The organism is Enterobacter sp. 18A13 (assembly GCF_007035975.1).
Classification (GTDB): Bacteria; Pseudomonadota; Gammaproteobacteria; order Enterobacterales; family Enterobacteriaceae; genus Enterobacter; species Enterobacter vonholyi.
Genome location: NZ_AP019634.1, coordinates 1,832,086 through 1,944,223, shown reverse-complemented (window position 1 = coordinate 1,944,223; position 112,138 = coordinate 1,832,086). Strand labels below are relative to the sequence as shown.

At 55.8% G+C, this 112,138-nt stretch carries 115 protein-coding genes, 1 other RNA gene and 1 other annotated feature (2 of these 117 running past the window's edge); of the genes, 42 read left to right on the top strand and 74 right to left on the bottom strand.

The genetic code is table 11. The features are described from left to right. The 5 genes from sufC to FOY93_RS09555 all read right to left on the bottom strand — a co-directional run. A protein-coding gene (gene sufC, locus FOY93_RS09580; protein ID WP_014831592.1) for a Fe-S cluster assembly ATPase SufC crosses the window boundary here: on the bottom strand, positions 1–373 show its 5' end (the start). Its footprint begins 374 nt before the window's first position; the window shows 373 of its 747 coding nt (coding positions 1–373); it begins with the start codon at positions 371–373; its stop codon lies beyond the left edge, outside the window. A 9-nt stretch (positions 374–382) separates the two neighbouring features. Then, the gene (gene sufB, locus FOY93_RS09575; protein ID WP_023311328.1) at positions 383–1,873 is read right to left on the bottom strand and encodes a Fe-S cluster assembly protein SufB; all 1,491 of its coding nucleotides are present in this window, start codon (positions 1,871–1,873) and stop codon (positions 383–385) included. 8 nt (positions 1,874–1,881) lie between these two features. Next, positions 1,882–2,250, bottom strand: a complete 369-nt coding sequence (sufA, locus tag FOY93_RS09570; protein ID WP_008500631.1) for a Fe-S cluster assembly scaffold SufA — start codon at positions 2,248–2,250, stop codon at positions 1,882–1,884. A gap of 312 nt (positions 2,251–2,562) precedes the next feature. After that, positions 2,563–3,291: a MerR family transcriptional regulator gene (locus FOY93_RS09560; RefSeq protein WP_133294227.1), complete on the bottom strand. Its 729-nt coding sequence runs from the start codon at positions 3,289–3,291 to the stop codon at positions 2,563–2,565. 188 nt (positions 3,292–3,479) lie between these two features. Beyond that, positions 3,480–4,700, bottom strand: coding sequence for a diguanylate phosphodiesterase (locus FOY93_RS09555; RefSeq protein ID WP_133294226.1), 1,221 nt, complete (start codon positions 4,698–4,700; stop codon positions 3,480–3,482). Positions 4,701–5,036: 336 nt separating this feature from the next. On the opposite strand from FOY93_RS09555, the gene ycgZ reads away from it, so the two are divergent. The 5 genes from ycgZ to FOY93_RS09530 all read left to right on the top strand — a co-directional run bounded on the left by ycgZ (position 5,037) and on the right by FOY93_RS09530 (position 9,107). Next, entirely contained in the window at positions 5,037–5,276 is a 240-nt protein-coding gene (gene ycgZ, locus FOY93_RS09550; protein ID WP_023311324.1) for a regulatory protein YcgZ, read from the top strand. 4 nt (positions 5,277–5,280) lie between these two features. After that, a complete protein-coding gene (locus FOY93_RS09545) occupies positions 5,281–5,601 on the top strand; it encodes a hypothetical protein (RefSeq protein ID WP_143345006.1) in 321 nt (106 codons plus the stop codon). Between the two features lie 28 nt (positions 5,602–5,629). Next, complete coding sequence (locus FOY93_RS09540) at positions 5,630–5,908, top strand: biofilm/acid-resistance regulator YmgB/AriR (RefSeq protein ID WP_023311323.1); 279 nt, start codon at positions 5,630–5,632, stop codon at positions 5,906–5,908. Positions 5,909–6,099: 191 nt separating this feature from the next. Next, complete coding sequence (fdhF, locus tag FOY93_RS09535) at positions 6,100–8,250, top strand: formate dehydrogenase subunit alpha (RefSeq protein WP_143345005.1); 2,151 nt, start codon at positions 6,100–6,102, stop codon at positions 8,248–8,250. Between the two features lie 218 nt (positions 8,251–8,468). Next, positions 8,469–9,107, top strand: coding sequence for a winged helix-turn-helix transcriptional regulator (locus tag FOY93_RS09530; protein ID WP_143345004.1), 639 nt, complete (start codon positions 8,469–8,471; stop codon positions 9,105–9,107). 135 nt (positions 9,108–9,242) lie between these two features. Here the strand turns inward: FOY93_RS09530 and FOY93_RS09525 are convergent, their stop codons facing one another. From FOY93_RS09525 to ydiJ, 3 genes are all read right to left on the bottom strand, one after another. Continuing rightward, positions 9,243–9,437, bottom strand: coding sequence for a YdiH family protein (locus FOY93_RS09525; protein ID WP_003857766.1), 195 nt, complete (start codon positions 9,435–9,437; stop codon positions 9,243–9,245). 85 nt (positions 9,438–9,522) lie between these two features. After that, positions 9,523–9,933 (bottom strand): 1,4-dihydroxy-2-naphthoyl-CoA hydrolase, encoded by a 411-nt coding sequence (gene menI, locus FOY93_RS09520; protein ID WP_023311321.1) that lies wholly within the window; start codon positions 9,931–9,933, stop codon positions 9,523–9,525. Beyond that, complete coding sequence (gene ydiJ / locus FOY93_RS09515) at positions 9,930–12,986, bottom strand: D-2-hydroxyglutarate dehydrogenase YdiJ (RefSeq protein ID WP_143345003.1); 3,057 nt, start codon at positions 12,984–12,986, stop codon at positions 9,930–9,932. Before ydiJ ends, menI begins: the two co-directional genes overlap by 4 nt. A 199-nt stretch (positions 12,987–13,185) precedes the next feature. Between ydiJ and ydiK the strand changes: the two genes are divergently transcribed. Both ydiK and rprA read left to right on the top strand, forming a co-directional pair. After that, a complete protein-coding gene (gene ydiK / locus FOY93_RS09510) occupies positions 13,186–14,301 on the top strand; it encodes an AI-2E family transporter YdiK (RefSeq protein WP_045910283.1) in 1,116 nt (371 codons plus the stop codon). A gap of 208 nt (positions 14,302–14,509) precedes the next feature. After that, an RNA gene (gene rprA / locus FOY93_RS09505) (antisense sRNA RprA) lies at positions 14,510–14,617 on the top strand. A gap of 5 nt (positions 14,618–14,622) precedes the next feature. Here the strand turns inward: rprA and FOY93_RS09500 are convergent. The 3 genes from FOY93_RS09500 to ppsA all read right to left on the bottom strand — a co-directional run bounded on the left by FOY93_RS09500 (position 14,623) and on the right by ppsA (position 21,014). Further along, complete coding sequence (locus tag FOY93_RS09500) at positions 14,623–16,998, bottom strand: glycoside hydrolase family 3 N-terminal domain-containing protein (protein ID WP_143345002.1); 2,376 nt, start codon at positions 16,996–16,998, stop codon at positions 14,623–14,625. A gap of 3 nt (positions 16,999–17,001) precedes the next feature. Further along, positions 17,002–18,402 carry an MFS transporter gene (locus tag FOY93_RS09495; protein WP_143345001.1) on the bottom strand — a complete coding sequence of 467 codons (1,401 nt, stop codon included), beginning with the start codon at positions 18,400–18,402 and terminating at the stop codon, positions 17,002–17,004. Positions 18,403–18,635: 233 nt separating this feature from the next. Continuing rightward, the gene (ppsA, locus tag FOY93_RS09490) at positions 18,636–21,014 is read right to left on the bottom strand and encodes a phosphoenolpyruvate synthase (protein WP_023311316.1); all 2,379 of its coding nucleotides are present in this window, start codon (positions 21,012–21,014) and stop codon (positions 18,636–18,638) included. A gap of 335 nt (positions 21,015–21,349) precedes the next feature. On the opposite strand from ppsA, the gene ppsR reads away from it, so the two are divergent. Together ppsR and aroH are read left to right on the top strand one after the other, a co-directional pair. Then, positions 21,350–22,183 carry a posphoenolpyruvate synthetase regulatory kinase/phosphorylase PpsR gene (gene ppsR / locus FOY93_RS09485; protein ID WP_023311315.1) on the top strand — a complete coding sequence of 278 codons (834 nt, stop codon included), beginning with the start codon at positions 21,350–21,352 and terminating at the stop codon, positions 22,181–22,183. A 152-nt stretch (positions 22,184–22,335) separates the two neighbouring features. Then, positions 22,336–23,382 carry a 3-deoxy-7-phosphoheptulonate synthase AroH gene (aroH, locus tag FOY93_RS09480; RefSeq protein WP_008500645.1) on the top strand — a complete coding sequence of 349 codons (1,047 nt, stop codon included), beginning with the start codon at positions 22,336–22,338 and terminating at the stop codon, positions 23,380–23,382. A 19-nt stretch (positions 23,383–23,401) separates the two neighbouring features. Here the strand turns inward: aroH and FOY93_RS09475 are convergent, their stop codons facing one another. Beyond that, complete coding sequence (locus FOY93_RS09475) at positions 23,402–24,304, bottom strand: LysR family transcriptional regulator (RefSeq protein WP_168708000.1); 903 nt, start codon at positions 24,302–24,304, stop codon at positions 23,402–23,404. 140 nt (positions 24,305–24,444) lie between these two features. On the opposite strand from FOY93_RS09475, the gene FOY93_RS09470 reads away from it, so the two are divergent. From FOY93_RS09470 to FOY93_RS09450, 5 genes are read left to right on the top strand one after another with little or no spacing between them, the layout of a single operon-like run. Further along, positions 24,445–25,152, top strand: coding sequence for a CoA transferase subunit A (locus FOY93_RS09470; protein WP_133294219.1), 708 nt, complete (start codon positions 24,445–24,447; stop codon positions 25,150–25,152). A 2-nt stretch (positions 25,153–25,154) separates the two neighbouring features. Further along, positions 25,155–25,811, top strand: coding sequence for a CoA transferase subunit B (locus FOY93_RS09465; protein WP_115874834.1), 657 nt, complete (start codon positions 25,155–25,157; stop codon positions 25,809–25,811). Positions 25,812–25,820: 9 nt separating this feature from the next. Next, positions 25,821–27,002, top strand: a complete 1,182-nt coding sequence (locus FOY93_RS09460) for an acetyl-CoA C-acetyltransferase (RefSeq protein ID WP_136194719.1) — start codon at positions 25,821–25,823, stop codon at positions 27,000–27,002. 44 nt (positions 27,003–27,046) lie between these two features. Then, a complete protein-coding gene (locus FOY93_RS09455; RefSeq protein ID WP_136194718.1) occupies positions 27,047–28,438 on the top strand; it encodes a GntP family permease in 1,392 nt (463 codons plus the stop codon). Positions 28,439–28,448: 10 nt separating this feature from the next. Further along, entirely contained in the window at positions 28,449–29,219 is a 771-nt protein-coding gene (locus tag FOY93_RS09450) for a 3-hydroxybutyrate dehydrogenase (RefSeq protein WP_136194717.1), read from the top strand. A 44-nt stretch (positions 29,220–29,263) separates the two neighbouring features. Here FOY93_RS09450 and selO read toward each other — a convergent pair whose 3' ends face one another. The 14 genes from selO to thrS all read right to left on the bottom strand — a co-directional run bounded on the left by selO (position 29,264) and on the right by thrS (position 41,902). Then, a complete protein-coding gene (gene selO, locus FOY93_RS09445; RefSeq protein WP_143345000.1) occupies positions 29,264–30,706 on the bottom strand; it encodes a protein adenylyltransferase SelO in 1,443 nt (480 codons plus the stop codon). 61 nt (positions 30,707–30,767) lie between these two features. Continuing rightward, the gene (locus FOY93_RS09440) at positions 30,768–31,484 is read right to left on the bottom strand and encodes an EAL domain-containing protein (RefSeq protein WP_136194716.1); all 717 of its coding nucleotides are present in this window, start codon (positions 31,482–31,484) and stop codon (positions 30,768–30,770) included. A 294-nt stretch (positions 31,485–31,778) separates the two neighbouring features. Next, a complete protein-coding gene (locus FOY93_RS09435; RefSeq protein WP_111965616.1) occupies positions 31,779–32,243 on the bottom strand; it encodes a C40 family peptidase in 465 nt (154 codons plus the stop codon). A 74-nt stretch (positions 32,244–32,317) separates the two neighbouring features. Then, positions 32,318–33,073 (bottom strand): vitamin B12 ABC transporter ATP-binding protein BtuD, encoded by a 756-nt coding sequence (gene btuD, locus FOY93_RS09430; protein WP_127730480.1) that lies wholly within the window; start codon positions 33,071–33,073, stop codon positions 32,318–32,320. Beyond that, complete coding sequence (locus tag FOY93_RS09425) at positions 33,073–33,624, bottom strand: glutathione peroxidase (protein WP_111965614.1); 552 nt, start codon at positions 33,622–33,624, stop codon at positions 33,073–33,075. The genes btuD and FOY93_RS09425 overlap by 1 nt, the downstream gene beginning before the upstream one ends. Before the next feature lie 22 nt (positions 33,625–33,646). Then, a complete protein-coding gene (gene btuC / locus FOY93_RS09420; protein WP_143344999.1) occupies positions 33,647–34,627 on the bottom strand; it encodes a vitamin B12 ABC transporter permease BtuC in 981 nt (326 codons plus the stop codon). A 103-nt stretch (positions 34,628–34,730) separates the two neighbouring features. After that, on the bottom strand, positions 34,731–35,030 hold the full coding sequence (ihfA, locus tag FOY93_RS09415) for an integration host factor subunit alpha (RefSeq protein WP_003857805.1): 300 nt from the start codon (positions 35,028–35,030) through the stop codon (positions 34,731–34,733). Between the two features lie 4 nt (positions 35,031–35,034). Continuing rightward, the gene (pheT, locus tag FOY93_RS09410; protein WP_143344998.1) at positions 35,035–37,422 is read right to left on the bottom strand and encodes a phenylalanine--tRNA ligase subunit beta; all 2,388 of its coding nucleotides are present in this window, start codon (positions 37,420–37,422) and stop codon (positions 35,035–35,037) included. Positions 37,423–37,437: 15 nt separating this feature from the next. After that, the gene (pheS, locus tag FOY93_RS09405) at positions 37,438–38,421 is read right to left on the bottom strand and encodes a phenylalanine--tRNA ligase subunit alpha (RefSeq protein ID WP_143344997.1); all 984 of its coding nucleotides are present in this window, start codon (positions 38,419–38,421) and stop codon (positions 37,438–37,440) included. Between the two features lie 62 nt (positions 38,422–38,483). After that, positions 38,484–38,608 (bottom strand) — a sequence feature (Phe leader region). Then, positions 38,559–38,603, bottom strand: a complete 45-nt coding sequence (gene pheM / locus FOY93_RS23520; RefSeq protein ID WP_001386830.1) for a pheST operon leader peptide PheM — start codon at positions 38,601–38,603, stop codon at positions 38,559–38,561. (Overlaps the previous feature by 45 nt.) Positions 38,609–38,725: 117 nt before the next feature. After that, positions 38,726–39,082, bottom strand: coding sequence for a 50S ribosomal protein L20 (gene rplT / locus FOY93_RS09395; RefSeq protein WP_000124850.1), 357 nt, complete (start codon positions 39,080–39,082; stop codon positions 38,726–38,728). 50 nt (positions 39,083–39,132) lie between these two features. Next, a complete protein-coding gene (rpmI, locus tag FOY93_RS09390; RefSeq protein WP_003030583.1) occupies positions 39,133–39,330 on the bottom strand; it encodes a 50S ribosomal protein L35 in 198 nt (65 codons plus the stop codon). Between the two features lie 97 nt (positions 39,331–39,427). Further along, positions 39,428–39,970, bottom strand: a complete 543-nt coding sequence (gene infC / locus FOY93_RS09385; protein ID WP_014069901.1) for a translation initiation factor IF-3 — start codon at positions 39,968–39,970, stop codon at positions 39,428–39,430. A 3-nt stretch (positions 39,971–39,973) separates the two neighbouring features. Beyond that, positions 39,974–41,902, bottom strand: a complete 1,929-nt coding sequence (thrS, locus tag FOY93_RS09380) for a threonine--tRNA ligase (RefSeq protein WP_008500657.1) — start codon at positions 41,900–41,902, stop codon at positions 39,974–39,976. A gap of 214 nt (positions 41,903–42,116) precedes the next feature. Between thrS and yncL the strand changes: the two genes are divergently transcribed. Both yncL and yniD read left to right on the top strand, forming a co-directional pair. Then, positions 42,117–42,317, top strand: a complete 201-nt coding sequence (yncL, locus tag FOY93_RS23950) for a stress response membrane protein YncL (protein ID WP_332107296.1) — start codon at positions 42,117–42,119, stop codon at positions 42,315–42,317. A gap of 98 nt (positions 42,318–42,415) precedes the next feature. Beyond that, the gene (yniD, locus tag FOY93_RS09370) at positions 42,416–42,523 is read left to right on the top strand and encodes a small membrane protein YniD (protein WP_143344996.1); all 108 of its coding nucleotides are present in this window, start codon (positions 42,416–42,418) and stop codon (positions 42,521–42,523) included. 80 nt (positions 42,524–42,603) lie between these two features. Here the strand turns inward: yniD and FOY93_RS09365 are convergent, their stop codons facing one another. Further along, positions 42,604–43,362 (bottom strand): DUF481 domain-containing protein, encoded by a 759-nt coding sequence (locus FOY93_RS09365; protein ID WP_111965612.1) that lies wholly within the window; start codon positions 43,360–43,362, stop codon positions 42,604–42,606. Positions 43,363–43,657: 295 nt separating this feature from the next. Between FOY93_RS09365 and pfkB the strand changes: the two genes are divergently transcribed. The 3 genes from pfkB (at position 43,658) to FOY93_RS09350 (ending at position 45,953) form a co-directional block, all read left to right on the top strand. Continuing rightward, positions 43,658–44,590, top strand: coding sequence for a 6-phosphofructokinase II (gene pfkB, locus FOY93_RS09360; protein ID WP_136195009.1), 933 nt, complete (start codon positions 43,658–43,660; stop codon positions 44,588–44,590). A 106-nt stretch (positions 44,591–44,696) separates the two neighbouring features. Next, positions 44,697–44,987: a type V toxin-antitoxin system endoribonuclease antitoxin GhoS gene (gene ghoS, locus FOY93_RS09355; RefSeq protein ID WP_136194712.1), complete on the top strand. Its 291-nt coding sequence runs from the start codon at positions 44,697–44,699 to the stop codon at positions 44,985–44,987. A gap of 105 nt (positions 44,988–45,092) precedes the next feature. Next, complete coding sequence (locus FOY93_RS09350) at positions 45,093–45,953, top strand: fructosamine kinase family protein (protein WP_024909435.1); 861 nt, start codon at positions 45,093–45,095, stop codon at positions 45,951–45,953. 36 nt (positions 45,954–45,989) lie between these two features. Here the strand turns inward: FOY93_RS09350 and FOY93_RS09345 are convergent, their stop codons facing one another. Then, positions 45,990–46,526 (bottom strand): YniB family protein, encoded by a 537-nt coding sequence (locus tag FOY93_RS09345; RefSeq protein WP_023311291.1) that lies wholly within the window; start codon positions 46,524–46,526, stop codon positions 45,990–45,992. 148 nt (positions 46,527–46,674) lie between these two features. On the opposite strand from FOY93_RS09345, the gene hxpB reads away from it, so the two are divergent. The 3 genes from hxpB (at position 46,675) to FOY93_RS09330 (ending at position 49,557) form a co-directional block, all read left to right on the top strand. Further along, positions 46,675–47,346: a hexitol phosphatase HxpB gene (hxpB, locus tag FOY93_RS09340; RefSeq protein WP_127730474.1), complete on the top strand. Its 672-nt coding sequence runs from the start codon at positions 46,675–46,677 to the stop codon at positions 47,344–47,346. Between the two features lie 101 nt (positions 47,347–47,447). After that, positions 47,448–48,038: a metal-dependent hydrolase gene (locus tag FOY93_RS09335; protein ID WP_014883483.1), complete on the top strand. Its 591-nt coding sequence runs from the start codon at positions 47,448–47,450 to the stop codon at positions 48,036–48,038. A gap of 127 nt (positions 48,039–48,165) precedes the next feature. After that, the gene (locus FOY93_RS09330) at positions 48,166–49,557 is read left to right on the top strand and encodes an L-cystine transporter (RefSeq protein WP_111965608.1); all 1,392 of its coding nucleotides are present in this window, start codon (positions 48,166–48,168) and stop codon (positions 49,555–49,557) included. A gap of 49 nt (positions 49,558–49,606) precedes the next feature. On the opposite strand, the gene cedA is transcribed toward FOY93_RS09330, so the two are convergent. Then, entirely contained in the window at positions 49,607–49,861 is a 255-nt protein-coding gene (cedA, locus tag FOY93_RS09325) for a cell division activator CedA (RefSeq protein ID WP_072032690.1), read from the bottom strand. Positions 49,862–50,049: 188 nt separating this feature from the next. Here cedA and katE point away from each other — a divergent pair, with 188 nt between their 5' ends. Continuing rightward, a complete protein-coding gene (katE, locus tag FOY93_RS09320) occupies positions 50,050–52,299 on the top strand; it encodes a catalase HPII (RefSeq protein WP_136194711.1) in 2,250 nt (749 codons plus the stop codon). Positions 52,300–52,387: 88 nt separating this feature from the next. Here the strand turns inward: katE and chbG are convergent, their stop codons facing one another. The 7 genes from chbG to osmE form a co-directional block, all read right to left on the bottom strand. Beyond that, complete coding sequence (gene chbG / locus FOY93_RS09315; RefSeq protein ID WP_133294209.1) at positions 52,388–53,137, bottom strand: chitin disaccharide deacetylase; 750 nt, start codon at positions 53,135–53,137, stop codon at positions 52,388–52,390. Between the two features lie 11 nt (positions 53,138–53,148). Then, a complete protein-coding gene (locus FOY93_RS09310; RefSeq protein WP_136194710.1) occupies positions 53,149–54,504 on the bottom strand; it encodes a 6-phospho-beta-glucosidase in 1,356 nt (451 codons plus the stop codon). A gap of 109 nt (positions 54,505–54,613) precedes the next feature. Then, positions 54,614–55,432: a transcriptional regulator ChbR gene (chbR, locus tag FOY93_RS09305; RefSeq protein ID WP_029740446.1), complete on the bottom strand. Its 819-nt coding sequence runs from the start codon at positions 55,430–55,432 to the stop codon at positions 54,614–54,616. A gap of 29 nt (positions 55,433–55,461) precedes the next feature. Continuing rightward, positions 55,462–55,809, bottom strand: coding sequence for a PTS N,N'-diacetylchitobiose transporter subunit IIA (chbA, locus tag FOY93_RS09300; protein WP_111965604.1), 348 nt, complete (start codon positions 55,807–55,809; stop codon positions 55,462–55,464). A 47-nt stretch (positions 55,810–55,856) separates the two neighbouring features. Further along, on the bottom strand, positions 55,857–57,215 hold the full coding sequence (chbC, locus tag FOY93_RS09295; RefSeq protein ID WP_032657878.1) for a PTS N,N'-diacetylchitobiose transporter subunit IIC: 1,359 nt from the start codon (positions 57,213–57,215) through the stop codon (positions 55,857–55,859). Positions 57,216–57,294: 79 nt separating this feature from the next. Beyond that, positions 57,295–57,612: a PTS N,N'-diacetylchitobiose transporter subunit IIB gene (gene chbB, locus FOY93_RS09290; protein ID WP_111965603.1), complete on the bottom strand. Its 318-nt coding sequence runs from the start codon at positions 57,610–57,612 to the stop codon at positions 57,295–57,297. 281 nt (positions 57,613–57,893) lie between these two features. After that, a complete protein-coding gene (gene osmE, locus FOY93_RS09285; protein WP_010430142.1) occupies positions 57,894–58,238 on the bottom strand; it encodes an osmotically-inducible lipoprotein OsmE in 345 nt (114 codons plus the stop codon). 232 nt (positions 58,239–58,470) lie between these two features. Between osmE and nadE the strand changes: the two genes are divergently transcribed. Both nadE and cho read left to right on the top strand, forming a co-directional pair. Then, positions 58,471–59,298 carry an NAD(+) synthase gene (nadE, locus tag FOY93_RS09280; RefSeq protein WP_111965602.1) on the top strand — a complete coding sequence of 276 codons (828 nt, stop codon included), beginning with the start codon at positions 58,471–58,473 and terminating at the stop codon, positions 59,296–59,298. Positions 59,299–59,412: 114 nt separating this feature from the next. Next, the gene (gene cho / locus FOY93_RS09275; RefSeq protein WP_133294207.1) at positions 59,413–60,291 is read left to right on the top strand and encodes an excinuclease Cho; all 879 of its coding nucleotides are present in this window, start codon (positions 59,413–59,415) and stop codon (positions 60,289–60,291) included. Here the strand turns inward: cho and ves are convergent. From ves to astC, 7 genes are all read right to left on the bottom strand, one after another. Then, positions 60,269–60,826 carry an environmental stress-induced protein Ves gene (gene ves / locus FOY93_RS09270; protein WP_133294206.1) on the bottom strand — a complete coding sequence of 186 codons (558 nt, stop codon included), beginning with the start codon at positions 60,824–60,826 and terminating at the stop codon, positions 60,269–60,271. The genes cho and ves overlap by 23 nt on opposite strands. 297 nt (positions 60,827–61,123) lie before the next feature. Next, entirely contained in the window at positions 61,124–61,618 is a 495-nt protein-coding gene (spy, locus tag FOY93_RS09265) for an ATP-independent periplasmic protein-refolding chaperone Spy (protein ID WP_143344995.1), read from the bottom strand. A gap of 338 nt (positions 61,619–61,956) precedes the next feature. After that, positions 61,957–62,922 carry a succinylglutamate desuccinylase gene (astE, locus tag FOY93_RS09260; RefSeq protein ID WP_143344994.1) on the bottom strand — a complete coding sequence of 322 codons (966 nt, stop codon included), beginning with the start codon at positions 62,920–62,922 and terminating at the stop codon, positions 61,957–61,959. A 10-nt stretch (positions 62,923–62,932) separates the two neighbouring features. Continuing rightward, positions 62,933–64,258 (bottom strand): N-succinylarginine dihydrolase, encoded by a 1,326-nt coding sequence (gene astB, locus FOY93_RS09255; RefSeq protein ID WP_143344993.1) that lies wholly within the window; start codon positions 64,256–64,258, stop codon positions 62,933–62,935. Beyond that, positions 64,245–65,732, bottom strand: coding sequence for a succinylglutamate-semialdehyde dehydrogenase (gene astD, locus FOY93_RS09250; protein WP_133294203.1), 1,488 nt, complete (start codon positions 65,730–65,732; stop codon positions 64,245–64,247). The genes astB and astD overlap by 14 nt, the downstream gene beginning before the upstream one ends. Next, the gene (gene astA, locus FOY93_RS09245) at positions 65,729–66,763 is read right to left on the bottom strand and encodes an arginine N-succinyltransferase (RefSeq protein ID WP_115874811.1); all 1,035 of its coding nucleotides are present in this window, start codon (positions 66,761–66,763) and stop codon (positions 65,729–65,731) included. Before astA ends, astD begins: the two co-directional genes overlap by 4 nt. Beyond that, positions 66,760–67,980 (bottom strand): succinylornithine/acetylornithine transaminase, encoded by a 1,221-nt coding sequence (astC, locus tag FOY93_RS09240; RefSeq protein ID WP_111965596.1) that lies wholly within the window; start codon positions 67,978–67,980, stop codon positions 66,760–66,762. The genes astA and astC overlap by 4 nt, the downstream gene beginning before the upstream one ends. Before the next feature lie 433 nt (positions 67,981–68,413). Between astC and xthA the strand changes: the two genes are divergently transcribed. From xthA to FOY93_RS09210, 6 genes are all read left to right on the top strand, one after another. Then, positions 68,414–69,220 carry an exodeoxyribonuclease III gene (xthA, locus tag FOY93_RS09235; RefSeq protein WP_111965595.1) on the top strand — a complete coding sequence of 269 codons (807 nt, stop codon included), beginning with the start codon at positions 68,414–68,416 and terminating at the stop codon, positions 69,218–69,220. Between the two features lie 6 nt (positions 69,221–69,226). Next, positions 69,227–69,910: a TVP38/TMEM64 family protein gene (locus FOY93_RS09230; RefSeq protein WP_133294201.1), complete on the top strand. Its 684-nt coding sequence runs from the start codon at positions 69,227–69,229 to the stop codon at positions 69,908–69,910. A 15-nt stretch (positions 69,911–69,925) separates the two neighbouring features. Further along, positions 69,926–71,086 (top strand): ABC transporter substrate-binding protein, encoded by a 1,161-nt coding sequence (locus FOY93_RS09225; RefSeq protein ID WP_133295419.1) that lies wholly within the window; start codon positions 69,926–69,928, stop codon positions 71,084–71,086. Then, positions 71,059–72,588, top strand: a complete 1,530-nt coding sequence (locus FOY93_RS09220) for an ABC transporter permease family protein (protein WP_136194706.1) — start codon at positions 71,059–71,061, stop codon at positions 72,586–72,588. The genes FOY93_RS09225 and FOY93_RS09220 overlap by 28 nt, the downstream gene beginning before the upstream one ends. Beyond that, entirely contained in the window at positions 72,588–73,208 is a 621-nt protein-coding gene (locus FOY93_RS09215; protein WP_133294199.1) for an ATP-binding cassette domain-containing protein, read from the top strand. The genes FOY93_RS09220 and FOY93_RS09215 overlap by 1 nt, the downstream gene beginning before the upstream one ends. 73 nt (positions 73,209–73,281) lie before the next feature. Further along, entirely contained in the window at positions 73,282–74,589 is a 1,308-nt protein-coding gene (locus FOY93_RS09210; protein WP_136194705.1) for a sulfurtransferase, read from the top strand. Here the strand turns inward: FOY93_RS09210 and FOY93_RS09205 are convergent. Further along, a complete protein-coding gene (locus tag FOY93_RS09205; RefSeq protein ID WP_136194704.1) occupies positions 74,586–75,203 on the bottom strand; it encodes a CDP-alcohol phosphatidyltransferase family protein in 618 nt (205 codons plus the stop codon). The genes FOY93_RS09210 and FOY93_RS09205 overlap by 4 nt on opposite strands. Continuing rightward, entirely contained in the window at positions 75,196–75,765 is a 570-nt protein-coding gene (locus tag FOY93_RS09200; RefSeq protein WP_143344992.1) for a carboxymuconolactone decarboxylase family protein, read from the bottom strand. The genes FOY93_RS09205 and FOY93_RS09200 overlap by 8 nt, the downstream gene beginning before the upstream one ends. A 75-nt stretch (positions 75,766–75,840) precedes the next feature. Between FOY93_RS09200 and FOY93_RS09195 the strand changes: the two genes are divergently transcribed. Further along, positions 75,841–76,257 carry a pyrimidine (deoxy)nucleoside triphosphate diphosphatase gene (locus FOY93_RS09195; RefSeq protein ID WP_136194702.1) on the top strand — a complete coding sequence of 139 codons (417 nt, stop codon included), beginning with the start codon at positions 75,841–75,843 and terminating at the stop codon, positions 76,255–76,257. Here FOY93_RS09195 and FOY93_RS09190 read toward each other — a convergent pair. Further along, complete coding sequence (locus tag FOY93_RS09190) at positions 76,217–76,495, bottom strand: DUF1496 domain-containing protein (protein WP_115874800.1); 279 nt, start codon at positions 76,493–76,495, stop codon at positions 76,217–76,219. The two genes, FOY93_RS09195 and FOY93_RS09190, sit on opposite strands and share 41 nt — an antisense overlap. 229 nt (positions 76,496–76,724) lie before the next feature. Here FOY93_RS09190 and gdhA point away from each other — a divergent pair, with 229 nt between their 5' ends. Further along, the gene (gdhA, locus tag FOY93_RS09185) at positions 76,725–78,068 is read left to right on the top strand and encodes an NADP-specific glutamate dehydrogenase (protein WP_133294195.1); all 1,344 of its coding nucleotides are present in this window, start codon (positions 76,725–76,727) and stop codon (positions 78,066–78,068) included. A gap of 25 nt (positions 78,069–78,093) precedes the next feature. On the opposite strand, the gene FOY93_RS09180 is transcribed toward gdhA, so the two are convergent. From FOY93_RS09180 to FOY93_RS09170, 3 genes are all read right to left on the bottom strand, one after another. Beyond that, positions 78,094–80,001 (bottom strand): DNA topoisomerase III, encoded by a 1,908-nt coding sequence (locus tag FOY93_RS09180; RefSeq protein WP_111965584.1) that lies wholly within the window; start codon positions 79,999–80,001, stop codon positions 78,094–78,096. 4 nt (positions 80,002–80,005) lie between these two features. After that, complete coding sequence (selD, locus tag FOY93_RS09175) at positions 80,006–81,049, bottom strand: selenide, water dikinase SelD (RefSeq protein ID WP_008500702.1); 1,044 nt, start codon at positions 81,047–81,049, stop codon at positions 80,006–80,008. 116 nt (positions 81,050–81,165) lie between these two features. After that, positions 81,166–81,717: an NAD(P)H nitroreductase gene (locus tag FOY93_RS09170; protein ID WP_143344991.1), complete on the bottom strand. Its 552-nt coding sequence runs from the start codon at positions 81,715–81,717 to the stop codon at positions 81,166–81,168. 167 nt (positions 81,718–81,884) lie between these two features. On the opposite strand from FOY93_RS09170, the gene sppA reads away from it, so the two are divergent. From sppA to pncA, 3 genes are all read left to right on the top strand, one after another. Next, positions 81,885–83,741 carry a signal peptide peptidase SppA gene (gene sppA, locus FOY93_RS09165; RefSeq protein ID WP_143344990.1) on the top strand — a complete coding sequence of 619 codons (1,857 nt, stop codon included), beginning with the start codon at positions 81,885–81,887 and terminating at the stop codon, positions 83,739–83,741. Positions 83,742–83,803: 62 nt separating this feature from the next. Beyond that, positions 83,804–84,820 carry an asparaginase gene (ansA, locus tag FOY93_RS09160; RefSeq protein WP_008500705.1) on the top strand — a complete coding sequence of 339 codons (1,017 nt, stop codon included), beginning with the start codon at positions 83,804–83,806 and terminating at the stop codon, positions 84,818–84,820. 9 nt (positions 84,821–84,829) lie between these two features. Beyond that, on the top strand, positions 84,830–85,471 hold the full coding sequence (gene pncA / locus FOY93_RS09155; RefSeq protein WP_136194698.1) for a bifunctional nicotinamidase/pyrazinamidase: 642 nt from the start codon (positions 84,830–84,832) through the stop codon (positions 85,469–85,471). Between the two features lie 45 nt (positions 85,472–85,516). Here pncA and FOY93_RS09150 read toward each other — a convergent pair whose 3' ends face one another. Both FOY93_RS09150 and msrB read right to left on the bottom strand, forming a co-directional pair. After that, positions 85,517–85,780 (bottom strand): YeaC family protein, encoded by a 264-nt coding sequence (locus FOY93_RS09150; protein ID WP_411800869.1) that lies wholly within the window; start codon positions 85,778–85,780, stop codon positions 85,517–85,519. Between the two features lie 56 nt (positions 85,781–85,836). Next, positions 85,837–86,250 (bottom strand): peptide-methionine (R)-S-oxide reductase MsrB, encoded by a 414-nt coding sequence (gene msrB, locus FOY93_RS09145; protein ID WP_008500710.1) that lies wholly within the window; start codon positions 86,248–86,250, stop codon positions 85,837–85,839. A 340-nt stretch (positions 86,251–86,590) separates the two neighbouring features. On the opposite strand from msrB, the gene gapA reads away from it, so the two are divergent. Together gapA and FOY93_RS09135 are read left to right on the top strand one after the other, a co-directional pair. Then, entirely contained in the window at positions 86,591–87,586 is a 996-nt protein-coding gene (gene gapA / locus FOY93_RS09140; RefSeq protein ID WP_014831506.1) for a glyceraldehyde-3-phosphate dehydrogenase, read from the top strand. A 73-nt stretch (positions 87,587–87,659) separates the two neighbouring features. Further along, a complete protein-coding gene (locus FOY93_RS09135; RefSeq protein WP_133294191.1) occupies positions 87,660–88,544 on the top strand; it encodes a D-hexose-6-phosphate mutarotase in 885 nt (294 codons plus the stop codon). Positions 88,545–88,622: 78 nt separating this feature from the next. Here FOY93_RS09135 and FOY93_RS09130 read toward each other — a convergent pair whose 3' ends face one another. Then, positions 88,623–89,369: a MipA/OmpV family protein gene (locus FOY93_RS09130; protein WP_133294190.1), complete on the bottom strand. Its 747-nt coding sequence runs from the start codon at positions 89,367–89,369 to the stop codon at positions 88,623–88,625. Positions 89,370–89,799: 430 nt separating this feature from the next. Here FOY93_RS09130 and yeaG point away from each other — a divergent pair, with 430 nt between their 5' ends. After that, the gene (gene yeaG / locus FOY93_RS09125) at positions 89,800–91,734 is read left to right on the top strand and encodes a protein kinase YeaG (RefSeq protein ID WP_008500713.1); all 1,935 of its coding nucleotides are present in this window, start codon (positions 89,800–89,802) and stop codon (positions 91,732–91,734) included. Between the two features lie 74 nt (positions 91,735–91,808). Further along, the gene (locus FOY93_RS09120; RefSeq protein ID WP_143344989.1) at positions 91,809–93,092 is read left to right on the top strand and encodes a YeaH/YhbH family protein; all 1,284 of its coding nucleotides are present in this window, start codon (positions 91,809–91,811) and stop codon (positions 93,090–93,092) included. A gap of 127 nt (positions 93,093–93,219) precedes the next feature. Here the strand turns inward: FOY93_RS09120 and FOY93_RS09115 are convergent, their stop codons facing one another. Together FOY93_RS09115 and FOY93_RS23700 are read right to left on the bottom strand one after the other, a co-directional pair. Continuing rightward, positions 93,220–93,540 carry a hypothetical protein gene (locus FOY93_RS09115; RefSeq protein WP_143344988.1) on the bottom strand — a complete coding sequence of 107 codons (321 nt, stop codon included), beginning with the start codon at positions 93,538–93,540 and terminating at the stop codon, positions 93,220–93,222. Further along, positions 93,540–93,779 carry a hypothetical protein gene (locus FOY93_RS23700; RefSeq protein ID WP_049111667.1) on the bottom strand — a complete coding sequence of 80 codons (240 nt, stop codon included), beginning with the start codon at positions 93,777–93,779 and terminating at the stop codon, positions 93,540–93,542. Before FOY93_RS23700 ends, FOY93_RS09115 begins: the two co-directional genes overlap by 1 nt. A gap of 85 nt (positions 93,780–93,864) precedes the next feature. Between FOY93_RS23700 and FOY93_RS09105 the strand changes: the two genes are divergently transcribed. Further along, complete coding sequence (locus FOY93_RS09105) at positions 93,865–94,131, top strand: DinI family protein (RefSeq protein WP_023292714.1); 267 nt, start codon at positions 93,865–93,867, stop codon at positions 94,129–94,131. A 94-nt stretch (positions 94,132–94,225) separates the two neighbouring features. Here FOY93_RS09105 and FOY93_RS09100 read toward each other — a convergent pair whose 3' ends face one another. Continuing rightward, complete coding sequence (locus tag FOY93_RS09100) at positions 94,226–95,458, bottom strand: tail fiber domain-containing protein (protein WP_143344987.1); 1,233 nt, start codon at positions 95,456–95,458, stop codon at positions 94,226–94,228. A 131-nt stretch (positions 95,459–95,589) separates the two neighbouring features. On the opposite strand from FOY93_RS09100, the gene FOY93_RS09095 reads away from it, so the two are divergent. Beyond that, positions 95,590–95,958 (top strand): hypothetical protein, encoded by a 369-nt coding sequence (locus FOY93_RS09095; protein ID WP_143344986.1) that lies wholly within the window; start codon positions 95,590–95,592, stop codon positions 95,956–95,958. Here the strand turns inward: FOY93_RS09095 and FOY93_RS09090 are convergent. The 19 genes from FOY93_RS09090 to FOY93_RS09000 all read right to left on the bottom strand — a co-directional run. Continuing rightward, positions 95,923–96,564 (bottom strand): hypothetical protein, encoded by a 642-nt coding sequence (locus FOY93_RS09090; protein ID WP_143344985.1) that lies wholly within the window; start codon positions 96,562–96,564, stop codon positions 95,923–95,925. The two genes, FOY93_RS09095 and FOY93_RS09090, sit on opposite strands and share 36 nt — an antisense overlap. Next, complete coding sequence (locus FOY93_RS09085) at positions 96,561–96,767, bottom strand: hypothetical protein (RefSeq protein ID WP_232057381.1); 207 nt, start codon at positions 96,765–96,767, stop codon at positions 96,561–96,563. Before FOY93_RS09085 ends, FOY93_RS09090 begins: the two co-directional genes overlap by 4 nt. Positions 96,768–96,856: 89 nt before the next feature. Next, positions 96,857–100,030 carry a TipJ family phage tail tip protein gene (locus FOY93_RS09080; protein ID WP_143344984.1) on the bottom strand — a complete coding sequence of 1,058 codons (3,174 nt, stop codon included), beginning with the start codon at positions 100,028–100,030 and terminating at the stop codon, positions 96,857–96,859. A gap of 52 nt (positions 100,031–100,082) precedes the next feature. After that, positions 100,083–100,673 (bottom strand): tail assembly protein, encoded by a 591-nt coding sequence (locus tag FOY93_RS09075; RefSeq protein ID WP_143344983.1) that lies wholly within the window; start codon positions 100,671–100,673, stop codon positions 100,083–100,085. A 57-nt stretch (positions 100,674–100,730) separates the two neighbouring features. Further along, positions 100,731–101,141, bottom strand: a complete 411-nt coding sequence (locus tag FOY93_RS09070; RefSeq protein WP_197737690.1) for a hypothetical protein — start codon at positions 101,139–101,141, stop codon at positions 100,731–100,733. 29 nt (positions 101,142–101,170) lie between these two features. Next, a complete protein-coding gene (locus tag FOY93_RS09065; protein WP_143344981.1) occupies positions 101,171–101,881 on the bottom strand; it encodes a C40 family peptidase in 711 nt (236 codons plus the stop codon). A 1-nt stretch (position 101,882) separates the two neighbouring features. Continuing rightward, positions 101,883–102,641, bottom strand: a complete 759-nt coding sequence (locus FOY93_RS09060; protein WP_143344980.1) for a phage minor tail protein L — start codon at positions 102,639–102,641, stop codon at positions 101,883–101,885. Beyond that, a complete protein-coding gene (locus FOY93_RS09055; protein WP_000963855.1) occupies positions 102,638–102,976 on the bottom strand; it encodes a phage tail protein in 339 nt (112 codons plus the stop codon). Before FOY93_RS09055 ends, FOY93_RS09060 begins: the two co-directional genes overlap by 4 nt. A 2-nt stretch (positions 102,977–102,978) precedes the next feature. Beyond that, positions 102,979–106,260, bottom strand: coding sequence for a phage tail tape measure protein (locus FOY93_RS09050; RefSeq protein ID WP_143344979.1), 3,282 nt, complete (start codon positions 106,258–106,260; stop codon positions 102,979–102,981). A 34-nt stretch (positions 106,261–106,294) separates the two neighbouring features. Continuing rightward, the gene (locus FOY93_RS09045) at positions 106,295–106,558 is read right to left on the bottom strand and encodes a phage tail assembly protein T (protein WP_000050396.1); all 264 of its coding nucleotides are present in this window, start codon (positions 106,556–106,558) and stop codon (positions 106,295–106,297) included. A gap of 23 nt (positions 106,559–106,581) precedes the next feature. Then, the gene (locus FOY93_RS09040) at positions 106,582–106,983 is read right to left on the bottom strand and encodes a phage tail assembly chaperone (RefSeq protein ID WP_143344978.1); all 402 of its coding nucleotides are present in this window, start codon (positions 106,981–106,983) and stop codon (positions 106,582–106,584) included. 56 nt (positions 106,984–107,039) lie between these two features. After that, positions 107,040–107,510, bottom strand: a complete 471-nt coding sequence (locus FOY93_RS09035) for a phage tail tube protein (protein WP_000202242.1) — start codon at positions 107,508–107,510, stop codon at positions 107,040–107,042. Positions 107,511–107,564: 54 nt separating this feature from the next. Next, a complete protein-coding gene (gp17, locus tag FOY93_RS09030; protein ID WP_143344977.1) occupies positions 107,565–107,912 on the bottom strand; it encodes a tail completion protein gp17 in 348 nt (115 codons plus the stop codon). Then, positions 107,909–108,358, bottom strand: a complete 450-nt coding sequence (locus tag FOY93_RS09025) for an HK97-gp10 family putative phage morphogenesis protein (protein WP_143344976.1) — start codon at positions 108,356–108,358, stop codon at positions 107,909–107,911. The genes gp17 and FOY93_RS09025 overlap by 4 nt, the downstream gene beginning before the upstream one ends. Next, on the bottom strand, positions 108,355–108,693 hold the full coding sequence (locus tag FOY93_RS09020; RefSeq protein ID WP_129694348.1) for a phage head closure protein: 339 nt from the start codon (positions 108,691–108,693) through the stop codon (positions 108,355–108,357). The genes FOY93_RS09025 and FOY93_RS09020 overlap by 4 nt, the downstream gene beginning before the upstream one ends. Beyond that, complete coding sequence (locus FOY93_RS09015; protein WP_143344975.1) at positions 108,693–109,019, bottom strand: head-tail connector protein; 327 nt, start codon at positions 109,017–109,019, stop codon at positions 108,693–108,695. Before FOY93_RS09015 ends, FOY93_RS09020 begins: the two co-directional genes overlap by 1 nt. A gap of 32 nt (positions 109,020–109,051) precedes the next feature. Continuing rightward, the gene (locus tag FOY93_RS09010) at positions 109,052–110,209 is read right to left on the bottom strand and encodes a phage major capsid protein (RefSeq protein ID WP_143344974.1); all 1,158 of its coding nucleotides are present in this window, start codon (positions 110,207–110,209) and stop codon (positions 109,052–109,054) included. A 2-nt stretch (positions 110,210–110,211) separates the two neighbouring features. Further along, entirely contained in the window at positions 110,212–110,889 is a 678-nt protein-coding gene (locus FOY93_RS09005; protein WP_016063561.1) for an HK97 family phage prohead protease, read from the bottom strand. 17 nt (positions 110,890–110,906) lie between these two features. After that, positions 110,907–112,138 carry the 3' portion of a phage portal protein gene (locus tag FOY93_RS09000; protein ID WP_137464218.1) on the bottom strand. 43 nt of this gene lie beyond the right edge of the window, so the window shows 1,232 of its 1,275 coding nt (coding positions 44–1,275); the start codon falls outside the window, past its right edge; the stop codon is at positions 110,907–110,909.

Here is a 112,138-nt window from a genome sequence, read left to right as displayed (position 1 = left end):
CCATTAAATCCTGGAAGTCGAAGCGATCGAGCGCCTCCAGGCCGCGATACTTGCGCACCGCATTCAGCGCCGTCTGCAGGAAGAACTGGTTGCTGACGCCCGGAATTTCGACCGGGTACTGGAAGGCCATGAAGATGCCCTCTCCCGCGCGATCTTCCGGTGACATTTCCAGCAGATCTTTGCCGTTGAACTCGACCGAGCCGTGGGTTACCTCATAATCTTCGCGGCCCGCCAGCGTCGCGGAAAGCGTACTTTTCCCGGAACCATTCGGCCCCATGATGGCGTGAACTTCACCCGGCTTGACGTCAAAATTGAGGCCACGCAGGATGGCTTTGTCTTCTACGCTGACCTGTAAATCTTTAATGCTTAACATGTGCTTTCCTTAACCGACGCTGTGTTCAAGACTAATGGCGAGGAGTTTCTGGGCTTCAACGGCAAATTCCAGCGGCAGTTCAGAGAACACATCCTTACAGAAGCCGTTAACGATCATCGAGATGGCGTCTTCTTCGCTGATCCCGCGCTGCAGGCAGTAGAAGAGCTGATCTTCCCCAATGCGTGACGTCGTCGCCTCGTGCTCAAGCTGGGCCGTATTGTTACGGCACTCAACGTACGGGAAGGTGTGCGCCCCGCAGTCTGCGCCGATCAGCATCGAATCACACTGGGTAAAGTTTCGCGCATTGGTGGCCGTCGGCATGATTTTCACCAGCCCGCGATAGCTGTTCTGGCTGTGCCCGGCAGAGATCCCTTTCGAGATGATGGTCGACCTGGTGTTTTTACCAATGTGGATCATCTTGGTGCCGGTATCGGCCTGCTGGTGGCCGCTGGTCAGCGCCACGGAGTAAAACTCACCGATGGAGTTATCCCCGCGCAGAATGCAGCTCGGGTATTTCCAGGTGATGGCCGAGCCGGTTTCAGACTGGGTCCACGACATCTTGCTGTTTTCGCCTTCGCACAGCGCGCGCTTGGTGACGAAGTTCAGGATACCGCCGGTATTGCCGTCGCCCGGGAACCAGTTTTGCACCGTGGAGTATTTCACCTCGGCATCTTTATGGATGATGACCTCCACCACCGCCGCGTGCAGCTGGTAGCTGTCGCGAACCGGGGCGGAGCACCCTTCGATATAGCTGACGTAGCTGCCTTCATCCGCGACCAGAATCGTGCGTTCGAACTGGCCGGTTTTTTCGGCATTGATGCGGAAATAGGTGGAAAGCTCCATCGGACAGCGCACGCCTTTCGGTACATAGATAAAGGTGCCGTCCGAGGCCACCGCCGCGTTAAGAGCCGCAAAGAAGTTATCGTTTGAAGGCACCACGGTCCCAATGTACTTTTTCACCAGTTCTGGATGATCGTGAATCGCTTCGCCGAAGGAGCAGAAAATGATCCCCTGCTCTGCCAGCTTCTCGCGGTAGGTGGTGGCCACCGAGACGGAGTCGAAAATGGCGTCCACCGCCACCTCTTTCCCCTCACGCACGGGCACGCCAAGCTGGTTAAAGGCCTCTTCCACCTCTTTGCTGAGGAAGCTGTTTTCAGCGCCAGTTTGCTGCACCGCGCCGGGCTGCGAGGCGCAGGTATCGTCACAGCTGCCGCAGGAGGGCGCAGAATAGTAGCTGTAATCCTGATAGTTCAGCTTGTCGTAGTGCGCTTTCAGCCAGTGCGGCTCTTCCATCTCCAGCCAGGCGCGGAAGGCGCTCAGGCGGAACTCCAGCATCCACTCGGGCTCGTTACGTTTCGCCGAGATCGCCCGCACGACATCTTCGTTAATGCCTTTCGCCAGCTCATCTGTCTGGAGCTGGGTGAAGAACCCCTCTTTATAGTTGAGGTGCCCACCGCTCCAGGTATTTACATCACTCGTTGCTTCAGTATTACGAGACATAGTACCGCCTATACCCCAAAGCTTTCGCCACAGCCGCATTCGTTCTGGGCTTTCGGGTTATGAAATTTGAATAACTGGTTTAAGCCTTCGCGGACGTAGTCCACTTCGGTGCCGTCAATAAACGGCATGGCCTGCAGCGCGACGTACAGCTTCGCGCCGTCAGTCTCGAACACCAGGTCATCTTTCTCGGGTTCGGTGACGGTGTCGAGCACGTAGCCGAAACCTGCGCAGCCGGTCTGTTTGACGCCTAAACGCACGCCGAGGATCTCGGGCTTTTTCGCCACCAGCTCGTGAATATGTGCCGCCGCCGCTGGCGTGAGCGTTAAGCCGCGCCAGGCGAAATCGGCAGGATTAAAGGTTTCTGAATGCAGTTCCATAGGTCCACCTCATCTGATAAGCCATCAGGGCATAACACCATGTTAGTGATAACGATTATCACTTCAACCCTCTGTCAGCAGGGGCATTCGGCTAAAGCGCCCTTTTTGCCTGGTTTTATTAAGCATAGACCCTGTGAGAGGATGCAGTCAGGATGGATGTATTTGTTCAATGCATTGATTAATAATGCATTTCGTCGCGGCATTCATAACGAAGAGAAGAAAAGTAAAATATGCATCGGAAATGCCTATTTTTGAGATAGATTTTGCGCAGAAAGTGATAAAAACAAAAAAGGCCCTCAAGGCCTCTTACACTCAGTGATGAAATGAGACAGCAAACCCCTGTTCACGCCAGTGGTCGAGCTGTTCCTGCTGGCGAGGCGTTGGGGATTTCCCCGTCCAGACGAAGATTTTTTGCCCCGGGAAGAGTTCAGGGCGCGGCGAATCAATAGGTTCCGCCAGGACGTCTATGTGCCAGCCCTTCTGCGCCAGGCGCGCGGCTTCCAGCCACAGGTGGGTGCGGTCATCGCATTCCCAGCCAATCAACAGTGCGTCTTTACCGGCTTTCTTGCGGGACTCCGCCAGGCTTGCAATCGCGAATTCAATCAGAACTCCGTCTAACAGGCTTGCCATGTGACGCACGGTATTTTGGTCCTGGTTCATGCGCTGACGGACGGGAGAAATAATATTGTCAATCAGCGCGTCTATCGCGTGATCGCGGCGGAACTCGCCAATTTTGGCACGCAGCTTTGCCGGGCTGGCGTAACGCAGAACGGTCATCATCTCTTCCTGGAATGAAACCCAGTTGCCCTGCGTCAAAACTTCTTTGTTTTCCAGCAAGGCTTTGACTTTTCCGACCGAGACGCCGCTTTTCATCAGGCGTTTGATCTCTTCGATACGCAGGATATCTTCATCGTCAAACTGACGATGGCCCCCTTCGCTGCGCTGCGGCTTCAACAATCCATAACGGCGCTGCCAGGCACGCAGCGTAACGGGGTTGATACCGCATCGTTCGGCCACTTCGCCGATACTGTAATAGGCCATTAACTCCCTCACGCTCAGAACTTCCATACCTAACTGCACCAACCTTATCAGATTGTACACACTATTTGTATAACTAAGACCGCATTTTGAACCGGTGAACGGGGTTCTTTTCCATCCACCTGTTAATACATTGTTGTATAAAATTTGCCGTTCGTACAGTTAACTCTGCCGGATTGTGTACAGCTTTATCAGAATTCGAACTTTTTCTCCGGCCACGCAATCGCGGGAATACCGCCGTGTCGCGGGCTGGCAAAAAGATGCCCCTGGAACTGGGATATTCCCGCTGACTCCAGCCACATCCACTCTTCAGCCTTCTCTACCCCCACCGCGCAGAACTGGATCTCAAGCGAGGCACAGCATTTGATAATCGCCTGGATAATGGCCTGTCGGGGACCACTTTTGTGCACGTTTGCGACCAGATCGCGATTAATCTTAATTCTGTCCGGCTGAAACTGAGCCAGCAGCTGCAACCCGGCAAATCCGGCACCAAAGTGATCGATCGTCACGCTGATGCCCGCGCTTTTTAACTGCCTGACCGAATCCGTGAATTCATCGAATCGGGAAATGGCTTCGCTCTCGGTGAACTCCACCACAATTTGCTCGGGTACAAACCCATTGGCTTCAATCGCGGTGAGCAGAAAGTCCACGGCGTTGGGAATGTTAACCAGCGTCATAGGCAGCAGGTTCAGGGATAACGTCTGGTCCTGTAACCCCAGCGCGCTGGCCATGGAGAGCGCCACCTGCTTGCTTTGCAAATCAGACGCGTACACTTCCTCATTCGGAAGGCTGGCGAAATAAGCCCCTGGCGAGTCGCCGGACGGGGTGCGCAAAAGCGCCTCCCAGGAGACAACCTGCTGCATAAACGGATCGACTATCGGCTGGAACGCGAAGCTGCAATCCGCCCCTTTCGCGACCACCTCGGGCTGCGCGGACAAGCGCGTCTCTTCGCGCACGAATTCCCAGGAATCCGCAGGAGGCAGTTCAAAATAGTTCGCTTTTTCCGTAGCCTCGACAAAGGTGCGGAAAAACTGCAGCGGGCGGTCGTTGTACGTCAGCTGATAGCGCGTCGTCCCCCTGTTGAGCACCTCTTGCAGCACCTCGTCCCTGTCGAAGTGGCGTAAATCAAAAAGCTCCATGCCCACGTTGCCAAAACGACGGACAGGTCCGTGATCGCGCATCAGCTCCACTACGTTGTGGTGGCGAGGGTCGTTGCAAATCTGCTCATAGATGGCAGAAACGTGTTCCACTGGCCCTTCAAGCAGCTGAAAAAAATGTGTGCCATTAAACAGCAGGATCCCCGTGATATTGGATTGCTGGTTTTTACTATTTGCAGCAGCAACCATGACTTCCAGCGCTTTCACTGGAACGTCCTCGCAGATATGACTGCGGTAAATGATGGTGGTGAGCATGCGATTCCTGGGGTTAGGGGTTGGCCACAAAAGAGGTGGATAAGGTTCATTTATAGCACATTAATTGCCTGACAAATAATTTACATCTCAACCGTTTACGGCAATTTAAGAAACGTTTTTCCTGGCTGTACAACTTAACAGCCCTCGACCATTTTGTACAATATATCCTGTAATATTACCTCTCCACCACCCAAGCGTAACTAACTGAATATAAATAACTTTATAAAATATATCGAAGAAATATTAAAAATCTGTACATTTTTAATGTACAGATTTGGAAATTATGTATACCTTAATTGTAACGCTAGTGATGACAAAATTTTACAGGAGCGAAACATGCAGCAGAAAGGTTACGTCGCAGATTCCGCAGCAGCAATCGCACAGTACTTCGAAAAAGCCGTGCTTCCTACCCAGCAGGAGACGCTGGGCCAGGTGGTTGTTGAAATTCTCAGCGACGGGCGAAATCTGAATCGCAAATCGCTTTGTACAAAATTGCTCAGCCGCCTCGAAAAGGCCGATGGCCCGGAAGAGGAAGAGCATTACCACAAGCTGCTTGGTCTGCTCTTCGAACGGTAAGGGTATGAAGAGCAGTAGCGCAGACAAACTGATCGACACGCTTATCGGTGAAGCCGTTCTCTCTCTTTTGAAAGAGCGGGGACCGGTAACAACCGAAGGATTGCTTCAGCGTCTGCGGATCATGAAAGAACATGAAAAGGATCCCCGGCGGCGGGAGACACTTGCGGTGGTGATTGCCGAAATTGGCTCAAACAGCACCGCCTTTACACGTCGCAGAACCGCGCAAGGACGAACGAAAAGAGAGGGACCTCTCAACGATAACCGGGACAATATTGTGCCGTTGTTTGGAAGTGGAAAACCGTCCGATCCAAAGAAAATACATTGACTGCAATTAACAGCTACGGTGAGAACAAATGAGACAAAATATTCAGCTTCAACCCGAATATCATTCTGCGTTTTTAGACAGTGCGCTGTCGGAATACTTCCGTCACGCAGGCGATCGTTTTGCTGAAGAGTCCGCTGTTTTTTCTACTGCAGTACGCTGTGTTCTGGCCTCCGAAGGTCATCTGTCCAATAAAGCGATTATCCTCTGGCTCATTCAGACGCTGGAAGCCACTCACGACGTGGTTCAGGCGGATGTGATTCGCAAGACGCTGGAAATTGTCGTGGGCTACACCATGGACGACCTGTAATTTCACGGCCACTCATCCTGCTTTCGTGTCATCGTCAAAACTGACGAATGTTCTGACGATGACACGCGCCTTCCCCGCTTGACACCCTGTTAAACCAGCAAAGCCAACCTGGCACGGTTCCTGCTTACCTCTGCTTACGGGACTGGGTTTTCCAGTCAACTTTGCTTCATTTCTTAACAGGTCTGTTATTGATGAAAAAGATCGCCAGCGTCTGCCCCTACTGCGGTGCAGGCTGTAAATTAAACCTTGTCGTTGAAAATAACCGTATCATCCGTGCCGAAGCCGCAGAAGGCATCACAAACCAGGGTACCCTGTGTCTGAAAGGCTTTTACGGCTGGGACTTCCTCAACGATACCCGTCTGCTCACCCCGCGCCTGACCCAGCCGATGATCCGCTACCATAAAGGCGAGGCATTCACTCCCGTTACCTGGCAAGAGGCTATCCGCTACACCGCGCACAAACTCAGCAGCATTAAAGCGCAGCACGGGCCGCGGTCGATCATGACCACCGGATCCTCTCGCGGAACCGGCAATGAAACAAACTATGTGATGCAAAAATTTGCCCGCGCGGTGCTGAACACCAACAACGTGGACTGCTGTGCGCGCGTCTGTCACGGCCCTTCCGTGGCCGGTTTACAGGAGACGCTCGGCAACGGCGCGATGAGCAACTCAATCAACGATATTGAAAACTCAAAATGCCTGCTGGTGTTTGGCTATAACTGCGCGGACTCCCACCCCATCGTCGCCCGGCGCGTGCTGAAAGCGCGTGAAAACGGCGCAAAAATTATCGTCTGCGATCCGCGGCGCATTGAAACGGCGCGCATTGCCGACCAGCATCTGCAGCTGAAAAACGGCAGCAACATGGCGCTGGTAAACGCCTTTGGCTACGTGCTGCTGGAAGAGGAGCTCTACGACAAAAGCTACGTGGCGCGCTTTACCGAGGGGCTTGAGGCCTATCGCCAGACGGTGAAAGACTATGCGCCAGAGACGGTTGAGCATCTTACCGGCATTCCCGCCCGCGACGTTCGTCAGGCAATGCGCACCTTCGCGGCGGCCCCTTCCGCCACCGTGATGTGGGGGATGGGCGTGACCCAGTTTGGTCAGGCCGCGGATGTGGTCAAAGGGCTTTCCAGCCTGGCGCTGCTGACCGGCAACCTGGGTCGACCCGCCGTCGGCGTCGGGCCGGTGCGCGGACAAAACAACGTTCAGGGCGCCTGCGATATGGGCGTTCTGCCGAATATGTTCCCGGGCTATCAGGATGTGACCGATCCGGCGGTCAGGCAGAAGTTTGCCGATGCCTGGGGAATTGACGTCAATAAAATGGACGATCGGGTCGGAACGCGCATTACCGAGGTGCCCCATCTGGCGCTGGAAGGCAAGGTCAAGGCCTACTACATCATGGGGGAAGATCCGCTTCAGACCGAAGTCGATCTCGGCCTGGTGCGCAGCGGTTTTGAGGCGCTCGACTTTGTCGTGGTTCAGGACATCTTTATGACCAAAACGGCAGAGGTGGCGGACGTTCTGCTCCCGGCCACATCCTGGGGTGAGCACGGCGGCGTCTTTACCTGTGCCGATCGCGGCTTCCAGCGTTTTGGCAAAGCCATCGAGGCCAGCGGCAACGTGAAGCGCGACTGGGAAATCATCAGCCTGCTCGCCACCGAGATGGGCTACCCGATGCATTATGACTCCAACCAGCAGATCTGGGATGAGATGCGCGAGCTGTGCCCGCTCTTCTACGGCGTGACGTATGAAAAAATGGGCGAGATGGGCCACGTGCAGTGGCCGTGCCCGACGCTGGATCATCCGGGAACGCCGTACCTGTATAAAGACAATCAGTTCGACACCCCAACCGGTAAAGGGCAGCTCTTTGCCGCCCCGTGGCGCGCGCCGGCAGAAACTCCGGACGCGGATTTCCCGCTGGTGCTGTGTACGGTACGCGAGGTGGGACATTATTCCTGTCGCTCCATGACCGGGAACTGCGCCGCGCTGCAAAGCCTGGCCGACGAGCCGGGCCGGGTGCAAATGAACCCTGCCGATGCGGAAAAGCTGGGCATTACTGACGGGCAGCTGGTCTGGGTACGTTCACGCCGCGGCAAAGTGATTACCCGCGCCAGCATCAGCGAGCGTATCAACGCCGGGGCAGTTTACATGACCTATCAGTGGTGGATTGGCGCCTGCAACGAGCTGACACAGGATAACCTCGATCCCATCTCCAAAACGCCGGAAACGAAGTACTGCGCGGTGCAGCTGGAGGCGATAGAGGATCAGCGTTGGGCGGAGGACTATGCAGCGTCTGCATATCAGTCCATGAAGTCTCGGCTGATGAGTGCGGCGAACGTCTGAGGAAAATGCCGGGTGCGCTATGCGTACCCGGTAATAGTTACCGCATCTCTCACTATCTCCAGCATTTCGAAATACTTTGTTTTTTCATGCTGTGACATCCTGCATATCCGCCGTGCCGCTGAAATACTTAGCAGCAGGGCTGCTTGAAACAGACTCAGCAGGATCCACGCTATACTGAACCGCATCACTATTGACAGGTTTAATGGATAGGCGTGCACATGGCTGATGAGATGTCCCAGACGTTAATATTCGATTGTTCTTCATCCACAAAACTGCTGATCGATTATCTAAAACAGGGTGCAAATCTGAAGAAAGTGCTCCCCCGACGTCGATTAAATTTTGTAGCTGGCGATGAACGCCTCTGTTATATCCTCCTCAACGGGCGCGTCATGATTCACCGCAGCAACGACGATTTAGCCATGGCAACGGTTAAGGCGCCCGCTTTGCTCGGTCTCAGTAATCTGCATTACGCTCAGATGTTCGGTTACATCAAAACCTTTAATCACTGTGAGATCGTAACCCTTAAAATGGATACTGTTTATGACATTATCAAGCATCATGAACTATGGGAGCCGCTGGCTTATCACCTGATGGGCCTTGCAGTTAAGCTATTTCATAGCTACGAAGATATAACCGGACCTTCCGCATACAATATTGTCCGCGCCCAGCTTTATGCACTCTCAAACGAAGAAGAATCATTCAGGCAGAACATTACTGCAGAAAGGTATATCCGGGATAAAACCCACCTGTCCCGTAGCGGCGTCATGCGTATTCTTTCAGCTTTAAAAGAAGGGGGTTATATCGAAGTTGAAAGAGGTGTGCTAATCAATATGGGGAAATTGCCTGAAAGATTTTAATCTCACCGGCTGGTGATGGCCGTGCAGAAAATGATCTGACCCGGACACTGTAGCCGTCCTTTAACAACGAGTTGCCCGATACTGAATTTCAGACACAAAAAAGGCCGCACTCGCGGCCCTTTTATTCTCATGTGCTCAATGGACGTGAACGCCCAACCGCCAGGCAAAGTAGATCTCTTCTTTCAGTTCATTCGAAGAGAGCGCCAGCAAATCTGTAAATTCCAGCTCAAGCTGTTTCAGCTTTTTCAGGTACTGCGCCGGAGACAGGTTGCTCTTATCGCGACGTAAATATTCAATTGCCAGCTGTGTTGGGGTTATTTCAGTATCCATGATGTCCTCGCTTATGTACAAAACCTGACCAGTATATCACAACGGGCTGGCTAGTTTTTGACCAAAGGCAAAACATCTGAAAACTTTACACAACCGCCGTGGTCAGCCGCGATGAGCAGCACAGGCGATCCTGCTCATCGAGAATATCGATCTGCCACACCTGATGGCGGCTTCCGGCGTGCAGCGCGCGGCATACACCGCGCACGCGCCCGCTGCGCACCGAGCGAATGTGGTTAGCATTCACCTCGAGTCCGACAACCTTCTGCTCCCCTTCGGTACAGAGATACCCCGCCACCGAGCCCAGCGTTTCGGCCAGCACGACGGAGGCCCCGCCGTGCAATAAACCAAACGGTTGGTGGGTGCGACTATCGACCGGCATGGTGGCCTCAATCTCATCGTCGCCAATGCGGATGAACTGGATATCCAGCAGCCCCACCATATTCCCCTCGCCCATGGCGTTCAGCGCCTGCAGCGTGACGGCACGTTTCCAGATCATCCAATTATCTCCAGTAAAGCCTGCAATGGGTGACGCACACCGTTACCTTCTACCCGTTTTACCTGGCTGCGGCAGGAGTAGCCCGTCGCCAGACAGCGGTTTCGCGGCAAACGCTGCATCGCCTGATGCCAGGACAGCTCATAGATGCCGAGCGAGTTGGCGTGGTTTTTCACTTCGTGTCCGTAGGTGCCGGCCATCCCGCAGCAGCCTACGTTGACGCTCTCCAGCTTCGCACCGAAGCGGGCAAAAACGGACGCCCACTGCGCGGGGGCACCCGGCAGCGCGGTGACTTCCGTGCAGTGTCCGAACAGATACCATGGTTCCCCGCTGACATCCTGTACCGCCTTATCTTCCAGCGCCACCGGCAGCCACTCGTGCACCAGCATCACGTTGAAATCACCGCGCTTGTCGCCGAGCGTCTGCCTGTATTCATCGCGATAGCAAAGCACCAGCGCCGGATCGACGCCGACCATCGGTATCCCGAGTTGCGCCACGCGGTTTAAGAAGTCAGCCGTTTTCTGCGCGGTCTTTGCAAAGCGCGTCAGAAAGCCCTTGATGTGCTGCGCCTTGCCGTTGGGTGAGAACGGCAGAACCACCGGCTGATACCCCAGCTTTTCCGACAGGCGGATGAAATCCGCGACCACCTGCGCATCGTAGTAGCTGGTAAACGGATCCTGCACCACCAGCACCACCTTCGCTCTTTGCTCAGGCGTGAGTGCCTCCAGCTGCTCCAGGGTCATGTTCGCCGAACGGTGCCCGACGAGCTGGCGCTGCAGAGACGGCACCGACAGCAGCGGCAGATCGATCATACCGATATGTTTTTCGGAGAGCTTGCGCACCAGCGGCTGGTTGATAAAGAAGTTAAAGGTCTTCGGCGCGCGCGCCATCAGCGGCGCGTAGCTTTCTACCGTTGCCACCAGATGGTCGCGCACCGGGCGGAGGTAGCGGGTGTGATACAGCTGCAGGAAGCGCGAGCGGAATTCCGGCACGTCGATTTTAATCGGGCACTGGGTGGAGCAGGCTTTACAGGCCAGACAGCCGGACATCGCCTCTTTCACCTCATGGGAGAAATCATACTCGCCCTTATTCGCATGCCAGCTGTTGCGGGTGCGCTCAATCAGCGAGCGCAGGCTGGCCCGTTTTTCCGGGAGCTGCTGCTCCAGCCTGAGCGGATCCACCCCGCGATCGGCCAGCAGACGCAGCCATTCCCGCACCAGCGTCGCCCGCCCTTTCGGCGAGTGGATGCGGTTGCTGGTGATTTTCATCGACGGACACATCGGGCTTTTCACATCAAAGTTAAAGCACAGTCCGTTGCCGTTACACTCCATCGCGCCGCGCCAGGAGGAGCGCACCGCAATCGGGATCTGTCTGTCATACGTGCCGCGCTTGACGGCATCCACCTGCAGCATTGGCGCGTCCACGCCTTCAGGAGGGCAGATTTTGCCCGGGTTGAGGCGGTTGTGCGGGTCGAAGGCCGCCTTCACCTTGCGCAGCTCCGCGTAGAGCTGTTCGCCGAAGAATGCCGGGCTGTATTCCGCGCGGAACCCTTTCCCGTGCTCCCCCCAGAGCAGGCCGCCGTATTTGGCGGTTAAGGCCACCACATCGTCGGAGATCTGCTTCATCAGGATCTCCTGCTGCGGGTCGCACATATCCAGCGCCGGACGCACGTGCAGTACCCCGGCGTCGACGTGGCCAAACATGCCGTAGCTCAGGCCGTGGCTGTCCAGCAGGGCGCGGAACTCGACGATATAATCCGCCAGATGCTCAGGCGGCACACAGGTATCTTCGGCAAAAGGAATCGGCTTCGCCGCCCCTTTCGCATTGCCGAGCAGGCCCACGGCTTTTTTACGCATCGCATAGATACGCTCAATCCCCGCCAGATCGTTACAGAGTTGCCAGCCGATCACGCCGCCTTCGCCCTGCGCAATCAGCTCATCCAGCCGCTGGCAGAGCGTGGTGACCTGGCTCTCAATCAGCGCCGCATCGTCGCCGGCGAACTCCACGATATTGAGGCCGAGCATCTCTTTATCCGGCACGTCGGTAATGAGATCGCTGACGGAGTGCCAGACAATATCTTCCCGGGCCAGGTTGAGCACTTTGGAGTCGACCGTCTCCACCGAGAGCGCTTTAGCTTGCACCATAAACGGCGCATTGCGCAGCGCAGAGTCGAAGGAGTCATATTTGACGTTCACCAGACGACGCACCTTCGGCAAGCGGGTGATATCCAGCCGCGCCTCGGTGATAAACGCCAGCGTCCCTTCGGAACCGGTTAGCACGCGGGTTAAATCAAACTGGGTCAGGTCGTCGTTAAAGACGTGACGCAGGTCGTACCCGGTCAGGAAGCGGTTCAGTTTGGGGAACTTATCGAGAATAAGCTGGCGGTTGTCGCGGCAGCGCTCCAGTACGGTACGATAGATGCGTCCGCTGGCGGTGTTATCTTTGCCAAGGGTTTCCGCGAGTTCGACCGGCATCGGCTGCGTATCGAGAATATCGCCGCCCAGAAGAACGGCACGCACGCCCAGCACGTGATCGGAGGTTTTGCCGTAGACCAGCGAGCCCTGACCGGAGGCATCCGTGTTGATCATCCCGCCGAGGGTCGCGCGGTTACTGGTGGAAAGCTCCGGGGCAAAAAAGTAACCGTAAGGCTTGAGGTACTGGTTAAGCTGATCTTTGATAACGCCCGCTTCGACCCGCACCCACCCCTCTTCCGGGTTGATCTCAATGATGCGGTTCATATAGCGCGACATATCAACAATGATGCCCTGATTCAGCGCCTGACCGTTGGTCCCGGTGCCGCCGCCGCGCGGCGTAAAGACCAGAGAGGCAAAGCGCTCCTGCGTTGCCAGCCGGGCAATCAGCGCGACGTCGGCCGTGGAACGAGGGAAAACCACCGCATCGGGAAGAAGTTGGTAAATACTGTTATCGGTCGCCATCGTCAGCCTGTCGGCATAGTTCGTGGCGGTATCACCTGTAAAACCCTGTTGCTCCAGTGCTTGCAAAAAATTAAGCACCAGCTGAACGACGCCAGGTGCCTGAGAAATCTGTGGGATCATGACTGTCGACCCTAATTAGAGTTGTATGAAATCGTTTGCGTGTATCTTAAAAGTTTTATCACATTTTTTTCTTATAATCTCTGCTGAATTACAGGCAAAATCCGCCTGTCAAAAACCGCTGAGATCATTAATGATTAAAGAGACGCGGTTTTCCGTTCCCGCCAGTTGTACTGGCGTTCTTTTAAGGAAAGTTTCATTTATGGTCAATCTTCGCCAGCCCAGGGATGTTGCGCAAATTTTGCTGTCGGTGCTGTTTCTGGCCCTCATGATTATTGCGTGTCTGTGGATTGTTCAACCCTTTATTCTCGGCTTCGCGTGGGCTGCGACCGTTGTCGTTGCCACGTGGCCTTTGCTGCTGCGCTTGCAGAAGCTGCTGTTCGGCCGCCGCGGGTTAGCCGTGCTGGTCATGACGCTCCTGCTGTTCCTGCTGTTTATTATTCCGATTGCTCTGCTGGTCAATAGCCTGGTGGATTCCAGCGGCCCCGTTATTCGCGCCATTAGCAGCGGTGACCTGACGCTGCCGGATCTCGCCTGGCTGAACAGCATTCCGGTGGTGGGCGCCAAGCTCTACAGCGGCTGGCATAGCCTGCTGGAGATGGGCGGCAGCGCGCTAATGGCAAAAGTCCGCCCGTATATTGGCACCACTACCACCTGGTTTGTGGGTCAGGCGGCGCATATCGGCCGCTTTATGATGCACTGTACCCTGATGCTGCTCTTCAGCGCCCTGCTCTACTGGCGCGGCGAGCAGGTGGCATTAGGCGTTCGTCACTTCGCCACCCGCCTGGCGGGCAAACGCGGTGACGCTGCGGTACTGCTGGCTGCGCAGGCCGTGCGCGCGGTTGCGCTGGGCGTGGTGGTGACCGCGCTGGTGCAGGCGGTGCTGGGCGGTATCGGTCTGGCGATTTCCGGCGTACCGTACGCCACCGTGTTCACCGTTGTCATGCTGATGACCTGTCTTGCGCAACTGGGACCGCTGCTGGTGCTGGTCCCTAGTATTATCTGGCTCTACTGGACGGGTGACACCACGTGGGGAACGGTGCTGCTGGTCTGGAGCTGCGTGGTCGGCACCATGGATAACGTCATTCGTCCGATCCTCATCCGCATGGGTGCAGACCTGCCGCTGATCCTGATCCTCTCCGGAGTCATTGGCGGACTGATTGCCTTTGGCATGATCGGCCTGTTTATTGGCCCGGTGCTGCTCGCCGTCACATGGCGTCTGTTCTCCGCCTGGGTGCATGAAATTCCGCCGCCGGGAACCGACCCGGACGTGATCCTGAGCGAACTGGAAGAGCTGGAAGAGAAAAACACGCATTAAGTTTTATGCCGGGTGGCGCTAACGCGCACCCGGCCTACATTCCCCCTCACAATACTTTAACGCTGCTAAAGTATTTGTTCGTTGCTCACTGGTCAGACCCGCTATTCATGCACTCATTCTGCTCTTAACCTCAAGAAATCTTTACGTCTCTTTAACTATTGAGACGAATCCGATCGACGCTCAAAGATGACATGCCTACTATTAGCACACGGTTATAAATCAACACCTTGATTTATAAGCATGGAAATCCCCTGAGTGAAACAACGAATTGCTGTGTGTAGTCTTTGCCCATCTCCCACGATGGGCTTTTTTTTATCCTGACTACGTGCGCTTAATCTCACAGGCACTGAGCATCCGCCACTCCGCTGGCAGCACCCGCGTTTCCCCGGACACATTGACCGTCACCGCCTCGCGGATATCCGCCGACGATGCGCCAACCTGCAGTTCAAACTCGCCCGGCTCAACGATGCGCTTCCCGTCCCGGCGGGTAAAGTTGAACATCTCTACCGGTAGCGTAAAGCTGAGCGTGGCGGATTCGCCCGGCGAGAGCGTGACGCGCTGGAAGGCTTTCAGCTCCTGAAGAGGTCGTACCTGGGTGGCGACCTTATCCCTGACGTAAACCTGCACCACCTCGCTGCCGCTGCGTTCCCCGGTATTGGCAATATCTACGCTCAGCGTCACCTCGCCGTCAACCGGCACGCTGCTTTCGGCGAGGCGGGCTGCGCCCCATCTAAAGGTCGTCCAGCCGAGGCCGAAGCCAAACGGATAACGTGAACCGAAATGGAACGCAAACGGCGTGCCGCCGCTTTTGAGCTTGTGATTGTAGTAATACGGCATGGCACCGGCGCTTTTCGGCACGCTTACTACCAGACGGCCCTGCGGCTCTGCGCGTCCCGTTAGCACGTCCGCAATCGCCCAGCCCCCTTCCTGCCCCGGCGCCCACGCCACCAGCAGCGCCGCGACCTTATCCTCCAGCCCCTGAAGGTTGTACGGGCGCCCGCCGGTCATCACGACGATCACCGGTTTGCCCGTCGCCACCAGCGCTTCCAGCAGCTGTTGCTGCACGCCCGGCAGGTTCAGGGAATCGGTATCGGAACCTTCCCCCACGGTGCCGCTCTGGAACAGCCCGGCAAGATCGCCCACGCAGGCCACCACCACGTCACTCTCCTGCGCCGCGTCCACGGCCTCGGGGATCAGGGCGGTACTCTGCGACACCGGCGACTGCTGCATCGGCTTGCCGCCGCTGTCGCCCGGGAAGACCGGCGCACCCGCCATCCGTTTCTCGATAATGTGACACCCTTTGGCGTAACGGACCTGCGACGCGCCGAGGTAGTGTTTCAGGGCCGCGCGCGGGGTCGTCACCTGCGAGGTCTCTTCAACCATATCGCTGATGATCAGATGCACCGGGAAGCTGTAGCCGCTGAGTAACGCCAGCGGATCGTCTGCCGTCGGCCCCACCACCGCCACGCGGGGCTTACCGCCGAGGGGTAAAATACCGTTATTTTCCAGCAGCGTGAGCGATTTCGTCGCCACCTCCCGCGCGACCTGGCGGGTCATGTCGTTTTGCAGATCGATACCGTTCTCATCCGCGTACGGGTTTTCAAACAGCCCCAGACGGAATTTTTCCGTCAGCACGCGCGCCACGATCTCATCCACTTTCGCCATAGAGATCAGCCCGCGCTCAACGGCGTCTGCCAGATGCCGCGCGCAGTCGTCTTTCGGCAGCTCAACGTCCAGCCCCGCGTTGAACGCCAGCGCGGCGGATTCCGCCGCATCGTGGGAAATCCCGTGATGCTGGTGCAGCAGGCTGATGCCGCCGTAGTCCGCGACAATAATCCCGTCGAATCCCCACTGTTCGCGCAGGACGGTAGTCAGCAGGAAGCTGTCGCTGTGCCCCGGCTGATTGTCGATATCGTGATAGGCGGGCATCACCGACCCGGCATTGGCCAGCTTCACCGCCATTTCAAACGGCAGCAGGAAGGTGTCATTCAGCTCGCTGAACCCCAGGTGTACCGGCGCGTGGTTGCGCGCCCCTTCGCTGAACGAGTGGCCCACGTAGTGCTTGAGCGTCGCCAGCAGGTCGCGATTATCGCCCTGTAAGCCTTTCACGTAGGCGGTCGCCATCACGCCCACCAGCCACGGATCTTCCCCGAAGGTCTCTTCGGTTCGCCCCCAGCGCACGTCGCGGGAAACGTCCAGCACCGGCGCCAGCCCCTGCTGACAGCCGACGGATCGCGCCTCTTTACCGATCTGCTCTGCCGCGCGCTGTACCAGTTCAGGATCCCAGGTCGAACCGTAGTTCAGCGACGACGGGAACAGCGTAGCGTCTTTGCACAGCAGCCCCACCAGACACTCTTCATGGAACAAGGCCGGAATGCCGAGGCGCGTCTCTTCCATCATCATGCGCTGCAGGCGGTTAGCGGCGCGCACCCCGGTTTTCGCATCAACGATATGGGTACCGAGCGGACGGGTGATCTGCCCGACGCCCAGCTTTAACCGTTCGCCTAGCGCTGCCTGCTCGCTCACGCCGGCGAATTCATCGCTGAGATCGCTGCGCTCGCGGTGGTTACCGTTTTCATCGAGGATCAGCCAGTACGCATGCATCTGGGCGAACTTCTCTTCCGGGGTCATACGCGCCAGTAAATCGGCGACGCGCTCGTGCACGGGACGTCCCGCGTCCTTATAGATAGCTGTCATGTTTTACTCCTGTAGTGCGGAAGGGGTTGCCGGGCTGAGCTGCCCCGCTTCGGGTCTGACCTCACGTTTGCTGGCCAGCTCACGGGCGATGGAATCAACCAGCCGGCTGTTGAGCTTGTAGATGGCAAGCAGCGCGACCATGCAGAGGAACAGCGCGCAAGGGATAAGGGTGAACAGCGCGTTGATGGTCGAGAGAACGCCTGGCGCCTGGGTTGCCTGTCCCGGCGCGTAATCCACCATGCCAAGCACCCAGCCGACCACCGCGCCGCCCAGCGCCAGGCCGAATTTGATGGCAAACAGCGCGGTGGAGAAGACCAGCCCGTCCAGGCGGCGGCCGCTGCGATGCTCCTCGTAGTCGACCACATCGGAGAACATGGTCCACTGCAGCGGCGTGGTAAGGTTTTGAATAAAGCTAAAGACGATGTTAAGGCCAAAGATTAGCCACACCTGTGAAGGAGGCAGGAAGAAAATCAGCGCGCCGAAGATAACGAAGGAGATAATCGTCCACTGGTAGGCGCGCACGCGGTCAAATTTCCCCAGCAGTCGTTCAGATAATAATGCGCCGCTTAAGGAGGCCACCATGCCGGAAACAATAAAGGCAAAAACCAGATCCGGGCGCAACAGCACATAGTTCACGTAATACATCGTGGCGGAACCGCGCGTCACCACCGCCGTTAACAGCAAAATATTAAACAGGAACACAATGCGCCACTGGCTGTTTCCGGCCAGCAGTTTTAAATCGGTGAGCATCGAGCCGGAGGTATCATTGCGCGGCGAATAGCGCTCGCGGGTCATTAGGAAACAGCAGAAAAAGAGCACAATGCCCAGCAGCCCCATCAGGCTCATGGCATAGAAATAGCCTTTCTGCACGTTGCCCTGGCCTAACAATGAGACCAGCGGCAGGGCAATAACCGTCACAATCAACCCGCCGATAAACGACAGGCCAAAACGCCACGACTGCAGAGAATGACGCTCGCGCGGGTCCAGCGTCAGCGCGCCGGGCATGGCGCAGTAAGGCACGTTAATCGCGGAGTAAATCAGGCTTAAAATTGCGTAGGTCGCGCAGGCATAGACGATTTTTGCCGTCGGCCCCACGTCCGGTACATAGAAGGTGATGAGGCAGCTTACGCCAAACGGGATGGCGAACCACAGCAGCCAGGGACGGAAACGTCCGTGACGCGTCTGTGTGCGGTCAACCAGCGCGCCAATGCACGGGTCGACAAACGCATCGACCACGCGCACCACTAAAAACATGGTGCCCATAATCGCGGCGGGAAGCCCAAAAACGTCCGTATAAAAATAAGCGAGAAATAACGTTGCCGTTTGCCAGACCAGCGCGCTGGCCATATCACCTAAGCCATAGCCTATTTTATCTTTGGTACGCAATACAGAGGAAAGTGTCATTGTTATTTGCCTTTTTATCAGGTTAAAACGTATTTCAACCAGTTGCGCATCATCTGAAGGGAAATGCGCAGTAAGGCTCAAGTATTAGCAACGCGTTGCGCGCTAACAATTGTCTAAATTAACAGGCAAATTATGATATTTAGTTTTTTACTTTATTTGTGATGGGGAGCAAATAACAAATGAAATAAAAAAGGCGAGGAATAATATCCTCGCCTTTTCGGGTCAGCGTGGCGTTACTTGTTCAGTTCCGCCAGGCTCAGCCAGGTTTGCACCACGGTATCCGGGTTCAGGGACAGGCTATCGATCCCCTCTTCCATCAGCCAGGCGGCAAAGTCTTCATGGTCGGATGGACCCTGACCGCAAATCCCGACGTATTTGCCCTGCTTCTTCGCCGCGCGAATGGACATAGAAAGCAGCGCCTTCACCGCCTCGTTACGCTCATCGAACAGCTCGGAGACCACGCCGGAGTCACGGTCCAGACCCAGCGTCAGCTGCGTCATGTCGTTCGAGCCGATAGAGAAGCCGTCGAAATGTTCCAGGAACTGCTCGGCCAACAGGGCGTTGGACGGGATTTCGCACATCATGATGATCTTCAGCCCGTTCTCGCCGCGCTTCAGACCCTGACGCGCCAGCTCGTCAACAACGGCTTTCGCCTGATCGACGGTACGCACAAACGGGATCATGATTTCGACGTTGGTCAGCCCCATGTCGTTGCGCACGCGCTTCACCGCCTCGCACTCCAGCGCGAAACAGTCGCGGAAGCTGTCGGACACGTAGCGTCCGGCCCCGCGGAAGCCCAGCATCGGGTTCTCTTCTTCCGGCTCGTAACGCTCGCCGCCTACCAGGTTGGCGTATTCGTTAGACTTAAAGTCAGACAGACGCACAATCACGCGTTTCGGATAGAAAGCGGCGCCGAGCGTCGCGATCCCTTCGGTCAGACGGCCGACGTAGAACTCTTTCGGCGAGTCGTAGCCTTTCATCATCTCGCGGATTTCGTTCTGCAGCTTCGGATCCTGGTCGTCAAACTCCAGCAGCGCACGCGGGTGGACGCCGATCATACGGTTGATGATAAATTCCAGGCGCGCCAGACCTACACCTTCGTTCGGCAGGCAGGCGAAGTCGAACGCGCGGTCCGGGTTGCCGACGTTCATCATGATCTTCAGCGGCAGGTCCGGCATAGTGTCCACGCTGGAGCTCTTCACGCTGAAGTCGAGGATATCGGCATACACATAGCCGGTATCGCCTTCGGCACAGGAAACGGTCACGTTCTGGCCGTCCTTCATGCGCTCGGTGGCATCACCGCAGCCGACAACCGCAGGAATACCCAGCTCGCGGGCAATGATCGCCGCGTGACAGGTACGACCGCCGCGGTTGGTAACGATAGCCGCCGCTTTCTTCATGATCGGTTCCCAGTCCGGATCGGTCATGTCGGTCACCAGCACGTCGCCTGGCTCAATACGGTTCATCTCGCTGATGTCGTGGATCACTTTAACCGGACCGGCACCGATGCGGTGACCGATAGCACGGCCTTCCGCCACGATTTTGCCCTGGGCGTGCAGCGTATAACGCTCCATCACCTGACCGCGAGAGCGAACGGTTTCCGGACGCGCCTGCACGATAAACAGCTTGCCGGTGTTACCGTCTTTCGCCCATTCGATGTCCATCGGACGGCCGTAGTGTTTTTCAATCTGCACCGCCTGCTTCGCCAGCTCCTGAACTTCAGCGTCGGTCAGGGAGAAGCGGTCGCGCTGCTCCTGCGGAACGTCTTCAATTTTAACCTGCTTGCCATGCTCCTGCGTCGGGGCATAGATCATGCGGATTTTCTTTGAACCCATGGTGCGGCGCACTACCGCCGGACGGCCAGCGGCCAGCGTAGGCTTATGAACATAGAATTCGTCAGGGTTTACCGCACCCTGCACGACCATCTCACCCAGGCCCCACGCGGAGGTGATAAACACCACCTGGTCGAAGCCGGATTCGGTATCAATGGAGAACATCACGCCGGATGAGCCCACGTCCGAGCGCACCATGCGCTGTACGCCAGCGGAGAGCGCCACGCCGCGATGGTCGTAGCCCTGATGCACGCGATAGGAGATGGCACGGTCGTTGAACAGGGAAGCAAACACGTGCTTCACCGCCACCAGCACCGCATCGTAACCCTGGACGTTCAGGAAGGTTTCCTGCTGCCCGGCAAATGAGGCGTCCGGCATATCTTCTGCGGTCGCAGAGGAACGTACGGCAAAGGAGGCCTGCGCATCGTCAGCGGAGAGCTGGTTGTACGCGTCGTGAATGGCTTTTTCCAGTTCCGGCTGGAAAGGTGTGTCGATGATCCACTGGCGGATCTGCGCCCCGGCTTTGGCAAGCTCGGTGACGTCATCAATATCCGTTTTATCCAGCAGGTCGTAAATGCGCTGGTTAACACCGCTCTGGTCTAAAAACAGGTTAAAGGCATCGGCGGTGGTGGCAAACCCGTTCGGTACGGAGACACCCATACCCGAGAGGTTTGTAATCATTTCACCCAGGGAGGCATTTTTGCCCCCAACTCTGTCTACATCATTCATGCCGAGTTGGTTATACCAAAGCACCAGCGGTGACGAGCCATTGTTGGACATCGAAACAATCCTTTTGTGATATTTGATCGGAGTAAGTAACACCTGACTACGTTTTTATACTGGCATATTTATTTCCGCTAAAAAAACGGTGAATCGTGTAAGCAATTTAAAATTTCAACTTTTCGGATACTTTCCCATCAACGATTAACCCGATGATTCCTCTATATTCAGCCAGAAACCCCAAAAATAAAGTCGCTATTTGAAAAATGAAATCCACTTTTCAGGAAAATCAAAAACAGTGTTTCATTCATAATTAGGATAACTTCTTTGCTGTGTAAATTACTTTTTTAATTTATGCTTTCAGACAATTACGTCTGATATTCAGGGTGGGTAAAATGGATAGTGCTGTCGATCGTCACGTTTTTTATATTTCTGATGGTACGGCGATCACCGCCGAGGTGCTGGGACACGCGGTGATGTCGCAGTTTCCCGTATCGATCAACAGCATTACGCTGCCGTTTGTCGAAAATGAGAGTCGCGCCAAAGCGGTAAAGGACCAGATCGACGCCATTTACCAGCAGACCGGCGTCCGCCCGCTGGTGTTCTACTCCATCGTGATCCCCGAGATTCGCTCCATCATTCTGCAGAGTGAAGGCTTCTGCCAGGATATCGTGCAGGCGCTGGTGGCTCCGCTGCAAAGCGAGCTGAAGCTCGACCCGACGCCTATCGCCCACCGTACCCACGGGCTGAACCCCGGCAACCTGACCAAGTACGACGCGCGTATTGCCGCCATCGATTACACCCTCGCGCACGACGACGGTATCTCGCTGCGCAATCTCGACCAGGCGCAGGTGATCCTGCTTGGCGTGTCGCGCTGCGGCAAAACCCCGACGAGTCTCTACCTGGCGATGCAGTTCGGCATTCGCGCCGCCAACTACCCGTTTATCGCTGACGATATGGATAACCTGGTGCTGCCCGCTGCCCTCAAGCCGCTGCAGCACAAGCTGTTCGGGCTGACCATTAATCCGGAGCGCCTTGCCGCTATCCGCGAAGAGCGCCGCGAGAACAGCCGCTACGCCTCCATGCGCCAGTGCCGGATGGAGGTCTCCGAAGTGGAAGCCCTGTACCGCAAAAATCAGATCCCATGGCTGAACAGCACCAACTATTCGGTGGAAGAAATTGCCACCAAAATTCTCGACATCATGGGGCTAAACCGCCGCATGTACTAATATGCTAGTACATTAACTCAGATTCAGGTATCATCATCGGCAACCACGGGGCGGTGTCGCCCCGAACTTGAAATCAGCAGGGATTGGTTTAAGGTGATGCCCATCACTTCCCGGTAGTCTGCCGATGAAGCAAAAATTTTCTGAGACATTCCATGAATAAAACCGATGAACTCCGCACTGCGCGCATTGACAGCCTGGTCACGCCGGCTGAACTGGCCCAGCGGCATCCTGTTTCCGCTGCCGTTGCGGAACACGTGACGGCCTCCCGCCGCCGCATTGAAAAAATCCTCAATGGTGAAGACAAGCGTCTTCTGGTGGTGATTGGTCCCTGCTCCATCCACGACCTGGATGCCGCGATGGATTATGCAAAACGGCTTCAGGGCCTGCGGGATAAGTATCAGCACCGCCTTGAGATTGTTATGCGCACTTACTTTGAAAAACCGCGGACCGTGGTGGGCTGGAAAGGGCTGATCTCCGATCCTGACCTCAACGGCAGCTATCGCGTGAACCACGGCATCGAGCTGGCGCGTAAGCTGCTTTTGCAGGTCAACGAGCTGGGCGTGCCGACGGCGACCGAGTTTCTCGATATGGTGACCGGGCAGTTTATCGCCGATCTGATCAGCTGGGGCGCAATTGGCGCACGCACCACCGAAAGCCAAATCCACCGCGAGATGGCCTCCGCCCTCTCCTGCCCGGTCGGCTTTAAAAACGGGACCGATGGCAACACCCGTATTGCGGTTGATGCCATCCGCGCTGCCCGTGCCAGCCACATGTTCCTGTCGCCGGACAAGAGCGGTCATATGACCATCTACCAGACCAGCGGTAACCCTTACGGGCACATCATTATGCGCGGCGGGAAGAAACCCAATTACCATGCACAAGATATTGCGGCGGCCTGTGAAACGCTGGCCGAATTCGACCTGCCGGAACATCTGGTAGTGGATTTCAGCCACGGCAACTGCCAGAAGCAGCATCGCCGCCAGCTGGACGTCTGCGATGAGATCTGCCAGCAGATCCGCAGCGGCTCGACCGCCGTTGCCGGGATTATGGCCGAGAGCTTCATCAAGGAAGGCACGCAGAAAATCGTTGCCGGACAGCAGATGGTTTACGGCCAGTCGATCACCGACCCGTGCCTGAGCTGGGAAGACAGCGAGCTGCTGCTGGAAAAGCTGGCTGCAGCAGTAGATACCCGCTTCTGAAACATGCGGGTCAGCCGGGTCACACCGCCTGACCCGGCTGATAAAAATCCTTCAGCGTTTCCAGCAGGGCATGCGCCGCTTTAGAGAGCTGCGTGTGCCCGGGATGGATCGCCCCGATGCACTTTTCAATCGACGGGTTATCCAGCGGAATACAGACCGCGCCCAGCGCCGTCATCTGGGCCTCGCAGAGCGCCGGGACGGCGCTGCCGCCCAGCCCGCTCGCGACCATTCGCCCGACCGTAACCAGCTGATGGCTCTCCAGCGCGACGTCCAGCTTTCTGCCGCTTCGCGCCAGCTCCTCCTCCATCATCAGACGTACCGCTGAGGGGCGCTGCAGGGTGATGAAATCCAGCGTCAGCAGCGCTTCCCATGTCAGGCGCTTTTTGCCTGCCAGCGGGGAATCTTTCGGCACAATGGCAACAAAGCGGTCGAGACCCAGCGGGGTAAACAGCAGGTTGTGCGTGGGCGCGGGCTCAAAGGCGATGCCCATCTCCACGCGCCCTTCCCGCACCATCTCTATCACCTGCTCGTTGATAACGTCATGCACGGTGACGTTAATCCCGGCATGACGATCGCGAAACGCTTTTAGCACCTCGGGCAGGACATTCGCGGCAAACGACGGCATGGCCGCAACCGAAATTTTACCGCGCTGAAGGGTAAAGCACTGGTGCATCGCCTCTTCGACGTTATCCCAGTCGGCAAGCAGCTGGCGCGCCATCGGCAAAAACGTCTCGCCCTCCTGCGTCAGCGCGACCTTGCGCGTGCTCCGCTGCAGCAGCGGTCCGCCGAGCGCGTCCTCCAGCGCTTTAATCGTCAGGCTCAGGGCCGGCTGGGAAAGATTCAGCCGTTCGCTGGCGTGCGCGAAATTGAGAGTGTGAGCTACCGCTAAAAACGCGCGTAACTGTTTGACACTCATTCTCATTTTTCACCTTGTTAACTAATTGAAAAAATTTAGTTAACAGGAAATTAATAAAAAAACCAAATGAGTGGGTCACAAATTCAAAATTAACAAATGAGTCGCCGCCCCTAATGATACCGCCACGGTTAAGAGGAGGAATGACGATGGCGGGACTGGATAAGCGCGTCGACAGCTATGCGCAGGCGCTGGATGGGCTGACGGACGGAATGACTTTGCTGGCGGGCGGCTTCGGCCTGTGCGGTATTCCGGAGAACCTGATAGCAGAGGTCAGACGCCGTCAGGTGAAAGATCTGACGGTGGTATCAAACAACTGCGGCGTGGACGGCTTCGGTCTTGGGCTTCTGCTTGAGACGCGGCAGGTGCGTAAGGTGGTGGCTTCTTACGTCGGCGAAAACGCGCTGTTCGAGCAGCAGGTGCTGAGCGGCAAACTGGAGATTGAACTCACGCCTCAGGGCACGCTGGCGGAAAAGGTGCGCGCGGGCGGTGCGGGTATCCCGGCATTTTACACGGCCACCGGCTACGGCACGCCCGTGGCTACCGGCAAAGACGTGCGCCAGTTTGCCGGTAAGCACTACATCCTCGAAGAGGCCATTACCGGTGATTTCGCGCTGATCAAGGGCTGGAAAGCGGACTGGTACGGCAACGTCGTCTACCGGCATACTGCGCAAAATTTTAATCCGCTGATGGCAACGGCGGGCCGGATAACGGTCGTCGAGGTGGAAGAGATTGTTCCCCCGGGCGAGCTGCCCCCGTCGGCCATTCATACCCCGGGCATTTACGTCGACAGGCTGATTGTCGGCCAGTTTGAAAAACGTATTGAACAGCGCACCCTGCGCGCGGAAGGAGTGTGACGATGTTAACCCGTGAACAGATGGCCATGCGCGTCGCCCGCGAGCTGCGGGACGGATATTACGTCAACCTGGGGATCGGTATTCCTACCCTGGTGGCGAACTACATTCCGGAAGGAATGGACGTGATGCTTCAGTCGGAAAACGGACTGCTGGGGATGGGCGCGTTTCCTGACGAACAGAGCCTTGATGCGGACATGATCAACGCCGGTAAACAGACCGTGACCGCACGGACAGGCGCGGCCATTTTCGACTCGGCCCAGTCGTTTGCCATGATCCGTGGCGGCCATGTTGACCTGACGGTGCTGGGCGCGTTTGAGGTGGATGTCGAAGGCAATATCGCCTCGTGGATGATCCCCGGAAAGATGGTGAAGGGTATGGGCGGCGCGATGGATCTCGTCGCCGGAGCGCAGAACATCATTGTGGTGATGACCCACGCGTCGAAAAGCGGCGAGTCAAAGCTGCTGTCGCGCTGCACGCTGCCGCTCACGGGGGCGGGCTGTATCCGCCGGGTCTTAACCGACCTCGCGTTGCTGGAGATAGAGGACGGCGCGTTCATCCTGCGGGAATACGCCCCCGGCGTCAGTATCGACGAAATAGCGGCTAAGACGGCCGGAAAAATGATTGTGGCGGACGACGTTCGCGAGATGCGCTTTAGCTGAGGACTCACCATGAAAGAGGTCATGATTGTCGGGGCCACGCGAACCCCCATTGGCAGTTTTCGCGGATCGCTCGCGCCCCTCTCTGCGGCCGAGCTGGGAGCCGTCGCGGTTCATCGTCTGCTTGAAAGCAGCGGTCTTCCAGCAGAGACGATAGACGAGGTGATTTTCGGCCAGGTGCTGACGGCGGGATGCGGGCAAAACCCTGCGCGTCAGACGGCCATCGCCGCCGGGTTACCCGTCAGCACGCCGGCGACTACGGTCAACCTGGTGTGCGGCGCGGGCTTGAAAGCGGTGCAGCTCGCCGCGCAGGCGATCCGATGCGGCGACGCGGACGCGATTATCGCAGGCGGTCAGGAGAGCATGAGCAACGCCCCCTATCTACTGGACGGCGCGCGTTCAGGGCTGCGTTTTGGCCATACGGGCCTGCAGGACAGCATGATTACGGACGGCCTGTGGGATGCGTTCAACGATTACCACATGGGGATCACCGCTGAAAACGTCGCCCGGCAGTTTGGCGTTTCCCGCGAAGAGCAGGACGCCTTCGCTGCCCGGTCGCAGCAGAAAGCGGCTTCCGCCGCCGAAGCGGGTCGTTTTGACCCGGAGATTGCGCCGGTGACGGTGAAACAGGGTAAAAAGCCTCCGCTTATTGTCAGCCGTGACGAGCAGCCCCGGCCAGGCACCACCGCCGAGCAGCTTGCGCAGCTGCGCCCCGCCTTTTTGCAGGAGGAAGGCACGGTCACGGCCGGAAATGCCTCCACGCTCAACGACGGTGCCGCTGCGGTGCTGCTGATGAGCGGCGAAAACGCACGGGCGAGCGGACTGCCGATCCTGGGCCGCATCGTGAGTTACGCCGTGACGGGCGTTGATCCGTCGGTGATGGGCATCGGTCCGGTTTGCGCCTGCCAGATCGCGCTGGCACGAGCGGGCTGGACGCTCGATGACGTGGACCTCATTGAAGCCAATGAAGCCTTTGCCGCGCAGGCGCTGGCGGTGGGCAAGCAGCTCGGCTGGGATGAGCGAAAGGTGAACGTTAACGGTGGCGCTATCGCCCTGGGTCATCCGATTGGCGCCTCCGGCTGCCGCATCCTCGTGACGCTGCTGCACGAAATGCAGCGCCGTGATGTTAAAAAAGGACTCGTCACCCTGTGCGTAGGCGGCGGGCAAGGCATCGCCCTCACCGTTGAACGTTAAGCATCTCGTTGGTACCCGAATAATAATTAAAGTGAGGAGTCGTAATGAGCGTGTTAATTGCCCTGGCGGCGCTGGGGCTGCTGATGCTGGCGGCCTATCGCGGATATAGCGTGATTTTGTTTGCGCCGATTGCGGCGCTCGGTGCCGTACTGCTGACCGACCCGGGCGCCGTCGGCCCGACCTTTACCGGCCTGTTCATGGAAAAGATGGTGGGCTTCGTCAAGCTCTACTTCCCGGTGTTCCTGCTGGGGGCGGTGTTTGGCAAACTGATTGAGCTTTCCGGCTTCTCGCGCTCCATCGTCGCCGCCGCGATTCAGATCCTGGGCCGTCGCCACGCCATCCCGGTGATTGTTCTGGTGTGCGCGCTGTTAACCTACGGCGGCGTGTCGCTGTTCGTGGTGGCATTTGCGGTTTATCCGTTTGCCGCCGAACTGTTCCGCCAGAGCGGCATCCCTAAACGGCTGATCCCGGCCACCGTGGCGCTCGGGGCCTTCTCGTTTACCATGGATGCCCTGCCCGGTACGCCGCAGATCCAGAACATCATCCCCACAAGCTTCTTTGGTACCAACGCCTGGGCCGCACCGTGGCTGGGGCTTATCGGCTCTCTGTTTATTATCGTCTTTGGCCTGCTCTGGCTGGAGCGCCAGCGTCGTAAGGCGTTCAATAACAATGAAGGTTACGGCACGGATCTGAAAAATGAACCGGAAACGCCGGACAACATTAACCTTCCGCATCCGCTGATTGCCATCGCCCCGCTGCTGGTGGTGGGCATACTGAACCTGCTGTTTACCCGCTGGATCCCCGTCTGGTACGGCACGACCCACGAGCTGACCCTGCCCGGTCTGGCGAAACCGATTGTGACCGAGGTGGGCAAGATCACCGCCATCTGGGCCGTGGAAGTGGCGCTGATCGCCGGTATTTTGCTGGTGCTGATTTTTGGCTTTCGCAATATCCAGGGGCGCCTGGCGGAAGGCAGCCGGACGGCGGTGAGCGGCGCCATTCTTGCGGCGATGAATACCGCCTCGGAGTACGGTTTCGGCGCGGTTATCGCCGCCCTGCCCGGTTTTCTGGTGTTATCCCACGCGCTGGCGGCTATTCCGAATCCGCTGCTGAATGAAGCCATCAGCGTGACCGTTCTCGCTGGGATCACCGGCTCGGCGTCCGGCGGGATGAGTATTGCACTCGCCGCTATGTCCGACACGTTTATTGCCGCCGCCCATGCCGCCAATATCCCGCTAGAGGTGTTGCACCGCGTGGCGTCAATGGCGAGCGGGGGGATGGATACCCTTCCCCATAACGGCGCGGTGATTACCCTGCTGGCGATTACAGGCCTGAGCCATCGCCAGGCCTACGGCGGCATTTTCGCTATCACTATCATTAAAAGTCTGGCAGTGCTTTTTGTCATTGCCGTGTTTTATCTGACCGGCATTGTGTAAGGAGAGAAAGATGAATCTGAACGGTAAAACCGCCCTGGTCACCGGCTCGACCAGCGGCATTGGCCTTGGGATCGCCCGCGTACTGGCGAAGGCCGGGGCGCAGCTTATCCTCAACGGTTTCGGCGATAGCGACTCAGCAAGAGAAGCTATTGCGCACCTGGGCAAAAAGCCGGGCTATCACGATGCGGACCTGCGTGACGTGCTGCAAATTGAAGCCATGATGCGCTATGCCGAATCGCAGTTTGGCGGCGTGGACATTCTTGTCAACAACGCGGGCATACAGCACGTGGCGCCGGTTGACGCGTTTCCGGTAGAGAAATGGAACGACATTATCGCCATTAACCTCTCGTCGGTGTTTCACACCAGCCGGCTGGCGCTGCCTGCCATGCGCGAGAAAAACTGGGGGCGCATCATTAATATCGCCTCCGTTCACGGGCTGGTCGCGTCAAAAGAGAAGTCGGCCTACGTGGCTGCCAAGCATGGCGTAGTGGGCTTTACGAAATCGCTGGCGCTGGAAACCGCGCGCACCGGCATTACCGCCAATACGATCTGTCCCGGCTGGGTACTGACGCCGCTGGTGCAACAGCAAATCGACAAGCGTATCGCCGACGGCATTCCGCCGGAGCAGGCTCGGGAACAGCTTCTGGCGGAGAAACAGCCTTCGGGCGAGTTTGTTACCCCGGAGCAGCTGGGCGAACTGGCGCTGTTTTTGTGCAGCGACAGCGCCGTTAACGTTCGCGGCGCCGCGTGGAATATGGATGGCGGCTGGGTCGCGCAGTGACGTTCAGGCCGGATAAGGCGAAGCCGCCTCCCGGCAAAAAATCTCTAGCTTGAGCAACTGACCTCCAGCCGCTTGCCCCAGTCAGGCGGGCGGCTGACGTAATCATCATCCCGGTCGGCAAACGGCGTGCGCAGCGCCACGTGCAGACGGTGTAACTCGTCGTACTCGCCCTGCTCCGCCTGCTCAATCGCCCGCTGCGCCAGCCAGTTGCGCAACACCATTGCGGGGTTCGTGGCGTTCATCTGCGTCTGGCGAGTCGCATCATCTACCTCTTCCTGCTGCAGCCGCGCGCGGTACGATGCAAACCAGTCGTCAAACGCCTGTCTGTCAATAAACTCATCGCGCAGCGGCGAGGCGGCGCTGTGCTGCTCCGTCTGCCCCAGCATCCGGAAGGTGCGCGTATAATCGCTGCCCTCGCGCGCCATCAGGGCAAACAGGCCATTGAGGATGTCGTTATCGCCCCTCTCCTGCGTCACCAGCCCCAGCTTGTTGCGCATCAGCGTGCCATATTCCCGCAGTAATATGTCCTGATAGCTGTCGAGCGCATCATTCAGGGCATCAACGTCGATAAACGGCGACAGGGTTTGCGCATGCCGCTGCAGGTTCCACAGGCCCACCGCGGGCTGATTGTCAAAACTGTAGCGCCCCTGATAGTCGGAGTGGTTGCAGATATACCCCGGCTGATAATCGTCCAGGAAACCAAACGGGCCGTAGTCGAAGGTCAACCCGAGAAGCGACATGTTGTCCGTATTCATCACGCCATGGGCAAAGCCTACCGTTTGCCAGCGGGCAATCAGGGTTGCGGTACGGGCCACCACATCCCTGAACCAGAGCACGTATTTATCCGCCTCGTCCATCAGATGCGCCCAGTGGTGGCGAATGGCAAAGTCTGCCAGCTGGCGCACCTTTTCCGGCTCGCGACGATAGTAAAAGTGCTCAAAATGACCGAAGCGCAGATGGCTTTGCGCGATACGCATCAGCATTGCGCCCTTTTCCACGGTTTCGCGCACAACCGGCGTATCGCTGGTAACGATCGACAGCGCGCGGGTGGTGGGGATCCCCAGGGCATGCATCGCTTCGGAGCCCAGGCATTCGCGGATCGTTGAACGCAGAACCGCACGCCCGTCGCCCATTCGCGAATAGGGCGTCAGGCCCGCGCCTTTCAGGTGCCAGTCAACCGTCTCCCCGTTGGGAAGCCGTTGTTCACCGAGCAGGATCCCCCTGCCGTCGCCCAGTTGACCCGCCCAGACGCCAAACTGATGTCCGCTATAAACCTGGGCCAGTGGTTGCATTCCGGCGAGTAACGTTTCGCCTCCCCAGACGCCAGCGCCCTCTGAACGCTGAAACAGCTCAGGCGGAATGGCCAGTTCTTCTGCCAGCAAATCGTTATGCCAGATAAGGCGTGAATTTTGTAACGGTGTTGGTTTGAGTGCGGTGTAAAAGCCGGGCAACTCGTCATGCCATTGAGCAGTAAAAGACAGGGTCATAGGTCCTCCTGCTTTTAGTGTAGAGGGTTTACCCGGAGTTAAACACGGGCGAAAGCAAGGGTTATCGCTGCTGAACCAGCGTTGTAACGTGCTCGGCAGAGACGGCTGGCCAAAGTGCGCCCTGCATGGCGCCAAAATTGAAGGACAACACGCGTTGCAACAGGCTGTGATCGTCAATGCCCGAGACGATCACTGACTGGCAATGCGGTGTGATTTGCCAGAGGATGGCGCGCATAAAAGGCTCAAAAGAGAGCTCCGGTGCGCGCTGCTGAATGAATCCTTTATCGAGGATAACCCGTTTAAATAATCCATCATAGACAGCTTTGAGCGAGGCGGCGCCTGCGCCAAAGTTTGCCAGCACCAACGGGAAATGGATTGCCATTCTCGCCAGCTGCAGATCGTCCTTGCCGTTATTTAAACCTGGATAATTCTCATTAACAGTAAACTCAAGAAACGGATAACGCTCAAAAATTGAAACAGCGTTTCCATTACTTAATAAAAATTCAACTATTGCAGGTGTAATATTGATCCATGCAATTAACTGATGCTGAATAAAAAACAGTTTACAAGTATCAAGCAATTGCAGTTTTTCGTTAAAAAGCACTAACTCTTCAGCTGCTGAAAGCCGAGGGATAACGAGTTCAGTGGGGATCCTCACATCGCTGCCGACGCCAGTAAAGTTAACCAGAACCTCTAAACCTTTAAGCTCCCCTGCGCTATTACGGGCGGGCAGAAGCAGCAGTTCAGACTGGTAAGCATTATCTAGCGTAATAATCATTGCACTCGCTCCGCATTACAGATGAGAGAGGACATCCTGGAGCAATTGCCGACACAATTCCACTGTCTTGATTTTAATAAGATTAATTTCATTAGTTCCGTATTTATTTTCAGATTTATCCCTGAATCTAAAATAATTTTATCCTGGTTGCAAAATAATAGCCAGTTTTAGATAAAACAGACATATGCAGGATTCGATAATTTTAGATAAATTTAACTTTAAGCATCTTATTTGAGAAAAAACGGCATGATTTATTAGTTACCATGCCGTCATAAGAGAAGTTTCTGACAAAGACTATATACGTCGTGCCTGCCAGAAATTTTTACGCCAGTAAACATTATCAAGAGAAGAACGCATCACGCCGCGGCTGGTCGAGGCGTGAATGAACTGATTGTCTGTATCATAAATGCCCACGTGCAGACCACTTTCACCCGAGCCGGTTTTGAAGAAAACCAGGTCCCCGGGCAGTAGATCGTCTTTATCAATTTCAGTACCAATTTCGGCCTGCTTGCGCGTTTCGCGAGGAAGCTGTAAATCAAACTTGTCGCGAAACGTCATCAGAACGAAGCCGGAGCAATCTACGCCGCCGCGGCTCATGCCACCGTAGCGATAAGGCGTACCGCGCCAGTTGCTCAGCTGGTCGTTGAGGCTGGCAATGACGGTGATCGAATCTGAAAGCCGTGGGTTAGGCGGCGGCGCACGATGGCTACTGCATCCCGCAAGAAAGAGTGCGGCCATCAGGATAAACCAGAATCGCATTTTCAGACGAATCCTCTGCTTTTTTTGTTCTTTTCGTAATTTAGCGTGCAATTGTGCTAAGAGGCAAGAAACGGTTACGTTTGCCCGGTAGAAATCAGCATCTTATGTCCCTCTATATCCAGCCTTCGGAACGACATGTTGTATGCGCGGGCAAGATGGGGCGGCGTAAGCACCTGATCCCGCGTACCGCTGGCGACCATCTTTCCCTGCGACAGTAGCCACACCCGGTGGGCATGACGCAGCGTGTGGTTGAGGTCATGACTGCTCATCACCACGGCAATGCCTTGTCGGCTCAGGGCGCTTAAAAGCGTATCCAGTGCTGCCTGCTGCGCCACATCCAGACCGCTCATGGGTTCATCGAGAAGCAGCATCCGCCCGTGAGGATTGCCTGCCGGGTGGATCTGAAGGATGACAGCCGCCAGTCGCACCCGCTGCCACTCTCCGCCGGAAAGCTGGCTGGCGTGCCGGGATAGTTTATCTTCCAGCCCGAGGGCCGCGGCCACGTCAGTCAGCAGTGCCGTATGTTGTTTGTCGTGCAAATGCAGCATCAGATAATGCCAGACCGGCATCGCAAAGGGCGGCACCTGCTGCTGCACGAGGTAACTGCGCCGATGCGCCAGCGAGACCGGTGACCAGTCGGCGAGCGTATGCTCAAGCAGCGTTATCTGCCCTTCTCCGTCAGTCATGCCTGCCATCCGTGCCAGCAGCGTGCTCTTTCCTGCGCCGTTCGGCCCGACAAGATGCAGGATTTCTCCCGCATTGACGGCGCCGGTCATCGGCTCAAGACGTCCCCTCTCGGCAACGTCCATGAGCTGCATCAGCAAAGACATTATTTCGCCAGCGCCAGCTTGATCGATTCCATGACGATCGGATCTTCTGGTGTCATATCGGGCGAAAAACGCTGAACGACCTGGCCATCGCGACCAATCAGGAATTTTTCAAAATTCCACAGGATATCGTCCGGGTAAAGCGGCGCGCGGCCTTTGCTGGCCATGCGTTCATAAAAACCGCTCCCTTCTGGCGCAACGGCCTTCGGCGCGGCAGCGATCAGCTTCGCATACAGCGGATGGCGGTCTTCGCCATTGACATCGATTTTGCTGAACATCGGGAACGTCACGCCATAGGTGGTGCTGCAGAAGGTTTTAATCTCTTCTTCGCTGCCCGGCTCCTGGCCCAGGAACTGGTTGCACGGGAAGCCCAGCACGGTAAAACCGTCTTTCTCCCAGGCCTTCTGAATATTTTCCAGCTGCTCGTACTGCGGCGTCAGGCCACATTTGGACGCCACGTTGACGATAAGCAGCACGTTGCCTTTGTAGCGTTCCAGCGTGGTTTTATCGCCATCAATGGTGGTCACTTCAGTATTCAGGATATCTGACTGCATAGCATTTCCTCAGGTTGTCGATTTAACGTCCAGCTTTTAATAGTAGCCAGATAAATACCGGCGCGCCCAGCGTGGCGGTCACCACGCCAATGGGCAGCTCTGCGGCCGTCAGGGCAAGCCGGGCGATGACGTCGGCCACCAGCAGCGTGACGGCCCCGGCAACCGCCGAGGCCGGAAGCAGGGTTCTGTGGTCCGTGAGGCCACACAGACGCAGAATGTGCGGGATCACCAGCCCGATAAAACCGATCGCGCCCGCCAGAGCCACGCTGACGCCGACCAGCCAGCCAATGGCTATTACCAGCACATTGCGCCAGAATCCAATCGGCATACCGAGCTGGCGGGCAGAGGTTTCACCCAGCGCGAGCATATTCAGCGGCTGCGCCTGCAGGGCAGCCCACACGATGACCGGTACCAGCAGCGCCATCAGCCAGCCCTGGTGCCAGTCAACGCCGCCAAAACCGCCCATCATCCAGTACATGAGCTGTCGCAGGTCAAAGGATGTTGAGAAGTAGACCGCCCAGGTCATCAACGCGCTACAGATGATCCCCAGCGCCACGCCGGCAAGCAGCAGACGGCTGGTCGATAAGTGCCGTCTGGCGAAACGAAGAAGGATCGCTGTGATCAGCAGTGCACCGAGAATAGCGCTCAGGCTAATACGCCATCCCGAGAGTTCTCCTCCTCCCAGCATTACCGCCGCTATCAGGCCTACGCCCGCTCCATTCGACACGCCGAGCAGCCCCGGCTCCGCCAGAGGGTTATCAAACAACGCCTGCATTATGGTACCGCATAGCGCCAGCGCGGCGCCGACCAGAACCACCGCGACGGTCCGCGGCAGGCGAATTTGCCAGACGAAGAGCTGCCCGTCAGGCCCCCACCAGCTTTCAGGCCCAATCCATCTGTCGCCCGCGCAGAGGCTCACGCCCACGGAGGCAATGAGCAACAGCACCAGCAAAAGCAGGTGACGCCGATCGGAACGGTGCTGGTGATGGGCATAATCAAGCATGTGTACGGTTTTAGTAGCGTGAGATGTAATTGATTTTACGGCGGGTTTGCCGAAGAGCGCAAAGAAAAAAGGCCGCATGGGCGGCCTTTTTAGTTAGTTCATATTACTCTGCTTTAGGCGTTGCGTTTTCGACACGGCTTTTTAACTTCTGGCCGGGTCTGAAGGTCACCACGCGGCGGGCTGTAATGGGAATATCTTCCCCCGTCTTCGGGTTGCGGCCCGGACGTTGGTTTTTGTCTCGCAAATCAAAATTGCCAAAACCGGAGAGTTTTACCTGCTCACCATTTTCCAGAGCACGACGGATCTCTTCGAAAAACAGCTCTACCAGCTCTTTGGCATCCCGTTTGCTAAGCCCAAGCTTATCAAACAGATATTCTGACATTTCAGCTTTTGTAAGCGCCATAGGTTCAATCCCTCAATGATGCCTGGAATCGCTCTTTTAATGCCTCTACACATTTGGCGACGGTAGCGGCAATCTCCTCTTCTTCGAGTGTACGGCTGGTATCCTGAAGGATAAGGCTAATAGCGAGGCTCTTGAAACCTTCTGCTACGCCCTTGCCGCGGTACACGTCAAATAAGTTTACGCCAACTACCTGATTTACGCCAACTTTCTTACATTCGGCCAAAATATCTGCTGCGGGCACATTTTCCGCGACCACAACCGCGATATCACGGCGGTTTGCCGGGAAGCGGGAGACGTCCTGAGCCTGAGGAATCACGCGGTCAGCCACCGGGTTCCATTCCAGCTCGAACACGATGGTACGGCCGTTCAGGTCCAGTTTACGCTCCAGCTCAGGGTGAACAACCCCAATAAAACCAACGCGTTTGCCGTCTAAATAGATGGCAGCGCTCTGGCCCGGATGCAGGGCCGGGATGGCTTCTGCGCGGAATTCAATTTCAGATAATTTACCGGTCAGATCCAGAATCGCTTCCAGATCGCCCTTCATATCGTAGAAATCAACCGTCCCTTTTGCCAGGTCCCAGTGCTCTTCATAGCGGTTACCGCTGATGGCGCCAGCCAGCATGAGATCCTGACGGATGCCTAAATTTGCCTGATTATCCGGTACAAAGCGCAAACCGCTTTCGAAAATGCGCACGCGGTTTTGCTGACGATTCTGGTTATAAACGATAGTACCCAGCAGACCCGTCCACAGGGACAGACGCATCGCGGACATTTCGCTGGAGATTGGGCTTGGCAGGATCAGCGCTTCCTGGCCCGGATGGATCAGCTGCTGCAGTTTTGGATCAACAAAGCTGTAGGTGATCACTTCCTGGTAGCCTTTGTCGTTCAGCATGGTTTTCACACGCTTCAGGGACAGGTCGGCTTCACGGTGGGTGCCCATCACCAGACCTGCCTGCACAGGCTCGTCAGGGATGTTGTTGTAGCCATAAACACGGGCCACTTCTTCCACCAGATCTTCTTCAATTTCCATGTCGAAACGCCATGACGGCGCAACGGCTTTCCATTCGTCCTGGCCTTCGGTTACTTCACAGCCCAGACGCTTCAGGATATCGGTCACCTGCGCATCGGCAACGTGGTGACCAATAAGACGATCCAGCTTGCTGCGGCGCAGGGTGATGGTCGCACGCTTCGGCAGCGTCGCTTCGTTGGTGACGTCGATAACCGGGCCCGCTTCACCGCCGCAGATGTCGATCAGCAGGCGGGTCGCACGTTCCATCGCTTTATACTGCAGCGCCGGGTCAACGCCGCGCTCGTAGCGGTGAGAGGCATCGGTATGCAGGCCGTGACGGCGTGCGCGACCGGTGATGGAGAGCGGGCTGAAGAACGCGCATTCCAGCAGCACGTTTTGCGTCTCGTCGTTGACGCCCGAATGCTCGCCTCCGAAAATACCGCCCATTGCCAGCGCTTTGCTGTGGTCAGCAATCACCAAAGTGTCGGCGTTCAGTTTCGCTTCGCTGCCGTCCAGCAGAACCAGGGTTTCGCCCTCTTTCGCCATGCGCACAACGATGCCGCCGTCGATACGATCTTTATCAAACGCGTGCATTGGCTGGCCCAGCTCCAGCAGGACGTAGTTGGTCACGTCGACCACGGCGTCGATAGAGCGAATACCGCAGCGGCGCAGCTTCTCTTTCATCCACAGCGGAGTTGGCGCTTTCACGTTGATGCCTTTCACCACGCGACCGAGGTAGCGCGGGCAGGCATCCGCAGCGTCAACCTGAATAGGCAGCACGTCACTAATGGTCGCTTCAACCGGCGCGATCTCCGGCGCGTTCAGTTCGGTCTGGTTCAGCACGGCCACGTCGCGCGCCACGCCGATAATACCTAAGCAGTCGGCACGGTTTGGCGTGACGCTGATTTCAATAGTGTTGTCGTCAAGCTTCAGGTATTCACGGATATCGGTGCCGACTGGCGCATCCAGCGGCAGCTCGATGATGCCGTTGTGATCGTCGGAAATACCCAGCTCGGAGAAGGAACACAGCATGCCTTCAGACGGCTCGCCGCGCAGCTTAGCCGCTTTAATTTTGAAATCGCCCGGCAGTACCGCCCCGACGGTCGCCACGGCCACCTTCAGGCCCTGACGGCAGTTTGGCGCACCGCAGACGATATCCAGCAGACGGTCACCGCCCACGTTCACTTTTGTCACGCGCAGTTTGTCAGCGTTAGGGTGCTGGCCGCACTCTACCACTTCACCGACGACCACGCCGTTGAATGCGCCGGAAACCGGCTCAACGCCGTCCACTTCCAGGCCCGCCATGGTGATCTGGTTAGAAAGCGCGTCGCTGTCCAGCGTGGTGTTCACCCACTCGCGTAACCACAGTTCACTGAATTTCATTGTTCTGTCCTGCCCTTATTTAAACTGTTTGAGGAAACGCAGATCGTTTTCGAAGAATGCACGTAAGTCGGTCACGCCGTAGCGCAGCATGGTCAGACGCTCCATGCCCATACCGAAGGCAAAGCCGGAGTAGACTTCCGGATCAATACCTACGTTGCGCAGCACGTTTGGATGCACCATGCCGCAGCCCAGCACTTCCAGCCACTTGCCGTTTTTGCCCATCACGTCAACTTCCGCAGACGGTTCGGTGAACGGGAAGTAGGACGGACGGAAACGAACCTGCAGATCTTCCTCAAAAAAGTTGTTCAGGAAATCGTGCAGCGTGCCCTTCAGGTTGGTGAAGCTGATGTTTTTATCAACAATCAGGCCTTCCATCTGGTGGAACATTGGGGTGTGGGTCTGATCGTAGTCGTTACGATAGACGCGGCCCGGCGCGATAATACGGATCGGCGGTTCCTGCTCCTTCATGGTACGGATCTGAACGCCGGAGGTCTGAGTACGCAGCAGACGCGTTGCGTCGAACCAGAAAGTGTCGTGGTCAGCGCGTGCCGGATGATGGCCAGGAATGTTCAGGGCGTCGAAGTTGTGGTAATCATCTTCGATTTCCGGGCCAGTCGCCACGGTAAAGCCGAGCTCACCGAAGAAACTTTCAATGCGATCGATGGTGCGGGTAACCGGGTGCAGACCGCCGTTCTCGATGCGGCGACCCGGCAGAGAGACGTCGATCGTCTCGGCAGCCAGACGCGCATTCAGCACAGCGCTTTCCAGCTCGGCTTTACGCGCGTTAAGCGCCTGCTGTACCTGCTCCTTGGCTTCGTTAATCACCGCTCCCGCTGCCGGACGTTCTTCTGGCGGCAGCTCACGCAGGGTTGTCATCTGAAGGGTCAGGTGCCCTTTCTTCCCAAGATATTCGACGCGGACATTGTCTAACGCGGCAACATCTGGGGCCTGATTAATGGCGGCTGTTGCACTGGCAACCAGCTCTGCGAGATGTGACATGATTTTCCTCATTATGTCGGTGCAGACACCGATTTGGTGGAGTTATTCTCTCAAATTCAGGCACAAAAAAAGCCTCCATCGGGAGGCTTATCTGGCGCTGTTTTTCGTTTCATCTTTCACGCGCTAGCCTCCTGAAATCAGGTGCTAAAGTAAAAGAAGAAGCGGAAAATAGCAGCATTCATGCTTGCGTTACCTTGTCTGGTAAAAACCGTTAAGACCTTATTGAAAAGCCTGCACGGGTAAATGTCAATCTTCTTACAGGGTTATATGAAAAGAGGGAGCCAGGCCCCCTCTCTCAACTGGCTTATGCCAGTGCTGCTTTCGCTTTTTCGACTAGAGCGGTGAACGCTACTTTGTCGAATACTGCGATGTCAGCCAGGATCTTACGGTCGATTTCAACAGAGGCTTTTTTCAGGCCGTTGATGAATTTGCTGTAAGAAATACCGTTCTGACGTGCTGCTGCGTTGATACGCGCAATCCACAGTTGACGGAACTGACGCTTACGCTGACGACGGTCACGGTAAGCGTACTGACCTGCTTTGATAACAGCCTGGAAGGCAACGCGGTAAACGCGTGAACGCGCACCGTAGTAGCCTTTAGCTTGTTTCAAAATTTTCTTGTGACGTGCACGTGCAATTACACCACGTTTTACGCGAGCCATATGTGCTCTCCTGTATCTATATTCTTAGTAAAAAATTAAACGTTAACGGCTTATGCGTACGGCAGGCACGCGATAACCAGACCCAGATCGCCTTTAGAAACGAGGCCTTTTGGACGCAGGTGACGTTTACGCTTAGTAGATTTTTTGGTCAGAATATGACGCAGGTTTGCGTGCTTACGCTTAAATCCACCACCACCGGTTTTTTTGAAGCGCTTAGCAGCACCGCGTACGGTCTTAATTTTTGGCATCTTAATAACTTCCACTTCGCATTGTTAAATAAACGAAACATAGGCGAACAAAACCTATGAAACCCGAAGGCTCCACAGATTTTGCTGCTTGAAGGCCTTACTGTTTCTTCTTAGGAGCGAGCACCATGATCATCTGGCGGCCTTCGATCTTCGTAGGGAAGGATTCGACTACTGCCAGTTCACTCAGATCGTCACGGACGCGGTTAAGCACTTCCATACCAATCTGTTGGTGGGCCATCTCACGACCGCGGAAACGCAGTGTGATCTTGGCCTTATCGCCATCTTCCAGAAAGCGAATCAGGCTGCGGAGTTTTACCTGATAATCGCCATCGTCGGTACCAGGACGGAATTTGATTTCCTTAACCTGGATAACTTTTTGCTTTTTCTTCTGTTCCTTAGAAGACTTACTCTTTTCATAAAGGAACTTGCCGTAGTCCATGATACGACAAACTGGCGGTTCGGCGTTAGGGCTGATTTCAACTAAATCTACTCCAGCTTCTTCAGCTTTTTCGATCGCTTCTCTCAGACTCACAATCCCCAGTGGTTCACCTTCAAGATCTGTTAAGCGAACTTCCTGGGCGCGAATCTCGCCATTGATACGATTCGGACGTGCCGTTTGAACTCGTTTTCCGCCTTTAATACCTTATTCCTCCAGTTGTTGAAGACTGCGGCTGCGAATCTCTTGTTGCAGCTTCTCAATCACTTCACTTACGTCCAGGCTGCCCAGGTCTTTACCACGGCGGGTGCGAACGGCAACTTTGCCTGCTTCCACCTCTTTATCACCACAGACCAACATATACGGGACACGACGTAAAGTGTGCTCGCGGATTTTAAAGCCAATCTTCTCATTTCTCAAGTCTGCTTTTACGCGAATGCCCGCATTTTGTAGTTTCTGCGTCAATTCTTTAACGTAATCCGCCTGAGAATCGGTAATGTTCATCACCACGACCTGCACTGGCGCAAGCCAGGTTGGGAAGAAGCCAGCGAACTCTTCGGTCAGGATGCCGATGAAGCGCTCCAGAGAACCGAGAATAGCACGGTGAATCATTACCGGTACCTGACGTTCGTTGTCTTCGCCAACATAAGAGGCGCTTAAACGCTGCGGCAGGGAGAAGTCCAGCTGTACAGTACCGCACTGCCATGCGCGATCGAGGCAGTCATACAGGGTAAATTCAATTTTCGGACCGTAGAATGCGCCCTCACCCAGCTGGTATTCGAACGGAATGCCGTTCTCTTCCAGCGCCACGGCGAGATCCGCTTCTGCGCGATCCCAGGTCTCATCGCTGCCGATACGTTTTTCCGGACGCGTTGAGAGTTTGACCACGATCTTCTCGAAGCCAAAGGTGCTGTACATATCGTAGACCATACGAATACAGGCGTTAACTTCGTCACGAACCTGATCTTCAGTACAGAAGATATGCGCATCATCCTGAGTAAAGCCACGAACACGCATCAGACCGTGCAGCGCACCTGATGGTTCGTTACGGTGGCAGCTACCGAACTCCGCCATACGCAGCGGCAGGTCGCGGTAGGATTTCAGACCCTGGTTAAAGATCTGAACGTGACCCGGGCAGTTCATTGGCTTGATGCAGTATTCACGGTTCTCAGACGAGGTGGTGAACATCGCATCTTTGTAGTTGTCCCAGTGGCCGGTTTTTTCCCACAGCACACGGTCCATCATGAACGGGCCTTTTACTTCCTGATACTGGTACTCTTTCAGCTTGGAGCGTACGAACGTTTCGAGCTCACGGAAGATGGTCCAGCCGTCGTTATGCCAGAACACCATACCCGGCGCTTCTTCCTGCATGTGGTACAGGTCAAGCTGCTTGCCGATTTTACGATGGTCACGCTTCGCCGCCTCTTCCAGGCGCAGCAGGTACGCGTTCAGGGCTTTTTTATCGGCCCACGCGGTACCATAGATACGCTGCAACATCTTGTTGTTGCTGTCACCGCGCCAGTAGGCGCCGGCGATCTTCATCAGCTTAAAGTGATGACAGAAGCGCATGTTCGGCACGTGCGGTCCACGGCACATGTCGACGTATTCTTCGTGATGGTACAAGCCAGGCTTGTCATCATGGGAAATATTTTCGTCAAGAATAGAGACTTTATAGCTCTCGCCGCGCTTCACGAAGGTTTCACGCGCCTCGTGCCAGCTGACTTTCTTCTTGATGACGTCATAGTTCGTTTCGGCGAGCTCGTGCATACGTTTTTCGAGCGCGTCGATATCTTCCTGAGTCAGAGTATGGTCAAGGTCAACGTCGTAGTAGAAACCATTGTCGATAACCGGACCGATCGCCATTTTGGTGTTTGGCCACAGCTGTTTGATGGCATGACCTAACAGGTGCGCGCAGGAGTGACGAATGATCTCCAGACCTTCTTCGTCTTTCGCGGTGATGATGGCAAGCGTCGCATCGTTTTCAATCAGATCGGAGGCATCCACCAGCTCACCGTTAACACGGCCAGCAATAGTCGCTTTCGCGAGACCAGGACCAATGTCCAGGGCAACATCCATTGGGCTAACAGCACGGTCGAAATGGCGTTGGCTGCCATCAGGAAGAGTAATTACAGGCATTTTATATCCTTATTTGCAGTGATGCCCCACACATAAGAGCATATACAAAGAAAATAATCGTGATTTGACAATAGATTACGACACCATCTGACCAACAATCGTCAAATTGGTTCGTCATCATTCACCTGCCGAATTCAGATTAATTCGGATTTACGGCAAGCGACGTAATGTTAACACTAACGGAAAGGAGATTGCACCCTCTGCGGCCAGATTGATGGGCTGGCACTTTCGCACGAATTTGCAGGTTGCTTCTCCCCTGTGCTCGCATTTCGAAGATGCTGGGCTACTCTTGAACAGGTCCTTAAACCCAAAGGTGCATACCATGAACGTATCCAGTAGAACGGTTGTGATATTGAACATCCTTTCCGCCACAGGTTTATTGTTGATTCTCGCCGAACGATTCCACTGGTTCTGAGCCAAACCCTACGCTGGCATAACCCAATCGATCCTGAAAAGGGGCATATTTCGGCCCTGTTTGGTAGACTGTGGATATTAACGAACAAGGATTAGGTTATGCCAACAAAACGATTTGCCGTAAAACACTGGAAAATGGTGCTGGTGCTGATTGCCATCTGCGGCGTAATGCTGCTACTCCGTTGGGCGGCAATGATTTGGGGCTAGGGGCGAATGCAGGTCATCAGAAGGGACATCAAAAAGTCACAGACAATAAGCGGGCCGACATCATCATCGGCCCGCTTTTATTACATTCTATAACCCAGTGAAACCGTGGTTCTGCGGTCGGTATGATCCGGCGCAGATTCTGGTGGTGAAGAGTTCCAGGTCACGTTGTAGGCGAGTTTCAGACCAAAGTGTTCGTTGATAGCCACGTTAAGCGCCGTCTCAGAGTTCAACGTCGTATCGTCGGCACCAAATACAGAAACACCCTGGGTAAATTTGGTGTTGTCAGTCATCTGCCAGGCATAGGTACCGGAAGCGTAACCGAGCGGTTGAGTTTTGGTATCGCCATTGGTGTATTCGTCATACCGCACACCCGGACCGAATTCAAAACGGAAGCTGTGTACCGGTCCGTTCAGGAACTGACGACCATAACCGGCGGTGAAGACATCGCGCTGGCGATAACCGTTGTAACGGTCAGTTAACCAGCTCCCCTGACCAAACAGATAGTCATAGTCGGTCATGTTGTAACGGCTACGTCCGCCTACCGCATATTTCTCGGAAGAGCGTTCGTCGTTAGCGGAAGTGTTGCTGGCATTACCCCACAGAGACCAGGCGGTAGTATTACCGTACCATGTGAGCGTACTGTCCGCCGTCAGAGAAGAGCTTTTCGTGTTACCGGATTGTGCCAGGTACCCAGCATTCAGGTTACCTTCAAACGGTTTTTTCGCGGTGGATGGATCGTCCATGACAGTAAAAACGGAATCATCGGCGGTCGCGTTCATAGCCGCAAACACGCCACCCGCCAGCATCAGTGCAGCGGGCACTGTCTTTAAAAGCTTCATTTTATTAAGGAGTCCGTACAACAAAAAAAGAGACCACACGGTCCCGGAATCTTTCTTGAGGATCAATGACAAGGCGTCCAGAGAAAGGTAACAAATTATAAAAAGCCGCAAATAACATAGCAATGTTTTCTTATTTCATTTTTTGAATAAGAACGATCTCAAAAAGCGTTTTATTTTATATATCTCCGGCCTGACTTTTATTCAGTATTCATATTTAAAATCATACTGTTATTTACATTGCCTTCCTGACAAATGGTGCCAGACTAAAAGGAACCCATGCTAAAAGGAGGTAATGATGGTTTCTATCTACACCCTGACGCTCTCCCCTTCCCTTGATTCCGCCACCCTGACGCCGCAGATTTACCCGGAAGGTAAATTGCGCTGTAGCGCCCCGGTCTTTGAGCCTGGCGGCGGCGGGATCAACGTGGCACGCGCCATTACCCATCTCGGCGGCAAAGCCACGGCCATTTTTCCCGCAGGTGGTGCTACCGGTGAACACCTGGTCTCTCTGCTGGCCGATGAACAGGTGGCCGTAGACACCGTCGAGGCGAAAGACTGGACGCGGCAAAACCTGCATGTCCACGTGGGATCCAGCGGCGAACAGTACCGGTTTGTCATGCCGGGCGCGAAACTTACCGATGACGAGTTCCGTCAGCTTGAAGAAAAAGTGCTGACGATAGAAAGCGGCGCGCTGCTGGTGGTAAGCGGCAGCCTGCCGCCTGGCGTCAGCACGGAAAAATTGACGGCGCTGATTCAGTCTGCACAGCAACGCGGTATCCGCTGCATCGTTGACAGCAGCGGCGAGGCCCTGCAGGCGGCACTGGTGCCGGGCAATCTGGAGTTGGTCAAACCCAACCAGAAAGAGTTAAGCGCGCTGGTCAACCGCGAACTGACGCAGCCTGACGATGTTCGCACCGCCGCGCAGGAGCTGGTGCGCAGCGGCAAAGCGCGGCGCGTAGTCGTCTCCCTTGGCCCTCAGGGGGCGCTTGCAGTTGATGAATCGTCATCCGTTCAGGTTGTTCCGCCGCCGATGAAGAGTCAGAGCACGGTTGGCGCGGGTGACAGCATGGTGGGCGCGATGACGCTCAAACTGGCGCAGGGCGCGTCTCTGCTCGAAATGACACGCTACGGCGTGGCGGCGGGTAGCGCCGCCACCATCAACCAGGGCACGCGTCTCTGTTCACTTGCCGATACGCAAAAAATCGTCGATTACCTGTCCCGAAATTAACGCCTGTTCCCCTTCGTCTTTACGGAGGGGAATGTCATCACCGAGTCGCCAAACGCAAACTATCGACTATGCTAAGAAAACTTCCATGATAACAATGAGGTGAATTATGAGCAGTGGTGACATCACACGCTACGTCGTGACCATCAACCTTCATGAGGCATCGCTGACCGAGCTGAATGAGCTCAACAATGCGTTTACCCGGGCTAATTTTCTCCTCACGCTGACGGATGACGAAGGCAATATTCATGATTTAGGCACCCTGACATTTGGTCTGATCGGCGCCCTGAGCCAGGAAGAGGTTCAAGCGCTGGCCGCCAGTCTGGTGGAGAGCGTGACCGACAAGCCTGGCGAAATTAACGTGGAAACCTGGGAAAGCTGGCGAAAAAAAGAACAATAAGTGCGCTGCATGAATTTAAACCGCTCAGGTGTGCGTTAGTTCGTATTTTTTTACCGCAATTATGCGCTAACTTTATGATCTGGCAGACAACATGGGAGAGTGAACATGTGGCAGGCTATCAGTCATCTTTTACGTGAGCAGCTGGGTGAAGGTGAAATTGAACTGCGTAACGAACTGCCAGGCGGTGAGATCCACGCCGCGTGGCATTTACGCTACGCAGGGCGCGATCTTTTCGTTAAATGCGATGAACGAGAGCTGCTTCCGATATTTACCGCCGAAGCCGATCAGCTGGAGCTGTTGTCGCGCAGTAAAACGGTGACGGTCCCACAGGTTCTGGCCGTAGGTAGCGACCGCGATTACAGTTTCCTGGTGATGGAGTACCTCCCCGCCCGTCCGCTGGACGCGCATAATGCATTCATTCTTGGCCAGCAGCTAGCGCGCCTCCATCAGTGGAGCGACCAGCCGCAGTTTGGGCTCGATTTTGACAACGACCTCTCCACCACGCCACAACCCAATGCCTGGCAGCGTCGCTGGTCGACTTTTTTTGCCGAGCAGCGCATTGGCTGGCAGCTTGAACTTGCCGCCGAAAAAGGGCTGGAATTTGGCAATATTGATGCCATCGTCGAGCATGTTCAGCAGCGTCTGGCCTCCCACCAGCCTCAGGCGTCTCTGCTTCACGGCGACTTATGGTCCGATAACTGCGCGCTGGGTCCAAACGGCCCCTACATCTTCGACCCGGCCTGCTACTGGGGTGACAGAGAGTGCGATCTTGCCATGCTGCCGCTTCATCCGGAGCAGCCGCCGCAAATATATGACGGATACCAGTCGGTTTCTCCCCTGCCGCCCGGTTTCCTCGACCGCCAGCCGGTGTATCAGCTTTATACGCTGATGAACCGGGCCATACTTTTTGGTGGAGAACACCTGGTTAACGCCCAGCGGGCACTTGAGCGTATGCTTGCCGCCTGAGACGCGAACGGGTGGCTATGCAGCCACCCGTGTCGCTTACAGAAAACCGAGCAGTGAGAAGAAGAAATATCCCGCCACAATGATAATCACGGGAAGAATATAGAGCGGGAAAATTTGCAGGAAAATGGTGTGACGCGGCACAACAATGCGGGATTCAATCTGCTCCCGACTCATGCCTTCCGGGCCTTTGGCCTGCTCCAGAATCAACTGATCCTCAACGCCTTCGCGTAAAAAGCGCGTCTGACGGCTCATTCGCGCCCCAGAGGCCTGCAGTGCCAGCGCGACAAAGATCAGGGCGTATATCACCCAAAAGCCGATATTCAGCTGTTGATGAAAATCCGGGGTGGGTGAGTTAAACCAGAAGACATTCAAAAATGGCGTATTGAAACGCATCATCTCAATCATAACATGCGCAAAATCAAGCATTACCGCATTGATACCCGGCTGTTTTTCGCTGTGGTCGTACATAAATTTGAGTACAGAAATCAGCGTAGAAATGACGGCAGGAATAAAAATCACCCAGCCTGCAATACGTTTTAAGACCGCAATGCGTCCAGCTTGTTGATACGTCATCAGTTCCTCTTCATAAAGACGCGTTATTTGTGCCTAAGTCTACCTGCTGGTCATCAATTTCGCCCGCTCTTTAAAAGCAATATGCTAAATTGCAGATTGTGCTTAGCACTTATCGTCTGTCGTACACCCTGGATAAGGAGACGTTGTGATGTCGACACCGCGCCAAATACTTGCCGCAATTTTTGACATGGATGGATTACTGATCGATTCCGAACCGCTGTGGGATCGCGCCGAACTGGACGTTATGGCCAGCCTGGGCGTGGATATCAGCCGCCGTAATGAACTACCCGATACGCTGGGCCTGCGCATCGACATGGTGGTTGACCTGTGGTTTGCCCAACAGCCGTGGACTGGACCGGGGCGAGACGAGGTGACCGCACGCATTATCAGCCGTGCCATTTCGCTGGTGGAAGAGAACAAGCCGCTGCTGCCCGGCGTACGTGAGGCCGTCGCGCTGTGTAAAGCCCAAGGGCTGAAGGTCGGACTGGCCTCGGCTTCACCGCTGCATATGCTGGAAAAAGTGCTCGTCATGTTTGAACTGCGCGACAGTTTCGACGCGCTGGCGTCCGCTGAAAAATTGCCTTACAGCAAGCCGCACCCGCAGGTCTATCTGGACTGCGCCGCTAAGCTCGGCCTGGATCCCCTCAACTGCGTTGCGCTGGAAGACTCCGTTAACGGCATGGTCGCCTCTAAAGCCGCGCGGATGCGCTCCATTGTGGTGCCTGCGGAAGAAGGACGCCACGATCCCCGGTTTGCCCTCGCCGATGTGAAGCTAAATTCACTGGCAGAACTCACGGCGCATCATCTGCAGGGCGGTTAACGCCCTCCTCCGGTTTGTGACAAACAGTTACACCGTCACCTCTTCCGCCTACTGTATAAAAACCCTATACTGTATGAATTGACAGTTTTGTGGGTTTTATCATGACGGCGGAAGGCCACCTGCTTTTTTCAATCGCGTGCGCAGTATTTGCCAAAAACGCTGAACTTACCCCCGTGCTGGCACAGGGGGACTGGTGGCATATTGTTCCTTCCGCCGTATTGACCTGTCTGCTGCCCGACATCGACCACCCCAAGTCCTTCCTGGGACAGCGCCTGAAGTGGGTGTCTAAACCCATCGCCCGCGCGTTCGGCCACCGGGGGTTTACGCACAGCCTGCTGGCCGTGTTTGGCCTGCTGACGCTGTTCTATTTAAAAGTGCCCGAAAGCTGGATCGTCCCCGCTGACGCTATCCAGGGGATGGTGCTGGGCTATTTAAGCCATATCCTTGCCGATATGCTGACGCCTGCGGGCGTGCCGCTACTTTGGCCCTGCCGCTGGCGTTTCCGTTTTCCCATCCTTGCGCCGCAAAAAGGTAACCAGCTTGAGCGGGTATTGTGCATGGCGCTGTTTGCTTACGCCGTCTGGATGCCGCAAACGTTGCCCGAAAACAGTGCAGTCCGCTGGTCTTCCCAGATGATTAATTCGCTGCAATTTCAGTTTAATCGCTTTATTCATCACCAGATTGAACAGTAAACCAACAAATTTATCCCATTTGTCATAACCCATTCCATTTGGATATAAGCGCTACATCACACTTCTGCTAACCTTCCGCCAACAGGATCGGTAAAAACCGACCCGATAATAAATCAGGAGAACGGGGATGAATTTTCCACTCATCGCGAACGTCGTTGTGTTCGCTGTATTGCTATTGCTTCTCGCGCAGGCGCGCCACAAACAGTGGAGCCTGGCGAAAAAGGTGCTGGTTGGTCTGGCCATGGGTGTCGTATTTGGTCTGGCATTACAGGCAATTTATGGCTCCGATAATCCAGTTCTTAAAGATTCCATTCAGTGGTTCAACATCGTCGGTAACGGCTATGTCCAGCTGCTGCAGATGATCGTTATGCCGCTGGTGTTCGCCTCTATTCTGAGCGCCGTTGCCCGCCTGCATAACGCGACTCAGCTGGGAAAAATCAGCTTCCTGACCATAGGTACGCTGCTGTTCACCACGCTGATTGCCGCGCTGGTGGGTGTGCTGGTCACCAACCTGTTTGGCCTGACCGCAGAAGGCCTGGTTCAGGGTACCGCTGAAACGGCGCGTCTGACCGCGATTCAAACCAACTACGTTGGTAAAGTGGCTGATCTGACCGTGCCGCAGATGGTGCTCTCCTTCATTCCGAAGAACCCGTTTGCTGACCTGACCGGTGCGAGCCCAACCTCGATCATCAGCGTGGTTATTTTCGCCGCGTTCCTGGGCGTAGCGGCGTTGAAGCTGCTGAAAGACGACGCGCCTAAAGGCGAACGCGTGCTGACCGCGATTGATACCCTGCAAAGCTGGGTGATGAAGCTGGTACGTCTGGTGATGCAGCTGACCCCGTACGGCGTGCTGGCGCTGATGACCAAAGTGGTTGCCGGCTCTAACCTGCAGGACATCATCAAGCTGGGCAGCTTCGTTGTCGCCTCTTATCTGGGCCTGGGCATTATGTTCGTGGTGCACGGCATCTTGCTGGGCGTGAACGGCGTCAGCCCGCTGAAGTACTTCCGTAAAGTCTGGCCGGTACTGACCTTTGCCTTCACCAGCCGCTCCAGCGCCGCGTCTATCCCGCTGAACGTGGAAGCGCAGACCCGTCGTCTGGGCGTGCCTGAATCCATCGCCAGCTTCTCTGCCTCCTTTGGTGCTACCATTGGTCAGAACGGCTGTGCGGGTCTGTACCCGGCGATGCTGGCGGTGATGGTTGCTCCTACAGTCGGCATCAACCCACTTGATCCGGTCTGGATCGCCACGCTGGTCGGGATTGTTACCGTAAGCTCCGCAGGCGTTGCGGGTGTTGGCGGTGGCGCAACCTTCGCCGCGCTGATTGTGCTGCCTGCGCTGGGTCTGCCCGTGACGCTGGTCGCCCTGCTGATCTCCGTTGAACCGCTGATCGACATGGGTCGTACCGCGCTGAACGTGAGCGGCTCCATGACCGCCGGCACGCTGACCAGCCAGTGGCTGAAGCAGACCGACAAAACGATTCTGGAAAGTGAAGACGACGCCGAGCTGGCGCACCGTTAATCACCGTCTGAAATAAAAAAACCGCCTGATGGCGGTTTTTTTATGGCTGTTATTCCTCAACCTCTTCATCCTGGCGGATCTGCATCGCCCATCGCTGCGCTGACTCCGGCACCGTAAAGGTGGGTGAGCGACGGAAATGTTCGCCGATCAGCACAAAGGCCACGTATTTCCCCCGCAGCAGCCAGACATCGCGAAAACCCTCCACTTTCAGGGCATGGTCAGGCGGCGCGGGCTCAACGCGGGGCACATAGCTAATTACCTGGCGGTTTTGTTGACGAAGAGGTTTCATAAGCGACTGGTTCACTAAAGCAAATTCTTGAAGCAGGAAAACTCTATGATAGCCGATCCTGCTGCCTTCCGTCGCGCCCCGAGTGGGTGAGAGGGCTCCTTTCGTTAATCACGTCATATGAAAACTCTTAGTTCGCGAGCCATCTCGCGACATTGTTCTATCCTTAATAGGGTTTTTAGCAATGGATAAAGGAGAAGCGTGCAATGTCGAACAAAGATAAAACACATCAATCACCGATTCATGGCACTGAAGAATCTCAACCGGGTATGGACTCTCTCGCCCCTGCTGACGGCTCTCACCGCCCCTCGCCTGGCCCTTCCGCGCCGGGAGAACAGCCTACCGCACCGGGAAGCATGAAATCGCCGGATACGGGAAACGAGAAGCTGAAATCTCTTGAGCCACACCGTAAAGGCGGCGAAGGTTTTGCGCTCACCACCAATCAGGGCGTACGCATTGCTGACGATCAGAACTCCCTTCGCGCAGGCGCGCGCGGGCCTACCCTGCTGGAAGACTTTATCCTGCGGGAAAAAATTACCCACTTCGACCACGAGCGGATACCGGAACGTATCGTCCACGCGCGCGGTTCCGCTGCGCACGGCTACTTCCAGCCCTATAAGAGTCTGAAAGCGATCACTAAAGCGGATTTCCTCTCCGACCCGGATAAAATCACCCCGGTGTTTGTGCGTTTCTCCACCGTGCAGGGCGGTGCGGGGTCGGCAGATACCGTCCGGGATATCCGCGGCTTTGCCACCAAATTTTATACCGAAGAGGGGATTTTCGATCTGGTCGGCAACAACACCCCGGTGTTCTTCATTCAGGATGCGCATAAATTTCCTGACTTTGTCCATGCGGTAAAACCGGAGCCCCACTGGGCCATACCGCAGGGACAAAGTGCGCACGACACCTTCTGGGACTACGTCTCCCTGCAGCCTGAAACCTTGCACAACGTGATGTGGGCGATGTCAGACCGCGGCATTCCACGCAGCTACCGCACCATGGAAGGGTTTGGCATCCACACCTTCCGGATGATCAACGCCGAGGGGAAAGCCACGTTTGTGCGCTTCCACTGGAAGCCGGTAGCGGGTAAAGCCTCGCTGGTGTGGGACGAGGCGCAGAAGCTGACCGGGCGCGATCCGGACTTCCATCGCCGCGAGCTGTGGGAGTCCATTGAAGCGGGCGACTTCCCGGAGTACGAGCTGGGTCTGCAGCTCATCCCGGAAGAGGACGAATTTAAGTTCGATTTCGATCTTCTGGACCCGACGAAGCTGATCCCGGAAGAGCTGGTACCGGTGCAGCTGGTAGGTAAAATGGTGCTCAACCGCAACCCGGATAATTTCTTTGCCGAAAACGAGCAGGCCGCGTTCCACCCGGGGCATATCGTGCCGGGGCTGGACTTCACCAACGATCCGCTCCTTCAGGGACGCCTGTTCTCCTATACCGATACGCAGATCAGCCGACTCGGCGGGCCGAACTTCCACGAAATTCCGATTAACCGCCCAACCTGCCCGTACCATAACTTCCAGCGCGACGGGATGCACCGTCAGGATATTGATACCAACCCGGCTAACTATGAGCCGAACTCCATCAACGATAACTGGCCGCGTGAAACCCCTCCCGGGCCGAAACGCGGTGGCTTCGAATCGTACCAGGAGCGTATCGATGGCAACAAAATTCGCGAGCGTAGCCCCTCGTTCGGCGAATATTACGCCCACCCTCGCCTGTTCTGGAACAGCCAGACGCCGATTGAGCAACAGCACATCATCGGCGGCTTCAGCTTTGAGCTGAGCAAAGTGGTGCGCACCTACATCCGCGAGCGGGTAGTCGATCAGCTGGCGCATATTGATATTCAGCTAGCCCAGAGCGTTGCGGATAACCTGGGCATTACGCTGACCGACGAGCAGCGCAATCTTGCCCCGCCGAAAGAGGTTAACGGGGTGAAAAAAGATCCGTCTCTGAGCCTGTATGCGGTGCCGGGCGGCTCGATTAAAGGCCGCGTGGTCGCCGTTCTGCTGAACGACAAAACCCGCGCCAGCGACGTGCTGGGAATTATGCAGGCGCTTAAAACCCAGGGCGTGCATGCCAAACTGCTCTATTCCCGCATGGGTGAAGTGACGGCCGACGATGGTTCTGTGCTGCCGGTCGCGGCGACCTTTGCCGGTGCGCCATCGCTGACCGTCGATGCGGTAATTGTGCCGGGCGGGGATATTGCCAGCCTGCTGACCAACGGCGACGCCGTCTATTATCTGCTGGAAGCCTATAAGCACCTGAAGCCGATCGCGCTGTCCGGCGACGCGCGACAGTTTAAGGCGCAGCTGAAGGTTGCCGATCAGGGTGAGGACGGCATTGTCGAGGGAGATAACGTTGACGATGCCTTTATGACGAAGCTGTTTGTTTTGCTCGCCGCGCACCGCGTCTGGTCGCGAAGCAGCAAGATTGACCAGATACCGGCGTAAAAAAAGCCGGGTGGCGCTTGCGCTTACCCGGCCTACATTCGATTGGTTTTGTAGGCCCGGTAAGGTAAAGCCGCCACCGGGCTTTATTTCAAAGATCCCCGAACGTCCCCAAACGATACCCTCGCTCGGCAATCGCGTATTTCAACGACGGCGACGTCAGGACATCCAGCTCCGCCAGGCGCGGCCAGCAGTAGGCGCTTTTATGCACGGTGTTATCGACAAAGGCAGGATGCGCCATGACCTCCAGCGACCGTTCCCCTCGCGCGGCGGAATCATCCAGCACCTTCAGGAACAGCGCGTCGTCAATCTCGTCGCCGTAAAATGCGCTGCTGAACCCCTCTGTGGTGGTGACAGCGCAGTCCGGCAATCCGCGCACCTCCCGATCTACGCGCATCGCGACGCCGTTGCGCTTTGCGAAATCAGCGACAATCGGGAAAATCGTCGGGATCATATGCACGTGGTGATGGCTATCGATGTGCGTCGGCGCCCTACCAAACACATCAACAAAGCGGTTGAACTGACTCTCCAGCTCGCGGGCAATCTCTTCGAGCGGCAGAGCACCCTGCTCTGCCAGTTCCCAAATCCATTTGCCCAGCTGGCCGTCGCGCGTCAGGCCCGGCATTGGAGAAAGCGGCATCCCGAGCGTCAGTACAAAATGCATGCCGACGCCCAGCTCCGGCACCTCGCGGCTCAGCTGCGCCGAGTGTTCAACCGCCTCACCATTAACCAGCGCCGTGGTAGAGGTCACCACACCCCGGCGACAGGCTTCAATAATGCCGTAGTTCTGGCCTTTCGAGAGGCCAAAATCATCAGCATTAACGATCAGCAGGTTTTCCATTGTGCGTCCTCTTATTGCTGTTTGAACTTCAGCTTCTCGATCGTAGCGGCAAAGTTTGGCAACCATTTCTCATGCGCCAGGATCATCTCGCTGGCCAGCTGCTCCGCGTCGCGGTCGGAATGCACCAGCGGGCTAAGGTTCAACGCCAGCAGCACGTCATTGAGTTCGCCGCTTAGCGCCGCATTGCTTGCCGCCACTTCAAAGCCTTTGATGGTATGAATCAGGCCCATGACCTTGTCATCGAAGCGGGTGATACGGGGATGCGGTTTAGCACCCTCGCGCCCCAGGATGCAGGTCATCTCAACCGCCCAGTCAGCCGGAATATTGTCGATATGTCCATGATGCGGCACATTCACATAGTGCTCCGCCTGCTTGTCGTTGTAGATGGCGTTGATCACTTCGCACGCCGCATCGGAGTAGTAGGCCCCGCCGCGCTGCTCCAGCTCTTTCGGTTTGACGTTCAGGTTCGGATCTTTATACAAATCGAACAGCTGCTTCTCGACCTTCTGAACGATCTGCGCACGCGCGCCGCCCTTATAGTACTCGCCCATTTCGATGGCCAGCATCTCTTTCTGCTTGAAGTAGTAAAGCAAATACGAGCAAGGCAGCAGATTCAGCGAGCGGATCAACCCTTCGCTAAACGGCAGGTCAAAGATGTTTTTCACCGATGCCGCCGTCAGGCGACCGGAAGCCACGCCGTCCAGCAGTTCGGCAAACCGTGATTTACCGTTCACGATAACGTCTTTAATGAACACCATGTGGTTCAGGCCGAACAAATCGATGGAGAGGTCGTCGCTGTCGGTCAGCTCCAGCACGTCGCGGATGAACATCTTCATGCCGATCGGAATATTACAGACGCCGATAAAACGTTTGAAGTTCGTATGCCGATAGACCGCCTCGGTCACCATCCCGGCCGGGTTGGTGAAGTTAATCACCCACGCGTTCGGGCAGATCTCCTGCACGTCTTTGACGATGTCGAAAATGACCGGGATGGTACGCAGGCCTTTAAAAAGGCCGCCCGCGCCGTTGGTCTCCTGCCCCAGATAGCCATGGCTCAGGGGAATACGTTCGTCCAGCTCACGCGCTTTCAGCTGGCCGACGCGCAGCTGGGTGGTCACGAAATCCGCATCTTTCAGCGCCAGACGACGATCGAGGGTTTTATGCACGGTCAGAGGCACGCCCGCTTTTTCCACCATGCGCTTGCACAGGTCGAAAATAATATTCAGCTTTTCCTGACCTTCCTCAACGTCTACCAGCCATAATTCGCTGACCGGTAATTCATGATAACGTTTCAGGAAACCTTCGAGTAATTCCGGGGTATAGCTGCTGCCGCCACCAATGGTTACGACTTTTAATTTCTTCTGCATAATATCTCCCTTAGCGTATCAGGTTAATCGCCTGCAAGGTATAGCGTGCTCTTCCCGCTATTTGGGCAAGCCATTAAAGCAATATTCGTGGCGGGTAATCCGCCGACAGTTAATTAATTACCGTCAAATTTTTCCGGTAACTGTTCGGTGTGAATGACGTCAATTTCTTAAAGGTTTTAATAAACAGGCTGGGGCTGCTGTATCCTGACTCGTATGCAATATCGGTGACAGAATAGTTGGTAATTTCCAGTTGTTTTTTAGCAAAATTAATGCGGATTTCATTAATAATTTGCACGGGCGTTTTACGATAATAGCGCTGCGTCGCGCGGGTCAGATATTCCTGGGATTTCCCCGACAGGGAGACCATATTTTCCAGCGCATTTTCGCTGAACTGGCCTTTATCGTGCATCAGCTCAACGGTGCTGCGCAGCCACTGTGGAATATCATCCGTTACCTGCTGCTCTTCCCGATGGTGGCGCAGCCGGTTCATCACGTAGAAGGTCACCGTTTCAATAAACTCATCAAATTCATTGTCGCGGAAGTTAAGCGAGGCGATAACCGTTTCAATCCAGGTCATGAACTCGTTTTTGACCCGATAGACCTGAGAGGCCACAAAGCAGAACGGCACCAGCGGCAGATAGTGCTTCTCGAAGAAACGTCTGCTGACGCCCACGTTCAGAATGCGGGTGGCACCAAATTCGTAAAAGCTCTGGTGGTAAGACCCCATCGGCAGGAAGACGAAATCCCCTCGTTCAAGCAGGACGCGCTTACCGTTGATCTCCTGATAGTAGCGACCGGTCAGAACAATCGTGAACTCGTAGTAGTCATGCTGGTGCAGACCGCTGGCGCTCTCCGTTTTGTTGTAGATAACCACGTGAAAATTTTTGCCGTTAAACAGCTGCTGTTCAAGCGCGGTTTTGATTTCCATCGTGCTGACCTCCTGCTACTCAGTCTGACTTACTGCATCTTCTCGTGAAGCTCAATGAGCTCCGCCACCAGCTCGCGCGCCAGCATCGAGGTCATCAGGTGATCCTGCGCGTGGACCAGCACCAGGCTGACCTTCATCTTTCCTTCGCCCTGATCGCTTTCAATCAGCTTTGTTTGCACCAGATGCGCTTCGTTAAGCGCCGTGCGGGACTGTTCCATCATGGTTTTTGCCGCGGCGAAATCCCCCTGCTTGGCCTGCTTCAGTGCGCCATAGGCCAGGCTGCGGGCCTGCCCGGAGTTGATGATAAGCCCCATCACCACTTCTTCGAGATCGTTCTCAACGGCTTCGTCTGCGACAATACTATCCAAATCTAACATGTTTAAGCTCCTTGTGGCTGGCGCGGGTTTCCCCGCGCCGGTCAATCTTAGAATTTCAGTGAGAGGGCAATATCCTCTTCGCTCTCTTCTTCATCAATGATGGTGGCGGCTTTGTTGGCAATCGCCACGAACGGCATGTACAGCAGGGTGGCAACTCCGAGGTTGAATATCGCCAGCAGGAAGGCCGCGACGCTGCCGTTGGTGTTGAAGAAGGCGCCCAGACCCGCCGGCATGGTCCACGGCGCAATGTTGGTGACCGGTGGGATGATGCCCATGTAATACGCCGTCAGGGTGATAGCGGCCAGCAGCGGCTGAATCAGGATGAACGGAATGAACATTACCGGGTTCATGATGATTGGCAGACCGAACAGAATCGGTTCGTTAATCTGGAAGATGCCTGATGGCAGCGCCAGCTTAGCGACCTGACGGTAGTCAGCACGGCGAGAGACAATAAAGACCGCGATGATCAGACCCAAGGTCGCCCCGGTACCGCCCAGGAAGATATAGGAGTCAAGCATCGGCTTCGCCCACACATGGAAGGTTTTACCCGCTGCCAGCGCCGCGTCAACGGAGCCGTACTGTTGGTAAAGCGCAACGTTTTCCAGTGCCCATGGGGTCATAATTCCGCTGTCCAGCGCGGCCAGTGCCAGTGAACCATGCACGCCAAAGAACCACAGCAGAGAGGTAAAAATCACATACGCCCAACCGACCACGCCACCCATCGACGCCAGCGGCGTAGAGATAGAGTCCATGATGATCTGGTGGAAGTTTGTGCCCCAGTGGGAGAGCGCCCAGGCGATAATCCCCATGATGGAGAGAATAATGAAGCCCGGAATCAACGCGGAAAATGAACGAGAAACAGAAGCCGGTACGCTATCCGGCAGGCGGATAACCCAGTTGCGGCGGATAATAAAGGTGAACATCTCTGCCACCACCAGACCGATAACAATACCGGAGATGATGTTGGCCCCGCCCAGCCAGTTGGCACCGACGGCATAGGCTTCACCCACGCTGTATGGCGTTACGGTCATAAAGGCGGCGACGGATAATAACCCGGCGGCCAGCGGATCCACCTTACGCTCTTCTGCCAGTGCCATCCCAATAAAGAAAGGCGCCATCAGCGACATAATCCCCAACGTACCGTTATAGACGTTGCCGCCGATGGCTTTAAAACCATTAAGGGTTTCAATAGTAGAAGCGTCTAACCGAATTCCTAATGAATAAAAGAAGGAACCTTCACCAAAGCTCAGAAAAACGTTGTTAATTAAAACGAACATGGCCCCGGCCAGCGTCAACGGCATTAATTTAATAAAGCCGTTTTTGATGGCATTAACGTGAGGCTGCTTTCCTATTTTAACAGCAAAAGGAAGGAGTACCTTTTCAAGTGAAGCGATGACTTTACTCATAGGAAAATACCCTTAAATGCCGTAACGCATGTTACGGCGTATTGTGTGTGAAATAACTCTTTGACGGGAAAAATAAAAATTAATTAGCAGCTTTTTTAATGGCTGCCACAGCAGCTTTAAGAACACCTAAACCATCAATTTTGCCGTACAGCCCCGAGTCGATCACTTCGACCGGTTTATTCGGTAACAGTCGTTGAATTTCGGGCAACATATAGGCGATTTGCGGTCCCAGTAAAACGACATCGGCTCTCTGACCTTTTTCGCCCGCCAGCGTCTCGGGGAACGCTTCAATCACCACAGGGACTTCATACTTTTCAGCCTGCGCACGCATCTTTGAAACCAGAAGCGAGGTTGACATGCCCGCTGAGCAGAACAGGTAGATATGTTTCTTTTCCATCGTGATTTCCCTCTTGTATGACTACCTGCCATCGCGCTATCACTCGACTCGCTGTCCCAGCAGACAGGTAGCTTGCGTACTGTTGTTTATCGTTGGAGTGAGTATACGCAATGGTACAGACAGGGGATAATTCTGGATAGACTCAAATTGTCTCTCATTGACCTGGCTTGTTGACTCCCTTCACATTTCGGGCAAATAATTCGCGCAAAGAAATAAGATTTTCTGATGCATAAAAAAACCGGCCCTGGGGGCCGGTTTTTTACATCCTCAGGCAAGCAGGGTTACTGCGCCTTAGGTGCCTGCGGATCGGTATCGTATTCAGCACAGGTCTGATAGCCGGAGTTAATCACATGGCCGGTATCATCCAGGGCGACAAAGTAGGTTTCTGCCTTACCATCACGTTGACCCAGGATATAGGTCTGGCAGGTCCCTTTCGCATGAATCATGGTCACTTCAGAAGAAGGTTTACCGGCAATCGCAGCCACCTGCGAACGGGTCATCCCTTTTTTAACGTCTTTTACTACGGGCTGCGTAAACTGATCCTTAGTGCGATCGTAAGCCGTACACCCTGCCAGCATAGTCAGTACCGCCGCTGCGCTAAGAATTCCTGCTACGTTCTTGTTCATATTCCGTCCTCTTGTTTATCAGCGTGTTATCTAAGCATGGGATAAAAAGTACTATTGTTCAACTTTGTGAGTTACGCCAGACGAATTTCGGAAAATTCTAATAAAACAACGATAAGCTGCTAAATCGGCGCAAATTAGCGCACTCGAAACTGTGATCCTTGTCGTTTCTCGCCCAAAGGGTTAGTTTTAACAGCTAACACATTCTGTTTATGTACTGCATATGGAGGGCGTGATGGCTCTGCAACAAGAGATTATTCAGGCACTGGGCGCGAAGCCTACGGTAGATGCACATGAAGAGATCCGCCGCAGCGTGGATTTTTTAAAATCGTACTTAAAAAAGAACGCTTTCCTGAAATCCCTGGTGCTGGGCATCAGCGGCGGCCAGGATTCTACCCTGACCGGTAAACTCTGCCAGATGGCGATTTCAGAGCTTCGCGAAGAGACGGGCGATGAGACGCTGCAGTTTATCGCTGTGCGCCTTCCTTACGGCGTACAGGCGGACGAGCAGGATTGCCAGGATGCCATTGCCTTCATTCAGCCTGACCGCGTGCTGACCGTGAATATTAAGGGCTCGGTGCTGGCAAGCGAGCAGGCGCTTCGCGAAGCGGGCATTGAGCTGAGCGATTTTGTTCGCGGCAACGAGAAAGCCCGCGAACGTATGAAAGCACAGTACAGCATCGCAGGGATGACCAAAGGCGTCGTGGTCGGCACCGACCATGCGGCAGAAGCGATCACCGGTTTCTTCACCAAATACGGCGACGGCGGCACCGACATTAACCCTATCTTCCGTCTCAACAAGCGTCAGGGCAAGCAGCTGCTTGCCGCGCTGGGCTGTCCTGAGCATCTGTATAAGAAAGCGCCGACAGCCGATCTGGAGGACGATCGCCCTTCCCTGCCGGATGAAGCAGCGCTTGGCGTCACCTATGACAACATTGATGATTATCTGGAAGGCAAAAAGCTGGATGAACGTACCGCGAAAATCATCGAAGGCTGGTATCTGAAAACCGAGCACAAGCGCCACACGCCCATTACGGTGTTTGACGACTTCTGGAAAAAATAAAGCAAAACGGTAACCCCGTTTTGTAGGCCGGGTAAGGCGTCGCCGCCACCCGGCTCTTTTTTAACCACCACACTCCTGCTACACTGTATACCTGAACAGTATATGGAGCAGTATGTGAGCAGGCGTCAATCCGCCCCGCGTCTTGAGTTTGAAGCGGCGGCTATCTACGAATATCCCGAGCACCTTCGCCCCTGGCTTGAAGCATTGCCTAAACAGCCGGGCGTGTACATCTTTCACGGCGAAAGCGACACCCTGCCGCTCTACATTGGCAAGAGCGTTAACATTCGCAGTCGGGTGTTATCCCATCTGCGTACCCCGGACGAGGCCGCCATGCTGCGCCAGTCGCGACGCATTACCTGGTTCCAGACGGCCGGAGAAATGGGCGCGCTATTGCTGGAAGCGCGTTTGATTAAAGAGCAGCAGCCGCTGTTCAATAAGCGCCTGCGCCGCAACCGTCAGCTCTGCTCCCTGCAGATCAACGATGGCAAGCCGCAGGTCGTCTACGCGCGCGAGGTCGATTTTTCACATGCCCCCAATCTCTATGGGCTGTTCGCCAATAAACGCGCCGCGCTCCAGGCGCTGCAGACGCTGGCGGACGAGCTGCAGCTTTGCTACAGCCTTTTAGGTCTGGAGGCAACCACCCGCGGACGCGCCTGTTTCCGATCCGCGCTGAAGCGCTGCGCCGGTGCCTGCTGTGGGAAAGAGAGCATTGAGGCGCACCACGCCCGGCTCCTCTCCGGTCTGGGGGCCATCAGCGTGAAGTGCTGGCCCTGGGAAAGCGCCGTTGCGCTAAAAGAAGTGGGTGACGCGATGACCCAGTATCACATCGTCAATAACTGGCTCTGGCTGGGCGCTGTCGACGACATCAACGACGCGGCAACCCTGCTGCGCACGCCCGCCGGATTTGACCACGATGGCTATAAAATTCTCTGTAAGCCGGTATTAGCCGGTAAATTTGAGATCATTGTGCTCAATGACCTGGCAGCCACGTGATTTCGCTGAACAATAAGGTGCCCTGAGCCTCCAGCAGACGCAGCGTATGGGTACCCTCCTCCCAGCTGGCGCCCTGATCGGCCGTCAGCAATTTATCACCCAGCTGCCACGCCCCGGTTAACACAAATACCACGCCCCCGCGTGAGCCAAAGGTGGTAAAGGTACGGTCAGCCACGCGCACCTTCGCCCGGCAGCAGTCGCGCCGGGTCATGATGTTGAAGTCCATCGCCATCCGCCCATCGGACAGCAGCGCTTTCACCGGCAGATCGCCGGCAAAGCTGTAGGGCTGATGGTGCTTGAGGGTATGGAAGAATGCCTGACCGGCATCCAGCGTCACCTCCCCTCCTTCCAGTAACGTGATCACCCGGTCAACGCCTGGAAACGAGGAAAATTCGCCGTTGCTTGCAATAGTCGCGATACTGGCACGCCATTGAAAATCCCGCGTCGCGGGAGGGAAACAACAAATCTCACGCGTTTCACCCGCACCATTGCGCCAGAGGCTGACCGGCATCTTACGGATATCAAAGAACTCCATCACCACTCCTGAATGGCACAACCCGTGCCAGGGCAAGGATATTGCTATCGTTGCTGTCTTGTTTGTTATCGTTGGGTATTCACAGAAACAGTATCGGCAGCAGAGCGGGCAGGCCTTAGCGGAACGTTAATAAAAATTCTAACGCCATGACTCTACAAACATTCTCTGATGCGACTACAGGAGCATACCGCGCTGGCGGCGGCAGACAAGAGGGCAGGAAAGAAAAACCGCCGGTCCTGTCCACAGCGATTGCGCTTTTGTGGACAGGATCCCGGCGGTCTTAAGAGAGTGAACCGATTATTCGGTTGGTGCTGGCATTTTACCTTCCATCGCCGGACGTTCTGTCAGACGCTTCTCAAAATTCGCATTAAATTGTTTTTTCTGTTCAGGGGTCAGAATGTTGTAGATCTTGTTCTGGGTTTCCATGTGAGCCAGCATGCGGGCTTTGTGCTCCTCGGCCATTTTGTCGATCTGCGCTTCGGCTTTCGCCTTATCGAAGCTGTCGCTGGCGATGATGTCATGCATCGCGCGACGCTCTTCAAGCGGTGGACGTTTCATCTGGTCGCGTTCGCCTTTTCTGATGTCGCGGATCTGCTGCTTCTGCGCATCCGTCAGGTTGAGATCCTTAAACATCATCATCTCGTTGTGCATACCCGGACCTTTATGATGCATCATCATTTTGCCTTCAGCAGGCGCGGCAGGTGCAGTGGTCGCAGTATCTGCGGCGAACGCCATGCTGGTAGCGCCCAGAGCCAGGGTAGAAGCAACAAACAGTGCAGTAAACTTACGCATAATTTATTTCCTTTCTTTCAGTTATTCTTCGGCGCTATGCCGTGTTGACGAGATTAACTTTACGGGGTTTATCGTCAATTAGTCAGAGCAACGGTAAAACAATGAAAGTGTAAAAAACAAATTTTCGCCAAATGTGGAGGAAATAAGGATAAAGCGTGGAGAGTTGCAACCAAAAATATTCAATACGATGATTTTAAAGCGATTTTGCAGAAGTATAACGGAGTGAAGGTGAATAATAAAGCAATTCACCAGGAATATTCTGCAAAACACGTTCACGCGCTTTAATTGCTAAGAAAAGGTATTTAACTTCCCCTCCCGGATGATGAGAGGGGAAAGGTTCAGGATATTTTTTCCAGCATCAGCCCGGCCCGCAGGCCAAACGCGACGGTTGGGTTAGGGAATAAAACATACTCGGTGGTTTTCTGCACCTCGTAACGTTCCTCGCCATCCTCGGCCAGCAGCGCCCCTTTGCGGAACGGGGTGAAGTTGAGTGTGTGTGCGGCCATGTGGAGCAGGAAGGCGTCGCTGCGGCGCGTGATCTGCTGTACGACCCGGTAACGCTCAACGGTCTGATGCGTAGGCTCGGGAGCCAACCCGCCCAGCAGCGCCCGCAGGGCGAGATGCGTTGGCGCAAAGCGGGTAAGATCGTTTTGCCCAAACGGCAGCGCTTTCCCCAGCTCCAGCGTACAGGACAACGCCCCAAAGTGCTCACAGGTGAAGTGCGTAAAGGTTCCGCCCGGCGACTGGTGAAACACCAGCGCCTCCAGCCCGGCGTCTCCCAGCCAGCCCAGGAAATCTTCCTCCCACGGCTGATTGCGCTGCGGCAGAACGCCGAAGCGAACGTGGTAGGACGCGCGAATTGCCGTGTGCAGATCCAGATGCCAGCGCACGGGTCCCGCAGCGGCAAAAAACGGGGTCACGATGTTCTCCAGCCACTGTGCCCGCGCCGTTTCGTCACTCTGCGGAAACTGCGACCAGCGCCCGCCGAACATGCGGTTGATATCGCTGACCAGATACCGCTTGTTTTGCGCCAGCGCAGGCGGATTGCCGAGCACCACCAGCACGCGGCACTTCAGGGTAATCTCATCGCGATACAGCGCGCGCAGCAGCAGATCGACAATCTCAACGGGCGCCGTTTCATTCCCGTGGATACCCGTTGAAAGCAGCAGCGAGAGATCGCTTTTTGCTGTCGGCGTCAGCTCAAGCACCCCGCGGCCCAGCCACCGCCAGCGAAATGAGGGGCCCTCCCCCTCTTTCTGTTCCGGTGTCTCATCGGCCAGGGTCAGCGCCAGTAAATTTTCCATATCCACTCCTTCAGCGCTGGAACGGGTAAACCGATCCCAGCTGCAGGATTGCCGATAACGCGTCCAGCGCCTCGCGACCTTCACGCAGAAGCTGCGGGTCAACCAGATCCGCCTGCGTTAACCGATCGCGATAGTAGCGATCGACCCAGTCATTCAGCCGCGTAAAGAGCGTATCGTTCATCATGACCGCCGGATTCACCGCCTGCATTTCGTCCTGGGTCAAGACCACGCGCAGACGTAAACAGGCGGGACCACCGCCGTTGGCCATGCTTTCGCGCAGGTCAAACACGCGCAGTTCGGAAATGGGGTTATCGGCCTTCACCAGCTCGGTCAGATAGCGCCACACGCCCTGATGATCCCGGGACTCCTGCGGCAGAACCAGCATCATGCTGCCGTCATCGCGGCTCAGCAGCTGGCTATTGAACAGATACGTTTCTACCGCGTCCTGCACGCTCACCGCCTCCGTGGGCACCTGAATTGGCGTAAAGCCGCGCACGCGCTCATGCAGCGTGGCGAGCAGTTTCTCCTGATGGGCAAACGCCTGCTCGTGGCAGAACAGCACCTGGCGGTTAGAAACGGCGATCACGTCGTTGTGGAATACGCCCTGGTCAATCACATGCGGGTTTTGCTGGGCAAAAAACACCTGGGAAGGATTAACCTGATTCAGGCGGGCAACCGCCTGGCTGGCCGCCAGCGTCTGACGAGCAGGATAACGGGTTGGCGCGGCGTGGCTGCCCTCTTCTCGCCCGTAGATAAACAGCTGCAGGCCCGGATCGCCATAATCGCCCCCCAGGCGGTTATGGTTGGCCGCGCCTTCGTCGCCGAACATCGCCACCTGCGGCAGGGCCTGATGCACCGCAAAATGGGCGTCCTGGTTGAAAATGGCGCGCAGCACGCGCTCGGTGGTTTCCGCTTCGGTGGCGCGGTGAAACTTGTTATTCAGGTTCGCCACCGTCAGGTGGACTTTGCCATCCAGCGTATCGGCTGACGGCGCGACGGTTGCCGCGTTGGCGACCCACATCGAAGAGGCGGAGCTTGCCGCCGAGAGCAGGTGCGGCGTCTGCGTACCCGCTTTTTCAACTACCTGCTCATCGGTGCCGCTAAAGCCGAGCTGGCGCAGCACCGCCACGTTCGGACGCTCCTGCGGCGGGATCACCGCCTGCGGGAAACCGGCATCCGCCAGCGCTTTCATCTTCAGCAGCCCCTGTTTTGCCGCCAGCTTCGGGTTGGAAACCTGAAAGCGGTGCTTCGTCGAGGCTTCATTACCAAAAGAGAGACCGGCGTAGTGGTGCGTCAGCCCCACCAGCCCGTCAAAGTTGACTTCACGCGCTTTCATGACGGTCCCCTCCGGTAAAGTCCAGCCCCGGATTAAGCGTCTCCGGCAGCGTCAGCGCCGGGGTTTCCAGGCTCGCCATCGGCCAGGCACAGTAATCGGCGGCATACCACGCGCTGGCGCGATGGTTGCCCGATGCGCCCACGCCGCCGAACGGCGCGGTGCTCGCGGCCCCGGTCAGCGGTTTATTCCAGTTCACAATCCCGGCGCGCGCTTCCAGCAGCAGCCGATCAAACTTCTCGCGATGAGGCGAAATCAGCCCGCTCGACAGGCCGTAGCGGGTGTTATTGGCCATCGCAATCGCCGCATCAAAATCGTCGTAACGCCAGACGCACAGCAGCGGACCAAAGACCTCTTCATCCGGGACGTTGCTCGCGCCACTCATCTCTACGATGCCCGGCGTCAGCAGCGAGGTTCCCGGCTGAACCAGCTTCGGCTCCAGCAGGGTTTTCGCGCCGCGCGCGACGTGGTCCTGCCAGGCCTTCAGCACGTTCAGCGCGGCCTGTTCGGAAATCAGTCCGCCGATAAACGGCTGCGGATCGGCATCCCACGCGGCTGGCACCAGGCGCGCGCTTACCTCTACAAGACGTTTCAGGAAAGCATCCCCCTGCGCACCTCTTTTCACCAGCAGACGGCGGGCACAGGTGCAGCGCTGTCCGGCGGTTATAAAGGCGGACTGAATCGTCAGGTGCACCGCGGCGTCAATATCATCCGGGTCTTCCACAATCAGCGGGTTGTTGCCCCCCATCTCCAGCGCCAGAATTTTTTCCGGCTGCCCCGCCAGCTGGCGGTGCAGCTGATAGCCCGTCCCGGCGCTGCCGGTAAACAGCAGGCCGTCGATATCGCTCAGCGCGCTCAGCGCCTGACCGGTTTCCCGTCCGCCCTGCACCAGGTTTAGCACGCCCGGCGGCAGGCCTGCCTGTTCCCACAGCTTAACCACCGCTTCGCCGGTTAATGGCGTGAGCTCGCTCGGTTTGAAGATGACGGTATTGCCCGCCAGCAGCGCGGGCACAATGTGCCCATTCGGCAGATGCCCCGGGAAGTTGTACGGACCAAACACCGCCAGCACGCCGTGCGGACGGTGGCGCAGCGTGGCCGCGCCGTCCGGCATGTCGGTGTGCTGTTCGCCGGTACGGGTGTGGTACGCCTTCACCGAAATGGCGATTTTGTTGATCATCGCCGTCACTTCGGTTGTCGCTTCCCAGCGCGGTTTACTGGTTTCAGACGCGATGATGCGCGTCAGTTCGGCCTTGTTTGCCTCCAGCAGCCCGGCAAACTTTTCAACAATTTCCTGGCGCACGGCGAAAGGCTGTTTTGCCCACGCCGGAAACGCGCGGCGGGCGGCATGGCAGGCTTGTTCCACCTGCGCGGCGCTGGCGTCATTCCCCTTCCAGAGCGCCTCTTTTCCTACCGGATTGGTCTTTACGCGCTGTTCGCCTTCGCCCGTGACCCAGTCACCGTTAATCCATAATGTCATGCTGTTTTCTCCTCAGGGCAGAGACGCACCAGGCGAACCGTATCGCCGGCGTTACATTTCAGGGCATCCAGTTCTGCAGCCGTCAGCACCAGACGTTCACATTTGGGGTTGGTACGCACCAGCATGGCGCGGAAGTTGGCATAATTTTCGTTCGCCACCAGGCACGCCGGCCAGTCGCCCGGCGCGGGCTGGCCTTCAGAGACCTCAACCAGCCGGCTCTTACGGATCGCGCGCACGCGGTCGATATCGCACTCAAGCGTAGGCCCGCCGTCAAAGATGTCGACATAGTTGCGGTAGCGGAAGCCTTCTTTCTCCAGCACCGCGCGGGCGGGTGCGGTTTGCGGATGCACTTCGCCGATCACCGCCTGTGCTTCCGGGCTGAGGAAATGGGTATAAATAGGATGCTTCGGCATCAGTTCGGCAATAAAGGCTTTCTGGCCGGTGCCGCAGAGATAGTCCGCCCGGCTGAACTCCATCGAGAAGAAGCGCTCGCCCAGGCTCTCCCAGAACGGTGAGTAGCCGGTGTCGTCGATCACGCCGCGCATCTCCGCAACCACTTTTTCGTTAAAGCGATCGCGGAAGGCGGCCATAAACATAAAGCGCGATTTGGAGAGCAGATAGCCGTTGCCCTCTTTTCGCCACGCCGGGTCGAGAAACAGCGTGCAAAGCTCGCTGGCGCCCGTGTGGTCATTGCAGAGAAACAGCGTGGGCAGCGCGTTATAGACGTTAAGCTCTTTCGAGGCGTGAACCATGGTGCCGACGCGGTAGTTGTACCACGGATCGTTAAGCCCGACGGCCACTTCAATGGCGCAGATCCCGGCCACGGTTCCCGTGTCGGTGTCTTCCAGCACGAACACATACCCCTGTTCGCTTTTTGGCAACGTCCCCTGCCAGGTTTGCAGGGCGCGCTCAATGCGCGCCGACAGCGTATTTTCATCGGCAGGAAGCGAGGTCAGCCCGCCTCCCGTCTTACCGGCAAGCTGCATGAGCCCGGCGAGGTCGCCGCGCTCAACGGGACGGATGACCATCATGATGACACCCCGGATTTCACTTTTTCACACGCCAGCGCAAAGCGGTCCAGACCGGTTTGCACCTCTTCCTCGCTGACGATCAGCGCGGGAGCAAAACGCACTACGTTGGCACCGGCAATCAGCACCATCACGCCCACTTTTGCCGCTTCCTGTGAAATAAGTTTAGCTTTCCCGGCAAACTCAGCTGTGAGCTCGCAGCCGATTAACAGCCCCAGGCCGCGGATCTCTTTAAACAGCCCCGTTTTGCCGTTGATGGCGTTCAGACGCTCAACAAACCAGTCGTGGCGCTGCTTAACGCCCTTCAGCACCTCAGGGGTGTTAATGATGTCGAGCACCTGTCCGGCGACGGCGGTGGCCAGCGGGTTGCCGCCGTAGGTGGTGCCGTGGGTGCCGACGGTCATCACGCTGGCGAATTTATCGGTGGTCAGCGTCGCGCCAATCGGAAAGCCGCCGCCCAGCGCTTTGGCGGTCGAAAGCACGTCCGGCGTGACGCCGTAGTGCATATAGGCATACAGCTCGCCGGTGCGGCCCACGCCGGTCTGCACTTCGTCGAAAATCAGCACCGCGTTATGACGATCGCACAGCTCGCGCAGCCCCTGCAGGAATTCCTTTTTCGCCGGAAGCACGCCGCCCTCGCCCTGCATCGGCTCGACGATCACCGCGCAGGTGGTGTCGTTAATCAGCTCGCTGGCGGACTGCAGATCGTTATAAATACCGTGACGGATATCCGGCGGCAGCGGGGCGAAATCCTGCGAGTATGAAGGCTGGCCGCCCGCGCTGACGGTAAAGAGCGTGCGCCCGTGGAAGGCATTTTTAAACGCCACGATGCCGCTCTTGTGGGTACCAAATTTATCGTGCGCATATTTGCGCGCCAGCTTCAGCGCCGCTTCGTTGGCTTCCGCCCCCGAGTTACAGAAAAAGACCTTCTCCGCAAACGTCGCGTCGATCAGTTTTTTGGCCAGGCGCAGCGCGGGCTCGTTGGTAAAGCCGTTGCCGGTATGCCAGAACTTCGCCGCCTGGTCATTGAGCGCCTGACGCAGCGCCGGGTGCGCATGACCCAGCGCGTTGACCGCAATCCCACCTGCAAAGTCGATATACTCTTTACCCTGCTGATCCCACAGGCGCGAGCCTTCCCCACGAACCGGAATAAAAGCCGCCGGAGCGTAAACCGGCATCATCCATTCATCGAAATTTTCACGCGTAATTGACAGAGACATAGCGACCTCATCCGGTAAATAAAAGGTTATTTGAATGTTAAATAATTGAGTGTTTGCACTGTGAATGTAGATTGCAGCCTTCGTGCCAGCCAGCGATAAAATTGCATAAACGGGTTGAGGTAACAGAATATCAATAAGTTACAATATGGAGTTATTCACCTTTAGTGCATAAAAAGTGAATATTTTTACGACAAGCGGCGCTTTGCCGCATTAAAATCAGAAAGAGTATGCACAGGCCAAATATAATTCTGGAATTGTGATCGCTCGCGAAATTTATCGGTCATTTACGCCCTGTTTGAGGGCGAGGCGCGTCAGAATGGTGCAAATATTGCACCACCGGCATTATCTGTTGCAGTTATTGGCCGAAGCCGGTAACAGTTGACGCAAATTCTGCTACCATCCCTGCACTATTCACCTTGCACTGGCAGCGACTATGAAATTTGTCTCTTTTAATATCAACGGCCTGCGTGCCCGCCCTCATCAGCTTGAAGCTATCGTTGAGCAACATCAGCCAGATGTGATCGGCCTGCAGGAGACAAAGGTTCACGACGACATGTTCCCCCTCGAAGAGGTGGCGAAACTCGGCTACAACGTCTTTTATCACGGCCAGAAAGGTCACTATGGCGTCGCGCTGCTCACCAAAGCGCCGCCGGTTTCCGTGCGTCGCGGCTTCCCCGGCGACGGTGAAGAAGCGCAGCGCCGCATCATCATGGCGGAAGTCCCTTCCGCGCTCGGAAATATCACGGTCATTAACGGCTATTTCCCGCAGGGTGAGAGCCGTGACCATGAAACAAAATTCCCGGCTAAAGCCAAGTTTTATCAGGATCTGCAGGACTACCTGACCACCGAACTCAAAAAAGAGAATCCGGTGCTGATCATGGGCGACATGAATATCAGCCCGACGGATCTCGATATCGGTATTGGCGAAGAGAACCGCAAACGCTGGCTGCGCACCGGCAAATGCTCCTTCCTGCCGGAAGAGCGTGAGTGGATGGAGCGCCTGCTGGGCTGGGGCCTGGTGGACACGTTCCGCAACGCCAACCCGGAAACGCAGGATCGCTTCTCCTGGTTTGACTACCGCTCAAAAGGCTTTGACGACAACCGCGGCCTGCGTATCGACCTGCTGCTGGCCAGTTCGCCGCTGGCCGAGCGCTGCATCGAAACCGGGATCGACTACGACATCCGCAGCATGGAAAAACCATCTGACCACGCGCCGGTGTGGGCTAAATTCAAGCTGTAATGACGCGTGAACATTCCAAAAACACTCTTCCTGTGCGCCCTTCTGGGCGCATTTATGTTGACGTTTGTCATGCTTTCCCCGGGAACCCTCTCCCTGGAAGGGATTAAAACCCACCAGCAGGCACTCCTCTCCCATGTTGACCACGCGCCGCTGCGCAGCGCGCTGACCTTTTTTGCGATCTATGTGGCGGTCTCCGCCCTCTCGATTCCCGGCGCGGCGATCCTCACCCTGCTGGGCGGGGCGTTGTTTAGCCTGTGGGAAGGCACCGTGCTGGTCTCGTTTGCCTCCACCCTCGGGGCGACGCTTGCGATGCTCGCAAGCCGTTATCTGCTGCGCGACTGGGTTCAGCAGCGGTTTGCTCAGCAGATGAAAACGGTAAACGCTGGCATGGCACGCGACGGCGCGAACTTTCTTTTTGCCCTGCGCCTGATGCCGCTGTTCCCGTTTTTTCTGGTGAATTTGCTGATGGGGCTGACCCGCATGGGCGTCTGCCGCTACTGGTGGGTCAGCCAGGTCGCCATGCTGCCCGCCACGATTATCTTTCTGAACGCCGGGCGCGAGCTGGGAAAAGTGACTTCGCTGCGCGATATTTTGTCGCCGGGCATGCTATTCGCCTTTACACTACTGGGGTTATTACCGCTGGTCACCCGCCGGCTGTTTTCCCGTTTTCTCCCGTCTGCTAAAAAGTGAGGCATTATGCGCCGTGTGCGTTTTTGCACGTTTCTGACCGGTCTGCTGCTGGCAGCCCCCCTATTTGCCGCCAACGGCTGGCAGGCCATTCAGCAACAGGCTAAAGGCCAGACCGTCTGGTTTAACGCCTGGGGCGGCGATCCGGCGGTCAACCGCTATCTGGAATGGGTCAGCGATGAGATGCAAACGCACTATGCCATTACCCTAAAAATCGTCCCGCTGGCGGATGCTGCCGACGCCGTAAAACGTATTCAGACCGAAGCCGCCGCGGGGCGTAAGACCAACGGCTCGGTTGACCTGCTGTGGATTAACGGCGAAAACTTCCGCACGCTGAAAGAGGCGAACCTGCTGCAAACCGGATGGGCGCAGACGCTGCCAAACTGGCGCTATGTTGATACCCGCAAACCGGTCACGGAAGATTTTGCCGTCCCAACCGACGGGGCGGAATCGCCATGGGGCGGCGCGCAGCTGACCTTTATCGCCCGCAAGGCCAGCATGCCGACGCCGCCTGTGGATCCTCAGGCGCTGCTGGCTTACGCGCAGCAGCACCCCGGCAAGATCAGCTATCCGCGCCCGCCCGATTTTACCGGCACGGCATTTCTTGAGCAGCTGCTGCTGACGCTGACCGTTCACCCGGACGCGCTGCAAAAGGCTCCCGATAGCACCTTTGCCGAGGTGACGGCACCGCTCTGGGATTATCTGGACAAACTCCACCCGCAGCTGTGGCGCGAAGGGAAAGATTTCCCCCCTTCCCCTGCACGGATGGATGCCCTGCTTGCCAGCGGCAGCCTGAACCTGTCCCTGACCTTTAACCCGGCCCATGGTCAGCAAAAAATAGCGAGCGGCGAACTGCCTGCCGACAGCTACAGCTTTGGTTTCCAGAGTGGGATGCTAGGTAACGTCCATTTTGTGGCGATTCCGGCCAATGCCGGCGCCAGCGCGGGTGCAAAAGTGGTCGCTAATTTCCTGCTGTCACCGCAGGCGCAGATCCGCAAGGCCGACCCGGCCATCTGGGGCGATCCGAGCGTGCTGGATGCCAAAACGCTGCCCGAAGGTGAAGCCAAACAGCTGCTGGCCCACACGCCTCAGGAGTTGCCGAAGGTGCTTGCAGAGCCGCAGTCCGCCTGGGTGAACGCGCTGGAGCAGGAATGGCTGCGTCGTTACGGCACCCGCTGAGCGGGCTAGTCTGGCTGGCGATGGCGGTAATTTATCTACCGCTCCTGCCCGCAGGCGCCATGCTGTTGGCACCGGCGTTTTCGTTGACAAACTGGCAGCGGCTGGTGAACGATCCGCAACTCCCGCAGGCGGCCGTCGCCACGCTGGTCTCAACGCTCATCGCCACGCTGGGGGCGTTGCTGATTGCCCTTTTCCTCGTCAGCCTTTTATGGCCCGGTAAGCGCTGGCGCCGTCTCACTACCCGCCTGCCATGGCTACTGGCGATCCCCCATGTGGCGTTCGCCACCGGCGCATTACTGCTTTTTGCCGAGGGCGGTCTGTTTTATCAGATCTGCACCGTCTGTTCGCCGCCGTTTGACCGATACGGCACCGGGCTGGGCCTGACGCTCGCGGTCAAAGAGAGCGCGTTTGTGCTGTGGGCGATTTACGCCGTGCTGCCGGAGAAGCGGCTCGCGCAGCAGAAGATCGTCCTGCAAACCTTTGGCTACGGGCGTTTTCAGACGCTCAGTTGGCTGATTCTCCCGGCCATCGCGCCCGTTCTCGGGGCGGTGATGCTGGCGGTGCTGGCGTGGTCGCTCTCGGTCGTGGACGTAGCGATCGTTCTCGGGCCCGGCAACCCGCCTACCCTGGCCGTGCTGGCCTGGCAGTGGCTGAGCCAGGGCGACGCGCAGCAGCAGGCAAAAGGGACGCTGCTGTGCCTGCTTCTCCTTCTGCTGCTGTCCGCGCTTGCCGCCCTCGGGTACGGCCTCTGGAAAGCATGGCGTCGCACCATTCCGGAAGTCGCGGGGACGCGTCCCCGGTCTCAGCGCCTCCTGCCTGAGCGAGCACTGAGCGGGTTCCTCCCCGCGTGCGGCGTGCTGTGCGCCGTGGTGCTGTTGATGCTGGCGCAAAGGAATGACGTTGGCCCGGTGGGAAGCAGCCTTTCCTTCGGTCTGCTTTCAGCCTTGATTGCCCTGGTCGTCGGCTTGCTCTGGCTGGAATGGGGTCCGCAGCGTGGCACGCTGTGGGTATGGTTACCGCTCGCCCTTCCGGCCCTCCCGCTCGTCACCGGTCAGTATGCGATTGCGTTGCACCTGGGCATCGACGGGCACTACGCCGCCGTGCTCTGGAGCCACCTCCTGTGGGTATTGCCGTGGACGCTGCTGGTGCTGCAGCCCGCCTGGCGGCGGATCGATCCCCGGCTCATCCTCACCGCCAGAACGCTCGGCTGGCGACGGGGAAAAATATTCTTGCTGCTGAAATGTCCCCTGCTGGTGCGCCCTGCGCTGCTGGCCTTTGCCACCGGCTTTTCCGTCAGCATGGCGCAATACATGCCGACGCTCTGGCTCGGCACCGGGCGTTTCGCCACCCTGACCACCGAAACCGTCGCGCTCAGCAGCGGGGGCAGCATCCCGATCCTCGCTAACCGGGCGCTGGGACTAATGCTGGTCACGGGCACGGTGTTTGGTCTTGCTGCCCTGTTGTCCCGGCTCGTAGGCCGCTACCGACAAGGATTACGTTAATGCTGAAGGTAAACAATCTCACCGTCGAACCGCTTTTCCGCGAGGTCAGTTTTTGCGTGCCCCGCGGGGAGATCGTCACCCTGATGGGGCCGTCCGGCAGCGGAAAATCGACCCTTTTTGCCTGGATGGTCGGCGCGCTGTCAGACGATTTCCAGGCGCGGGGCGAACTGTGGCTGGACGCGCGTCGCTGCGACGGTCTCCCCGTGGAATCCCGCGGGCTGGGTATTCTCTTCCAGGACGCGCTGCTGTTCGAACAGTTCAGCGTCGGGCAGAATTTGCTGCTGGCGCTGCCCGAGCGCATCACCGGACGCGCGCGTCGGGAAGCGGTCGAGCAGGCTCTGAATTCCGCGGGGCTGAGCGGTCATTACGCCAGCGACCCGGCCACCCTTTCCGGTGGGGAGCGCGCCCGGGTTAGCCTGCTGCGCGCCCTGCTCGCGGAGCCGCAGGCGCTGCTGCTGGATGAACCGTTCGGGCGCCTCGATAAAGCGTTACGAGCCTCATTTCGGGCATGGGTGTTTGACGCCGTCCGCGCGCGCAATATTCCAGTAGTGCTGGTCACGCACGATGAGGACGATATTCCGCCCGGCGGCAAGCTGATTGAGATTTCTCGCTGGCAATAATGTGCTAACGCAATGTTTTACGTTTCGGGAGAGACGACAATGCACCCCTCTTTTATTGACGTCAGGTTATTCGATGAAACGTGTTTCTCAACTGACCGCGCTGGCCCTGCTCTGCGGCCTCGCTTCTTTTTCCTCTCTGGCGGCTGATATGCCCAACGCCATCACGCTGTCTCAGCTTCAGGCGCAGCACGGCACGCCTGTCGACACCCGCGCCAGCGCGTTTTATAACGGCTGGCCGCAGACGCTCAGCGGCCCCTCCGGGCATGAACCCGCCGCACTCAACCTTGCTGCCGCCTGGCTTAGCGCAATGAGTGACGAGCAGCTTGCGCTTTGGGCAAAACAGCATCAGTTGCCCCCTGCGACGGCCATCGCCCTGTACGGTGACGATAGGGATAACCTGGCGGTGAAAGCCCGTCTGGAGAAAGCAGGATATCGCCACGTTTCGCTGCTCAGCGATGCTCTGCAGACCCCCGGCCGCCTTCAGCGTCTGCCGCACTTTGAACAGCTGGTTTACCCGGAGTGGATCCATCGCCTGCAACAAGGGGAACGTATCACCGCGGCACCATCAGCCGACTGGAAGATTATAGAAGCCGGCTGGGGGGGGCCTAAATTTTATCTGCTCGGCCATATTCCCGGGGCGGGCTACATCGATACTAACGAGGTTGAAAGCGAACCGCTGTGGAATAAAGTTTCTGACGACAAGCTGAAAGCGATGCTGGAGAAACACGGGATCCGCCATGACACTACCGTTATTCTGTATGGTCGCGACGTTTACGCCGCCGCCCGTGTGGCCCAGATAATGCTCTACGCCGGCGTGAAAGATGTACGTCTTCTGGACGGCGGCTGGAAGGCATGGTCTGATTCGGGACTGCTGGTACAGGGCGGAGTGCCCGGCCCCGTCAAACCCGCCCCCGATTTTGGCGCGCCGATCCCCGGCCAGCCGCAGCTGATGGTGGATATGGAACAGGCGCGCGGCATGCTGCACCGTCAGGATGCCTCCCTGGTCAGCATTCGCTCGTGGCCGGAGTTCATCGGCGAAACCAGCGGCTACAGCTACATCAAGCCAAAAGGTGAAATTGCCGGTGCCCGCTGGGGTCACGCGGGCAGCGATGCTACCCACATGGAGGATTTCCATAACCCGGATGGCACCATGCGCAGCGCGGACGATATCGCCGCCCAGTGGAAGCGCTGGAATATTCTGCCGGAACAGCACGTCGCGTTTTACTGCGGCACCGGCTGGCGGGCGTCCGAAACCTTTATGTACGCCCGGGCGATGGGCTGGAAGAATGTCGCCGTCTATGACGGCGGCTGGTACGAATGGAGCAGTCATCCGCAGAACCCGGTCACCAGCGGAGAGCGCGGGCCAGAGAGCGCTCTCTAAGGGTTGAGTGACTTCAGCGTAACATAGCCGCTCCAGACGCGCGTTGTGGTGGTCAGCCAGCACAGCGCGCCGAATACCCACGCGAACAGCGTAAAGTGCGCCGGGAAGAGGCAGCACAGCACGAACAGCGCGATGGTCTCCGTTCCTTCCGTTAACCCACCGATGTAATAAAACGACTTGTGCGCATAGCCGGGGTTGTCGATGTCGTGCTTTGCGGCCAGCGTCGCAAACGCCAGAAAACTGCTGCCGGTCCCGATAAACGCAAACAGCAGCCAGGCAGCCGCCAGCGCATTCTCTGCCGGAGCAGCCAGCGCAAAGCCAAACGGCACCAGGGCGTAGAAAAGAAAATCGAGCGAGATATCGAGAAATCCCCCCGCATCGCTCAGCCCTCTGCGGCGCGCCAGCGCCCCGTCCAGCCCGTCCAGCAGGCGGTTAAGCACGATGGCGACCAGCGCCGCCGGATACCAGCCGAGGGCCAGAAACGGCAGCGCCAGCACGCCGATGGCAAACCCTGTCAGGGTCAATCCGTCGGGCGTAATGCCCGGTCGGTCCAGCACGGAGACCATAAAATTCAGAGCGGGTTTTATCCGAGGGTGAAGATGGCGATCAAGCATGAGGCGTCTCGTTAAATGTGGCGCACAGCCCCTGCGCCGGAATATCCAGCGCGGCGTTAAAGCGGGCGGAGAGATTCTGAAAGGCAATGAGCGCCGTCATCTCGGTGATGGCGTCATCCGTAAAGTGGCGCTTCAGCGCCGCTCTGATGGCCTCATCCGCCCGGGGCGGGGTGGCGGTCACCGCCTCGGCGTAGGCCAGCGACGCGCGCTCCTGCTCCGTGAACAAGGCTGAATCCTGCCAGTCGCTCACGGCCTGCACCTTATCCAGCGCCCCGCAGCGCTCGGCCAGCCGCAGGCTGTTGGCATCAATACAGAAAGCGCAATGGCAGAGCTGGGATACCCGCGTCATGAGCAGCGAACGAAGAACGGGCGTCAGGCGCGCGCGACGACGCTCCAGAAAACCGACGAACAGCGCCACCAGCCAGAACAGACGCGGCATGCGCCCCCACCAGCGCGTGGGATTTAGCACGGCGCCAAAATGCTTTTTTTGCATCACGGCAATGGGTTTAAGGCTGGCGGGAAGGGATTCGATAGGGGCAACCCAGGCGGTAGTCTCTTTCACCTGATTCTCCTGATAGCTGGACTCTGAGAAAGGGCACGATAATATGTCTTTTTTCGCCATCAATTATTGACGACCATGCTGAAAACACTCGATGTCGTTGCCGCCATCATCGAAAAAGACGACAAAATTTTACTGGCACAGCGCCCTGCCCACGCCGACCAGCCGGGCATGTGGGAATTTGCAGGCGGCAAAGTCGAGGCGGGTGAAACCCAGCCCGAGGCGCTTATCCGCGAGCTGCGTGAAGAGTTGGGTATTGAAGCGCTGCCCGCGCAATACGTGGCAAGCCACCAGCGCGAGGTCTCGCAGCGGTTAATCAACCTGCACGCCTGGCACGTTCCTGCGTTTAGCGGTGCGCTCACGGCGCACTACCACAGCGCGCTGGCGTGGTGTACGCCGGAAGAGGCGTTCGGCTACACCTTAGCCCCCGCGGATATTCCCCTGCTGGAAGCGTTTATTGTTTTACGCGACGCCAGACCAGCGGGTTCGTGCTGATGGCGCGCTCGTCGCGCTGGCACTGCAGCAGAATGCCGTCCGCTTTCACCACGGCGCCTTCCGAGTAGTTCTGATTCTGATAGATGCAGCACTGATTACAGGGCTGCACCGTTTGATTCTGGCCGCTGGAGCTAAACACTTCCGGCGGCACATTCACTTCCACGTCCGGACGAATGCGGTCAGCCTGCGCGCCAGCGGTGAAGATCAGACATAACGCGGTTAATAGATAACGTTTCATAGACACATCTTCCTGTTGTTCCCTTGATAATGACTATAACGGTAAACCCGCGCGGAACCTTTAATTTATCTCGTCATCGCTTTTGGTTATGACGCCCGCGCTCTCATTAATTTCCCTTTCGTCCTAAATTTCTGCTTGCCAGACAAAGCAGTACGGGTGTTATAGTCAAAAAAACAACACAAATCGCATAAGTCATATACAAACATTATTATAAGAGGTTCTTATATCTATGGATCAGACACGCTCTCTGGAAAGTTTCCTTGCCCACGTTCAGCAGCGCGACCCGCACCAAAGCGAGTTCGCGCAGGCCGTGCGTGAAGTGATGACCACCCTGTGGCCCTTCCTTGAACAAAACCCGCGCTATCGCCAGATGTCTTTGCTCGAACGCCTGGTCGAGCCAGAGCGCGTGATCCAGTTCCGCGTGACGTGGGTTGACGATCGCAATCAGGTGCAGGTTAACCGCGCGTGGCGCGTACAGTTCAACTCGGCCATCGGCCCGTTTAAGGGCGGCATGCGTTTCCATCCGTCCGTGAACCTGTCGATTCTGAAATTCCTCGGCTTCGAGCAGACCTTTAAAAACGCCCTCACCACGCTGCCCATGGGCGGCGGGAAAGGCGGCAGCGATTTCGACCCGAAAGGCAAAAGCGAAGGTGAAATCATGCGTTTCTGCCAGGCGCTGATGACCGAACTCTATCGCCATCTTGGTCCTGACACCGACGTGCCTGCCGGTGATATCGGCGTGGGCGGGCGTGAAGTAGGCTTTATGGCCGGGATGATGAAAAAGCTCTCCAACAACAGCGCCTGCGTCTTTACCGGTAAGGGGCTGTCGTTTGGCGGGAGCCTGATCCGCCCGGAAGCGACCGGGTACGGCCTGGTTTACTTCACCGAGGCCATGCTCAAGCGCCACGGTTTAGGCTTTGAAGGCATGCGCGTCGCGGTGTCCGGCTCCGGTAACGTGGCGCAGTACGCGATTGAGAAAGCGATGCAGTTTGGCGCTCGCGTGGTAACCGCCTCTGACTCCAGCGGAACGGTGGTGGATGAAGCGGGCTTCACGGCAGAGAAGCTGGCACGCCTGTGCGAAATTAAAGCCAGCCGCGATGGCCGTCTTGCAGATTATGCCCGGGAGTTTGGCCTGACGTATCTTGAAGGGAAACAGCCGTGGGGCGTGCCGGTGGATATCGCCCTGCCGTGCGCCACGCAGAACGAGCTGGATGCAGACGCCGCGCGCACGCTGATTAGCAATGGCGTGAAGGCGGTAGCCGAAGGGGCGAACATGCCGACCACAATCGAAGCGACGGATCTGTTCCTGGAAGCGGGCGTGCTGTTTGCACCGGGCAAGGCCGCTAACGCGGGCGGCGTGGCGACGTCCGGCCTGGAGATGGCGCAAAACGCCGCGCGTCTCGGCTGGAAGGCGGAAAAAGTGGATGCCCGCCTGCATCACATCATGCTGGATATTCACCATGCCTGCGTGGAGTACGGCGGCGAGGCATCGCAAACCAACTACGTGCGCGGGGCGAATATCGCCGGATTCGTGAAGGTAGCGGATGCGATGATTGGGCAGGGTGTGATTTAAGGTTTATAGCGTGCGGCCGGGTGTATCAGGCCGCGCTCTTTTTCTTTTTAAACGGTTTCTTCGCGCCACCACCGGGTGCAACCATCCCTCTGAACGTTTTCACCGGCGTGCTGCGCGCCTGATCGATCAGCTGGTAAAGCGTCCCGACCAGCGGCTGCATAAAGTCCTGATAGCGACACTGCTTCTCGCTGATCTGCGTCAGCACCGATTCCCAGTGCGCGGTCATGTCCGGCCTGGCGGCCAGCTCCGGCAGGGAATGAATCAGCGCGCGTCCCGGCTCGGTCGAATGGATATAGCGCCCCTTCTTCTCAAGAAAACCGCGCTTAAAGAGCAGCTCGATGATCCCCGCTCGCGTCGCTTCCGTACCCAGACCGTCGGTGGCGCGCAGGATCTTCTTCAGATCTTTATCCTGCACGAACCGTGCGATCCCGGTCATCGCCGACAGCAGCGTCGCATCGGTGAAATGGCGCGGCGGCTGGGTCTGGCGTTCCACCACTTCCCCTTTTTCACACAGCAGCTCATCGTCTTTAGCGACGACGGGCAGCGGCGTGCCGTCGTTCTCCTCGTCACGCTCTTTGTTCCCCAGCAGGGTACGCCAGCCTGCTTCCGCGAGGAAACGGGCTTTGGCGATAAACTTCCCTTTTGCGATTTCCAGCTCGATCACGCATTTGCGGAACACCGCGTCCGGGCAGAACTGCATCAGGTACTGACGAGCGATCAGGTTGTAGACCTTCGCTTCGTTATCCGTCAGGTTGACGCTGCTGGCGCGCGCCGTCGGGATAATCGCGTGGTGGGCATCGACTTTTTTATCGTCCCAGCAGCGGTTATGGGTATCCGGATTCACCGCCGGCTGCGGGAGCAGATCCGGCGCGTGCACGCTGATGGCGTTCATCACCGAATGACGACCGGCAAAGTGCTCTTCCGGCAGATAGCGGCTGTCCGAACGCGGATAGGTGATCAGCTTGTGGGTTTCATAGAGCTTCTGGCAGATATCCAGCACGTTCTGCGCGCTGAGGCCAAAGCGCTTCGCGGCCTCAATCTGCAGGGCCGACAGCGAGAACGGCAGAGGCGCGGGTTCTGATTCCCGTTTATCGTTATAGCTGGTGACGATAGCGGGCTGTCCGGTAATGCGGTTAACCACGTGCTCCGCCAGCGGACGGTGCAGCAGACGCCCCTCTTCATCCTGATACGATTCGCAGGCATCGCTCGGCTGCCAGACGGCGGTAAAACGCTCGTCTTCAGGCGTGACGATATGCGCTTTCACCTCAAAGAAATCTTTGGCGACGAAGTTTTCAATCTCTTCATCGCGACGCACGACCAGCCCCAGCACCGGCGTCTGCACGCGCCCCACGGAGAGCACGCCCTGATAGCCCGCGTTGCGCCCGAGGATGGTGTAGGCACGGGTCATGTTGATACCGTACAGCCAGTCCGCGCGCGCGCGCGCCAGCGCGGAGACGCACAGCGGAATAAATTCGCTGTTGGCGCGCAGGCGCGAAATCGCCCGCTCAACGGCCTGCGGGTTGAGGTCGTTGATCAGGCAGCGCTGCACCTGCTGGCGCTTTTCCGGCGCCAGCTCAAGATAGTCCAGCACTTCATCCACCAGCAGCTGTCCTTCCCTGTCCGGGTCACCCGCGTGCACGATTTCATCGGCTTCATGCAGGAAGCGCTTGATCACGTTGAGCTGTTTGGTCACCGAAGGTCGTGGCTGCAGGCGCCATTTTTCAGGCACGATGGGCAGATCGTTCAAATTCCAGCGGGCGTAGCGACTGTCATAGACATCCGGCTGCGCCTGCTCAAGCAGGTGACCAATACACCATGTGACCACCTGCCCGTTACCGCATTCGATAAAGCCGTCGCCTTTGCGATGCGGCTTAGGCAGCACGTCGGCGATGGCACGGGCCAGGCTCGGCTTTTCGGCAATAAACAACCGCATCGAATTAACGGATCTCAATCATCGGACGACCGCCGCGCGCGGTCACCAACTCGCCGATCGCCGTCAGGGTAATGCCGAACTCGGCGGCCGTAGCCTGAACCTCGGCTTCGGATTCCGGCGTCACCGCCAGCAGCAGGCCGCCGGAGGTTTGCGGATCGCACAGCAGGTTGCGCCACTCCTCAGGCATTTCGCCCATCAGGTGACCGTAGCTGGCGAAGTTACGCTGGGTACCGCCCGGAACCGCGCCCTGAGCAATATACTCTTCCACGCCCGGCAGCTTCGGCACGTCCTGATACCAGACCTGCGCCTGCACGCCCGCGCCCTGACACACCTCGGAGAGGTGTCCCAGCAGACCAAAACCGGTCACGTCGGTCATCGCCTTCACGCCGTCGATATTGGCAAACGCCGCACCGGCAAGGTTCATCTGGCACATGACTTCGGTTGCCAGCCCTTTGTGCTCCGGTTTCAGCAGGGATTTTTTCTCGGCGGTGGTCAGCACGCCAATGCCCAGCGGCTTGGTGAGAAACAGCTTGCAGCCCGCCTGCGCAGTGCTGTTGCGCTTCACGCGTTCGGTCGGCACCACGCCGGTAACGGCCAGGCCGAAGATAGGCTCCGGCGCATCAATAGAGTGACCGCCGGCCAGCGCAATTCCCGCCTGCTGGCAGGCGAAACGGCCGCCATCAATCACTTCACGGGCCACTTCCGGCGGGATGGTGTTGATCGGCCAGCCCAGAATGGCGATCGCCATAATCGGCTTACCGCCCATTGCGAAGATATCGCTGATGGCGTTGGTGGCCGCAATGCGTCCGAAGTCGAACGGGTTGTCGACAATCGGCATAAAGAAGTCGGTGGTGCTGATAATGCTGGTGCCGTTACCTAAGTCATAAACCGCTGCATCGTCACGCGTTTCGTTGCCGACAAGCAGGTTCGGGTCGACAAACTTCGCCTGTTCGCTGTGCAGGATGGTCTCCAGCACTTTCGGGGAAATTTTACAACCGCAACCGGCTCCGTGGCTGTACTGCGTTAAACGAATGGTTTGCTCGCTCATGGACGTCTCCTGTCATCTCAATCGCGCTATGGTAGCGCTCATTCCATAAAGAGGTAAGTATGACTGTCTGAATTCTGCGGCAGATGCTCAGAATCCAGACAGTTTAGCGCGCGTTATCAGAAACGGCTGACGAAAGGCGTGGTGTCCGGCACGCTGATGGTGCTGGAGGCTTTAAGCTGCGGAGTACCGAGATAGAGGAAGCCGACAATTTTGTCATGTTCGCCACAGGAGAATCCTTCCCGTACGGCTGCGCTCTCCGTCAGCGGCCCGGTGCGCCAGATGCCGTTGAAGCCCTGCGCGACGGCGGCCATTTGCATCGCCATTACCGCACAGCCCGCGGACATTTCCTGCTCCCAGACCGGCACCTTATGGTCGGCCTGGCATTTCGCCACGACAGCAATAATCATCGGTGCACGGAACGGGGCATTGCGCGCCTTGTCGATGCCCTTCTCATCCTGCCCGGCGGCCACCGCACCCTGCTCCAGCAGCTGGCTGAAACGATCGCGGCCTTCGCCTTCAATTACAAAGAAGTGCCACGGCTGCAGTGTGCCATGATCGGGGGCACGCATGCCGGCACGCAGAATGTTCTCCAGCTGCTCGCCTGCCGGGGCAGGTTCGGCCAGACGGGAAGCGCTACGGCGGTTAACAAGCAGTTCGAGTGCGTCCATTGGTTAACTCCTTTCTTGAAATTTACTCACAAAATTAACACGACGGCAGATTTTGTTACAGCCTGGCAGGCGATTCCTGCTGACAAGTGGCGGTTGGGTCATTACGATAACCCAACATTACCGTCCAGTGGCGACGGAAACAGTCATTTTCTGGTTAGGGAGAATACATGCGAACCCTTTGGCGAATCATTGCCGGTTTCTTTAAATGGACGTGGCGACTGCTCAACTTCGTCCGCAACCTGGTGATGAACATTTTCTTCATTTTTCTGGTTCTGGTTTGCGCGGGAATCTGGATGCACATCAGCAACGCGAATCAGGCGCAGCATTCGACTCGCGGGGCGCTGTTACTCGATATCACCGGGGTTATTGTTGATAAACCTTCCGCCAGCAGCCGTCTGGGCGTAATCAGCCGTCAGCTGTTTGGCGCAACATCAGACCGCCTGCAGGAAAATTCCCTGTTCGATATCGTCGATACCATCCGTCAGGCCAAAGATGACCGTAACATCACCGGCATCGTGCTGGATCTGAAAGATTTTGCCGGTGGCGATCAGCCGTCTATGCAGTACATCGGTAAAGCGCTGCGCGAGTTCCGCGACAGCGGCAAGCCGGTGATTGCCGTGGGCGACAGCTACAGCCAGGGGCAATATTATCTGGCGAGCTTTGCCAATAAGATCTGGCTCTCCCCGCAGGGCACGGTCGATCTGCACGGCTTTGCCACCAACGGCCTGTACTATAAATCGCTGCTCGACAAGCTGAAGGTCACCACCCACGTCTTCCGCGTCGGCACGTATAAATCCGCCGTGGAGCCGTTTATCCGCGACGATATGTCCCCTGCCGCCCGCGAAGCAGATAGCCGCTGGATTGGCGAGCTGTGGCAGAACTATCTCGGCACCGTTGCCGCTAACCGTCAGATTACGCCTGAGCAGGTGTTCCCTGGCGCGCAGGGCGTGCTCGAAGGCCTGCGTAAGGTTGACGGTGATACCGCAAAATATGCGCTCGATAACAAACTGGTTGATGCCCTGGGCACCAGCGCCGAGATTGAAAAATCCCTGAGCAAACAGTTTGGCTGGAGCAAAGAGGACAAAAATTACAGCGCCATCAGCATGTATGATTACTCGACGAAAAAACCGGATGAGAATGGTGACAGCGTCGCGGTGGTCTTTGCCAACGGTGCGATCATGGACGGTCAGGAGACCCCGGGGAACGTGGGCGGCGATACTACCGCGTCGCAAATCCGCGATGCTCGCCTCGATCCGAAAGTGAAGGTAATTGTCCTGCGGGTCAACAGCCCTGGCGGCAGCGTCAGCGCCTCAGAGGTGATCCGTGCTGAACTGGCCGCGGCCCGCGCCGCAGGCAAGCCGGTCGTCGTCTCAATGGGCGGAATGGCCGCGTCCGGAGGTTACTGGATCTCCACGCCAGCCAACTACATCGTGGCTAACCCAAGCACGCTGACCGGCTCGATTGGCATCTTCGGGGTGATCAACACCGTGGAAAACAGCCTGGATTCTCTGGGCGTGCATACCGATGGTGTAGCAACCTCTCCGCTGGCGGATGTGTCGGTGACCAAATCCCTGCCGCCGGAAGTTTCTGAGATGATGCAGCTCAGCATTGAGAACGGCTATAAACGCTTTATCACCCTGGTCGCGGACTCGCGTAAAAAGACGCCTGAGCAGATCGACCAGATTGCACAGGGCCACGTCTGGACCGGCCAGGATGCGAAGAGCAACGGTCTGGTCGACAGTCTGGGTGACTTCGATGACGCGGTGAAGAAAGCCGCCGAACTGGCGAAGCTGAAGCAGTGGCATATCGAGTATTATCAGGAAGAACCGTCGTTCTTCGATATGGTCATGGACAGCATGTCCGGCTCGGTACGTGCCATGCTGCCGGAGGCGCTGCAGGCTTACCTGCCTGCGCCGGTCGCCACGGCGGCAAAAGCGATGAAGGCAGAAAGCGATAAGCTTGCGGCCTTTAACGATCCACAGAGTCGTTACGCGTTTTGCCTGACCTGCGCGAACGTCCGTTAAAACCGTCCCCTCTTCCCGCGAAGAGGGGATTTTTTTCTTTTGAAGAACAAGAACTCACTACCATGCAGAAGAAATCGATTTATGTAGCCTACACTGGCGGTACCATCGGTATGCAGCGCTCCGAAAACGGCTATATCCCCGTCTCCGGCCACCTGCAGCGTCAGCTTGCGCTGATGCCCGAATTCCACCGTCCGGAAATGCCTGACTTTACCATCCACGAATACGAGCCGCTGATGGACTCCTCCGACATGACGCCGGAAGACTGGCAGCATATCGCGGATGATATTAAAGCCCATTACGACCAGTACGACGGCTTCGTGATCCTGCACGGCACCGACACCATGGCGTTTACCGCCTCGGCGCTCTCCTTCATGCTGGAGAACCTGAGCAAGCCGGTTATCGTTACCGGGTCGCAAATTCCGCTGGCGGAGCTGCGCTCGGACGGGCAGATCAACCTGCTGAACTCCCTGTACGTGGCGGCGAATTACCCGATTAACGAAGTGTCGCTGTTCTTTAACAACCGTCTGTATCGCGGGAACCGCACCACCAAAGCCCACGCCGACGGCTTTGACGCCTTTGCCTCACCCAACCTGCAGCCGCTGCTGGAGGCCGGGATTCATATCCGTCGTCTGGGAACCCCTCCTGCGCCGAACACCGCGGGCGAGCTGATTGTGCATCCGATTACCCCGCAACCGATTGGCGTGGTCACCATTTATCCGGGTATCTCTGCGGACGTGGTGCGTAACTTCCTGCGCCAGCCGGTGAAGGCGCTTATCCTGCGCTCCTATGGCGTGGGCAATGCGCCGCAAAACGGCGAGTTTCTGAAAGAGCTTCAGGAAGCCAGCGAGCGCGGAATTGTGGTCGTTAACCTGACCCAGTGTATGTCCGGTAAAGTGAATATGGGGGGCTATGCCACCGGCAACGCGCTGGCGCATGCGGGTGTGATCAGCGGCTTCGATATGACCGTTGAGGCAACGCTGACTAAACTTCACTATTTACTGAGTCAGGATCTGGACATTCAGTCCATTCGCAGCGCGATGATGCAAAACCTGCGCGGCGAACTGACCCCGGACGAATAAGGAGGTCTCATGAAGCAACGCGCCCTGCTACTGGTCGATTTGCAAAATGATTTCTGCGCGGGCGGTGCGCTGGCGGTCGCCGAAGGTGACAGCACCGTTGACGTGGCCAACAAGCTCATTGACTGGTGCAAAGCTCGCGGTGAAGCAGTTGTCGCAAGCCAGGACTGGCACCCGGCAAATCACGGCAGCTTTGCCAGCCAGCACAACGTAGAGCCCTTCACCCAGGGTGAACTCGACGGGCTGGCGCAAACTTTCTGGCCGGATCACTGCGTACAGCAGACGGAAGGCGCGGCGCTGCATCCGCTTCTGAATCAAAAGGCCATCGATGCGGTGTTCCATAAAGGTGAAAACCCGGCTATCGACAGCTATAGCGCGTTTTTTGATAACGGGCATCGCCAGAAAACGGCGCTGGACGCCTGGTTGCGTCACCACGAAATCACGGAGCTGATCGTACTGGGCCTGGCGACGGACTACTGCGTGAAGTTCACCGTGCTGGATGCGCTTCAGCTTGGCTACACCGTCAGCGTCATCACCGACGGCTGCCGCGGGGTGAACATTCAACCACAGGATAGCGCTCAGGCGTTTATGGATATGGCTGCGGAAGGCGCAACCCTGTATACGCTCGAAGACTGGCTGGAAACGCAGGCATAGTCTTTTACGCCCTCTCCCTGTGGGAGAGGGCATCAACCCGCACCATTATTGCATTTTAATCGTCGCAATCGGCTTCGGCGTGATACCGAAGTCCTCTTTCAGCTCGCGCTTGCTCTTCATCACCATCTGGCCTTTGGTGTCGATCGTCATGTGCTGTGCGTCGGTGTTGTTGCGCGCCTGCCACAGCATCACCAGCTGCAAACTGTTCTCTTTTTGCTCCGGCGTCAGCGCAACGCCGTCGGGCCATTTTCCAAGCTCCACGGCGGTCACCAGACGCTGATAAATCTCCGGCGTCATGCCGCTAATCATGTCATCAATATTCACACTCGCGCCCTTTCAAAGGAATAATTTGCTGAATCGTTTTTTCAACCCTTAATCTGGTCACCGTTTTCATCATCGGTGAAGCTCATTGAGGCTGAATTTACGCAGAAACGCTCGCCGGTAGGCTGAGGTCCATCCGGGAAAACGTGCCCAAGGTGCGCGTCGCAGTTGCCGCAGCGAATTTCCGTACGCACCATGCCGTGCGACGAGTCGGTCAGATAGCGGATTGCCTCATCGCTCACCGGCTCATAGAAACTCGGCCAGCCGCAGCCAGAATCAAATTTCGTTTGTGAATTAAACAGCGGGGCATCACAGACCAGGCAGTGGTAGACGCCGTCCCGCTTGTTGTGCAGTAAACGCCCGGTGAACGGCGGTTCCGTTCCGTGATTCTGCGTCACGTAAAACTGCATTTCTGTGAGGTTTTTTTTCAAATCGTCAGGGTTACGTTGGTTCGACATATGCTTACATCTCGCTGTAGAAACAGACATCTTTCAACCCGGATTCTAACAAAACATTAACACCCTTGCGTGCACTTTTGATCTAAACTTATGTGTCGCGAATAAGCGGTCAGGCAATTGTGATCACGTTCACATTTTTATCCTGCGAGGACTTTAAAATCCCGGCGCAGCCCCCATATGGGTGCAAGCTCAAAGGGAAAGTGAGGCGAGTCAGTCGCACAAACGTTAGTCACAGGATTGATTTGTCGCAATGATTGACACGATTCCGCTTGACGCTGCGTAAGGTTTTTGTAATTTTACAGGCAACCTTTTATTCACTAACAAATAGCTGGTGGAATATATGACTATCAAAGTAGGTATCAACGGTTTTGGCCGTATCGGCCGTATTGTTTTCCGTGCTGCTCAGAAACGTTCTGACATCGAAATCGTTGGTATCAACGATCTCCTGGACGCTGAATACATGGCGTACATGCTGAAGTACGACTCAACTCACGGTCGTTTCGACGGCACCGTTGAAGTGAAAGACGGCCACCTGGTTGTTAATGGCAAAACCATCCGCGTTACTGCTGAAAAAGACCCAGCTAACCTGAAATGGAACGAAATCGGTGTTGACGTTGTTGCTGAAGCAACCGGTATCTTCCTGACCGACGAAACTGCGCGTAAACACATCACCGCTGGTGCGAAGAAAGTTGTTCTGACTGGTCCTTCCAAAGACAACACCCCAATGTTCGTTCGTGGTGCAAACTTCGAAACTTACGCTGGCCAGGATATCGTCTCTAACGCATCCTGCACCACCAACTGCCTGGCACCACTGGCTAAAGTTATCAACGACAACTTCGGCATCATCGAAGGTCTGATGACTACTGTTCACGCGACCACCGCTACTCAGAAAACCGTTGATGGCCCGTCTCACAAAGACTGGCGCGGCGGCCGTGGCGCGGCTCAGAACATCATCCCATCCTCTACCGGTGCTGCTAAAGCTGTAGGTAAAGTACTGCCAGAACTGAATGGCAAACTGACTGGTATGGCGTTCCGCGTTCCAACTCCAAACGTATCTGTTGTTGACCTGACCGTTCGTCTGGAAAAAGCTGCTTCTTATGAAGAAATTAAGAAAGCAATCAAAGCTGCTTCCGAAGGCGCAATGAAAGGCGTTCTGGGCTACACCGAAGACGACGTTGTTTCTACCGACTTCAACGGCGAAGTGTGCACTTCCGTGTTCGATGCTAAAGCAGGTATCGCACTGAACGACAACTTCGTTAAACTGGTTTCCTGGTACGACAACGAAACTGGCTACTCTAACAAAGTACTGGACCTGATCGCTCACATCTCCAAATAAGTTGAGATGAGTGCTTGATCCAAAAAGGCGACTTCGGTCGCCTTTTTTTATTTATAAGACAGAGGATTGCTTAATGATTAATAAAATTTTTGCACTTCCGGTAGTCGAACAGCTTACCCCTGTGCTCTCCCGCCGTCAGATTGACGGTGCTGATATCATCGTCGTTGACCATCCGCGTGTTAAAGCGTCCGTGGCGCTGAACGGCGCTCACCTGCTCTCCTGGAAACCGGAAGGCGAAGCCGAAGGTTTGTGGCTGAGCGATGCGACCTCCTTCAAAAAAGGGGCAGCGATCCGCGGTGGCGCGCCTATCTGCTGGCCGTGGTTCGGCCCGTCCGCCCAGCAGGGTTTGCCTTCTCACGGTTTTGCCCGTAACCAGCAGTGGACCCTGAAAGCGCACAACGAAGACGATAACGGCGCCGTGCTGACCTTTGAGCTGCAGGCTAATGATGAAACCCTCGCCCTGTGGCCGCACGATTTCACCCTGTATGCCCGCTTCAAGCTGGGTAAAACCTGCGAAATCGAACTGGAAGCTCACGGCGAGTTCGAGACCACCTCTGCCCTGCACACCTATTTCAACGTGGGTGATATCAGCGCAGTGAAGGTGAGCGGCCTGGGCGATACCTATATCGATAAAGTCGATAACGCGAAAGAAGGCAAACTGAGCGACGGCGTTCAGGCATTCCCTGACCGTACCGACCGCGTCTACCTGCACCCGGAAGCGTGCAGCGTGATCCACGACGGCGCCCTGAACCGCGGCATTGAAGTGGTCCATCATCATCACAGCGATGTGGTGGGCTGGAACCCGGGTCCTGCGCTGTCCGTCAGCATGGCCGACATGACGGATGAGGGTTATAAAGCGTTTGTCTGCGTGGAAACAGCCTGTGTGACCACCCCGCAGAAAGCGAGTGAAGAAAAGCCGTCTCGTTTAGGGCAGACGATTCGCATTGTGAAGCGATAATTTCTCTGCACCACGCTAAAGCAAACGGGGCGCAAGCGCCCCGTTTTGATGCATAGATTGCACTAAATTAATGCACAATCAGAACTTGTAGCTCACACCCACAGAGAAGATGCCTGCCCAGGACTTATCGACCATCGGGCTATCCTTCACTTCGTCGCTCAGACGCTCGTAGCGGCCGGTACCGTACACGCTCCAGTCGCCAAGGAAGTTGTAGCTCGCTGTCAGCTCCAGGTAAGGATCCCAGCCGTCATCTGCACTATAACTTTTCAGACCACTGCGGCGGGACTCGTTTTTAGAGACGCCGTAGTAATAGTCGTTGTAGTTCTCGCTGTTGTACTGCACACCAATACCCGGCGTCAGAGTCAGCCCACCGTTGGTATAGCGGTACAGCCACGCCAGGTCCCAGATAAAGCCGTTGCTGTTATCCAGCGTGTCGCCCGCCAGGGCCGTACGCAGGAAGCCATACTGGGTGTTATGCACGTATGAGAGCCCGGCCATCATCGAGCTTTTACGCTTGTCGAGCTGGCGAAGCGCGTGGCTGTCGCTGTCACCCGGCTTGAAGTGCGTTGGGTCGTAGTAGGCCATGATGGATAGCTTATCGGCCTTGTCGTTCCAGAGATAGTAGCCGCCGCCGAGCCCGCGGAACCAGAAGTTATCGCCTTCATAAGTGATAACGGGAACAGGATAAACATCTCGGTCATACTGTTTGTACGGGCTGTTAATGACGCCAACACCCGCGCCTACCGTCCACTGACTTTCCGCCTGTGCGGTGCTTACTGCGGTCGCGGCAAGGATGCCTAATGCCAGAAGTTTGAGTTTGGTCACAATCCATTCTTTCCTGTAGTCAAATAATCAGCGGGTGAAGTGTAACCGCCATTCCCGTACATCCCAAAATTTTTTGCCTGCTAATCAGTCTGATTAACCCGTTATTTTTAACTTTTCAGATGACAACACGCTTTCATTTACATGACCGCTGAATGAAAAACGTGCATTTGTCTTATAACGACAGTGGAAATTTTTGGATGAGTTATTGATATGTCATTGAAAGTAGATTTTGTGGGCATGCAAGTTTTGCAAATGCCATCTACGCTTTAATTTAAGAAGAGTTTTCCTGAACACCTGCGGTTCTTAGCGTCTGACCTGGCACACAGGTTGCTGCTCTGGCAGTGAGGTGCGAGAGATTCTCTTCCGGGAGCCTCCACTACTCATACGAACGGCTCTTATCCTGTGCTAAAAAACGAAAGGACGGCATGCCATGAATATATTCGATCACTATCGCCAGCGCTATGAAGCTGCCAAGGACGAAGAGTTCACACTGCAGGAGTTTCTTACCATCTGTCGGCAAGATCGCAGTGCCTATGCCAATGCGGCAGAACGGCTATTGATGGCTATTGGTGAGCCAAACATGGTTGACACTGCCCTGGAACCCCGGCTTTCCCGTCTCTTTTCGAATCGGGTGGTCGCCCGATATCCGGCGTTTGAAGAGTTCTATGGTATGGAAGATGCCATCGAACAGATTGTCTCCTATCTGAAGCATGCCGCTCAGGGTCTGGAAGAGAAGAAACAGATCCTCTATTTACTCGGCCCCGTGGGCGGCGGTAAATCCTCGCTGGCGGAACGCCTGAAGTCGCTGATGCAGCGCGTGCCTATCTATGTGCTGAGCGCCAACGGCGAGCGCAGCCCGGTGAATGACCATCCGCTGTGCCTGTTCAATCCGCAGGAAGATGCGCAGATTCTGGATAAAGAATACGGTATTCCGCGTCGCTACCTCGGCACCATCATGTCGCCGTGGGCGGCAAAACGCCTGCACGAGTTTGGTGGCGATATCACCAAATTCCGCGTGGTGAAGGTCTGGCCATCTATCCTTGAACAGATCGCCATCGCCAAAACTGAACCCGGTGATGAGAACAACCAGGACATCTCGGCGCTGGTGGGTAAAGTTGACATCCGCAAGCTGGAAAACTTCGCGCAAAACGATCCGGATGCATACGGTTACTCAGGCGCGCTGTGCCGGGCTAACCAGGGGATCATGGAGTTCGTCGAGATGTTTAAAGCACCGATTAAAGTGCTGCATCCGCTGCTGACGGCTACCCAGGAAGGCAACTACAACGGGACGGAAGGTATCTCCGCCCTGCCGTTTAACGGGATTATTCTCGCCCACTCGAACGAATCTGAATGGGTGACCTTCCGTAATAACAAAAACAATGAGGCCTTCCTTGACCGCGTGTACATCGTCAAGGTGCCTTACTGCCTGCGGATCTCCGAAGAGATCAAAATTTACGAGAAACTGCTTAACCACAGTGAGCTGGTGCACGCTCCCTGCGCGCCGGGCACGCTGGAAACGCTGTCACGCTTCTCCATTCTTTCGCGCCTGAAAGAGCCGGAAAACTCCAGCATTTACTCAAAAATGCGCGTCTATGACGGTGAGAGCCTGAAAGATACCGACCCGAAAGCGAAGTCGTATCAGGAATACCGCGACTATGCCGGGGTTGATGAGGGGATGAACGGTCTGTCCACGCGTTTCGCGTTTAAGATCCTCTCCCGCGTCTTTAACTTCGACCATGCGGAAGTGGCGGCCAACCCGGTTCACCTGTTCTACGTGCTGGAACAGCAAATCGAACGCGAACAGTTCCCGCAGGAGCAGGCTGAACGCTATCTTGAGTTCCTGAAAGGTTACCTGATCCCGAAATACGCCGAGTTCATCGGCAAAGAGATCCAGACGGCCTACCTTGAATCCTATTCAGAGTACGGGCAGAACATTTTTGACCGTTACGTCACCTACGCTGACTTCTGGATCCAGGATCAGGAGTACCGCGACCCGGATACCGGCCAGCTTTTTGACCGTGAATCCCTGAACGCGGAGCTGGAAAAAATCGAGAAGCCTGCCGGGATCAGCAACCCGAAAGACTTCCGTAATGAGATTGTGAACTTCGTCCTGCGCGCCAGAGCGCATAACAACGGGCGCAATCCAAACTGGACCAGCTACGAGAAGCTGCGCACGGTCATTGAGAAGAAAATGTTCTCCAATACCGAAGAGCTGCTGCCGGTGATCTCGTTTAACGCCAAAACCTCAACCGATGAACAGAAAAAACACGACGATTTTGTCGACCGTATGATGGAAAAAGGCTACACCCGCAAACAGGTGCGCCTGCTCTGCGAATGGTACCTGCGCGTGCGTAAATCGTCTTAAAACAAGTGCCCGGCGGCGCTTAGAGCCTGCCGGGCCTACAAAATGCAAGTTGGCAAATGCAGTACGGGGGGTATATGACCTGGTTTATTGACCGGCGTCTTAACGGCAAAAACAAGAGCACGGTGAACCGCCAGCGCTTCTTGCGTCGTTATAAAGCGCAAATTAAACAGTCTATCTCCGAGGCCATCAACAAACGCTCGGTGACCGACGTCGACAGCGGCGAGTCTGTCTCCATCCCCACTGATGACATCAGCGAACCGATGTTTCATCAGGGGCGAGGCGGCCTGCGCCATCGCGTACACCCAGGTAATGACCACTTCGTTCAGAACGACAGAATTGAGCGCCCTCAGGGCGGCGGAGGTGGTTCAGGAAGCGGTCAGGGACAGGCCAGCCAGGACGGTGAAGGTCAGGACGAATTTGTCTTCCAGATTTCAAAAGATGAATATCTCGACCTGCTGTTCGAAGACCTGGCGCTGCCGAATCTGAAGAAGAATCAGCATCGTCAGCTTAATGAATATAAAACTCACCGCGCGGGCTATACCGCCAACGGCGTGCCCGCCAACATCAGCGTCGTACGTTCGCTGCAGAATTCGCTGGCGCGGCGTACGGCCATGACGGCAGGAAAACGTCGCGAGCTGCGCGAGCTGGAGAGCAGCCTGAAGGTGGTGGAAAACACGGAACCGGCGCAACTGCTGGAAGAGGAGCGCCTGCGTATAGAGATTGCAGAGCTGAGGGCGAAGATCGAACGGGTACCGTTTATCGACACCTTTGACCTGCGCTACAAGAACTACGAAAAACGCCCTGAGCCCTCTAGCCAGGCGGTGATGTTCTGTCTGATGGACGTGTCCGGCTCGATGGATCAGGCAACCAAGGATATGGCGAAGCGTTTTTATATCCTGCTCTACCTGTTCCTGAGCAGAACCTATAAGAACGTGGAGGTGGTCTATATCCGCCACCACACCCAGGCGAAGGAGGTGGATGAACATGAGTTCTTCTACTCTCAGGAAACCGGGGGGACCATCGTCTCGAGCGCGCTGAAGCTGATGGATGAAGTGGTCAAAGAGCGCTACGACCCGGCGCAGTGGAATATTTATGCCGCGCAGGCGTCGGACGGCGATAACTGGGCCGACGACTCACCGCTGTGTCACGAGATTCTGGCGAAGAAAATTCTGCCTGTGGTGCGTTACTACAGCTATATCGAAATCACCCGCCGCGCGCACCAGACCCTGTGGCGAGAATATGAGCATCTGCAGGCGATGTTCGACAATTTTGCCATGCAGCATATCCGTGACCAGGATGATATTTATCCGGTGTTCAGGGAGCTGTTCCACAAGCAAAGCTCAACAACCTCTAACTAACCCTTGTTAATCAGCCAGTTAGCTTTGTTTTACTGGCTGATTAACTATAGTTTTCACGTTTAAAATTATCCATGATTTTCATTGTCTTAGTTTTTATTTTGGGGAAGGCGGTTTAGTGGTTATCCGGTTATATCGTGGGTAACTTGTCATCCCCTATAATGTTAAGGGTGTGAGTCAGTACGCCATATACAGTTACATCATCCAGCGCGTCGCCTTCTATCGCTTCACCATCTTCAGTTATCAATGCTGACCCGTAAAGCTTTGCAAACTCGTTCCTATTATCCATTCTGACCAATACCGTATCTCCCTGCTCTGGTCTTAGTGCAACGTTAATCACAGCCCAGCCACACGTCGTTTCTATTACTCTGCAGTTCCCATCAATTCCGCATAGCAGATCGATGGTTAGCCGCTGTTCTTGATAATCCATAGCCGGTGAGGGAAATCCCATCAGAAAACCCTCCCCATGTTGCGCAATATCCAGTAACGGTTATCACTACCGTCCTTCGTCTTATCAGCAAAATCTGGCTGGTATCTCTCAATCCATGCGTTAGCGTCTGCTTGGCTGAAATGCCAGTTTCTTTGACGTAGTTCAGTTATGAACTTATCTGTATTAAGACAAAGGTAGCCCTTTGGATTCTGTTGGATTGACGCTATAAATGCGGCGTGGATATCAGGTTGACGAGGCATAAGAGCACCCTCACTTCATTATTGACTGTATGTATATACAGTAGTATTTTTGGTTTTGCAGATCAAGTTTGCAAGGAGGATCGTGATGTTTGTTGAGCTGGTTTATGACAAGCGAAATGTTGAGGGGCTCGAAGGAGCCAGAGAGATCATTCTGGCCGAGCTGACGAAGCGGGTGCACCAGATTTTCCCTGATGCCGAAGTGAAGGTGAAGCCGATGCAGGCAAATGGCTTGAATAGCGATGCCAGCAAAAGCGATCGGGAAAAACTGAACCGCATGCTGGAGGAAATGTTTGAAGAGTCCGATATGTGGCTGGTTTCTGAGTTCCCGACTGTTCGCCAGGTTGGCCTTTAAATTTTACTCGGGTAATATTCCCGACGTTTGCTCGGGCATGAACACTGAGCAACCAACCGTCGCCCATCTTATGCAAAAATGGGCGGCGGTTTCCTCAGCTTCCAGACTGCAACGCTTCGACCTGTTTCTTTAAATCTTCTATTTGAACCATTAACGCCAGAATAGCTTCATGGTGAAGCGCTGCGGCCGCTCCTGCTACATCTACCGATAGCGTATCTTCAATCTCTGTGCCGTCATCAAGGATAGTCTTACCACCAGTGAAAACCGCTGTCGGGATCACTTCCATCAGTTCCTGAGCGATAAATCCCTGGCCCGGAGGTGCGTTATCCAGTCGTTCCCATGTATAGCCACGTAACATTTTCATTTTCTCAAGCGGAGACTCTATCTGCCTGATATTTGTTTTAATGCGACGGTCGGAATTATTGACCCATGATCCGTTATTAGCCGTGGCGTTACCACCCTCAGAAAAAATCCATGTGACCCATGTACCGTTGGCTTTATCTATCCCTATAGCCATGTCCTGGATGTTCGTGCTGCCACCACGTCTTGCCCCGATATACCCGGCATCGTTAAAATACTGGAATGAATTCCTGCCAATAACACCTCCAATAGTGCCAGTGTCAAATGACTGCATTCCTACTTTATTGCCCGCGTTAGGCGAATATGCCGATGTAAAAAGTGATGATGTTGTCAGCGTTCCCCCGCTCTTCCCGTTCACCGTGCCGAGCCGCGAATCATCACCGGCGGCGACTGTTCCCGCAGCTGTTCCAACATCCCTGGTGGCGCTGTTTCCTAAACCGAGGTTTGTGCGAGCTCCTGATGCGGTTGTCGAACCTGTGCCGCCCTGTGCTACAGACAGCGCTGTAGTGAGTCCGCTTAGAGAGGTGATGTCGCTGTTTGCACCTTTTGCCGCCTTGCCTGAAAGGGATGTGGTAATGCTATTCCAGGCTGGCCCCGTCCATGTCGTTCCATCCGGCAGGGTTACCGTTACATTTCCGGTTCCGGAAAAAATGCTTTGCCAGTTCTGTTTATCGTAATTAAGTCCACGCAGCGCTTCAGCACTTTGCGCCACCAGCGCGGCAGTAACCATGTTCAGCGCCACACGGGGAACCGCTGACCAGGCCGCCCCGGCTTGAGTAGGTCCAGTAAAGTTGCTGACCAGCGTAAGTTGCGCATTACTCTCTACCGATTTTACGGGCAATGTATACGACACGCCGCCCACAGTAGAGACAACAAAGTCACCTGCTGCGAGTTCGGTTGCGAATGAGGTTCCGGTACCGCCAACAATAGCGGACCCATTTGTCAGGGTGATAGTTCCTGCAGACATATGCGCTCCTTTCGGGCAATAAAAAACCCCGCCGGAGCGAGGTCAAATTTTTGAGGATAAAAACCCTTTTGTGTTTGAGAAAAAACACATCATTAGATTAAAATTCACCCATAACAACAAAAGGGAATTACATGAAAACTCGTCTTTTACTCACAGCCATTACATTTTTTATGTTTGGCTGCTCTGGCCATGAAAGAGAATATAATTTCAAAATGGATTACCCAGTTGATGCAGCACGCTTATCACTTGGTGGTGATATTCACGTCAACATCGACTGTGTAAAAAGGAAAGTTAACGTTATTTCAGATAGCAGCAATGGTATTTTTAGCCGTCATGTTAATAAGCGACTGAGTAATATTTGCTATAAAAAAGCAGATAATTTTGATGTTGTGTACAGGTTCGAGCCAGCGAAGGGGGTTAGGCAAAACATGATCGCTACGCATTATCCCCGCGTTCCACCTGCATCAAATGCCGACAAACTGAGCGATGGGGATTCGTAACCCACGCCCCTGAAGGGTCTGGCTCCAGCTGCGCTGATTTTTTGAGATGTATCGGCCCTGCAGCTGCGTGCCAGTCCACTTCAGAGCAATGCCTGAGTAACCTGTTACCCCTCCATCATCACTGAGGTTTCCTGGGCAGTTATTCACCAGAATCCACGGGGTAAAGCTCAGGTTTAACACAAAGGTATTGTTCTGAAGATCATAGTTTGCCGGGACGTCAAAGAAGCCAACAACCCTGGGCATTTTCGATGCTGAAGCTGCGCTCCATATGAGGTTTCCGGCGCTATCGAAAACATCCAGGTAACCGCTCTGCATTCCGATGTTTCTCGTCGTGCGGATCATGCTGCCTGCATTGTCTTCAAGAAGCTCAGCTCCGGGTAAACCATATTTGTTTACATCCAGTTTAAGCCACCGCAATGTTCCGTCATTCCAGAATTGTTGCTGGGTGTAACCCAGCGTACTTCCGTCTCCAAACGGGCTATCCACGCGGTAAAACCCTTTATCCGTAACAGCGCCCAGCGAGCGCTGATCATAAAAAAGGGTGGACCTGTTTTGTGAGTCAACGAGCAACTTTCCGGCACTGTTGTAAACTTCGAATCCGCTCATTGAAAGTTATAAACCTCAACTGTGAAAGTGAATGCTGGACTACCTGTGATCGGTAAATAGAATGCAGTGAAGCCGCCATTAAAAGCGCGGCAGTAATATTCATTCACAGTTACTCCCGTCGTTACAATCGTTATAAATGAGCCATCCTGAGTTATACCCGAAAAGTAAACGTCTTTAACCGTTTCTCCTGCAGCAAACGTCACAGAAGTGCTCCCTATATACCTGATTGCATAATCAGTTAGATCTACAGCAATACGCCCTGCACTATCCCAACATTGTAAACCCTGTGGCATTACCATAACCCCATTCTGACGCGCAGCACGTTGTTGCTGTCGTAAATCTGAATAAGAGTGCTGGATATCAACATTCTCCCCCCTCCAGCCACGCCGTTAATTTCGAACGTTCCGCTTTTATCAATTCGCCATCCCTGCGACCCTGCAACATAATTGTTGGACTGTATGAAGTTGCCGATTTTGGCATTGGTTATCGTGCCATCCTGAATAAACGCTGAGCTGATAAATACCTGGCCATTTACCACGGCGAACGGTGAATACTGGGTATCACCACTGCCACTCATCAGCACGAACTGATTCGCGTTGAAACCTACGCGGGTAACGATCGGCTGTCCTGCCTGCGCCAGCACTGCAATAGACATCCCGGCGTTATACATGATGCCGTTTATCCTCACGCCTGCTTTGAGGGTATAAATCGCCGAAGCGCCGGAGGCATCAACGACGGCGGTAAGCTTATCCTCCAGTGCTGCAGTGACGTCCTCTATCTGCGCCTGTACCTGCGTTGACAGTTCGGCCATTGCCTTATCCACCTCAGCAATAGTCGTTTTAACAACAAGAATATCGGCGCGCACTTCCCCGTATTGTGCCCACTGGTGTTCAACTGCTCCGTGGTTCGCCAGGGCGTTCTGAAGAATTCCCTCAATGTTGGTATCGATATCACCGGTGAGGCGTTCCCCGTCGGCAGAGGTTAGAAAATCGTCTGCGATATCACCCAGATAATCATCGGCGTTATCGTTAGACATCCCTCTTATCCAGTCGGTATACCCTGACTCGTTACCCGTTCTGTCAACCAGCTGCGCGCGGTACCAGAATTCCTGCCCTGCTTTAAGGCCGAGCTGGGTGTATTCAGCAGATGGATAAGGCACGTCTGAGAGCAAGAGTGGATCTGAAAAGTCACTGTTGGCAGTGTACTGAATTTCCGTTTTTAGCGTATCGCCGGTGTTTGCCGGGAAACCCCAGTTAAGACGAATCCCCCAGTTAATGCCCGTGGCCGTGAATCCTACTGGCTTAGGTGGATTGCCAACTTTGCCGGTCAGTGTCTTCTCTTCTGAATATCCCCATCCTGAGGAAATTTCAGCGGCATTAATTGCGCGCACGCGCACCAGGTAGCGCCCCGCATAAATCCCCGGGACGTCAAATGACGTGGTGGAGCTGCGCGGCATGTTCACCCAGTTTCCGTCATTGCGGCGCCACTGCCCCTCATAGGCGATAGCGTTCTGCGCCTGGTCCCAGCTGACGCGCATCGTTTCGACGCTGATATTCTGCTGAACCACAGAAAACGAGCTGATCACGATGTTAGCTGGCGGTGACTGATTACCAGGAGGTATTACACTTATTGGCCGCTGGTCGATAATTGCGCCAGTATCGATACGGGCATATTTATCCGGATCGTGCCATGCGGCGGTGATCGAGAAGGTGCCATTATCGTTATCGGTTACGCTGACAACGCGGTACTGCTGCGCGTAGAGCTCGTCCGATTCCACCACCCAAACAGCTTCGGCCTGAGGCGTCTCACTGTATGCCGTGGTGACTGTGACTGATTCACCGTTCACGGCCTGAATGGTCCTGCTCTGCGATGCCCCGGAAGGTAAGTTGAGAATAAGGCGATCACCTGCTGCCGCATCTGCCACGCGGTCAAGTTTGATAACGCGACCGTTAACGGCGCTGATACGGCCACCCATAACCTTTCCTGAAAGCAGCTCGTCTGCCACAGCTATGATGTAGCCCGGCTGCGGAATGTTTCCGTCCAGACCGACATCAAACGAAACAACGCGATCCTTGTTGTTGGTGAGGATACCCCAGCGGCCTTTTCGGTTTGCTTCAGACTGCCTGGTACAGCCGATGGCTGTCATTTCCAGTTGATTGAAACCGTACCGCGCCACCAGCGCCTGCTCAAATACCGGCTCCATCGCGTCGGCGTAAGCATTACCGGGATCAGACCATGATACCAGCGCAGTGGTGTAGCGGCTTTTCGTGGTGCTGCTCGAATAGGTGAAGCGACCGCCAACAACGTTAGCGCGCGTGTAGCTGTAATCAACATCGCGCGGCATGTCAGCCAGGGCAACAATCTGATCCCCGCCCCAGTAGGTCATACCTCGGAAGATAGCAGCAAAATCACGCAGGACTGTGTAGGCGTCGTTACGGTCCTGGATGTACACGTTGCAGGTATAACGTGGTTCGGTACCGTTGCCCCCTTTGCCGTCTGGTACCATCTGATCGCAATACTGGGCAACCTGATACAGCGTCCATTTATCGATATTCGCAGCGGTCAAACGGTGACCGAGGCCGAACCGGTCAGAAACAACCAGATCGTAAAAAATCCACGCCGGATTATCCGTCCATGCCCACTTAAACGCACCGGTCCATGTCCCGCTGTACGTTCTTGTTTCGGGGTCATAGTTATCTGGTACACGAATAACACGCCCGCGAGGCTCGCAGGAGATCTGCGGGATAGAGCCGTTAAACTGGCTGGAATCGAATTCGATGTAGAGTAGCGCTGTGTTGGGATAGCGTAACTTGGCGTCAATCACCTCAGTGAAGCTCTGCAGCGTCATCGTGTCGCCGATCTTCGCGCTGTTGGCGTCAGAGGTAATCTTACGCAGACGGATTGTCCAGGTGCTGCCAGCCTGCGGTAAATCAATACGATGGCTGCGCTCATAACCAGACGTCGTTTTTCCGGTCACGCTGGTATTGAGTACCGTCTGCCACGCGCCGCCGTCCGTCTGCAGGTCAATCGCATAATTGACCGAGTAACCCACCAGATCGCCGTCGTCCTCCTGTTTGAAAAGCGAGGGCCATTTCAGACGCAGGCGAACTGCTGAAAGCTGCGTATTGGTAAAGGTGCGAGTCCATGCTGTAGCGCTTGATACCTCAGTTCCCACGCTGATTTCGTTTTCGGTACCGGGAATACCCTGAATATATTTTTGCGCCTGCGTTCCCGCGCGAAACTCCCACGTCACGCCGCTGAAGTTTTGGGAGCCGTCAGCATTTTCCAGGGCCGTTCCGTCCAGGTAGATATCTTTTCCGGTTAGCTGCCCTGCAAACTCCCCTTCCCCAAGCGCAACAAGGATTTTTGCCTTCGCTACAGATTGCAGATCATCAGGCTGTTCGGTAGGGGTTCGGGAACTTGAGCTGCCGCCCTTGCGGCCCTTTAACACTTTATCTGTAGCCATATTGCGCCCATAAAAAAGCCACCCGAAGGTGGCCAGAAAAAAGGTTAGTTATCTACTGCTGATCTTCGACATAAATTCCGGCAGAAATAATCGCTCCGCCTATCCGCCGGCGACCATAAAGGAGCGGTACCGGGTATCCTTGCGCCGCGGTGTTTGTTACACCACCGAATGCGTATGATGCACGGTTATCTGCGCTTTGTTTGCTGGCTAATCCGGTTGGTTGGGGTGATAGCATCTGGACGACGCCACCAAGGATCAGAGCTCCACCAGCCTGATAGAAAAATGGTGAAGCTCCAGCAAATGGCGTGAAATTTAATACCACCCCAACGGCCACCAATACAGCACCTAAAATAGTTTGTAATACACCTGCTTTTTTACTTCCAATCGGCACTGGAACGATTCTTATAACCTCACCACTGACAGGAAATCCTAATTCATCAACGCCAATATTTTTCTTCCCGCAAAAAACCGCATAAGAAAGCCCTCTTTGCTTACTTGTATTCATGAATTTTTCGAAACCATTAATCGTAGCAGATAAGGCTTTGCAAGCTTCTTTGGTTGTGCTTATTGAGCGATGATGTGTTTTACCAAAAGTCTTTCCCAGAACGCCGCCAAGTTCAATGCGAGTCATTACATCTGACATGAATCACCCCAATAAAAAAGCCACCCAAAGGTGGCCTTTTCCTGTTAAATATCAACGCTAATTTATCGACATCGGGAGTATATCTACATTCCCACTTTGATCGATAAATATCCTTAAAAATCGAGGAGTGTTTTCTTTTATTGAAAACTCCCGTTCTTTTTTAGGTGCACCATTACATAGGCCTTTACCGGCAAACCCAGCCCCAATCAATACATCGCCAGGGTTTAAGTACGCAGTGACTTTTTCACCTGTATCAAGTTCAGCCAAATATTTACCATTGATATAGGTTGTTATAGCGCATCCACCAGCAACGAAACCTTTATCGCGAATGATAGTTACGGCAGTTGTGTTTGTTGACTGTTGAAACTCTTTCGGTGCTGACACTTCTTTTGCATACTGCGGGAGAACAGGCTCAGTCGAACAACCAGCCAAAATTAACAACGAAAATGCCAATAATGATTTTTTCATATCCCTATCCCCTTTGGTTTTGCAAAAGGTTAGCACAGAGATTTGTAACGTAGAATCTTCATCGTCCTTTCCTGCCAGTAACCCCCATACGGTACGCGCTGGCTCAGATGGCCGTATAGGTGGTGCAGCAGCATATTTCCCTCCAGCAGAATTCCCGCGTGATTCCACTTATCGGCCTGGACCTGCATGATCACCATATCGCCGGGTTTCGGTGGCCCATCGAATTCACGGAATCCGCACTCATACCAGCAATCCTGATAGAAGTTGTCCGGATAGTCGCTTTCCCACCAGGGATAATCCACACGGTAATCGTGGAGCTCGATACCATGCGTTTGCCGGAAATAGCTCATTACCAGCCCCCAGCAGTCGAAGTGTCCAAGCACAAACGGACGCTCCAGCAGCGGCAGTTCTCCGCGCGGCTGGATGGTGCGTAAATCACCCTCCGGCCAGCTCACAATATGCCAGGGTAAAAGCGTTGCATCGCATTGCGCTTTATCCAGTTCGCTCGGTTGCGTTGTGGCGTCAGGGTGACTGTGAACGATGGCGATCACCGTTCCCCAGTCCTCAGCAGCTGCGTAGTCTTCGGGGCAAAGGACAAAATTGTCCTCCGGCGCCGCGGCAAGATTCCGGCACGGGAAATAACGTTCAACGCGGCTTTTCTGCGCCACCACGCCGCAACACTCAAGAGGATATTCAGCTGCAGCATGCGCAATAATCGCATCGATGGTGTTCTGACGCATATCAACTCCTGATCAAAGACGTGCCCGGGAAGCCACCAAACGAGAGTTCGTTATTTTCGCCGAATCGGAGTTTGCAGGCCGTCAGCGTGCCGTTGCATTCATCCAGCGACGGATCGCTTACCGGGTTGTTGTTTTTGTCGAAATAGCGGGTGCCGGCATAGTCGCAGCCGTCGCCTGTACGATATTTATTCCGGATGCACCAGGTACACAGGGAATGAAGCTGTCGCGTCGGGATCATTTGCCCCTGCAGGTCCATCGGGCTGGACAGAGCAAATTCAACGGTTTCACCGGCGAGCTCGCCCGTTTTCCCGTCGATATACCACACCTGCAGCTTTTCCTGAGTCGGGTCTGCTGTGGGGTTGCCGTCTGCGAAATTTCTGGCATCGAGATATTTCTCTTTTGTGTCATGAATAGTGACTTTCGCCTGCAGCAGATCGTCATACGCAAGACACAGGGCTGAAATGGAGCTTTCGATGTTCGCAACCGTCAGGGATGGCGTTGCATTGCTCCCACTGGTTGATTTCTCCAGACCTTCCAGTTGATATGGCCAGGCGGCATATTCATTTCCCTGCCACCAGATTGGTTTCGCCGGAAGCTTGGACTCATCCCCACCAGCGGCGATGATTTCCGCTTCTGTGTGGGGAATGCGGTAATTGTGAAAGCGGAGAACGTCCGTTAGCCCAAAGGAAGAACCGTCCACCTCAATCAGACGAACATCGTTTCCGGATTCCAGCTTCTGATAATCTGCGTTTAAGCTCATGGTTTAAATGCCTGGATGAATGTTGCTTCAAGGTTGAATTTCCCCGCGCCCAGCCCGGTGGGTTTATACGTTTCGCAACGATACAAACCCAAAGGCTCGAGCGGCGGCTTCCACTGAAAGGCTTTCGTTCCTTCATGCCTGTCGAGAAAAGACTTAATGGCAGAAATGTAGGTTTCGTTGCCAGTGAAGTTAAGCGTCCACTGCTGAGTTCTGGTGTTCAATCCATCCCCTGAAACCTGCTCATATCCATCGCCAAACTGGGCTTTCCTGACGCGGAAACTTGTATCAGCCTCCGCGTTAATCCGTGGGCACCAGGTGAAAGTTTCAATGGCCATAATTATCGGGTTCCTTTCATTGCGTTCCATATGTCGCCGCCGGGACGAATGTCACGCATCACATTCTGCTTATAACGTCGATCAACAAATTCCCCGACCTCGGCACCAAATTGCTCAAGGCCTGACGAGGCTTGAGTTTGAGTGTTGCCGTTGCCATCGATGGTGATATAAACCTGTGGCGCCGAAGATACAGACTGACCGCCGCCACCTCCGACCGCACGAACGCCGAGAGAACCATCCGGCGCGCGGGTAAGCGGCATGATCGCCTCCGGCCCAGCCTCGCCCATGATTCCGGCCCCGCCTTTTGCGAAAGCGAACATGGTGGGGTTTCTGACGATCCCATTACTAAAAGCGCTCAGAGATGGAGAGTCATAAACGCCGCCTTTGGCGTTAAACTGGAAGTTCGATCCGTAACTGGAAACCGCCGTACCGGTGCTGACTGATGCTCCCGCCCCGCCCCCGAAGAAGCTGCCTACACTGCCGATGAGAGAGCCAAAGATGCCAGAACCGGAAGAGGCCCCACCCATCGCGCTAACCACCGCCATCTGCAGAGCCACTTTTTCGATAATCTGCAGGACAGAAATACCCCACGATTTCCAGCTAACCTTATTGCCTTCTAACATTGAGGTGACGTTACCAAACGCGCTGTCGAGTGTGGTTTTAACCCCATCAGAAACCGTGCCGGATACGTTACTGATTTCATCAAACCAGTTTGCATAGCCGCGTGATACTCCGGACATCCAATCCGCTTCAGCTGCTGCAATAGCCTTGTATTTCTTATCCAGAGCATCGAGGGCTGCGGCGCGCTGCGCGATGGCCTCGGTACCGCCGTCCGTTTTAGCAAAAACACGGTCGATCTGTTGCGTCTCGTCGAACCTGCTGCGCTGGCGATCGCTCATGCCTGCAGTTTCGGTTGTCAGCGTCGCCTCATCCCTGAACTTTCGGGCCGCTTCAGTTAAATCCTTCAGGGCATCAGCTTGTTCGCGCTGCTTGCGCACGTTCTCGTCGGCTTTTTGCGTCCATTTTGCCAGCTCTGCTGATGATGCCTGGATCGCCCTGCGCTGCTCGTCGGTCCATTTAGTGCCTGCCTGGTGCGATGCAGCGTAAAGCTCCGAGGCTTTTTCGCCTTCCGTGGCCCGAACGCGTTGCACGTCAATAGCCACGCTCAGATCGGCCATTTTCCGGGAATACTGTTCGGCGGTGCTGGCCGCTTCGCGCTCGGCTTTACTCTGCGCATTTGAGGCAGCAGTGGAGGTTTTTTTTGCTTCTGCAGCTGCTGCATCCTTTTTGGCTGCCTGATCCTTGTTGTAGATGTACTGTGTATAAAGCGCCCCAGTCAGCTTCAGGTCTTCTGCTTCGTAGACGTGCTGCTGATGGAGTTTCTCTAATCCGCTTAAGCTGGCCAGCTCATTATCGCGGCGCGAGCGCTCCAGTGCGGTTTGCTGTTGAGGCGTTGCGTTCGCCAGTGAGACGACGGGCCCGGCATATTGCGGCGGCTTGGCGCCAGCGGTCGCTGACATTGAGCGGTTAAGCAGGTCATACGCACCTTTCAGGATTGAGACGGCACCAGCCTGTTCGATAGCCTTTTGCGTGGCCAGGTCACTGGCGTTGTTTACCAGCTTCTGCGTTTGCTCAACTTTTGAGGCTGCCTGTTCGCGCTGGTACTCCAGCTGGTTCAGCTTGTCGGTCAGCTCGATGTTTTTGGCCGTGATGTCGGCCTGGTCCATGAAGGTGTTGATCAGGGTCAGCGTCGGATGGCGGTTGTAGTCCTGCTGGATTTGGTCAACCGCCTTAAGGCTGTCTTTCACCTTCGCGATCTGAGAGTCGAGGTCGGCCAGGTCCTGCTTTTGCGCCTGTAAAGATGTACGGGCATCAGCCGCGGTCGAACGCAGGCCAAGCACCGACATCTGCTGGAGCTTGGTGTTGATCTCGTCAAGGTTGTTGGCAAAACCTACCGCCTCACGGTGCACCTGCTGGGTATGCTGATAAAGGCCATACATCGCGGCGCCGGCACCGATAATCACTCCAGGCCATCCACCGAGAATACCCAGCACCCCACTACCCAGCCGTGACATTACCGAGGCTGTATTGGTGAGGTTGTTAACTGCAGAAGCCCTGCCAGCAAGCGCTGTATTTAGTGATGCCTGAGCTGCAGCAAGATTACGCTCAGCGACAATCTGAGCCTCAATACTCGTCGCCGCTGCACGCGCCTGTTGAGCGCGGTAAACAGCCTGGCGACCAGCAGCAACGCTAACCTGAGCTCCACGGACCTGAGCCTGCGCCAGCGCGACCTCGGCGGCCGTATTAGCGAGGACTGCCCGGGTTGACTGAGCAACGCTGCCGACCATGTTGCCAAAATAACGAGCGAGGCCAACACCAACCAGAAGACCGGCTGTATTTGCCACATCATCGATGTTATTCGCCAGACCATCCAGCACGCCAGAAAGCGTGGATGATGCGCCGACAGCATCATTCGCCCCGCCAACCCATGCGAGAAAGGCGTTTTGCACTTTCTGTGCAGATCCGCTGATGGATGCAGGAAGGGTGTCGAATTCTTTACGGAGGATCTCAACGTTGGTCAGCAGCGGGACGATCTTGTTGGTCGTCAGCTCGCCGTTGTTGGCCATATTTCGCAGGCCACCAACAGTGGTACCCAGCCCATCAGCCAGCAGTTTCGCCAGGCGGCCACCGTTCTCCATGATGGAGTTAAATTCTTCACCTCGCAAAACGCCTGAGCCAAGTGCCTGGCTAAGCTGGGTGATAACAGAACTCGCCTCTTCGGTACTGGCGCCAGACAGCTTCAGTGAGGTTGCTACGGTTTCCGTCACTTTTGCGACGTCAGCAGAAGCGTAACCGGCATCTCGCAGGGACTGCGCAATTCTGCTGTACAGGTTGCTGTTTGCCTCGAGTGATGTTCCGGTGCGCTGGCTAATCTCCATCAGCACGCGCTGGGATTGCACGTAATCCTCACTGGAAGAGGACGCAAGGCGAAGACGCCCATTCAACTGGTTCCACGTGTCGGCAAACTGAATCAGCTGATGCGTGGCAAATGCACCAGCCCACGCACCGGCAAGCCCTGCAGCAGAGGATCGCACGGTTGCAAGCTGAGAATTCAGGTCAGCCAAAGACCGCTGAGTTTCACGCGTGGCCGCTGCAGCTTTTTTCCCGCCCTGTTCCATAGTGCGGTAGTAATCGGTTCCCATGCGGGACGCTCTGGCGATCTCTGACTGGAAAGAAGAAGAGTTCGCCGAAATTTTGATGATTAGCTCGCGCAGCGTTGCCATATTTCACCCATAAAAAAGCCCACAGCCGCGGGCATCAAAGACTGGACATCCATTCTTCAAGTTCAGAGACTTCAGCGCCTTCTTCCTGCTCACCCCATTTCAGCATCACGTCAGGAATGGTGAATTTCCCGCCCTGAGAGTTCAGCATTGCAACGGAGATCTGCGCCGCCTGAGCATCGGCGCGCCAGTCACCAATCGGACTGATGCGGTCGAACTCGATCCACATTTTGAGCTCGCTGGCGGTCATGGTCTGGCGCAGTTCGTGGAGAGTGCGCCCCAACCGGAGCGCCAGCGACATCAGGAAGAAGGTCAGCGGCTGCTTTACGGCTTTCCCGCTTCTTCCTGGCTCATTCCGAGGTTGATAGCCTGAGCCAGCAGGCGGGAGTGCACAGGACCATAAATTTTAGATACCTGCTCCTGATCCTCATCGCTGAATACTCGCTCGCCGTTTTCATCCAGCAGAACGTCAATAAACAGAACCACATCAGCCTCTTTGTTACGCAGAAACTTTTCCGCCTCCGTCAGCGTCGGTGCCTCTTCGCCCTCGGCGATCTGTGGATTAACGATCTCCCGGAATTTCACCCAGGCATCGCCAGAGGGTTCACGCAGCGTTACCTTTGCGCCATCCCATTCAGGGACCGTGATACCTTCTTTGGTGCGGTAGGCTTTCGATGCTGTAAGCGCCACGTTGCGTAATGAATTCTGTGATGTTTTTTGCGGCATTTCATTTTTCTCTTGTTACATGATCGGAGGGATAAAAAAAAAGCGGCCGAAGCCGCTCAGGAACCAGACGCGTAGATGCGTTTAGGTTTGCCGCGTACACGCAGAGAATAGGTAGCGCCAACAACGGAAGAGGTTGCAGCAGACCATGAGCTCTGGCGCACCTCAACCAGCACGTAGAAACCGTTGCCAGACGGGAATACCACGCGCAGCGCGCGCAGTTCGTCATTTTCGTAAGCGGTCTGCAGTGCCTCCTGTGCTGCTTCATCGCCAACCCAGTTACGGGTAATGCTCATTTCAGCAGGCGCGGCGAGGCCGTTGGTTTGCTCCTGTTCAGTTGAGCACAGCGTGGTTACGTCGATATCCCCTTTCTGCCCGCCGGTGAAGGTGATCTCCTTTGTTGCACAGGCTGCTTCCAGCCAGGTAACACCAGCACCCGGGAAACCTGAGGCGTTAAAATCCTCGGCGGTTACGGGTGCGTCGGAGACGGCAAAGGTCATCCCCTTTGTGACTTCATACTTACTGGTCATGGTTTCTCCAGTTAAAAAAAATACCGCCGGAGCGGTCTGTTATGGTGGGTAAAGTTAAACGGTTACCTGAAATTCGAGCGTTGCCCGGTGATAGCGCAGATCAGGCTCATAGCCCGGCGTTTTTACAATACTTCCCGGCTTCAGCATCTGCAGGGCATCAAGCGCCATATTCCTGATTGTGCGCGCTTCAGTGATGGTGCTGGAATAAACATCAACCTGCACGGAAACGGCTGATTCAGCCTGACCGCAGAGAACGTCAGCGGCCACGTCGGTAATAATTGAGAAAATTACCCAGGGCGGCGAGATTGAAGGCTTCCCGTCATTGCCGAGCGGCGCAACGTAGGGATAAACCTGCCCTCCGGCCAGCGGCGCCAGCAGAGGATAGAGATCGTCTTCCGTCATTTGCTTAATGCCTCGTCAATGGCCTGGTTCATGCGCCTGATCGCGACCTCCGTCGCCTGCTCCTGGCGAACATCGAACGCGGGACGAATGAAAGGGTGCGGCGGCATGTTAACGGTACCCATTTCTACGAATCGCCAGTAAAACGCATTACGCGGATCGCTGGCTTTCATGGTGTTGTCGCTATTACCGGTTCGCATGTTGCGGCCACGGATATGAATACCGGAAGATATTTCCCCGCGGCGGCGGCTTTTTTGGGTCACCACCACCACGTTTTTTTTCAGTTTCCCGGTACGTACCGGCGCGCGGGCGATCACTTCTTCCTTAAGCACTTCGGCGCCAGCGCGCGTGGCATCACGCAGGACCTTGTTGTTTTCAGCGCGGCTAAGCGCCTCCAGATCCTTTGCGATTTCATTCAGCCCGGAAAAATCGAGGCTCGTCTCAATCATTTTTCAGCTCCCGTTTTGCAAAGAATTTCCAGGCGAGTGCCGTTCGCATTTGCTACAGGAGGACCGATGATATTTAGCACCTGACCTTTATACGGGCCGCTGAGCACTTCAAGACGAGAAGAGGCGTTTAGCTCTGACCTGAAGCGCATCCAGACGCGAATGGTTGCCTGCGCCGTTTCCGCGCCGCCTGAAAGCTGCTCTCTGCCGCTGATCCCCTTTACCTCAGCCGGGACCGGGTTGCCACCAGTCCACGTTTCAACCGGCTGACCAGATGGATCGCGCGAAGTCGTGAAGGTGAGAATTTTTACCCGGTGCCTGAATCGTCCAGGTTCCATCAGGAGCCCTCCTCAGGTTCAGATTTACCGCGCCAGTTGCGATGGATGAACATCATGCGTTCTGCTGCAGCGTTCTCATAAAGTTGTACTTCGCTTTGCGCGGTGCGGTGTTCAAACATGTCAGCAAAGACAAGAAGAACGGCGCCCTTAACGGCTGCAGGAATATCAGCTGCAACATTCCATGCTGGTTCATCGCACCAGCGTATGCAGTAGTCAAAAGCTGCCTGAGCGTACAGGGTGATCAGCTCGTCCCTGTCGTCTTCCTCAAATTCAATCTGCTGCTTAAACAGGCGGAGGCCAATTACATCCAGAACATCTATCGCCATACGTTAAAGGGCGGGTCACCCCGCCCCCTCCATCATGAGCCAGAAGAGAAACTGCCCTTGATGATTGCCGTCGGGCGATAGTGCGCCAGCGCCAGGCGCTCTTCGCACAGGATGGTCAGCATGTTTTTCACGAAGTTATCGCGGTCTTCACGGCTGACTTCCACGGTGGCATCCATGCGATCCCACACCTGTGAGGCCATATCAAATCCGCCCACCGTAAAGGTGCCTGCGGCCTGCGCCTTAGTCGGAACCACTGGCAGGCCCCACATGATGTTGCTGGTAAACGCCTGAGGACCACCGAAGATATAGCGGCCTTCGTTGTCTTTCAGCAGCGCGATGTTGTGCCAGTCGCGCGGGTTCAGGACGATACCGGAAGCGCTAAACTCAGACTCTGTCACCTGGTAAATAGCGTGAGCGATAATGTCAGCGCGGGTGTCGCCAGTGGCATTCAGCGAGGTGTCGTAGGCGGTTGCCACTTTGTTCAGACCTTCCAGGTTATCCCCGGTACCGTCGCCGTTCAGCAGCTGGCCTTCTTCCTTCAGTGCCAGGCCGTACATGAGGCGGTTGTTAACGTAGGACTGCAGCATTGGCGCATCGTCCATCACCTGACGTGATGCCTGCACCCAGTGCGCGATGGTCTTCACGTTCGCGGTCTGCTTGCTGAATGTGATATCCGATTCTGGCTTAAGCGCTTTCTCAGCCACCACATCGGCGTTATTGGTAAACACCTCTTCACGCACGTATTCGAGAGCGTTGCTGGAAATTCGGCCCTGAGCCAGCAGGTCACGAATAGTCAGACGGCGCAGGCCCGGCATGATGATGCCAGGGATCTGCATCGGCTGGATCAGTGAGCCAGCAGAATCAGCGTCACTGCCGAGAGACTTGTTAAACGTCTTCGCGTCGAAGGTGCCCTGTTTACCGTCCCATGACTTGATGAGCTCTTCAGCAGCACGTTCAGAGAAGGATTTCTTCTCACCCGGATTTTCAGCACCAGAAGCCAGTTTCTGTTCAAGATCGAAGAGGCGGGTACCGGATTTGGTCAGTTCTTCCTGTACCTTCACCAGGTCTTCCTGCAGCTGTTTGGACACGACGCCGGTCTTTTCGATTTCCGTCTTCTGGGCATCGAAAAGCTGGGTCATTTTCTGCTGGGATTCTTCGATTGCTTTTTGAATGAGAGCGAGTTCAGACATAATTAATTACCTAAATTAGAGGGAAAAGATTTGATGCTCTGAAGCAGAGCGTTGATTTGTGCTTCGTTTCCGTCGCCCTCGGACTCGCTCCGAATCGCTGACTTAAACCGGGCTATTAACCCAACTGCCTGTGATTTGGTGAGCCCGACTGAATCCCTCAGCCAGTTCTCCACATCACGGATCGTTTCAATGCCATCGACACTTTTCATGGCTGCGATGCCAGCCTGTTCGTTGGCGGGGAAAGTGCAGACGCTGATTTCACGCAGAGCCTGGATATTCTTAAAAATGCGGCCTGTTGGAATGATGGTGTAATCGTCTTTCGCAACGGAAAAGCCAACCGACATACCTTCAACCGTACCGTGCTGCATTGCCGCTTTCAGGTCGGCGGCGCCGCTGTGCCCTGGGGTAAGTTGACCGCGCACATACAGGCCTTTTTCGTCTTCGGCCAGGCTGTCCCATTTACCAACCGGCAGCTCCCACGTCTTGTGGTTGAAAAACATCGCAACTTTGCGGGTCTGGTTCGCCAGTGCGTTTTTAAACGCCCCGGGCAGAATGATGTCGCCATCGGAATCGGTGTTATTAAAAACAGAGGCGTAGCCTTCAAAAATCCCCTGTTTACCGTCACCGGTGAATTTGATTTCTGTCTCGTCGAAGGACAGCGTTTTTACGATCTCAGGCATTACGGCCCCCATAAAAATTAAGCCCCGTTATTACGGGGCTCTTTGTTGGTTCCTAAATCGGTGATCGGCACGTATTGCGACTGGCGCATTGCCACATCGCCACCCGGCAATGGCGGGAGGTTGTCTGTTCGTCGCATCTCGTTGATGGTGCGTAGCCCTGCCTCTCCCATTGCCTTCATAAAGGCAGCGCGGGATGCCGAATCGCCCCTCAGCAGGCCGTCGAGGTTGTGCTCAGCATGAATGCGGCCGACATCCTTAGCAGGAATAAGCCACCGCTGAACGCTGTTTTCCCACCGGGAGATATAGGGCTGTAGGGTGTACTGCAGGAAGCCGAGATTCTGCTGCTCGATGCCCGATCCCCAGCTCGTTGATTTCTCGACGTCGCCGACAAGGTGAGGCGGTACGCCAAAGAATCGCGCCAGTTCACTTACCTGAAATTTTCGGGACGCCATCATTTCGGCATCCTGCGGCGTTACGCCAATTGCCGATGTGGAAAAGCCCGCTTCCAGAATCCAAAGGCGTTTTTTAACCGGACCGCCGGCGATCTCTTTGAAGTTCTCTTCTACCTGCGAGCGCTGCTGTTCATTTAGCACTTTTTCGCCGGTTGAGAGGATTTGCGGAGACTTGGCGCCGTTGGCAAAGAAATCTCGCTGCTGGTCCTCCATCGCAACTGCCACACCCGCCGATTTACAGGCAAAAGCAATGGGTGACAGGCCGACCAGCCCGGTGAATCCGAAGCCTTTAAGGTGAAAAATCTCTCTCTGCGAAAAGTCGGCGTATTCGCTGTCGCGTTGATAGCGATAAACCACTTTTTTTCCGACGAGTTTCACATCCATATTGGCAGACTGAAGCGGGAGAAGGCTGATCACGTCACCCGCACTGTTGCGGTCCACCAGTGCATATGCGTTACCGTAGAAACAGAGCTGCATCGTCATGGCCTCCCTGAATTCCTGGGCGGTCATGTACTGATTCGGTGAGTAGCGCAGCAGTCGCGCCAGCGGATTGCTCAACCCCACTTTTTTGCGGTTGTCATTCTGGTCGGTTTCGAAGACATCAAGAGGTAAGCATGCCGTGAGCGTTGAAATCAGGCTCACGCAGCGCCAAACCGTCGAAATTTGCAGTATCCGTTCATCGTTAATGGATGAATCGCCCAGGTGTCCGTGGGCCGAAACAGGCCCCGTCTGTGAGCCCTGATTTGGGGTGACTAAACGCCCGCCGACAAACCAGGACTGCAGCCTTGCCCACCAGC

What these genes read in the sequence shown, in the direction of transcription:
- sufB (WP_023311328.1), bottom strand. Translation starts at nt 1,873, where the DNA reads ATGTCTCGTAATACTGAAGCAACGAGTGATGTAAATACCTGGAGCGGT.
- sufA (WP_008500631.1), bottom strand. Translation starts at nt 2,250, where the DNA reads ATGGAACTGCATTCAGAAACCTTTAATCCTGCCGATTTCGCCTGGCGC.
- FOY93_RS09560 (WP_133294227.1), bottom strand. Translation starts at nt 3,291, where the DNA reads ATGGCCTATTACAGTATCGGCGAAGTGGCCGAACGATGCGGTATCAAC.
- FOY93_RS09555 (WP_133294226.1), bottom strand. Translation starts at nt 4,700, where the DNA reads ATGCTCACCACCATCATTTACCGCAGTCATATCTGCGAGGACGTTCCA.
- ycgZ (WP_023311324.1), top strand. Translation starts at nt 5,037, where the DNA reads ATGCAGCAGAAAGGTTACGTCGCAGATTCCGCAGCAGCAATCGCACAG.
- FOY93_RS09545 (WP_143345006.1), top strand. Translation starts at nt 5,281, where the DNA reads ATGAAGAGCAGTAGCGCAGACAAACTGATCGACACGCTTATCGGTGAA.
- FOY93_RS09540 (WP_023311323.1), top strand. Translation starts at nt 5,630, where the DNA reads ATGAGACAAAATATTCAGCTTCAACCCGAATATCATTCTGCGTTTTTA.
- fdhF (WP_143345005.1), top strand. Translation starts at nt 6,100, where the DNA reads ATGAAAAAGATCGCCAGCGTCTGCCCCTACTGCGGTGCAGGCTGTAAA.
- FOY93_RS09530 (WP_143345004.1), top strand. Translation starts at nt 8,469, where the DNA reads ATGGCTGATGAGATGTCCCAGACGTTAATATTCGATTGTTCTTCATCC.
- FOY93_RS09525 (WP_003857766.1), bottom strand. Translation starts at nt 9,437, where the DNA reads ATGGATACTGAAATAACCCCAACACAGCTGGCAATTGAATATTTACGT.
- menI (WP_023311321.1), bottom strand. Translation starts at nt 9,933, where the DNA reads ATGATCTGGAAACGTGCCGTCACGCTGCAGGCGCTGAACGCCATGGGC.
- ydiJ (WP_143345003.1), bottom strand. Translation starts at nt 12,986, where the DNA reads ATGATCCCACAGATTTCTCAGGCACCTGGCGTCGTTCAGCTGGTGCTT.
- ydiK (WP_045910283.1), top strand. Translation starts at nt 13,186, where the DNA reads ATGGTCAATCTTCGCCAGCCCAGGGATGTTGCGCAAATTTTGCTGTCG.
- FOY93_RS09500 (WP_143345002.1), bottom strand. Translation starts at nt 16,998, where the DNA reads ATGACAGCTATCTATAAGGACGCGGGACGTCCCGTGCACGAGCGCGTC.
- FOY93_RS09495 (WP_143345001.1), bottom strand. Translation starts at nt 18,402, where the DNA reads ATGACACTTTCCTCTGTATTGCGTACCAAAGATAAAATAGGCTATGGC.
- ppsA (WP_023311316.1), bottom strand. Translation starts at nt 21,014, where the DNA reads ATGTCCAACAATGGCTCGTCACCGCTGGTGCTTTGGTATAACCAACTC.
- ppsR (WP_023311315.1), top strand. Translation starts at nt 21,350, where the DNA reads ATGGATAGTGCTGTCGATCGTCACGTTTTTTATATTTCTGATGGTACG.
- aroH (WP_008500645.1), top strand. Translation starts at nt 22,336, where the DNA reads ATGAATAAAACCGATGAACTCCGCACTGCGCGCATTGACAGCCTGGTC.
- FOY93_RS09475 (WP_168708000.1), bottom strand. Translation starts at nt 24,304, where the DNA reads ATGAGAATGAGTGTCAAACAGTTACGCGCGTTTTTAGCGGTAGCTCAC.
- FOY93_RS09470 (WP_133294219.1), top strand. Translation starts at nt 24,445, where the DNA reads ATGGCGGGACTGGATAAGCGCGTCGACAGCTATGCGCAGGCGCTGGAT.
- FOY93_RS09465 (WP_115874834.1), top strand. Translation starts at nt 25,155, where the DNA reads ATGTTAACCCGTGAACAGATGGCCATGCGCGTCGCCCGCGAGCTGCGG.
- FOY93_RS09460 (WP_136194719.1), top strand. Translation starts at nt 25,821, where the DNA reads ATGAAAGAGGTCATGATTGTCGGGGCCACGCGAACCCCCATTGGCAGT.
- FOY93_RS09455 (WP_136194718.1), top strand. Translation starts at nt 27,047, where the DNA reads ATGAGCGTGTTAATTGCCCTGGCGGCGCTGGGGCTGCTGATGCTGGCG.
- FOY93_RS09450 (WP_136194717.1), top strand. Translation starts at nt 28,449, where the DNA reads ATGAATCTGAACGGTAAAACCGCCCTGGTCACCGGCTCGACCAGCGGC.
- selO (WP_143345000.1), bottom strand. Translation starts at nt 30,706, where the DNA reads ATGACCCTGTCTTTTACTGCTCAATGGCATGACGAGTTGCCCGGCTTT.
- FOY93_RS09440 (WP_136194716.1), bottom strand. Translation starts at nt 31,484, where the DNA reads ATGATTATTACGCTAGATAATGCTTACCAGTCTGAACTGCTGCTTCTG.
- FOY93_RS09435 (WP_111965616.1), bottom strand. Translation starts at nt 32,243, where the DNA reads ATGCGATTCTGGTTTATCCTGATGGCCGCACTCTTTCTTGCGGGATGC.
- btuD (WP_127730480.1), bottom strand. Translation starts at nt 33,073, where the DNA reads ATGTCTTTGCTGATGCAGCTCATGGACGTTGCCGAGAGGGGACGTCTT.
- FOY93_RS09425 (WP_111965614.1), bottom strand. Translation starts at nt 33,624, where the DNA reads ATGCAGTCAGATATCCTGAATACTGAAGTGACCACCATTGATGGCGAT.
- btuC (WP_143344999.1), bottom strand. Translation starts at nt 34,627, where the DNA reads ATGCTTGATTATGCCCATCACCAGCACCGTTCCGATCGGCGTCACCTG.
- ihfA (WP_003857805.1), bottom strand. Translation starts at nt 35,030, where the DNA reads ATGGCGCTTACAAAAGCTGAAATGTCAGAATATCTGTTTGATAAGCTT.
- pheT (WP_143344998.1), bottom strand. Translation starts at nt 37,422, where the DNA reads ATGAAATTCAGTGAACTGTGGTTACGCGAGTGGGTGAACACCACGCTG.
- pheS (WP_143344997.1), bottom strand. Translation starts at nt 38,421, where the DNA reads ATGTCACATCTCGCAGAGCTGGTTGCCAGTGCAACAGCCGCCATTAAT.
- rplT (WP_000124850.1), bottom strand. Translation starts at nt 39,082, where the DNA reads ATGGCTCGCGTAAAACGTGGTGTAATTGCACGTGCACGTCACAAGAAA.
- rpmI (WP_003030583.1), bottom strand. Translation starts at nt 39,330, where the DNA reads ATGCCAAAAATTAAGACCGTACGCGGTGCTGCTAAGCGCTTCAAAAAA.
- thrS (WP_008500657.1), bottom strand. Translation starts at nt 41,902, where the DNA reads ATGCCTGTAATTACTCTTCCTGATGGCAGCCAACGCCATTTCGACCGT.
- yncL (WP_332107296.1), top strand. Translation starts at nt 42,117, where the DNA reads ATGGGCTGGCACTTTCGCACGAATTTGCAGGTTGCTTCTCCCCTGTGC.
- yniD (WP_143344996.1), top strand. Translation starts at nt 42,416, where the DNA reads ATGCCAACAAAACGATTTGCCGTAAAACACTGGAAAATGGTGCTGGTG.
- FOY93_RS09365 (WP_111965612.1), bottom strand. Translation starts at nt 43,362, where the DNA reads ATGAAGCTTTTAAAGACAGTGCCCGCTGCACTGATGCTGGCGGGTGGC.
- pfkB (WP_136195009.1), top strand. Translation starts at nt 43,658, where the DNA reads ATGGTTTCTATCTACACCCTGACGCTCTCCCCTTCCCTTGATTCCGCC.
- ghoS (WP_136194712.1), top strand. Translation starts at nt 44,697, where the DNA reads ATGAGCAGTGGTGACATCACACGCTACGTCGTGACCATCAACCTTCAT.
- FOY93_RS09350 (WP_024909435.1), top strand. Translation starts at nt 45,093, where the DNA reads ATGTGGCAGGCTATCAGTCATCTTTTACGTGAGCAGCTGGGTGAAGGT.
- FOY93_RS09345 (WP_023311291.1), bottom strand. Translation starts at nt 46,526, where the DNA reads ATGACGTATCAACAAGCTGGACGCATTGCGGTCTTAAAACGTATTGCA.
- hxpB (WP_127730474.1), top strand. Translation starts at nt 46,675, where the DNA reads ATGTCGACACCGCGCCAAATACTTGCCGCAATTTTTGACATGGATGGA.
- FOY93_RS09335 (WP_014883483.1), top strand. Translation starts at nt 47,448, where the DNA reads ATGACGGCGGAAGGCCACCTGCTTTTTTCAATCGCGTGCGCAGTATTT.
- FOY93_RS09330 (WP_111965608.1), top strand. Translation starts at nt 48,166, where the DNA reads ATGAATTTTCCACTCATCGCGAACGTCGTTGTGTTCGCTGTATTGCTA.
- katE (WP_136194711.1), top strand. Translation starts at nt 50,050, where the DNA reads ATGTCGAACAAAGATAAAACACATCAATCACCGATTCATGGCACTGAA.
- chbG (WP_133294209.1), bottom strand. Translation starts at nt 53,137, where the DNA reads ATGGAAAACCTGCTGATCGTTAATGCTGATGATTTTGGCCTCTCGAAA.
- FOY93_RS09310 (WP_136194710.1), bottom strand. Translation starts at nt 54,504, where the DNA reads ATGCAGAAGAAATTAAAAGTCGTAACCATTGGTGGCGGCAGCAGCTAT.
- chbR (WP_029740446.1), bottom strand. Translation starts at nt 55,432, where the DNA reads ATGGAAATCAAAACCGCGCTTGAACAGCAGCTGTTTAACGGCAAAAAT.
- chbA (WP_111965604.1), bottom strand. Translation starts at nt 55,809, where the DNA reads ATGTTAGATTTGGATAGTATTGTCGCAGACGAAGCCGTTGAGAACGAT.
- chbC (WP_032657878.1), bottom strand. Translation starts at nt 57,215, where the DNA reads ATGAGTAAAGTCATCGCTTCACTTGAAAAGGTACTCCTTCCTTTTGCT.
- chbB (WP_111965603.1), bottom strand. Translation starts at nt 57,612, where the DNA reads ATGGAAAAGAAACATATCTACCTGTTCTGCTCAGCGGGCATGTCAACC.
- osmE (WP_010430142.1), bottom strand. Translation starts at nt 58,238, where the DNA reads ATGAACAAGAACGTAGCAGGAATTCTTAGCGCAGCGGCGGTACTGACT.
- nadE (WP_111965602.1), top strand. Translation starts at nt 58,471, where the DNA reads ATGGCTCTGCAACAAGAGATTATTCAGGCACTGGGCGCGAAGCCTACG.
- ves (WP_133294206.1), bottom strand. Translation starts at nt 60,826, where the DNA reads ATGGAGTTCTTTGATATCCGTAAGATGCCGGTCAGCCTCTGGCGCAAT.
- spy (WP_143344995.1), bottom strand. Translation starts at nt 61,618, where the DNA reads ATGCGTAAGTTTACTGCACTGTTTGTTGCTTCTACCCTGGCTCTGGGC.
- astE (WP_143344994.1), bottom strand. Translation starts at nt 62,922, where the DNA reads ATGGAAAATTTACTGGCGCTGACCCTGGCCGATGAGACACCGGAACAG.
- astB (WP_143344993.1), bottom strand. Translation starts at nt 64,258, where the DNA reads ATGAAAGCGCGTGAAGTCAACTTTGACGGGCTGGTGGGGCTGACGCAC.
- astD (WP_133294203.1), bottom strand. Translation starts at nt 65,732, where the DNA reads ATGACATTATGGATTAACGGTGACTGGGTCACGGGCGAAGGCGAACAG.
- astA (WP_115874811.1), bottom strand. Translation starts at nt 66,763, where the DNA reads ATGATGGTCATCCGTCCCGTTGAGCGCGGCGACCTCGCCGGGCTCATG.
- astC (WP_111965596.1), bottom strand. Translation starts at nt 67,980, where the DNA reads ATGTCTCTGTCAATTACGCGTGAAAATTTCGATGAATGGATGATGCCG.
- xthA (WP_111965595.1), top strand. Translation starts at nt 68,414, where the DNA reads ATGAAATTTGTCTCTTTTAATATCAACGGCCTGCGTGCCCGCCCTCAT.
- FOY93_RS09220 (WP_136194706.1), top strand. Translation starts at nt 71,059, where the DNA reads ATGGCTGCGTCGTTACGGCACCCGCTGAGCGGGCTAGTCTGGCTGGCG.
- FOY93_RS09215 (WP_133294199.1), top strand. Translation starts at nt 72,588, where the DNA reads ATGCTGAAGGTAAACAATCTCACCGTCGAACCGCTTTTCCGCGAGGTC.
- FOY93_RS09210 (WP_136194705.1), top strand. Translation starts at nt 73,282, where the DNA reads ATGAAACGTGTTTCTCAACTGACCGCGCTGGCCCTGCTCTGCGGCCTC.
- FOY93_RS09205 (WP_136194704.1), bottom strand. Translation starts at nt 75,203, where the DNA reads ATGCTTGATCGCCATCTTCACCCTCGGATAAAACCCGCTCTGAATTTT.
- FOY93_RS09195 (WP_136194702.1), top strand. Translation starts at nt 75,841, where the DNA reads ATGCTGAAAACACTCGATGTCGTTGCCGCCATCATCGAAAAAGACGAC.
- FOY93_RS09190 (WP_115874800.1), bottom strand. Translation starts at nt 76,495, where the DNA reads ATGAAACGTTATCTATTAACCGCGTTATGTCTGATCTTCACCGCTGGC.
- gdhA (WP_133294195.1), top strand. Translation starts at nt 76,725, where the DNA reads ATGGATCAGACACGCTCTCTGGAAAGTTTCCTTGCCCACGTTCAGCAG.
- FOY93_RS09180 (WP_111965584.1), bottom strand. Translation starts at nt 80,001, where the DNA reads ATGCGGTTGTTTATTGCCGAAAAGCCGAGCCTGGCCCGTGCCATCGCC.
- selD (WP_008500702.1), bottom strand. Translation starts at nt 81,049, where the DNA reads ATGAGCGAGCAAACCATTCGTTTAACGCAGTACAGCCACGGAGCCGGT.
- FOY93_RS09170 (WP_143344991.1), bottom strand. Translation starts at nt 81,717, where the DNA reads ATGGACGCACTCGAACTGCTTGTTAACCGCCGTAGCGCTTCCCGTCTG.
- sppA (WP_143344990.1), top strand. Translation starts at nt 81,885, where the DNA reads ATGCGAACCCTTTGGCGAATCATTGCCGGTTTCTTTAAATGGACGTGG.
- ansA (WP_008500705.1), top strand. Translation starts at nt 83,804, where the DNA reads ATGCAGAAGAAATCGATTTATGTAGCCTACACTGGCGGTACCATCGGT.
- pncA (WP_136194698.1), top strand. Translation starts at nt 84,830, where the DNA reads ATGAAGCAACGCGCCCTGCTACTGGTCGATTTGCAAAATGATTTCTGC.
- FOY93_RS09150 (WP_411800869.1), bottom strand. Translation starts at nt 85,780, where the DNA reads ATGATTAGCGGCATGACGCCGGAGATTTATCAGCGTCTGGTGACCGCC.
- msrB (WP_008500710.1), bottom strand. Translation starts at nt 86,250, where the DNA reads ATGTCGAACCAACGTAACCCTGACGATTTGAAAAAAAACCTCACAGAA.
- gapA (WP_014831506.1), top strand. Translation starts at nt 86,591, where the DNA reads ATGACTATCAAAGTAGGTATCAACGGTTTTGGCCGTATCGGCCGTATT.
- FOY93_RS09135 (WP_133294191.1), top strand. Translation starts at nt 87,660, where the DNA reads ATGATTAATAAAATTTTTGCACTTCCGGTAGTCGAACAGCTTACCCCT.
- yeaG (WP_008500713.1), top strand. Translation starts at nt 89,800, where the DNA reads ATGAATATATTCGATCACTATCGCCAGCGCTATGAAGCTGCCAAGGAC.
- FOY93_RS09120 (WP_143344989.1), top strand. Translation starts at nt 91,809, where the DNA reads ATGACCTGGTTTATTGACCGGCGTCTTAACGGCAAAAACAAGAGCACG.
- FOY93_RS09115 (WP_143344988.1), bottom strand. Translation starts at nt 93,540, where the DNA reads ATGGGATTTCCCTCACCGGCTATGGATTATCAAGAACAGCGGCTAACC.
- FOY93_RS23700 (WP_049111667.1), bottom strand. Translation starts at nt 93,779, where the DNA reads ATGCCTCGTCAACCTGATATCCACGCCGCATTTATAGCGTCAATCCAA.
- FOY93_RS09105 (WP_023292714.1), top strand. Translation starts at nt 93,865, where the DNA reads ATGTTTGTTGAGCTGGTTTATGACAAGCGAAATGTTGAGGGGCTCGAA.
- FOY93_RS09100 (WP_143344987.1), bottom strand. Translation starts at nt 95,458, where the DNA reads ATGTCTGCAGGAACTATCACCCTGACAAATGGGTCCGCTATTGTTGGC.
- FOY93_RS09095 (WP_143344986.1), top strand. Translation starts at nt 95,590, where the DNA reads ATGAAAACTCGTCTTTTACTCACAGCCATTACATTTTTTATGTTTGGC.
- FOY93_RS09090 (WP_143344985.1), bottom strand. Translation starts at nt 96,564, where the DNA reads ATGAGCGGATTCGAAGTTTACAACAGTGCCGGAAAGTTGCTCGTTGAC.
- FOY93_RS09080 (WP_143344984.1), bottom strand. Translation starts at nt 100,030, where the DNA reads ATGGCTACAGATAAAGTGTTAAAGGGCCGCAAGGGCGGCAGCTCAAGT.
- FOY93_RS09075 (WP_143344983.1), bottom strand. Translation starts at nt 100,673, where the DNA reads ATGTCAGATGTAATGACTCGCATTGAACTTGGCGGCGTTCTGGGAAAG.
- FOY93_RS09070 (WP_197737690.1), bottom strand. Translation starts at nt 101,141, where the DNA reads ATGAAAAAATCATTATTGGCATTTTCGTTGTTAATTTTGGCTGGTTGT.
- FOY93_RS09065 (WP_143344981.1), bottom strand. Translation starts at nt 101,881, where the DNA reads ATGCGTCAGAACACCATCGATGCGATTATTGCGCATGCTGCAGCTGAA.
- FOY93_RS09060 (WP_143344980.1), bottom strand. Translation starts at nt 102,641, where the DNA reads ATGAGCTTAAACGCAGATTATCAGAAGCTGGAATCCGGAAACGATGTT.
- FOY93_RS09055 (WP_000963855.1), bottom strand. Translation starts at nt 102,976, where the DNA reads ATGGCCATTGAAACTTTCACCTGGTGCCCACGGATTAACGCGGAGGCT.
- FOY93_RS09050 (WP_143344979.1), bottom strand. Translation starts at nt 106,260, where the DNA reads ATGGCAACGCTGCGCGAGCTAATCATCAAAATTTCGGCGAACTCTTCT.
- FOY93_RS09045 (WP_000050396.1), bottom strand. Translation starts at nt 106,558, where the DNA reads ATGTCGCTGGCGCTCCGGTTGGGGCGCACTCTCCACGAACTGCGCCAG.
- FOY93_RS09040 (WP_143344978.1), bottom strand. Translation starts at nt 106,983, where the DNA reads ATGCCGCAAAAAACATCACAGAATTCATTACGCAACGTGGCGCTTACA.
- FOY93_RS09035 (WP_000202242.1), bottom strand. Translation starts at nt 107,510, where the DNA reads ATGACCAGTAAGTATGAAGTCACAAAGGGGATGACCTTTGCCGTCTCC.
- gp17 (WP_143344977.1), bottom strand. Translation starts at nt 107,912, where the DNA reads ATGACGGAAGACGATCTCTATCCTCTGCTGGCGCCGCTGGCCGGAGGG.
- FOY93_RS09025 (WP_143344976.1), bottom strand. Translation starts at nt 108,358, where the DNA reads ATGATTGAGACGAGCCTCGATTTTTCCGGGCTGAATGAAATCGCAAAG.
- FOY93_RS09020 (WP_129694348.1), bottom strand. Translation starts at nt 108,693, where the DNA reads ATGGAACCTGGACGATTCAGGCACCGGGTAAAAATTCTCACCTTCACG.
- FOY93_RS09015 (WP_143344975.1), bottom strand. Translation starts at nt 109,019, where the DNA reads ATGGCGATAGATGTTCTGGATGTAATTGGCCTCCGCCTGTTTAAGCAG.
- FOY93_RS09010 (WP_143344974.1), bottom strand. Translation starts at nt 110,209, where the DNA reads ATGTCTGAACTCGCTCTCATTCAAAAAGCAATCGAAGAATCCCAGCAG.
- FOY93_RS09005 (WP_016063561.1), bottom strand. Translation starts at nt 110,889, where the DNA reads ATGCCTGAGATCGTAAAAACGCTGTCCTTCGACGAGACAGAAATCAAA.